The organism is Streptomyces sp. NPDC039423 (assembly GCF_055598725.1).
This window is the reverse complement of the sequence record NZ_JBVKAH010000012.1, coordinates 96,604-178,189: the sequence shown is the minus strand read 5'-3', so window position 1 is coordinate 178,189 and position 81,586 is coordinate 96,604. Positions and strand designations below refer to the sequence as shown.

Sequence of the window (81,586 nt, the reverse complement as noted above, 5' to 3'; positions counted from 1 at the left end):
GCAGATGCCGCTGCTGGCCCCGCCGATCGACCGCTCCCCCGCCTCCGCCCAGGCAATGGCTGACGCCACTGACGGCGTCGAGTCCGCCGGCCTGCTGGATGTGGCCGTACCTCTGATCAGCAGCCTCTTCGGCTGACAACCCCGGCGTGCTGCCCGTTAGGCGAGCCGCCTCTGCCAGCACACCAACCCACCCATCCGAAAGGACGAGCCGATGCGCAACGAGTTCACCCCTCTCGACGAGACCCAGGCAGCCCTTGCGGTCACCCCGCAGATGCCGCTGCTGGCCCCGCCGATCGACCGCTCCCCCGCCTCCGCCCAGGCAATGGCTGACGCCACTGACGGCGTCGAGTCCGCCGGCCTGCTCGACATGGCGATGCCCCTGATCAGCAGCCTCTTCAAGTGATGTCTTCCTGGTGCGCCGACAGAGGCTGAGCCGCCGCTGCCGGCGCACCGGAAGCCACCGATCCGAAAGGACGAGCCGATGCGCAACGAGTTCACCCCCCTCGACGAGACCCAGGCAGTCCCTGCGGTCATTCCGCAGATGCCGCTGCTGGCCCCGCCGATCGACCGCTCCCCCGCCTCCGCCCAGGCAACGGCTGACGCCACTGACGGCGTCGAGGCCAACTTCCTGCCCGCTCTGCCGCTCATCGCGTCAACGATCGCGAGCCTGTTCTAAAGCGTGGGCCACCGCAGCTGGCCGGGGCGATCACTACCGAATGGGACGGGCAGATCGCCTCGGCCGCTGAGCACGCAAAGGGTTCTCATCTCATAGAGAAAAGGAGGACGCCGTGTTGCCTTATCTGCCGGTACAGGGGAAGGTCGAACGCCGCTGGGATGCCAACGTGGCCTACATGCGCCTTCTCGGTGTCTACGAGGACCCCGATACTCACGCACTGGGGGAGCAGTGGGGAGAGCCTCCTCCCGCAGAGAACTATGGCCTGGATGTAGGTGACCCGAGCCCAGGAGCGGGACGAAGCGACCACGGCTGGCAGTGCCAGGCGGGGATCTGCTCCTGGGTTGGCCCGCTCTAGCAGGAGGAGCGCAGGAGGGAACAGACGTCTGCCCCTCGCGCTACCCGCGCGTGGGGCAGACGTGTGCCGTCGCGGGATGGCTCCTGACCCCCTGCTGGGAGGCAGGGGCAGCCTCATGCAGCCGATGGGGGTGGCCAGCTGGAAGTGCCACTCGCCGGCAGAGAGATGACCGCGCGAAGGCCATATCGGCTGCGCCGTCACTGGGCACTGGGGGAGGGGCTTCTCGCCGCTCGTCGGGCGGTTGGAGTGACAGGTCGTGGCTCCGGTACGGCGCCTTGGGCTCCATGAGGGCGTGTCGACCGCCTGGCCGAATGCTGCGGCTGCCAGGGGTGCGCTGGGAGCAGCGCGGGTTCGGGGCTATCACGGCGTGATAGGGCGCCCGGCCTTCCGGACACGCTTTGTCGCTATGCGTGTGCGCAGGCTTGGGTTATCACGGCGTGATAGAGCACCGGATGCTGCCGACCTGATCCGCCTGGCCCGGCCGCTGGTTCCGCGTCAGCTGTCGTGCGCTCGTGCCGGCAGGGGGTCGGCTCGGTGCTGGAGCCGACCCCCTGCCGGGCGAATTCGGGCTGACTTGCGCGGGCGTACCAGGCGGAGCAGTCGGGAAGTCAACCACTGCGGTAACCCGCGTCACCTCACGTGGCCAGGCGGTCGGCAATCTGGCGCAGGATTTCGGCGAGGTCTCGGCGGTGTCCTGGGAGGAGCCCACGGCCAAGATCCTCCGCTACCTCCTCCACGCCACTGGCCACCTGGAAGTACCGCTGCAGCATGGCGCTGCGCTCTCCTGCCGTCAGGTGACCACGCGCGAAGTCCATGAGGGCTGCGCCGTCATTCGGCACCGGGGGAGTGGCCTCTCGCGGCTCGTCGGAGGGCTGGGCGGCAGGTCGTGGTTCTGGTACCGGCGCTTTGGGCTTCGTGAGGACGGTGCCAGCCGCTGGGCCGGGTGCTGCCGCTGCGATCGGGTTGTTTGGCGTGGTGTCGGGCTCGGGGTTATCACGGCGTGATAGATCACCGGGGACTTCGGACGGCTGCGAAGGTCCGTCAGCGCGGTGCGTCTGCGGGGGCGGGGGGCTATCACGGCGTGATTGGTCGCGAGCGGCTGCGGACTTGTTCTGCCTCGCCTGGGCCCGGGCATCGGCCTTCTCGCGCTGTTGCTCGGCAGTCAGGTTGGAGAGGTTGCGGACGTCCTCGACGGTGCGGCGGCCGGCGATGAGGTCGGCTTGGAGCGCTGGGTCGAGGTCGAGAATGGAGAGTTTGGAGGAGATGGTCGATTGACCGATCCCGAGCCTCTTGGCGGCCTTGCTCTGGGAGCCGTAGAACTCGACGAGCTTCTTCAGCGCGTGCGCTTGCTCGAGCGGGTTCATGTCGTCTCGGTGGACGTTGGCGACGAACGCGGCTTCCAGTAGTGACTCGTCGGTGGAGACGAGGTCGTTGTTGATGGTTACGCGAATGCTGTCCACGCCGGCTCGGCGTGCGGCTTCGAGGCGGCGGTGGCCGTCGATGACGATGTAGCGGGCCCCGTCGTCCACTTCGTCCGCTCGTTGCGGACGTTCGGCGAGGTAGGCGTCGACGGTGGCGACCGTGATGGCGTTGACGAGGCCGATCTCACGGATGCTGTCGGTCAGCCCCTCGAGCGCGCGGAGCTCTTCGCGAGGGTTGTCGGGGTTCTGGCTGATTAGGTCGAGACTCAGGCTGGTGGGTTCCGGGACGCCTTCAGTGGGCGCTGCCGTCGCGGCGCCGATGGCGGCTCGTCGGGCGCTGATGGGTCGCGCCTGGGCGAAGGACGCGCCGGCACCGAGGTTCTTTGCCTTGCTCACTTGCTGATCTCCCGTGCGAGCGCGCGGAGGGCGACGGACTGCTCGCACCGTGGTGCGTAGGCGAGCAGGGGCTGCTTGGCGCGGACTGCTTCCTTCTGTTCCTTGAGGTCACCGATGACGCCGACCACGCGAGGATCCTTTATGTCCATCCAGGACTGGAGGGATGACGTGGCGATGAAGCCGCGGCGGGCGTCGTAGTGGTTGACGACGAGGCCGAGGTAGTCGATGTCGAGGGCGAGGTCGTTGCGCATGTCCTCGATTTGGGAGGTGAGGAGCCCGTAGGCGTCGGCGCTGCTGTCTTCGGCTTGGACGACGATGAGGACGCCGGAGTTGCCTGCTACCTCGCCGGGGCGGCGGCGTCCGTAGTAGGAGGCGGCGTCCATGCTGAGGCCGAGGCTTGGGGGGCAGTCGATGAGGATGACGTCGTAGTCGTTTTCGATGGGGGAGAGGGCTCGTTCAAGCGCTGCTTCGCGGGCGCGGACGGAGGCCAGGCGCACGTCGAGGAGGAAGGCGTCGGCACAGGCGGGGAGCAGGTTCAGGCGGTTTCCGAAGCGGTCGTCGTCGATCGGGACGATGAGTTCGGTGAGTTCGCCCTTGGCGTCGCCGGCCATGTGGTTGGTGAGGGAGTCCCCATCCATGGGCAGAGGCTCGTGGCCGAGCTGCTTGGTGAGGTGTCCTTGGGGGTCGAAGTCGACGAGGAGCACACGCTGGCCGAGGCCGGGGAGGTCCTCGAGTGCGAGCGGGTCGGTGTCGGTGTCGCTGTCAAGAAGGGCGGCGAAGTGCTTCGAGACGCGGACCGGGACCAGTTGGGTGGGGCTCTCGGCGAGGGCCTCGCCGGCTCCGGCGGTGATGGCGGTCTTGCCGACGCCGCCCTTCTGGTTGCAGACGACGATGCGGCGCACGATCGCCGGACGCTTCACCGCGGGGGCGGGGTGGCTGTCGAGCCAGACCTGCACGGATTGAGCAAGCCCCTGGATAAGGGAGACGCCGCGGCTCTTGCAGTCCGCGCGGAAGCCGGACCACTGCTCGGCGGGCAGGAAGGTGGCGAAGGACTCGGCGCCTGAAGTGTCGATGGGGGAGAGGTTGGATCCGAGTCCTCGCCACGCGGTGATGCCGGCGTCGACGGCTTCCTGCATGTCGATGCCATGTTGCACGGCGCGGACTTTGAGCTCTTGGCGGAGCCAGGAGGGCAGCTTGGAGACGACCTTCTCCCGGTCGCCCCTGGTGTCAGGTGACGTCATGTGAGTCACTGTACTAACGCCGAGGGGTAGCTGATGCTCCGACACGTTAGTTAGCTTGCATTCGATGCTTTCGGGTTATCACGCCGTGATAACCCGAAGGCGGCACCCGTCACTGGTAGGGGCTATCCCGGCGTGATAGGTCCACCCCCGGTTGACGTAGCAGGACCTTCGCGGGCGGAACCAAGCTGCCTAACCAGGCAACGAGCCCGGTATGCCAACGCACGAGCGCAGCTATCACGGCGTGATAGGCCCCGCCCGAGCAATGACCAGGCGGGAGAGCCCTGGCCTCCTCACAGATCCTCCCGATAGTGCCCCGCAGCCACCCTCTTCAGGCGACCATCGGCCAGCAGTTGCTATCACGCCGTGATAGCCCGACCGCCTGTCGTCGTCAGACGTAGTGTGAGCGGCGCAGCGCGGCTCGGACCGCAGCGCCCAGGCGCGCGGCCATACGAACGGGGACCTGCCCGATGGTGGGGTGTCGCCACAGATTTGCCCGTGAGGCGGTCTGGGGCGCGCTTTCTTCGCGGGCACCGTCTTGGGCGCTATGCTCCGCAGACCGGCGGCACGCGAAGCTCCGGAACAGTGGGCTGGTCACCCCGGCTGGGCCAGGCCCACGCAGAGGGTGTGGTGCGCCCACTTCGCGGAGTCCACGTTCGACCACCTTGAGGGTCGCCGCCAACAGCTGGCCGGGCAGCACGAAGGCACCGACCATGCCACATTCGCACCACCGGATCTGGGCTGCCGAGCGGGCGCAGTTCACCGGCGAACGTAACGCTGCCGCAGCTCTCGGCATCACGCGGGACGCAGGCCTGGGACTCGACTCGACAGACCCGGCGCAACGACGACTGCGAGCGATGCTGGCGCTTGCTGTACTCAATTGCGGCAAGGACGCCGCCTGTCTCTCCGAGACCTACCTCTACGAGCTCAGCCTGTACACGTTTATCGTCTCTCCTCGACAGGACGACCTCGTCCTGATCTCGGACGCCGCGGACAACATCGCCCACCGGCTTCTTCCGGGCGAGCACAAGGACGAGACGCTCTGCCTGCCCGGCATGCGGCTCCTGAACGATCCCGACAGCGCCTACCGACTCATCCACCTCCCGACGGGTGGGCGCATCACCACAACCACGCGCAGCGACGGCACAGGGGGCGGGCGGTCCTACGGCGCGCGGTCATGGAAACGAGCAGACGAACCGATCACCCCCCGGGAAGCCGAAGTGCTCAACGCGCTGCCGCATATGACGCCAGACGCCGAGGTTCTGCTCGCTGCGCTCACCTCACGCCTCTGGCTCCGAGATCCGAACGGCTCCTGGGCGGTTGGGGGCTGGTTCAACCCGCCCCCACGCCGCGATCGTCAAACCGCGCGCTCGCAGGGGCACGCACGGCGGCTACACGGCAGCGGCGACCGCTGGGAGCTCGCGTGGACCTCGTATCCGTATCCGGAGGACCTTGTGGCCGCCCTCTCACACCCGCGTGCGGGCCTTCGAGGTGTACAAATCGCCACTGAGGGAGAGGTGACGCACTTGCTGTACGGGACCGCCCGGCTGTCAGTCGTCCCTGCTGCACAGGTAACGCAGGGGCGGCACGATGGAACGTCTCGCATCTGGCGTTGAGGGCCTCCGACTGAGCTCAGCCTGCCGGTTCACCTCCGTAGGGACAGAGCCCGTTGAGCGGGATGTACCAGGCCGCGGAGTCGGCTACGCATTGGTGGAGCTCAGTGCCGGAGCGCAAACGGCTATCACGGCGTGATAGCCCCACCAGCAAGTGAGCGTGCCCTACGGCGGGCTCCTGCTTCTGCTCGTTCACTGGTCTGGTGAGATGCTGGAGGACTCCATCGCGATGGCCATCCGGTGCCACTCCCATGCGGCATCCCTGATCAGCGGGACAACAAGGTCGTCACCGCGCTCGGCTTCGATCGCCGCGCCTGACGCAGGCGAAAAGGCCCGGTCCCCGGAGCGCTTGGAGATCGGGCCTGCCGTCTGATGCGTCTTGCAGTATCCGAGCGATTCGAATGAGCAGCGCCTGGCCGGTCGGTCGGGCGCAGCGCTGTGGGGGAGTTGGGGAATGTTCAAGGGGTCGGGTGGTGCCACGCGGGCCGCGCTGAAGAGGGCGGCATGGTTGATGCCTGGATTTCGGGTGGGGCGTCCCGGGGGCGCAACTGGGCGGTGCGGGCGTCCCTGGGGTGATTGTGGTGCGGCAGGGACGATGGCCACGTAAGCGACGGTGTTACCGGTCGCGAGCGGGTCCCGGTCCGGGGCGTCCCACAGAACTGCAGGTACGCCGACCGTGACGTCCAAGTCGATCAGCTGCACGTCCCACCTGCTACCCATGCTGAAGCCGCCGCTGATACCCACGGCTGACCGTCGCACTGGGCTGGGTGCTGCCGGTGGAGGTGCCGGCCACCCGGACGGAGCAGCGACCCAGGCCCGTAGCGGTCCTCGTGACAACGGGTTCTGAACTCGGGCCCGGCCGAGGCCTGGTGCTCGTGGCAGCACAGGCGGACCACTAGGGCGTCACCGACCGCCTGCCGGGCCACGGCAAGAGTGTCCAGGCGGTCCTGAAAGCGGCAGTGCGGGCGGATGGAAGGAGAAACGGCGCGGCCTCCGGGTGTTTCTGGAGGACGCGCCGTTTCAGCACTGTCAACCTAGCTGAGTTTCTGCAGGGTGCCCTCCGGGCCGCCCGACCGCATGATCTCGTGGAACGCGCGCATCATCGCTTCCACCCCTGCGGTGGGGACCACCACGAGGTCCGGGCAGGCGAAGAACGCCCCTGCCCCGGTCTCTCCCGTCTCTCGCCAGCGAGCCAGGATCGAGGTGATCTCGCCAGGTGTCATGACGGTGGCGCTCCATCGCGTCCCGTCCGGCAGCCGGATCTCGGCGTCGACGTTCTCGACGTTGTCGACAGTGTCGTCGGCCCCGAGCATGAAGACCGCTTCGAACCCGTCGCCGGGCACGGTGAGGAAGGGGTCACTTGCCATAGAGCTTCTTCACCCTCTCAATCACCTTGGGTTCATTGGACTTGTCGGCCTTCGCGACGATCTCGATACCGCCGTTCACGTTGCGGAAGAAGATCCGGGCTCCATTCTTGCCGCGGGCGTAGGTGACATCCGTTCCCGTAAGAGCCTTGCTGCCGATGCCCGGATTCATGTTGCCATTCGCCAACTGCTCGAACATGCTGTCGAACTCGCGCTGCACCTGCGAGTTCTTGCCGGCCTGTTGGGCAGCCTTCACCAGCGCCGGATCGCGGTTGATGGCGGAGGTGATGACTTTGCACGCCTTGGCGTTGTGCACCAGGACCGGCGCGTCGCCGACAAGGGCGTAGTAGGTGTGCGGGCCCTCGACGGTGAGGTTGTAGACACGGGCCTGCTCCCTCCACTGCTTGACGGAGACGACGCGCACCAGCGCGCCGGTGCTGGTGCGCAGATGGGTTCCGGCTTCGAGGTCGCCGGCATCGGCCCAGCGGCCCGGCTGTTCGGTCCAGAAGGGGTGGCGGTCGGTGGCCGTGATCCTGTCCACCCGGTCGCCCTGGTCGCCGTCCGTGTCGACGGTGATCTCAACCAGGTGCTTTTCGCCCTCCCCCTCGATCAGGGCTGTGACGGGAGCCGGTTGGGTGAGGCCGGTCGTCGGGTCAGTGGCAAGGACCTGGTCACCGGCGCGCACTTGGTCGATCGGACGGCTGGTGCCGTCCGCCAGGAGCACGGGCGTGCCCGCGGCGAAGCTGTTGAAGTCGACCGCGCACTCGACGGCGTCCTCGCCCTTTTGGGCCTTCTTGACATCGGCAGCAGTCAGTATCTTGCCGCCGACTCGCAGCCAGCGGAGGACGGACAGCGCGCCGAGCGCCCGCTCCTCACCGCTGAGCTTCTCACCCGTGATCAGGTCCTTGCCGGTCAGGGCGTCGACGATGCCCTTGCCGTCACCCACACCCGGAAGGAGGTCGAGGAGCAGGGACAGCCGACGCTGCTGTTCGGCGTCGTCAAGGACGGTGGAGCCTGATCCCCATGTGTCGCCGATGCCGGAGAAGTCGAAGTCGATGTCCGGGATCTCGCGGAGTCCTTCCGCTCCCTTCTTGATGCCCGGGACATGCTTGTTGGCGGTCGCCATGCCGTTGTTGGCCTGGGCGATACCGGCGTTGATCTGCACCATGCCAGCGTTGGCCTGAGCGATGCCCTTGTTCGCCGTGCTCAAGCCCTGATTGATCTGCGCGACGCCCTCGTTCATCGCCTTCAGGCCCCGATCCATCTGGGCGAACCCGGCGTTCATCTGGTCGATGGCCGCGCCCATCTCGCGGAGCTCCTTGCCCCAGTCGATGGTCGGTTTGGCGGGCGTGTTGTCCGGCTTCCAGTCCGACGTGTCGTAGTGATCGCTCACGATCACCGTGAGCACACTCAGGCCGAACAGGGACTCGTTCGACGCGCCGAGGAAGCGGTCCGCCCGATCGACGTGGGAGCGAAGTTCGTCCAGATGCGGTTTCGCGGCCTTGAAGGAGGCGACCATCTGCATCAGGATCTTCGCCTGGTGTTCCGGATCGCTCTCCTTGGAGGGATCACGAAGGTCGGCGAGCTCGAGCTCCGCAAGTGCCTTCACCTCCTTGTTGAGGGCGGTGAACCGGGCGCCTTGGTCCTTCATGAGGTTTTGGGTGGCGTAGAGGAACAAGGCGACCCCTACGCCTGCCTTGACCGCCTTGCCTCCGAACTCCTTCAGGCACTTCGCCTTGTCGAGGAGTGCGAGGTCTTCGCAGTGTGCGTACTTCGAGATCCGCTCGGCGATCTCTATGAGGCTGCGCCGCTCCTTTTCGGCAGCAACCGCCGGGCCAACCCCCGTGCCCGGACCGAAAAGGACGCACAGGGCCGTCGCGAGGACGACGAGCCGTGAGATGAGTTTGTGGTGCATGGATTCCTTGGTCGAAAAAGGGCCTGCAACGTGGTCGATCGCCGCAAGCCCGGACTTCCCCCTGACGGACAACCCGTCATGTTACCGACAAGTAGGGTATCACCCGGTGTGCACCGGACGCTCTCGTCCGTTCGCTTCCAAGCGCGCCCGCCCGCACCATCCCCCCTGCAGGGCACGTATCGAAAGTGGATCTCGGTGATGCGCTTGCCTTACTTCGGAGGTCATCGTCTCGGCGTGGCCGCGCTGGCAGGATTGGTGATCTCTCCGCGTCGGAGGACGCGGACCAAGACGGAGAGGTCAGCGATGTCCATAGCCGCACCTACGAACACCCGCACTGTGGTTGAGGAGCTGCTGCGCAGAATTGGCCAGGGCGACCCCGAGCTCATCGCCGAGCTGTACGCCGAGCAAGTCGACTGGAAGCTCGACTGGCCGGAGGCCGAGCACGGCCGCAGTGCCACACCGTGGGTCCGTCACCGGTCCACCCGAGCCGACGCGGCCGCCCACTATCGCGAGCTTGCCGAGTACCACGTGCCGGAATTGGTGGCGACCGAGGTCGAGCGCATCCTCATCGACGGAAGCGACGCAGTCGTGCTCGGCGAAATCCGTCAGACCGCCCGGCCCACCGGACGTGCGTATCAGGCGCGGTTCGCTCTGCATCTCACCGTCGAAGACGGCCTTGTCACCCGACACCACGTCTACGAGGACAGCCTGGCCGTCGCCCAGGCATTCGAGGCGAAGATGTGAAGGGCCACCGGGCCAAGCGCGAAGATGCTACTCGCAGCCACGGACGACCAGGTCGAAGATGGCGGTGCTGCGCGGGCCGGGGGCGGGTATCGCGTCGACCCAACCGTCGACGGCGCAGTGCTTGGTGTCCATCAGCTGGCCTCCGTCAGGGTCTCGGTAGGGCGAGGGGAGCGCGGTCGGGCGGTGTACTGCGCGAGGGCGTTGTCGACGTCGCGGCTGCTGCTCATGGTGGGCTCCAGGTGCAGGTGAGGGGTTCAGGCGTGGTCGGTAGTCCCGGCGCCCTTGGGCGGGTCGGAGACGAACCGGGTTTCGCCGGGGTGTGGGTGTGCCGTTCAGAGCTCCGCGCAGTTCCCTGTCAAGTTCTTGTGTTCAGACCCGCAGCTGCTTCTCAGGCCCCCGTTTCAGTCAGCCGTGGTCAACGCTTCGTGGTGCCGCAGCGGCGATCGGCGACGGGCTGGCAAGCGCATAGGGTCAGCGGCATGGCTGACTTGTTCGACGTAGCTGGGGCCCTGACGGGTGGGTGCAGGGAAAGGGGGGATGCATGGGCGTTTGTCAGTAGCTTTGCCGCCTCCTGGTCGACTCCGTTGTCGTCGGCTGACGGGTTCACGCTGGATGAAGTGCAGCAAGCTGAGGACCGCCTCGGCATTCACCTTCCGGCCGCTCTGCGCGAGGCATATACGTTGTTCGGTCGGCGGCGAGATCTGCTGGCTCAGCAGAACCCGCTGCTAGATCCGGAGGAACTGCTGCTCGACCCATCCGATGAACTTCTGGTCTTCCGCAGCGAGAACCAAGGCTGTGCCGGTTGGGGGATTCCCCTGGCCGACTGTTCTCGGGAGGACCCACCGGTCGCCCTGCTTTCCGATCGCCTGCCGAACTCCAGCAAATGTCACTTCCTCGATCGCCTCTCGCTGGCTCTTGTCGAAACCGTGCTGAGCGAGGCGGTCTCTGGCAGGTGGGCGCAAGGGCGTGCATGCCAGGCAACACCTGAGGTGGTTGCCTGTCTGGAGAAGAAGTTCGCCCCTGTCCCGTTGCCGTCATATCCGGCGTGGTTCGAGCCGATGGGAGTGCGCGTTCGCTGGTTCTCTGCCGCTGGTCTCCTGCTCCGCCTAGAGCCCGGCTCGGAGGGGACGGAGCTGGTCGTAACGGGCAGGACTGAAGCTGATCTCCAATGGGCAATCGGAGCGATTCCTGGTGTCTGGCCTGACGCCGAACCGACCGCGACCAGCGCAATCGACGATCACGACCTTGTTCTGCCGTTTTGACGATCACCGTGGCTGTGAAGAACCAGCGTCCCGCAACGGAGCGGAGGACGTTCGCCTCAACGGGGCCGCCACCGCGTTCTGTCGCAGGGCGGCTCCGAGCGGGCGGCGGGAGCTCTTAGGTGGTGGGTGGGCGAAGCGGGAGGACGTTGTCGGCAACCGGGGCAGGGCTCGTTGACGTGCTCTTCTCATCGGTGAGAACGGCGCTGGCCAGGGTGAGGTTGGTTACCAGTTGGCGGAGTTCTTCGATCTCGGCCTTCTGGTTCGCGATGGTCGTTTTAAGTTTGGTGACGGTGTCTCTGAGTCGCTTCTCCGTTTCTGGAATCTGCCTGGTCTCCTTGCGGACGCGTTCCTCGAACTCGCGCTTCAGGTCGACGTGTCTCTTGTAGAGAGCCATGCGGTGGACGCCGGCTTCGGCGGCGAGGGCAGGCCCATCCTCGCCACCGCCGCGGGCAGGTCCTGTACCCCAAGGACACCGTCCCTGGGCGGCGTTCCCCACCGCCCTGGATCGGGTACCCACACCACATGCCACTCGTTCACTGGACCCCTTCTGACGCGCTTGAACACATCAGATGATCAGGGAAGCGTCCACCTTGTGCAGATCCAGCCCGGCGCCTACCGCCAGCAGCTCCACGCCGCACTCACCCAGGCCCGACGCAGTGCCACCGGCCGGATCCGCAGCCAGCACCTGGCCGTCCTGCTCGACGCCGCCCGCGAGGACCTCGGTGCCCCCGGCAGCACACCCGCCGAGGGGCTGTACGAAGTGCTCCAGGAAATCCGCGCCATCCTCCTGACTGGGGCGGACACCGCCTGACGTCGGCCCGACCGCTTGTGTCTGCTGTGCCGTTCCGGCGAGTTCGGGCACTGGCAGCCATGGCTGACCTGGGTCAGCTCGGTGCTCACTCCTGCGGCAACAGTCCCGTCGTGCGTAGCCGAGCCACCGTCTGCGCCGCGTTTGCGCGGGGCGGCTGGGCTGCCATCGCCGACAGCAGACCGTCCCAGGCGTCGGGGAGTCCCGCGTTCACGGCCGACTGGTACGCGGCGCATGCCTCGGGTGTCCGTCCCTGGTCCAGGTACAGGGCGCCGAGCGCGGTGTACGCCTCCGTGTCACCGGCTTCACAGCCGCGGACGTAGGCGCGCTCGGCTGCGGCGGTGTCGCCGAGCTGTTCGCGCACACGGCCCAATGCCGTCCAGGCGTCGGAGGCGCCCAGGTCGGCCGCCCGCAGCACTGCGCGCCGGGATCCCTCCCGGTCCCCGGCGCGTTCCCGTATCCGGGCCAGCGCGGACCAGGCATCGGGGGCACCTCGCTCGGCTGCCAGGTTGGCGGCGAGTTCTGCGCCCGGCCTGTCCCCGGCGTTCTCCCGGGCTCGCGCCAGCATGATCCAGGCGTCCAGGTCACCCGCGCGTGCCGCCTCTGCAGCGGCGTGCTCGGCGCCGGCGTCGTCACCGATCGCCTCGCGCGCTTCGGCCAGCGCGGTCCACGCCTCCGGATCGCCGGTGCGAGCCGCCTGGGCGGCGGCCTCCTCGGCGCCCAGGCTGTCGCCGTCCGACTCGGCGAGCAGCGCCAGGTCGCGCCAGGCCGCTCCGACGCCCAGGGCCGCCGCCTCGCGATGGGCGGCGGCTGCCCCTGAACGGTCACCAGCCCTTTCACGCAGCCTTGCCAGGATGGACCAGCCTTCGGGATGTCCCGCGTCCGCACCGCTGGTGGCCGCGTCCAGGGCTGCCCCATGGTCGCCCAGGGCCCAGTGCAGGCGTACCAGAGCCGCCCAGGCCTCGCTGACCCCTGTACGCGCCGCCCGCGTGGCGTGTGTGACCGCTGTTGCGAGGTCACCGGACCGTTCGGCGACCTGCGATAGCCCCATGTGCCCCCAGCCGTCGCCGGCCTCTGCCGCCTTCTCGAACGCCTCGGCTGCCGGCCCCCCTTGGGCCGCCCGCATCCGGCCGAGCGTCCGCCAGGCCAGCGGTTCGCCTGCAGTGGCCGCCCGGGCCGCGACCGCGTCCGCCGCGGCCGGGTCCCCCTCCGCCTCACGGATCCGGGCCATGGCCGCCCAGGCCCACGCGTCGCCCGACTCTGCCGCGCGCCGATATGCGTCGTAGGTACCCGGCCCGTCACCTTCCGCTTCCCTCGTCACGGCGAGGGCGGCCCAGGCGACAGGATCCGTCGCGGCCGTCTTCTCCGCGGCCTCTCGCCCATCGGTGGTCGCCCGCAGCACGGCCAGGGCCGCCCGGGCACGGACGTGCCCCAACTCGATCGCCCGCTCGTACAAGGGCGCGGCGCTTGCATAGCGACGCCGCTGTTCGGCGGCCCTGCCGAGAGCGTAGACGTCGTCGGCGGTCCTGGCCCAGAGCGCCCCGGACCAGAACGCGGCGGGCGGCGCCCGGTGGGCACGGATCCGGCGGATGTGCTGTTCGAGATAGTCGTCAGGGCGGTAGCTGTCCGGCTCGCCGACACCCGGCTCGTACCGCTCCGCGATCAGCGGCGCGGGGCGGCCCTCCGTTGCCGTCAGCGCTCCGATGGCGGCCGGGAACCATTCCTCGCCCGCGGTCGCACGCGCGGTGGAGTCCATGAATCCGGCTGCCGCCTCCCTTAGCAGAAGCTTGGGCACGGCATGGGCGTGACCCAGCCTGCGTGCTTCCGCGGCTGCCGTCAGCACGGCGTGCTCGGGCGCCGTGAACCATTGGTCCGGGCCCATGTCCCAGCGCCGCGCCAACTCCGGTCCTACGGTGAGGTGTTGCAGTACGTGCTGACCGGGACCGGCAGCCCGCACGGCGGCGGCCATACGCGGATCGCGAGCGGCGGCCGCAGCGACGGCCGCCTCGTCACCGGACAGCCTGTCCGGGACCGTGATCATCCCGTGGGAGCCGGTGAGCAGCGCCAGGGTGTGCGGCGCGCTCTCCAGACCGTTCTCGCGGTTCGTCAGGCGCCGCATGTGTTCTGGCCACAGGGTGCCCACCACAGCGAGCGGCGCCACCTGGTCAAGCAGCTGCCCCAGCGCTCGGGCGGCCCGCTCGCCGGTGTCGCCGTCCAGATAGCGCTGCGTCTCGTTGAGCCACAGCACGGTCCGCGGGTCGATGCCGTCGTCCTCGATCCACGTGGTTAGTTCCTCCGCGTCGGCGGGGAACAGCACGGGCCAGTCGGGAAGCACGGCGGCCACCGCCTCGTACAACGCACGGGTCTTGCCGCTCGCGGAACGGCCCACCAGCAGCACGAGTGCCGCCTGGTTGGTCGCCGCCGTACGGGCCAGCCGCTCGCGCAGGGTGGTGTCGTGCGGGCGGGTGAGGTACTCGGTCAGCGGCGGATCCACCGTCCCGTCCGGGTCCGGCGCGGGGTGGACGCCCAGGCGTACAGGGTCCCATTCCGCTGCGGTGCGCAGCCGAACCCCCGGCGCCTTCCCCGCGGCCGCCCAGAGCGCCTGCACCTCCGCAGTCACCCCGTCGGGGTCTTCGCCGGCCAGCCTCGCAAGCGCTGCGGCGACGGACACCGTGTCCCGGAGCGAGGCCGGGGGTGCACAGGCCAGGACCAGCGTCACGGTGTCCTGCGTGGGCCGCCCCTGGTGGCCATCAGCGTCTGCGACGAGGGACTCGGGTGCCGGGCTGCCCGCGGCCCAGTACAGCCATCTCAGTCGTTGCTGGAGGGCGTGCAGGGGCCCTGGCGGCAGGCGAGACGGGGCAACAGAGTGAGCGCCCTCCGACCCGTCGTCTGCGGTCAGCCTCTCGTCGTCAGCCATGGCCGCCCAGCTCCCGGCCGAGGAATTCAACCGCGCGATCGACCGTGTCGAAGATGGGAAACACTTTGGTCAGCCCAGTAGTCCGGAACTTCTTCGCCATGCGGTCGCGAGGCACCACAAGCGCCAATCGGCCATCGCGGGCACGGACCCGCTTCAGAGCACCAAGCAACACACCCTGTCCCGTCGAGTCGATGGAGTAGACCTCCGTCACGTCTAGGACCAGGAAGATCCTTCCGTGGTTAATCAGGTCGACCAGCAGCTGACGCAAGGCTGGAGCTGTGTACACGTCCAACTCGCCCACGAGCGTCACCACGGTGATGTACTCGGAGACGTGCTCATACGACGCTTGCAGGTCCTCCACCTGGCCTCGCTCCATGCCGGCTGCCCGGCGCCCCAGCGAGCCCACGCCTGGCAACGCCAATCAGATACGCCACTATCGGGCATTTTGGAGCTTATAGGGTGACCGCAGGCTATGCAGGCTTGAGAGCCGCGCGGGCCATGGTCAGGGTGCGACGGCGTGGGCTCTTGCCGCTCGCGCAATGGTCCAATGGAAGCGCTAGCGCCGCCGTACGCCTGGGGCGCCAATCCCGTGCCAGCCGAACCCTGAGTTCTGCCCCGCGGTCGCCCAGAGCGTCTGCACCTCCGCAGTCATCCGGTCGAGGTTTCTCCCCAGCCAGCCTCGCAAGTGCCGCTGCAATCGCATGCCGGAGCGAAGCCAGCGGTGTCCGCCTCGGTGCCCGTACCGGCCCCTGCGGCGAGCCAACTGTCGATCCGGACTGCTCTGGGCCCGGTACAGCGAGCACAGCCTTTGCCGGAGCGGCACGGGTCCCAACGACAGACGGCGCGGTGACGGGCGAGCGTCCTCCGCCGGGTCGCCACGCTCGGCCATTCGTCGTCAGCGAAGGTCGTCACGCATCCGTCGGCCGAGGAATTCGACGGCGGGGTCAGCTGTGTCGAAGATGGGAAATACTTTGTTCAGCCCAGTGATCCGGAAGATTTTCGCAAGTCTCTCGTGAGGCACCACCAGTGCCATCATGCCGTCGTGGGCGCGGACCCGCTTCAGTCCACCGGCCAGCACACCGTTTCCCGTCGAGTCGATATTGGTGACCATCGACAGGTCTAGTACCAGGAACCACCTTTCGTGGTTCACCATGTCGACCAGCAGCTGACGCAAGGCTGGAGCTGTGTACACGTCCAACTCGCCCACGAGCGTCACCACGGTGACGTACTCGGAAACGTGCTCATACGACATCTTCAGGTTCACCGGGCCCCGCTTCGTGCCGCCTGCCTGGCGCGCCCGTGCGCTTACGGCTGACGGCACCCAAGCGGAAACTTTGATTCCATGCATTAGGGATCTTATCTGGCGACCATGAGCTATGCAGGGGCGAGAGCAGCGCGGGCCGCGCTCAGGAAGGCCTCCTGCGCGACGGCGTGCCGGGTTCCCGGAATGTTGACGGCCACTGCGTCGCGGAGGATTTCCGCCGCCGCTGCCACTGTATCGGGGCCTTCAAGGCGTACGACGTTCAGTGGCTCGGCCAGTGCACTCACAGCGGCGTCGTACTCCCGCCGCCGCCCGGTCTCGTGGGCGGTGCCGATGGCGCCCTGCCAAGCCGCGAGTGCCTGATGGGCGCTGTCGGCGCGGCTCAGGTAGGTGACGTAGGCGGCCCGCCGCACTGCCCGCTGGGTCGCGAGCGTCTGTTCAGTGAGGGTTCGGCGGGCGACATCGAGTTGGGCCGTAGCCTGGAGTTGTCCGGAGTCCCAGGCGGCGGCTGCTTGTTGTCGGCCGGCTTCCCAGGCGGCCTCAGCCTGGCGCTCGCCCGCAGCCCAGGCTGCTGTGGCCTGGCGTCTGGCGGCAGCGAGGGTGAACACACCGGTCAGCGCTCCGCCGCTTACCGCGGCCCCGGCCGCAATCAGCGCCGTCGTAACGGTCTCGTCCACGTCAAGCGCCCAGCTCCGCGAGCACCACGGACCTGGCCTCCTCCTGGATCCAACGCCTGAAAGAAGATCTCATCACGCGGTACTGCTAACGGATCCAGCTCCTTGCTCCGGCGGCGCCTCGCCGTACTACCGCAAACATTCATTCCCAAGGCCGCCTGCCGGTCCCAGCCCATCGTCGTACCAGCAGGGCTTGCCGCGCCGCGGTGGCCCGGGGTGTGTGGTTGTCAGGGACGGTCTGCGGGCGCTTCGGGGGCGGGGCGTCCGATCCGGTCGGGCACGGGTTCGGGCAGGGGCGAACGCGCCAACAGTGGCGCGGCCTGGCCACACGGACAGACAAACTCGCCATTGCCTACCAGGCCGCACTCCACCTCGCAGGCATCCTCATCTGGACCCGACGCTGACCAGAGACAGAACCTAGCCCGCAGGCCAATGTGGGTTCGGCGTGCCGTCATCGCTCATGTGCGCCCGCTGCCAGATCCCTTTCCAGTTGAACGGCGTCTCCGGGACGAACCGGTGCCGGTGTCCGCACGGACATGGCGCCAGCACCCACGCGCACTCACGGCACAGCTCCACCCATCCGTGCCCAGTCGAGCTCAGCACAGGCAGCCCCTCTTCCCCACAAGCCGGGCAGCCAGGCGGCTCGGCGCCGTCCAGAATCGAGTTCTGTCGCCGGACTACTCGGGCAGCCGCAGCGAAGGATGGCGAAACGGGTCTTCGAACCAGGCGCGGTTCGGGGTTTCCCACCAGCTCCGCAGCCACCACGGTCGCGGATCTGGTACGGCCCGCTGCCCGGCCTGCTTCTCTGCCCGGCGTTGCGCGGCGTACTCCTCCGCTCGCGCGAGCCACAGCGCCCTCGCCTCGTGCAGTTCCTCTACTGCCCGCACCAGGGCATCCGGGTCCGCCTCCAGCCGTCGGGGGATCGCGGCGCTGAGCGTGAGGTGGTGGTACGTCGCCCGTAGACCGTAAGGAGCAAAAATGGTGAGGCAGGTCCGCAGCGCGCTGTGCCGCCGGTGGAGGGGGAGGCTGTCGTCGTGCACGCGCGTTCGGTGGGTCAGGAAGCTGGTCATGGTGTGGGCGCCAGGTCCAGTGCCCGTGACAGGGCGGCGGTGACGGCGGCAGCGTGGGCCGGCAGGTGGTGCTCAGCCCAGGTCCCGGCGAGGCTGAGGAAGTCCTGCAAATCCTGCTGGGCGCCGGCGACGAGCCTGCCGACCTGGTCCACCGACAGCTCGATCACCGGGCTGCCGTCCGTCCCGTGGGCATCGAGCGTGAGCCGGACCATGTCGTTGACGCGTTCGGCCACCGAGAATGGATCGTGGCCGAAGTAGGCGCAGCCGGTACCGTCGAGCACCTCCAACCAGTCCCGCCAGCCCTCCAGGCCGCTGCAGCAGCCAGGCTCGACCAAGACGGTGTCAGTGGCGTTGTCAGTCACCCGGAACCCGCCAGCGGCGAACAGATCAGGCATGGTGAGCAGCCCGTGCAGGAAGATGCCGAGTGGGTCGGTCGGGCACGGCCCGTACTCCTCATCCGGCTCGAAGTCGTTGCAGTCGGCGATCTGCCTAACCGCCGTACCGACCTCCGCCGGAGTAAGCTCCCCGTTCAGTACAAGGTAGCCATACGATTTCTGCTCGCCAACCGGCCAGAGCGCGAAGTCGTCGGTGGCGGATATCTCCAGAACGGGTTGCATCACAATCACACGGGGATGATGCCGGACCCACTACTGCACCGCCACGGACTTTCCGCTGGCATCGGGCTCGGAGCGCGCCCGCTACCTGGGCAGTTTCACGGTGCGCTCCGGCAGACGGTGCCGACATAGCGCATGGCGGTCTGCGCGGTGATCTCGAAAAGCCGCGTCAGGGCGGCGCTGTCGCCGGGGCGGGACGTGCCCGTCGAGTACGGGCCCATTCAACTCCTCCCACAGCCTCGCTGCCAACCTGCAGGACGACAGGGCCACGAGCTCCCGAGCCATTGCGGGACAGCCCTTAGTGTCACCAGCGCCGGACAGGTGAACGGGCGGCACCGGTCCCGCGGGAGAGGCATTCCCCGTGCTCTGTACGATGCGGTCGCTCGACAGACGTCCCGAGGGACCTCACGGGCCGACATGCCCCAGCGCCAGAGAAGACACCGCCCATGCACCGCCCGCCCGCTCCTTCCCCTCCATCGCCGTACCCGGCCGCTCCTCGCACCCGGTGGTGGCTGACCATCCGTGCCCGCATCGGCTTCTTCCTCGCTATTCCCGTGCTGGGGCTGATCAGCCCGTACCTGGGCTTCGCAGTGATGGTCGTCGCGATCGTCCTGGTCTGGAAGGACACGTCCTGGAGCAAGGGCGTGAAGGTGGCCGCCACAGTTGCGGCGTTTGCTCTTCTCGGGTCGGTCGCCCCGGAGCCCGAGAACCAGAGCAGAGGTACTGCGGCGCCGGCGGACGGGAAAGCCGCGGTAGGCGCGGACACGGTGAACATCCCGGCCCGAACCGCGCCGATGTCCCCGCCGTCACCGACCTCCAGGCCCCGCCCCGCGGCGAAGAACTACCGGGGGATGTCTCTGGACGACGCGCGGAAAGCTGCGGAGGCCGCCGGTTTCGGCGTAGACGAGCACGACGCGTCCGACGAGGACAAAAGCATCATGATGCGGCTCAACTGGACCGTCTGTTTCCAGCGCACTGGCTGGACCTCGTCCGGCACAAGGACGATCGACTTCGGCGCGGTGAAGAAGGGCGCCCCTTGTCCCCGGGAGGACGGGGGTGCGATCCCGTGGCCGACGATGCCGGACCTGGTCTGGAAGACGTGGAGGACAGCGCACAAGGAGGTCGCCGCTCTTGGGACCGTCCCGGCCGACCACATCATGGCGTCCACGGCGTACGTCAACGACCAGCTTCCCGACGAGGGTGAGTACGACGACTGGCGGGTGTGCGTGACCGACCCGGCCAAGGGCGGGGATGTCACCGTCGACATGTGGGTGACCATTGGACTGACTCACCGGGACAACGGCTGCCCCGACCCCGGCGGGGACGACGGCGACCGGCCGAGCCTGCCGGACCGGGACGATGACGGGGACCCCGACTACCACGACCCGTTCCCCGGTGACCGGCGCCGCAACAGCTCCTACCCGGATGGGCTGCCGAGCGGGTCGGGCGACTCGTCAGACGGTAGCGGAGGGGGCGGAGGCTGGAACTGCCCCCGGACCCGCTGGTGCTGACGTAGCTCGCGCCAGGTGCGAAACCACCGGTGCCCTGGAGCGTATCCGGCCCCCAGTGCCGTTCGCGGCGGCGAGCAGGCCGGTGAGGCCGTGCACGGCGTCGTCGACGATGCGGGCCGCGCCCGGCGTCACCAGGATGTAGCCGCGCACGCCGTGTCCCGTCCGGTCTGGCGGGCGAGACGTCGGCCAGGGCAGGGTCGTCCGGCGGGTTCAGCACGGCGTTGAGGAGGTTGACGGACAGCACCGCGGGCGGTAGCGCGGGCGGCGAGTCCTGCCAGCGGGCGCCGAAGGAGTCGACGAACACGTCGTACGTCACGAGGCCTCCAAGCCTCGCAGTAGGAATCGAGCGCCGCCCCGGGCCGGGAAGGCGGGGCGGCGCTCGGGGTGGCGGGTACTACTGGGTGGGGGTGTCGGTGACCACGAGCAACTGGTCGCTGCTGAGGTCCATCACGACGCGGGCGGCGATGCCCTGATCGCGCTGGGCGGCGGCGTATTCGTCGGCGGGCCAGGAACCGCGGGGATGCCCGGCGGGGAACCTCTCCAGGACGGTGCGCTGCACGGGAACGGTGATCGTCATCGCAGGCCGCCGTTCTCGTAGGCGTCGATGAGGTCGCTGATGGCGTCGGCGGTGCCGGCCTCGCCGACCCAGCGGCCCGACGCGGTGAACACCGGGACCTGGTCGCGGTCAGCGTCGAAGACGACGACGTAGTTCCCGAACCGCTCCAGCACGAGGTCGTAGACCACAGGGGCCGGCGCGGCCTCGAGGACCTCCAGACCGTCGACGGTGAAGCGGGCCGGGGCCTGGGGGTCGTCGGGCTGGACGAGGGTGCCGGTGACGCTCACGAGGTCGCCGGGCTGGATCTCGCGCAGCAGGGCGTAGGCGATGCGCGGGTCGCCGGTGGTGCAGGCGTAAACGGTGTCCGGGGCGTCGGGCGCGAGGGTGTCCGCGTCGGTGGGGGAGTGGATCAGGTCGAAGCGGACGGTGCCCCAGCTGGTGCCGGGGGCCGGGATCGCGTCGACGTAGCCGTCTATGGCCAGGTGTGTCTGGGGGTTCATCAGCTGGCCTCCGCCAGGGTCTCGGTGGAGCGAGGGGAGCGGGGTCGGGGGGTGCGCTGCGCGAGGACCAGGAGCTCGCGGTTGCGCTGGCGCTGTGCGTCGGTGAGCGGGCGGGCCTTGGCGCCGTGGCGGTGCCAGAGCGGGGAGGCCGGCGGCTCGGGGTAGGCGAGGGTGTGGTCGACGTCGGGCTGGGTGCTGCTCATGTGGGCCTCCGTCGGGAGGTGAGGTCAGGCGTGGTCGGTCGTCTGGCCGCCTTTGGGCGGGTCGGAGACGAACCGGGTCTCGCTTGGGTGCGCCGCGTTCCAGAGCTCCGCGCAGATCTTGTGGGCGGGCTTTTTGGCGTGGGACCTCAGCGGGGTGGTGGTGCCGCACAGCACGCACGGGGCGGGCGGCCCGAAGTGCGAGGAGTGGCGCCAGTTCAGGAGCTGGACCGGCGCCACGGGCTGCTTCGGCGTGTGGGCACCGGGTGCAGGTGGCGGCGCCGGGCGGTCACGGCCGCAGGTGCGGGAGCTGCTGGAGGACCTGGTCGACCAGATCCTCAGTGGGCCGCCAGGGGCCGAGCTGCCCGCGCGCCGGGATCGGCAGGGCGAGGGCCTGGACGTCGCTGATCTCCAGATGCCACACCCCGGGCTGCGCGAACTCGGTGCAGGGCGGGGAGCCGTCCGGATCCTGGTGGCAGCCGGTCAGCCGGGCGACGCCGATCACGGCGCCGGTCGGCAGCTCGCGGCCGCGGACCGTGCGGGCGATCAGCGGCACGCGCAGGGCGGGGCGGTCGATCTGCTGGCTCGTGTGCAGAAGCAGCCAGCCTCGCCACGACCACGCCCGGGGCCTGTTCTCGATCGTCTTGGCCCCGGCGAGGATGCAGGCGGCGTGCGGCGGCTGCTTGACGCTGATGCCGCGGATCCAGTCACCCGCCGGCGGAAGGGTCACGGTGCTCACGCCGCTCGCCCCCACACGGCCGTGCCCGGCCTGCCCGCGCGGCGCCCGTTGACGGACGGCACGGTGGCGTGCGCTGCACTCGCCAGGACCGCCCGGCCGGAGTGCTTGCCGTCGTACAGGGCGGCGTCGGCGGCCCGCTGCAACGCGGGCAGGTCGCGGGTGCCGATCACGTCCGGGGTGGCGGCGCCGACCGAGGCGGCGACGTCAACGGTGCGGCCGTCGTCCAGGGTGACCGGCGTGTGCAGCATCCGGACCAGCTGCTCCAGGCGGAGCGCGCGGTGGGCGGCGGGCAGCTCCAGGACGACGGCGAACTCATCGCCTCCGAGCCTGCCGAACGCAGCGCGCGGGCCCGCCCAGGCCGTGAGGCGGGCCGCAACCGATGCGAGGACGGTGTCGCCCGCCGCGTGCCCGAGGTTGTCGTTGATCTCCTTGAACCTGTCGGCGTCGACCATCACCACGGCCACGTCACCGTGGCGGGCCAGGAGGCGGCGGGCGCGGGCGGTGTAGGCGTCGCGGCGCAGCAGGCCGGTCAGCGGGTCTCGGCGGCTGGCGGCGATCTTCTTGTGCAGGGCGATGGCGTGGACGGCCCAGCCGGTCAACAGCACGGCCGCGGTCGTCAGGAGGAGTGCGCGCTGCCCGAACCGGGCCTGTGTGCGCAGGACGGAGTCCATACTGGGGATCTCCCTCTCGTCTCGTGCGGGATGGGAAGGCCCGGGGCAGGCGATCGGTTTGGACGCCTGGACGCCTGTCCCGGGGCGGATCTACAGCTCGAAGTCGCCGTCGTCGGCGCGGGTCCAGCTGTACGGGTCGTTCCAGCGGCCGGCGCTCGCCGCCTTCCAGTCGAGCTCCCAGCCGGGCCGGTAGCCGCGCGCCGTCCATCCGTCCGGCCGCCTGCCGGGGACCTCGAGTCCGGCCTGCCGCGCTGCGGCGGCCTGGTCGTAGACCTCGTGGGCGATCCGTACGGCGGCGCTGCGCCTGTCGGCGTGGCCGGTGAAGACGTGCACACCGCGCAGGCCGGCGGTGTTCCTTATCGGGACGTCGACCTCATAGAGGGGGAGCATGGTCATGACGTCCATCTCCTTTCGTTCTTCTCGGCGGTGAGGGACCACCGCGACCGCCCCGGCCTGCGTCGTACGCGGGGGGTGTGAGCAGGTCTCGGCGTGCCGGTCCGGATCAGAAGTCGAGCTGGATGGTGACGGGGATGCGGCGGTCGCCGTAGTCGCGGCGGGGGTCGTGGACGGTTCGGCGGTGCGCGGCGAGACCGGCCGCACCGCCCTGGATCGGGATGCGGCACTCCCCGCAGCCGTGCCACCACTCGTCCCCGGCCCGGAGTTCGGCCGGGGTGAGCGGGTGCGGGTGCGGGCCGTCGGCGGCGCGGCTCATTCGCGGACCGCCGCGGTGTACTGCTCTTCCAGGTCGGCGCGGCCATCCGCGTCGTCGTCCATGCTGGCCGCGTGGTCGTCGGCCTCTTGGTCGATGTCGTCGTAGCCGCCGTGGACGTCGCAGACGATGTCGTCGCGGTGGTCCAGGTCGCCGGTGAGCGCGCGGTGAAGGCAGGTGACGCTGTAGGCCGGCGTCCAGGCGGTGCCGCTGCACTCGGGGTCGAACGGGCACGGCACGCGCACGTCAAACCCGATGTCGCCCTCGCCGTCGACGTCCAGGCGCAGGGCGAGGGTGAGGGACTGCTGGCCGAGGCGGATCTCGCCGACGCGGTCGCCGCCGGCGATGTCGGAGTCGTCGTTCCATCGCCACATCGGCAGGATCTCCTCGCCGAAGAAGCGGCGTACGAGGAGCAGGTGGCCCAGGCCGTCGCCGCCGTCCAGGCCGAGGTCGGCCTGGCGGGCCTCGCTCAGGTGCCGCAGGTACGGCTCCAGCCGGTTCAGGCCGTGGGCGAAGAGGACCTGGTTGAAGCCCTCCCTGGCGAGGCTCTGGTGCGAGAAGGTCATCGCCTCGTGCTGACGCCGGACGACGTCGTCGGGCACGCGCCGGTTGGCCGGGCGCGGCCCTTGCCGCTGGAGGCACAGCGACAGCGGCGTGGAGACGACGACGGCGACCGTCGGCACGCCGTACTTCTTCGCCGTCATCACCAGCTCGACCCTGACAGCCTCTTCGACGTTGGTGGCGTCGACGACCGTGTTCAGGCGGCGGGCCATCCGGCGCTCCAGGATGAGCTTGAGGACGTCGGCGGCGTCGGCGGTGGCGGCCTGGTCACCCGGGTCGTCGCCGACCGTGCCCCTCAGACCGTCGAGGGAGAGGACCTGGGAGGCCGGCCAGGTGCGGGCCAGGGTGCTCTTCCCGGCGCCGCTGGCACCGATCAGCACGACGAGCGCGTTCTCCGGGAGCTGCGGCTGGGTCTGACTCACGTGTCGTCTCCTTGCGGTTCAAGGGCGCGGGCGGCCCAGGTCATGCGCTGCCCGGCGTTTTCGGTGATCAGGGCGGCGGCCTCGTGCAGGGAGCAGGAAGCGACGCCGTCGCGGTAGGGCTCGAGCTGCTCCGCCTTGCGGGCGGCGGTATTGACCATCTGGGCGAGCGTGGGGAAGAGGCCGCCGGGGAGGGCGATGTCCTCCTGGAGCTCGCGCAGGATGTCGGCGAGCTCGGGGGCGGCGATGTCGTCGGCGCTCAGGTCGTCCTCGATCTGCTGGAGGGCGAGCTGGGCGATCCCGACCGAGGCGCGGACGCGGTCCAGGCGGGTACGGCTCACCGGCGGCCGCCGGGGCGGGTGGTGAGCCAGGTGGTGACGGCGGCGGCGCCGATGCCGATGGCGCGGTGCAGGGCCGCGTCCAGCTCCATCCATGCGCTGCCCGGCCCGGTGAGCTCCTTGGTGACCGCGCCTTCGTCGTCGAGGCGGACCGCCTGGCAGTGCTCGATGTAGCCAGTCTTCTTGGTCTTCTTCGCGAGCCACAGCAGCACGGCTCCGCGGTCGATCGCGGCGTGCGTTCCAGCGTTGATGGCCGCGCCGGCGAGCAGCGCGGTCGGGGTGACGCGGTAGCCGAACGCGCGGGTGATCGCGATGGTCGCCCCGAGCTGCACGGCGGTGTACGACGCGACGTGGCAGGCCACCGCGTGCCTTCCAAGGGTGCTGGTGGTCATGGTCGGGCGGGTGGAGTCCCGCGTAGCGGGGGAACCGTCGGCGTGGACGAGGTCCTTGCCGTACAGCCGCTTCCACGAGGCCGTCTTGCTGCCCTGGACCCAGTGGTCACATGCGGGATGCAGCTCGCCGAAGGTGGCCAGCAGGGTGCCGAAGAGGGCCAGGCGCTCGGTGGTGAGGTGACGGGGCATGCTGGTGTTCTCCTGATCTCGGATCTGGGTGAGGGAGCGGGTGGCCGGCCCTTTGCCGATGCGCGGCCACCCGAGGTCCGGCCCCGGCCGCACTGGCCGGGGTCGGGTCGCTTCAGAACGGGGGTTCGTCCGGCCAGGCCGGGACGGGCAGGAGCCGGATGCGCCAGGTGGGCCGGTTCGCCCAGCAGCCGCACGCCTCCATCTCCGGGTTCGCGCCGTCGACCCACCAGCCGCCCTCGCCCCGGCCGTCGGGGCAGGAGCGGGGCAGGGGCGTCAGCTCGATGCGGTGCCGGTCAGCGTGCAGCCACCGGTGCCCGGCCCTGAGCGCGAGGGTGGCGGCCCCGGCCGCGGCGGCCGGGAAGGCAGCGAGCAGCAGGGCGGTCCGCAGACGGCGGCCGGTCACCTCAGCGGGATCGCGCGGCAGGCGGTGGCGTGGGCGTTGGCGTCCGGCCGGATGCGGAACAGGTAGTCCTCCTCGGGCCGGTCGGAGGAGTCGCCGCAGCCGTGGCAGTGCCAGCGATTCTTCTCAGAGTGCTTGCCGGGGCCGGTGACGTCCACGTATGAGCCGCCGACCGTGATGAACCGCATCAGCAGGTTCCTGGGACGGTCCGGCTCGGTGAAGGCGGCGAGGGTGGTCTTGCTCATGGTCTGTTGTCCTCTCGGATCAGGCGGCCAGCAGGTGCTTGGCCGGGGGAGCGATGTAGGAGGCGGGGTCGGCGGGCGTGCCGTCGAAGCACTCCAAGCAGGACCCCAAGGTCCGTAAGGGAAGGCAGTGGAAATAGCGCCGGCCACAGGGGCCGGGACACGTCTGGCGAGCAGCCATCGCCTTGTCGAGCGCGGCTTCCTTCGCGAGGGTCATCGGGAACTTGGGTTCCGCCAGGTCGATCCGGTACAGCCACGCGAAGCGCTTGCCCCCACGGCAATCAATCCGGGCGACCGGCTCCGCTCCTCCCGGGCGAAGTCCCATCTCCCGCAGTTGGCGGCGGGTGGCGAGGTTCGCGCGCCCGGCCTGCCTCCACCGGTAGACCGGTAAGGAGCCGTCGCCGGGGTCGTAGAGGTCGACGTCGACCAGGTCCTCGTCCTGGTCGGCCACCACCTGCTCCAGGTACCGGGCAGCCGGGCGGGGCGCTGCGGGTAGCGGGAGCCGGGGCGCTGCGGGCGGGGCCGGCCGATCCGGCGGCGCGGGCGGGGGATGAGCACGAGCGGTCTCCTCCAGTCGTCGGGCGGGCAGCGCTGCGCCCCGCCGACGTGGTGCGGGTGTCGGCGGGGCGCGGCGGGTGGTGCGGGCGGGTTATGCGGCGAGGCCGTGGGCCGTGCGCGTGGAGTGCTCACCGGGCGCGGGCGTGCTGTGGCCCGGCCGGGGCGGGGTCGGCTGCTGCTCGGGGGCGCCTGCCAGGTGGGTGCCGATCAGGTAGCCGATCAGCAGCCCGCCGATGCCGAAGACCTTGCGGCGGTTGACTTTCCACCAGGTCGGGGCCGGGGGGCTCGGTGAGCACTCCTATGACGGTCGGCGCTTTCGCCAAGACGACGTCTCCTTCTCTCGCGGGTGGAGTGGTGCGTGCGGGCGGGCGGCCTGTCCAGCCCTCGCCCGACCCCGTGCGGGGTGGGCGAGAGCCAGGCAGGGCGTCAGGTCAGCGGGCGGCGCGGCGGGTGCGCAGTCGGCGGGTGGTCCACTGCCGCAGCCGGTCGAGGCGGGTGGGGTGGGTGTGCCGCCAGGCGCTGGGGAACACGCCGTCCTCGGTCGGGAACGAGCGCCCGGCGCCGCAAGAGCACAACCAGAAGTACGGCTCGGGGCGGGTGTCGTCGCGCACGGCGGTGATCTTCGCCGGGGCGCCGTCGTGGCGGCCGTGGAAGGTGGCGATGCGGAGCTCGGTGTCCTTCAGCTGCATGGGGTGTCCCTTCGGGTTCGGTGTCCGCGCGCTCCGGGCCGGGGCGCGCGGCGGGGTGGGGTGGGGTTCAGCGCTGGAGCGGGTGGACGTTGTCCGGTTCGTCGTCGTAGTCGTCACCGGCCGGGGTGGGGGCGGGGATCGTGGCGTGGATGTGGAGGGCGGGGTTGAACTGGTACTGCGGCGGGTGGTTGTGGACGACGGGCCGCAGGGTCAGGCCGCGCAGGGCGAAGATGCTGGCGAGTGCCCACATGAGGGCGGCGAGTCCGGTGGCGGCGGCGCGGCCGCCGGCCGGGGCGGCGGACCAGATCATGGCGAGGCTGCCGATCCCGAACAGTGCCCAGGCGATGCGGGCTCCGGCGTTGCCGAACAAGCCGCCGACGAGGCCGATCAGCCCGGTCAGCTGCCAGAACGCATACAGGGCGGCCGGGGCGACCGGCAGATGCGCGGCCTGGTCGGCGAGGAACACGCGGATCGGGTGGTCGACCGTGCGCCACAGCCCGCTGCTGTTCCCGGAGGCGGTGGCCGGGACGTCGGACAGGCCCTTGAGCACGGCGGAGGTGATGTCGCCGGCGGCGTCCACCATCATCACGATGAGGCTGAGCCCGCCCAGCAGGACGGCTGCCTTGATCCAGTTGGCGATCTCGCACCAGCTGACCTGCCGGGCCTGGACGACGTCCTCCCACCGCTCGTGGAGGAAGCCGCCCTGCTCCCAGGATTCCTTCCACGCGGTGCGCAGCTTCGCGAGCAGCTGCTTGTCCTTGCGAGCGGGGGGCGGTTCGAGCTGGTCGAGGAAGCTGTGTGTCCGGGCCGGGTGGCCTGCACCGCGTCCGGCCCCCGGGCATGCGGGGTACGGGCGCGAGGCGGGGGATCCGGAGCGGGCTAGAGGCCGCAGGCGTCGGCGAGATGGGCGGCCTGGTCGAGCATGCGGACCGGGACACGGGCCGATCCGTGTGCGTCGTTGAAGGACGGCACGGAGTCGACGTGTTCGCCGAACTTGCGGCGGATCGCGTCCAGGAGCACGGAGGCGGCGTCGGCCTCCAGGCCGCTGTCGCCGCCGGCCTCCGCGCGGATGGCTCCGAGCAGGCAGCGGGCGCCGTCCTCGTCGACCAGGACGCCGGAGCACCAGCCGCCGGTGAGCAGGCGGTGGTGGGCGCGCTGCAGAAGGGCCGCGACCGGGCTCGGATAGGAGGCCGGGGGCGGCTGGAGCGTCGGGGTCAGCGGGACAGTGACGACGTCGGCCAGGTCCACCGGCTCGGTGGGGATATGCGCGGTGTTGACCTCGTAGGCGACGGACGCTTCGTCCAGGCGCGCGGTCATCTCCGCGTCCACGAGGGTGAGGCGTTCCTCGAGGGTCAGCTTCACCGGCGGCGCGGCGGTCCGGCGGGTGGCCGGGGCGGGAGGGTCTATCGCGGGGGAGGGGGCGGTGTCGGGCATGGCGGGCTCCAGGCGGGAACGCGAAGGGCGCCGCCGGGTGGTTCTCCGGCGGCGCCCTTCGGCGTCGTGCGGTGGGGGAGGGGAGGGGACGCGCTAGTCGTCGGGGGTGTAGTTCAGCGCGCCACAGTTCCAGCAGTCCCATTCGGCGGGGACATCGACCAGATCGCAGCAGTCACAGCCGTCGCCGTGCACGATGCAGTCCTCGCCGCAGTCCCAGCAGGTGAAGTGCAGGTGTGCCATGCCCTTGTCCCTTCCCCCGTGATCGTGGTGGGGCCCGACAAGAGCATGCGCCAGCTACCGGCGTTTTACTGCGGAGTTGATGAAGGTGGCAGGGCGGGCTAGGTCAGAGGCTGGCGATCAGTCCGGCGAGGGAGGCGAGGCCGTTGTTGATGGTGGGGGCCAGGCCGGTCGCGGCGAGGGTGAAGCCGAACAGGGCACAGATCACGGCGGAGCCGACACGGACGTGGCCGCCTCTGACGAGGACGACGACGATGATGCCCAGCAGCACGGTGGCGGAGATAGAGAGGGCCACGGCGGGCGGGTACTCCTTTTCGCAGCGGGTGGGGCCGGCCGTGCTCGGGCAGGCCGGCCCCGGGGATGGATGGGGTGTGATCAGGCGTCGGTGAGGCTCTTGATGGCCTCCAGCGCCTGGCGGGGCGAGGTGACCTTCGGCTCGGCTCGGCGGCCGCTCTTGGAGCTGCCGCCCTTGCCTCCGCCACCCCCGCCGCCGCGTCGACGGGACTTGCCCTCGCCCTCGTCGCCTTCCTCGGGCTCGGGCCAGAACTCGCCCGGCCGCACGGGCTCGTTCCAGTCGAACCACAAACCCCGCTTGGTCAGCTCCTCGATCTCGTAGTCGGTGAGCCGGTTGACCTCGTCGGGGAACAGGTCGGCCAGGTCGGTGTCGAAGTCCGCGTACAGCGACCGCATGAGGACCGCGCGGCCGTTGTCGAGGACGATGACCGCGACGCCGCCCGTGCTGACGCCGTTCTCCGGGTCGGCCTCGCCGCGCATCGCCCGCTCGATCGCGGAGCCTTCGCTGCGGGAGTAGCGGGCCGGGATGGTCGGCACGTCGTACGGGTTCTCCTTCGTGCCCTCGGCGGCCTTGCGGGTGGCGCCTGGGCTGCCCATGTTGAAGATGGTGGGCCGGCTGTTCTGCCGCAGGTTGTCCTTCATCTCGGTGGAGAACCCGTTGTGCGCGAACGGCGACTGCCCGGCCGGGTTGAAGCCGATGCCGTACTTCAGCCCGGTGACAGTGAGGTCGTCGCCGTCGGCCTGGATGAACTCGCCGAAGTCGGCGTCCTGCGCCGCGGTCATGTACTCGTCCGCGAAGACGTTCAGCTGCCGGTAGGGGCAGCGCGGGTCGCCCGGCTTGTAGTCGTGCGGCTGGCCGTCGTGCGGCCAGGGCATGCCCGCCCGGATCTCGCACAGCGCCTTCGCCGCCCGCAGGGAGCGGGCCATCCACAGTGCGTTCGAGCCCTGCCGGTCGATGTACCGGCCGAGCGTGGTGGTCTTCTCGTCCTTGCGGACCGTGGACAGCCACACCACCTGGCCGGCCATCGACATGGCGGCCATGTCGATGGCGAAGAACTGCGTCTTCCCGCTCCGGGACACGCCCAGGATCAGGCCGTGCCGCGCGGCGTTCTTGTCGTGCTGGAACACCATGTTCTTCACCGGCTGGCCGGTGATGGTGTACCCGCACACGTACATGCCCTTGGCGTCCGGGGTCAGCAGCTCACGGGTCGCGGGGAAGATCTGCGACAGCGGCGGCTCGTCGAACGCGCTGATCAGAAACTCCGAGCCGTCGATGAGGACGAACACGCAGGAGTCGTCCTCGGGCAGGCCCAGGCCGCGGCAGACCTTGGCCAGGTCGATGCGCGGCGTCTCGGTGGAGTCGGCCATCTTCGCCCGGTAGAACGTCACGCCGCGCTCGTCGTCGCGGGTCCGGTGGACCAGGACGGAGCCGGGGGCACCGCCCTTGGGACCGGCGACGCGGTCCACCCAGCGCTCGGCGTCGGTCGGCTTGGTACGCCGCCGGGCGTTGGCCTCGGGGGTGATCTGAACCTCCATCCAGCCGGGCCCGCCCTGGCGGCCGGGCTGGAGCGGAACGTCCGCGAGGGTGACGTCGGCCGCGGGCACCCCGAAGGCCGCGCCGACGGCCTCCGGGGACAGGCCGGTGATCGGCCGTCCGGTCTCCGAGGCCCGCAGCAGCAGGGTGAGGTCGTGCCGCATGCCGGGGTGCCGGGTGGCCTTGACGACGTGGGTGCGGGCGGGCATCCCGGCGCGCTCCCACAGCATCCGCGCCTCCTGGGTGAGCAGGTCCGCACCGTCGTCCGGGAGCGCCGGCGACGGCTCGGGAGCAATCTCGGCGGGCGCCGGCTGCGGGACGGGGGCGGCGAGGGCGGGGCGGTGACGGCGGCGGGCGTGCCGGGAGTACGGCAGCACCAGCAGGCCTGCCGCCGCCCATCCGGCGGCGAGCAGGCCGTCCAGCCAGTACGGGCCCCAGCCGACGGTGTTCTTGGCGGCGACGTCGACGGCGGCGGCCAGGACCAGCGGGGTCCAGCGCAGGATCTTGCGTCCGGCGCCGCTCTCCTCGCTCTTGGCGGCGAGGATGACGCCGCCGATCCCGGCTGCGCCGGCCAGCTGCACGAAGGAGTTGACGGGGCTGTCGGGGTAGAGGTTCGGGGCCACGGCCAGCACGGGCGCGGCGAGGGTGTAGGCGAGGCGTTCGAGCGCGACGCTGCGCGGCGTGGTCACCGGCGTTCTCCTTCGCGGAACGGGCACGGGCGGCCTCGCTGGTGTGCGGGGCCGCCCGTGGCGGGAGGGGGTGGGGGAGTGGGGTCAGCGGCTGAAGAACCCGGGCTTGGGCGTCTTCTCGCGCCGGTTGGAGCGGATGTCGTCCAGCGCGCCGTAGAGCTTGGCGTGGGTCTGCCGGGTCTGGTGGGTGAGGCCGGCGGTCTCCTGGGCGGTGTCGGACAGGGTGCGGACCTCGCGGGCGGCGCCGACCAGGGCGGCCTCCACGGCGTTCGTGAGCGCCACGAACTTCGCATCGAGGTGGGCGTTGGCGATGTCCTGGGCCATGTCGCCGGCGGCGCTGGCGTTCGCCTGCATGCTGCGGAGCAGCGACTCCAGCTCAAGGGTGGCGTCGTCCATGGCCTTGCCGAGCTTGTCCAGCTTGGCCTGGACGGCCTTGTACCGGTTGTCGCCGTCGGCCGGGGCGGGCGCCGCACCGGTGCTGCGGGGCGTGAGATCGCTCATCAGCGGGATTCCTCCAGGGTCTAGTCGTGGTGGGCGGCGGCCGAGGCGTGCGCGAGACCGGCGTCCTCCTTGGCGGCCATGTCCTCGCCGTAGACGCGGGCGACCATCACGGCGGCGAGAGCGGCGGCCTCCTTGGCGATGCCGCACATCTCGGCGCACTTCTCCGCCTGGCCCTTCATGCGGGCCGCGGAGTCGGCCAGGTCCGCGATCAGGTCGGTGACCTTGGTGTCGACGTTGTGGTCGCCGACCAGGTCGGCGGCCATCTCCCGCAAGGCGTCGGCGACCTTGCCGAGGGCCTGCATCAGGGCCTCGGCCCGCTCCTGGTCGGAGGCGGCCTTGAGGGCGATGTTCGCCATGCCCATCAGGTACTCGTCGAACGTGATGTCCGTCCGGTGCTGGGCGGCGAGATTGCCCTGCCCGGACGGCCTGCTGACTCCCGAGCCGCTCACGCTGCTCCCTTCCGTACTCGTGGGCCGGCTGGTGCCGGGCCGTGCGGTGTGCTGTTCCGGCGCGGGCGGCAGGCCCTTCACACCGGTCGTGACGGCCGCGGGCTCGTCGGGGACGATGTCGGCGTCGACGATGTCGTCCTCGCCCTTAGCGGCAGGGCGCTTCGGCGCGCAGGTGTCGTGGTCAGGCCACTCCACCGTCGGGGTGGAGTCCTCCTCACCGAACGGGCTGTCCGCCGTACGGCCGCGCCGCCGGGACCGGCCCGTACGACCGCTCCCCGCACGCCCGGTCCGGCCGGTGCGGCGAGCGCGTCCGCGCCCCCCGGTCCGGCCCGCGCCGGTGCGGCGCCGCCGGAAACGGCGCCGCTTCTTCGAGCCGTCAGACGCCCCGTCACCGCCCTTGGGCTCCTTGCCAGCGCCTGCCGGGTCGTCCTCCGTGGCGCTGGAGGCCCCATCAGAGCCGTCCTTGGCGGCCTTCTCGTCCTTGCGGCCGGTCCCCTTGTCCTTGTCCTTGGTCAGGCTCACCTTCTCGGTGCCGGCCTTCCCGTCCTTCGCGTCCTTGGCCGCCTTCGCGTCGGCCCGCCGCTTGTCGAAGCGGCGCTGGGCTTCCTCCGCGACGGCCTGGCCCAAGGTGACGCGACCCGGCCCGGACGACGCCGCGGCTTCCCGCTTCGCCTTCCGCGCCGCATCGCGCTCCTGCCGCTTCGCACGCCGGTCCTCCCACGCCTGGTGCCGGTTGGCGCGGGCCTGGTCGCGGTCCTTGGACCGGTCACCGAGGCCGGCGGTGTGACCGGCGCTGCGCCGCTCCTGCCGCCCGGCCTGCCGGACGGCGGCGCGCTCCTGGCGGCCGCGGGCCCGCTCGGCACGGGCGGTGGATGCCGGGCCGCGCTCTGCCCGGCCGCCGCCGTCGCCCTTCGAACTGCCGCTGCGGCCGGAGCCGCCAGAGCCCGCGTGAGGGCCTTTCGAGCCCCCGGGCGCGTTGCGCCCGGAACCGGCCGTGTGACCGCCAGAGGCCCGCTCAGGGCCCTTCTTGCCGCCACCGCCGCCACCGCCGCCACCGGTCGACCCGGACCCCGAACGGCTCCCGGAAGCGCCCGAGTTGGAGCCCCGCGACGACCCGGGCCGGTTCGGCCCCGGGCTCGAGTTCGTACGGGACGGCCCCGTGCCGCCACCGCCACGCGAGGACCCGCCGCCACCGCCGGCCTTCGAGCGGCCCTTGTCCGCCCCCAGGCCGGAGCTGGACGCTTTCGTGCGGTCGGCCTCGGCCTTTCCACGGGCCGCCGCCTTGTCGCCCTTCGCTTTCATCATCGCGGCGTGGAGCTTTCCGTTCTGCTCCATCATCGCGACTTCCTGCGCGGTGCGGCCCTCGATCAGCGCGGCCTTACGCGCTATCTCAGCCTCCCGGAAAGGCGCTTCGCCCTCATGGAGCGCCCGCGCCCTTTCCAGCCGGAATTCCAGCCAGTCACCGAGACGGTCAGCGAGAGAACGAGGCTGAACGTATTCGCCTTCCTCGTATTCGTCTTCCTCATATTCGGTCGCCGGGGCCGTAATTCCTTCCGAACGCAGCGCCAATTCCGGGTCCGGTGCGGCCGGAATCGGCATCAACTCCATCGTGGTCTCCTCCGGGGACTCCGGTGGAGCCTCCGGAATGTCTTCCGTCGACACGATGGTGTCGGCGAAATTCGGGATCGGCGGCGGCGCGTAGGTGGAATCACCGCTCCACGGGCCGCGGACCAGGATCCCGTTCGGATCGTCCACGTCGGACACGGTGCACCTCCCTCCAAGGGCTTGACAGACAGTGGGGTCTCGTGTGCACGCGCGTGCACGTGCACGTGTGCACGCTTAACGCGCGCAAGGCCCCGCCAGAGCCCGGCGGGGCCTTCGTTGGTGACGTTCAGTTACGCGGGCCGTGCTGCTCCAGCACCTGCTGCGCGTACTGCATAAGGTGGTTCCACAGCCTCGCGTCGCCCTCGGCCCGCTTGTCGATCGCGAGCTTGAACAGGCGGCACACGCTGGTGAATCCGGGGATGACGTCATTGCGTCCGGCTTTGACGTCCTTGGCGATTCGAGACCGAGTCACGCGGAGCCAGAATTCCATCCGACCCATCTCGCCGCGACTTTCGATCGCCTTGCGCTCCTCTTCCTGCAACCATCTGTTCCGCCCTTGAATCGAGCGCTCGACACTGGTGAGGGGGCGCGTCACGCCGACTCCCTGTTACCCAGGTCGAAAATCGACGTGGGGCCACCATAGCCGAGATTCTGACTCTGCGCACCCTCCTGCGGCGGATTCGGCGCGGCCTGGAGCGGCCGCGGGTTCTTCTTCCGCCACTTTTCCAGCTCCTTTTCCTTCCTTTCCTTGACCGTATTCACCACGGCCTCGTCGTGGGCGCGCCGCTTATAGGCGCTCTTTTCCAGGCCCTGGGTGAGGTTGTTCAGATTCCTGAGAACCTGACCGAGGGCCTTTTCCACGGGCATCGCACGCAGCCTGGCGTGGTACCAGCGGTCGCCCTCCACGTGCGTGTCGCGCAGGTGCACGCGGGTCTCGCGCGCGAGGGTCTCCAGGTTCTTGCCGATGTCCAGCAGGACCCGCTGAACGTCGGCCAGGTACCGGGCGGTTGCCTCCGGGTTCTGCGCGACGTCGCGCAGAGGGGAGTGGTTCGGGTCGTGGCTGTTCATGCGAGAAGACCTCCAGGTCTCGGGGGTTGGGGATGGAGGGAGTCCGTGTCCCCGAGGCTGTTGCGCGGGGTGGCGGTGCTCGGTACGAGCTGTCCCGCGCCCGCTCGGGGCGGGCGCAGGTGAGCGGCCTGCCGGCCGTGGCCGTCACCGGCCCGGCGCTCACGCTCGGGAGCGTGTGGCGCGGGCCGGTGGCGACCATGAGCGGCAGGTGCTGTGCAGAGGGTGGGACGCTCAGGCGTTCGCCGGGGCGCTCGCCTTCGCGCTCACCAGGGCGTCCTGGGCGCTCTCTTCGACCTGCTCGCGCAGGCGCTGGGCGGTCGGGCGTGAGACCGGCTCGTCGGACAGACCCGCCTCGGTGAGCGCGTCGCGGATCTCCGTCCACTGCGGGCGGCGCCCGAGCTCGGTGTAGAGGAGACGGATGCGGTCGTGGCGGCGCTCGGTAAGCGCGTCCCGCTCGCTGCGCGTGCGAGGGCTGTCCGCTCGGTGAGCGTCGCCCCCCTCCGCGTCGCGCTCACCGTGGTGAGCGCCCGAGGTGAGCGCCGGACGCTCACGCTCACCGTCGACGTTCCCGGAGGTGAGCGCGCTCAGTTCCGGGTGAGCGTCGTGAGCGTCGCCGCACTCCTCCGCCCGCTCGATGGTGTGAGCGCCGTCGGGGGTGAGCGTGTCGGCGAGCGCGGCCGGCGCCGTACCGAGCTTGAGCGTCATCCGCTGCTCCAGCGGAGCCTTCCACCGCCACAGCAGACCGTGCTCCTCGCGCAGCCGCGCTCGCAGCCAGGTTTCCTGCTGGAGGCGGGTGAGCGCCTCGTCGTAGGAGGTGATCTCCCACAGGATCATCCGGCGGCGCAGCCGGGCGGTGGGGATCGGAGCGAGGATCCAACGCGAGCGCCGGACCGTCTCCATCCGCACCTTGCCGGTGACCGCACCGATCCGCGTTGCGTACACGTGCGAAGCGATCTCCGAGAACACCACCCACAGCAGGGTGAGAGCGGCGTGCCCAATGCGGCCCGAGGCGGAGTCCGAGGCGTTCCAGTTCAGGTACACGGTGACCGCCGTCAGCCCCCGGGGCACCCAGCGGATCCAGCGCAGCTCCATCCCCATCCGGATCAGGATCAGGTTGGCGCCGGTGAAGGCCGGGATCGCGACGTCAATGCCGACCGGCAACAGCCACGGCCACTCCCAGCCCCACGCGGCGGCCTTGGCCTCCAGCGCGGTGTAGGAGGAGAGCAGGCCAAGGGTGGAGACGACCGCGGCCGCCAGGACGATCCCGACGACCAGCACCAGCTCCTGCCCGGACAGCGGCGGCACTCCGCCGGCGGGCCGGGCGTCATTGCGGACCTTGCGCCGCTTGGCGCGCGACTCCGCCTTGATCTCCCGGCGGCGGGCACGCTGCACGGTGCGCTGCGTCGCTGCCTCCAGGACCCGTTCGGCCTCGGCTCGGGCTCGCGCGGCGGCGGCCTGGTCGGCCGCGGCCTTGGCCGCCGCCTCCCGGGCCGTCTTCGCGTCCGTCTCGGCCTGCTCGCGCAGCCGGGCGACGTCCCTGTCGGTGACGGCCCGCAGCTCCTCAGCCGAGGTGCGGGCGTCATCCAGAGCCCGCTCGGCGTCGGCGCGAAGGCCGGCCGCAGCCTTCTCGGCCCCGGCCCGCACCTGCGCAGCCTGGCCGTCCGCGCTCTCGCGCATCCGGTCGGCCTCGCCCCGCGCCCGCTCCAGGACCTGTTCGGCGTCGGTGGCGGCGCGGGTACGGGCCTCCGCCGCGGTGCGCTCCGCAGCCGCGAGCAGCTCGGTGCGCTTGGTCTCCGCGTCGGCGAGGACCTTGGCGGCGGCCTGTGCGGCCTGCATCTGCACCTCGTCAGCCTGCGCGGCCGCGGTGGCGGTGACCTCCTCCGCCTTGCGGCGGGCGTCGACGAGCAGCTGCTCGGCAGACGCCTTGGCCTCGGCAAGGACCTGGTCGGCGTTGCCGGCCGCCGTCGCCGTAATGGTGTCGGCCTCCGCGCGGGCGTCGGCGAGCAGCTGCTTGACCTTCGCCTCGGCGTCGGCCAGGACCTGGTCGGCGTCGGCGGCCGCGCTGGTCGCCGCCTCCGTGCGGATCCCGTCGGCGCCGGCCGCCGCGTCGGCGAGGAGGCGGGCCTGCTCGGCCGTGGCCGCCTCGGTGATCGAGGCCGCCTCGGTCCGCGCGCCGTCCAGCAGTTCAGCGGCCCGCTGCTCGCCGGCGTTGAGGATGCGCGCGGCGTCGTCGGCGGCCAGGTCCCGGAGGTCGGCGGCGCGGTCGGCGGCGTCGGCCAGGACCGGGTCGGCCTCCTCAAACACCAGCGGCACGATCTCCTCGGGAGCGGCGGCCTGGGCGGGGATGGTGGCCGGCGGCGTCGGCACCTTGGCACGTCCGGCGCCTCGGGGCTTCGCGGCCGGGGCGGGCTTCCGCCTGCGCCGGGTGGTGGTGTTGGCCACGGGGGTGTCCTCTCTTTCCGGCGCCTCGTGCAAGAGGTCACCGCGGGTCGGCGTCGGTCGGTAAGGTCGTGACCAGGCCCTCCGAGGCCCCGGCAGCTCTAATGCCGGGGACTCGGAGGGTTGTCTGCGTGGAGCAGGTGGTCAGCGCTGCTCGGGCAGCTCGGGCCGCTGGTTGGCGGTCGCGTGCTGCTGCGTGAGCCAGGCGATGGCGGCCGCCGTCATGTCGTCGGCTGCGCCGTCGCTGTTCAGCGGCGCGCTGTCGATGTCGCGCATCGCGTCGACGGCCGGAAGCAGCCGCATGTAGTCCGCGTTCGCGTAGTGGACGAAGCGGCCGCGGGCCACGGCGATCAGGTCATATGTGCCGTCCATCCACCCCCGCTCGATGCGGCAGACGAAGGTGTGGCCGGCCTGCCCGGTCCAGAACATCTCCGGGTCGCGGTACAGGACGAACTGGCCCCGCTCGAACTTGATCGCGGGGGTGGTGCTCTGGGCGCTGTTGTGCACGGCAACTCCTGGCGGGTCAGGTGGTCCGGAATGTCCGGCTCCCAGTCACCGCCCGACCCGGCCGCCGAAGCGGTCGGTGCGGTCGGTGCGGGCGGATCAGGCAGCCGTCAGGCCAGGGCCGCGAGCGGCCGGTGCGGGGCGATGACCTGGCCGTCGGGGAGCAGCTCGCCGGTGTCCTCGAAGACCACGACGGCGTTGCACAGCAGGCTCCAGCCCTGCTCCGGGTGAGCGGCCACGACGTGTGCGGCCTCCCGGTCCGGGCTGTCGGCGGTCGGGCACGTGGGGTTGTGCGTGCACAGCGAGTCCGGCAGCCGGGTGGTGCCGGCGGTCGTCGCGGTGTCGAGCGGGGTGCTGCTACGCATGGGCTCTCCTACGGGGGAAGCCCGAGAGGGTCTCCCGGGCTGAAGGCGTGCGGAAGGCCGGCCGCCCGTCCTGCGGGCGACCGGCCTGGCCGAACAGCGCCCGGCGGGAGTGGAGTTGGACTTCCGTCCCGCCGGGCGGTCAGCCTCGCCGCTGCTTCTGCTGGGCGAGGTAGGCGTCCTGGAGCCGGGCGAACGACTCGTACAGGCCCTGGCCAGCGGCGCACCGCGCGCCGGGCGAGCACCTGGTGCAGGTCTCGCCGTGCGCGCGGTTGGCAGCCGCGGCCCTCATGTAGCGGTCGTACAGCGACTCAGCCACGCGAGCGCCGGCCGAAGTCGTGATCGGAGTTAGTCCGGCGGAGGTCGTCCTCCAAGCGCTTCTGGTCGGCGTCCGTCATGCCGCCACCTTGGCGCTCCGGGCCCGGTTCCGGGCGGCGCGGCGCTTCATCGCCCGCCGCTCGTCCTCGGACAGCCCGCCCCACACGCCGTCGTCCTGGCCGGACTCCAGCGCCCACTGCAGGCACTGCTCCATGACCGGGCAGCGACGGCACACCGACTTGGCCTCCTCGATCTGCAGGAGCGCCGGGCCGGTGTTGCCGATGGAGAAGAACAGCTCCGGGTCCTCTTCGCGGCAGACCGCGTTGTGGCGCCAGTCCATGCCGGTCACCGCCCTTCGCGGACGCGGCGCAGGGCCTCGTCCATGATCGGGTCGGAGTCGCCGTCGTTCCGTGCGATGCTGGTAGGCATCAGGTCTCCAATCGGGTCCTGGACAGCCCCGGGGGTCTCAAGTCGCCGGGGCTGTCGCCGTATTGGCTGTCGTACGAGCAGCCACGGCCCCGGCCACCCCGTCAGAGGGGCGGCCGGGGCCGTGGTCGTTCGTCCGGAGCGGATCAGCTTGCGCGGCGCTCGGGGTGCAGCGTCTTGAGCGGCACCGGCGGCGCTCCCAGCGGCGCGGCACCGGCGGGCATCTGCGCGCGGCGGGTGTCGGCGTCGCGAACCGCGGACTCCGTCGCCGCCCACTGTTCCTTGCGCAGCAGCCACAGGGGCCGGTTGTTGCCGCGCTCGTCGTCCGCCGGTGCCTGCCTCTGCGCGGCGATCTGGCTGACGGCCGGGGCGACCGCGACCTTGGGCTTGCGCCGCACGGTGGTCCGGCGGCGGTGGCCGGTCTCCGCGTAACCGTCCTCCAGGCTCTCCTGCCACTTCCTGACCGTGACGTCGACGAGGACCAGACGGTTGCTGCCCAGGCGGCAGCGGACGGCCGCGTCCTTGCCCGCGCGGCCGGCGTCGTGCGGCACCACCTTGGGGTTTTTGGTCTGGAGGCCGGTGATCGGCACCCACGTCTCGCAGTCGGGGCAGACCAGCGACGCGCAGGCGGGGAGCAGGTCGTACTGGTTGGGCTTAAGGGTGGAGAGGGCGAGCGCCGGGCGAGCGCTGACGGTACGGGAGCGGGTCCGGCTCTTCCGGGGGCGGGCGGTGCGCTCAAGGGTCGAAGCAGACATCTGAACTCCTCACGGACGGACGGCAGGGGAGCGTCGCGATGCTCTCTCCGCCCTCCAGGCCGCGCACAAGGCTGGCGTCCCGCAGGACAGACAGCGCACAGCGCTGCGACGTACACGCAGTCGTCGTGCCGTCAGGCTCCGGGGGAGTTCGATGGTGCTCTCGCGTCCCGGGCGAACCCGAGGACTACCCCGCCGCCCCGAAGGGCGGACGACTACTGCGGTGGTGCTCACTCGGTGCTCCCGGAGGATCACCGACGCCTACATGCATCAGGTTGCATCAGGTAACCTCATGTGTCAAGCGGTATAGTGAGGCACCCAGAGGAGAATCGAAGGAGGCGAAGGCACATGTCCGGGCCGCCCCGAGCCGACAATCGGCCGCCGTACGCGCGCATCGCGGGCCACTACCGCGACCTCATCAGCTCCGGGGCCCTCTCGCCGGGTGACCTCCTGCCCAGCATCAAGACGCTGGCGACGGAGTGGGAGGTCAGCACAGCCACTGCGGACCGAGCCATGCGGCTGCTGCGTGAAGAGAAGCTCGTACGAGGCATCCCGGGCGTCGGCACCGAGGTGATGGAACGCCCTGTGTCCCTGTCCTCGGGGGCGGAGCGCCACGACCGCAGCAGCAAGACGCAGTCGTCGTGGGGCGTCGGCGAGAAGTCGTCCGGCCACACCGCCGGCATAGTCGAGGCTCCTGAAGACGTCGCTCACGTCCTGGGCATTTCGCCTGGTGACGACGTGATTCGCCGCAGCCGTGTCTACCGGGACGGTCATGGCATCGTCTCCCACTCGACCTCATGGATCCCGGCCGAATTCGCCCAGGCTGTACCCGAGCTAGCCCGAAGCGAGCGACTCAAGGGCGGCCTCTCGTTGGACTTGATCGCTCGGGCCACGGGGCGGCGCGTCGTTAAGCGCGTGGATGAGGAGACGGCTCGGATCGCCACGGCGAACGACCTGGCGCTCCTGGAGCTGGAGGCCGACACCGTCGCGGCGATCCTCGTGCTGACCGCGTCCTTCTGGGACGCCGACGGCGAGCTGCTGGAATACGGGGTCGACCTGGGCGCCCCCGGCCGCACTCGTCGCACGACGTCGGAGGTGCAGGAGTGAGCACGCGAAGCGCCGTTGTCCTGGACGACACGCTCGTCTCCTGTCTCGAAGGCCGCCTTGGTCAGCTCCTGCGAGCCGAGCACACCGACACCCTCATGCTGGAAGGACGATTCGAGATCACGCGCATCTCTGCCGCTTTGTCCGGCCGCCCGGGGCCCGCGCCTCGCGCGATCCTCATGTCGGGTCTGCAGGGGTCTGGCAAAACGACCCTCGCCCGGGCCCTGGAAGAGGCAGGGTTCCGGCGCCTCTGCCCTGACGAGGAGATGTTCCGCCGCTACGGCCACTACGGCAGGGACTTTCCCCGCGGCCAGTTCAAGGTCAGGGAGGCCCCCGTACTCGCAGACATCGCCCTTGAGCTCCGGGAGCTGCTCCGGGCCGGGCACGACGTCGTACTCGACCATGGCCTCTGGACTCATGAAGAGCGGGCGCATTGGGCAGCGACGGCGATGGAGGCCGGCGGCGCACCGGTCCTGATCTACCTGCCGGTGCCGCACGAGGTGCGCTGGAACCGGATCAGGCTGCGCAACGAGCAGTCCCTGGTTGACGCCAACAGCATCGAGTTCAGCGAGGAAGACCTGCTTCGCCACGCGGGCCGCTTCTCTCCGCCCACCGACGAAGAGCCGCACATCGCGTACGACGGTCATCCGGAGCACGTCCTGGCGGAGCTCCGCCGTGCACGTCCTTCCTCGGATGGCGGCCCCCATTGACCTCTACCTCCCACGCGCAGCACCAGGCACTTGTTGACCATGACCGTGCTCGGGTCCTGCGGCCGCGGAAAGTGACAGCACGCGGTGACATTCGGAATGTCACCACTACTTGTCACCTCCGCGCGATCAAGGGGCCGTGCCATGCTCGGCCGCAGAAGGGCCGGCTTCCGCTCCGCGGGCTTCACCCTGTCGGGGCGCAGGATGCGCCGCTGAACCGTACGGGGAAGGGGACCGCGATGGTTGACGAGCGTCCTGACTGGGCTCGCCGGATGGTGGAGGAGCGCGCGGCTCGGGACTGGTCGCAGACCGACGCGGTGCGCGCGCTGATGGCCCGGCTCCCGGAGGACCAGGTCGTGAGCGAGCAGGACCTGCTCCGGCAGTGGAAGAGGTGGGAGGCCGGTGACGCGCAGCCCGTGAAGTACCGGTCGGCCATCGCTCAGACCTTCGGCACCACCACCGGCGCGTTCTTCCCTGAGCGTGGCCGCCGTGACGGGCGCGCTGAAATCTTGCAGGTCAGCGGGATGGACACCGTGGACATCATCGCGCGGCTACGTGCTTCGGACGTCGACACCGCGACGCTGGACGCGCTGCGGATCACGGCAGACCGGCTGTGCTGCGAGTATGCGTACATGCCCGCCGACCAGCTGCTCGTCGAAGGCAAGGCGTGGCTCGCCCGGGTCGTCGGCCTCCAGCACCAGCGGGTCAGCCTGGCGCAGCACCGCGAGATCGTCGCCCTCGCCGGGAAGCTGGCGCTCCTGGTGGGCTGCGTGGAGTACGACTCCGGGCGGCCGCGCGGCGCGGAGGCGACTCGGCAGGCCGCGCTGATGCTCGGTCAGGAGGCCGGCGAGCTGAGTGTGCAGGGCTGGGCGCACGAGATGCGCGCCTGGTTCTCCCTGACCCGGGGCGACTACCGCGGCGTCATCGCGGCCGCGGAAGCCGGCATCGCCGTGGCGCCGAACGAAAGCGTGGCGGCGCAGCTGTACGCGCAGCAGGCCAAGGCATGGGCGCGGCTGGGGGACCGGTCCCAGACCGAGGTGGCGCTGGACAAGGGGCGGCAGCTCTTGGAGCGCCTGCCGTACCCGGAGAACATCGAAGACCACTTCGTCGTCGACCCGGGAAAGTACGACTTCTACCGGATGGACGCGCTGCGCCGGGTGGGCGAGAACCGCCTTGCGGAGCAGCTGGCTAATCAGGTAATCCGGGCCGGGACCGACTTCGACGGTACGGAGCGCTCACCCATGCGGAACGCGGAGGCCCGGGTCACCCTCGGCGTCGTCGCGGCCCGCGAAGGCGACCTCGACACCGCCCTCGCGTACGGCGAGAAGGCGCTGGCCGGCGACCGAAAGTCTCTGCCGTCGCTCGCAATGGTGGCCGCCGACCTCGGCCAGGCCCTCCAATCCCACTACGCCCACGCCGGCGAGGCCCAGGCGTTCATCGCTCACCTCCGCGAACTGCGAGGTGGCCAGTGAACAAGGTTGAGCGCGTATATCTGATCGGCTCTCTCGGTTCGCCGCTCGTAAAGATCGGGTGGTCCGACAATCCGGAGCGTCGACTCCGTAATCTGCAGACAGGTTCTCCTGTACCTCTGCATCTGCTCGCGGTCTTCGAGGGCGGTGCCATTGTCGAAGCCGAACTTCACCGCCAGTTCGCCGATAAGCGCCGTCACGGCGAGTGGTTCGACCTCGGCCCGGACCCGGTGGCACTCGTAACCCCGTTTGTGAAGGCCGCGCAGGTGGAGGAAGACGAGCGCACGGGACGTCGGCAGCCGGTGCACGACTTGGATCCCAACTACGCCTCCCTGGAGGAGTGGTCTGTATGGATGCCGGATGTTCCTCCGAGGGTGTACGAGCGGGTGGAGCAGGAGTGCCCCACCTGGAAGGAAGCCGGGAGGTGTCTGTGCGACAGCTGACCTTCCCCTCCGGCACGTTCGGCGTCCCGGGCACGTCGGGGGTTACTCGAATTCGTCCGACATTTGTGTCCGGTTATGGGGCTAGGCTGTGGATCACTGGAAACGGCGAAAGCCCCAGGACCGTGCAGGGTCCCAGGGCTCTCGAACGGGGCGAAGCTCCGTTTGGGCGATACCTGATGGGAGGTGATCGCGGGATGAAGAGTACCCGCGTCTGTGGAACTGCACGCGTATCTGCGCTGTTTCACCCTTGCGATCACGCCCTCGGATCCGCTTTTGGGTATGCGCCGACTCCGCTCTCGGATTCGAGGGGGTCGGCCATGACCTAGCGGCCATCGGCCGCGCGCGCCAATAGGTGGAGTGCAATCCACGTGGCCCCGCGCGGCCCGTCTCGCCGACCATCAGGTCGGCCGCCCAGTCCCCGGTTGGCGCCGGTTCTGGGCTCCAGCTCATCGAGCTGGGACTTGATTCCTTCGCAAAACCCCGCCTTGGCAGGCGGGCACCCGGTCCGCTTTGGCAAGCGGGCCACCCCGGCTCTCCAGGAGCCCCTTTGGCAGGGGGCCTCTGTTGAGCCACCAGCGTCACCCCAGGTTCCGGCGGCTTTGGCAGGCCGTCGGGCTCGGGGCTCCGTCCGTACAGAGCGCTCGGCCGTGGTCGGGTCCCTTGGCAGGGGCCTGGTCGCGGTCGGGGCGATCCATATGAAGGTTGGTGTCCCGCCATAGTGCACGATCCGGTGTCCCCTTGTCAGCTCGACCGTGCCCGATTCACACCGGTTCGAGTCCTCCATGCTTCCCGCGTGACGGGATTCGCATGCCATGTTTGCCCTTTTCGCGGCATTAGTCACGAAGATTCCTCGGGGTGGAGGGTCACGCGCCCCCCGGTCCGGCGTCTTGTCCTCCTGACGGCGCCGGCCACGACGGCGGTGCGAGGCTCCGTCCCGCTGGGCGGGACGGGTCCCAAGATTGTTGCCCGCCTGGCGGGAGTCTCGGGGTCGATCGGGGCTCGGCGGACTTTGTCCACAGGGCTCCCGGTGCAGGGGCGTCGGGTGGATGAAGAATCGCGCGTTCTGCCTGCTCAAGGGGGTGTCCCCTTTGAGGTATGCACCGGCCCGATGACGAAGATGACCTCGCTCCTCGCGGTGCCCGCGGTGGGCCGATGAGCGCCGTGGCGGCGTCGGCCGCCGTGCTCCCGCGCCCTCGCACGGAGTCCGTCGGCGGGGCGTCGCGGCGTCGGCTGCAGTCGGTCCCGGCGCAGGCCGGACCAGTCCCGGAGCGGTCCGCGGGTCATCCGCTGTGGCTCGGTCGCGACGCTCGTGCGCGTCTTCGTGGTGCGGTGCACACCCTGCTCAATGCGGCGGGCTTGGAGGGTGCGTCGGACGCGGTGCGCCTGGCGATGCTGGTGCTGGCGTCGCGGACGCCGTCAGAAAGCGGCGTGGTGGAGATCCGCACCCCGGAGCTGGGCCGGTGGCTCGGGCTGTCGGCGTCGTACACGGCCTCCGCGGTGGTGCCGGGGCTGCGCCGCTCGGGCGTGGTGTCGGTGGAGACGGCGGAGGGCGAGTACGGCGAGGACGTCGGCCTGAAGTGCCGGGTGCTGCCGCTGTGCGCGGCTCATGGGGTGGTCGGGCACCCGCTGAACCTGGTGAAGAAGGAGTACGCCACCTTCTGGCGGCTGCTGGAGGCCGTGATGGGGCCGGGATGGACGCACCGGGACGGCTCGGTCACTCCGGCCGGGCTGATCGGTACGCGTACCGGTCGGGGTGCGGCGACGGACCGTCTGGCGCTGCTGCTGCTGGTGCTGGAGGCACGGGAGGACGGCCGCGTACGACAGTGCGGCGGCGCGGTGGACACCAAGCGCGGCCGTGCGGCGGCGACGGTGGCCCGGCTACTGGGCTGCAAGGCGTCGGCGGGGGAGAGGGTGCTGGAGCGCCTGGAGGACCGGGGGCTGGTGCGCCGGGTTCGTGTGCAGAAGGCGTCCGGGCTAGCGCACCGGTCCCGGCTGATGGTGCCGGCGGTCGCCGCCGCGCACGGCCGTACGGTTGCCGACAACGTCCAGGGGGACCGTACGGAGGATCTGGAGCCCGAGTTTTCAGACCCCGACGGTACGGCAGGGCCTAGTGAGGCCCTGGAGATGGAGACGGAAGCGCAGGTCAGCGGCCCGTCTGTGACGGCTGAGCCGGATGTTGCAGACCCCGATGTTGCGGCAGCCCTTCACACTGACCACCCTCACCTAGTTACTCCCGTAGTTGATCTCGCGCTGGCTGGTCGCTTTTCCGGCGAAGGCCGTGGGGGTCAGGGCCGTCGACCAAAGCGCGTGTGCGTGCGCGAGGACCAGGCCGTCGGGGGCGAGACCGCCGTTGCCGGGGCCGGGAGCTTGGTGGCTTGGGTCGGCCCGCTTCGCGGTGAAAAGCCGAAGGAGTTGGTCGACGAGCGGGAGCAGGCGGGCGGCGTCGCCGCTGGTGCTGGTGCCCGGCTGACGGTCGAGGGTGGTCGAACGACGCAGCAGCAGGGGCGGTCGGCGCTTCCGGCTGATCTTGACCTGCGGGTGGTTCTGACGCCGGTGGCGTGGCTGTGGCAGGGGTTGAACCGCTGGCAGCAGGATCGTGTCGTAAAGGCCACGAAGCTCGAGCTGGCGCAGCTGCGGAACGTGCTGGAGTGGCCGGCGCAGGCCCGCTCGGTGCTGGCTGCGCGGCTGACGTCCCGGCTTGAGGAGACCGGCGGCGAGGCCCGGATCACCCGCCCGTTCGGGTGGATCACCCGCCGCGGGCTGGTGCGCCGGCCGTCGTGCACGGACCGGCGGTGCGACGACGGCGTCCGGCTCGACACCGGCGCCGACTGCGACAACTGCGCCAACGTGGTCCACATCCGGAGGGCGTGGCGGGTCCGGATCGCGGCCGATGTCGACCAGGAGCTGCCCGGTCTGGGGACGGGCGCCCGGTATCGGGAGATCGAGGCCCGGATGCGCCGTCACGCCGAGGCGGAAGCCGTCGACTTCGTGGCCCGGCAGGCCGAGGCCCGGGAGCGGGAGGCCCAGCGTGCGGCGGCCCGTGCCGAGGCAGAGGCGCGGGCTGCGGTCGAGCGGGAGCGGGCAGCAGCTGAGGCGGCGGCCCGGCAGGCCGTGGCGTGCCAGGAGTGTGGCCGTGCGCGGTCGGCCGGGCTGTGCGAGGCGTGCGACCACCGGCGCCAGACCGAGGCCCTGATCGGTGAGGCCGGTCTCGTTGCCGCCGCCTGGTCGGCTGACCTGACCGACCCGTCCAGCGTCGCGGCCGTCACCGCCGAGGTCCGTACGGCCGTCGAGGGCGCCATCGCCGCCGAGTGGGAGCAGTTCCGGCAGATCACCGACCCGGCCGCCCTGGAGGCGGCTGGCCCCAACGCCGTCGAGGACGCCGCCGCGCACAACGCGTTCCTGACCGCCGAGAGCGCGGCCGCGGAGTACCGGCACGAGGCCCTGGTGATGCTCGGCCTCAGCCAGGAAGCCCAGGCCGAGGCCCGCAAGGCGTACACCACGGAAGTCGCCAAGCCCTGGCACCAGGCGCTGCCCGACAGCGACGACGCTCTGCGTGCCGCGACCGAGGCCGCCGCGCAGGCCCAGACCCGCACCGCCGAGCACCTCCTCGCCGTGCGGCTGAAGCAGCTGCGTATTCAGGCCCGCCCCGAGCCGGTCCGGCCCGCGCCGTGGTCGCAGCGTTTGCCCGAGCTCGCCGCCCGCCCGCTGAACACCGACGCCAGCGCGGCGGTGATCGCATGACGGAGCTGAGCGGTGTTGACCTCGCGCGCCAAGCCCTGATCGCCACCCGGGAAGCGGCGAAGAAGAACGGTGCCCAGAGGAAGAAGCAGAAGCGGCGCACCGGGACCGCCGTAGAGCGGGACGGTCGCGAGCCCCTCGGGCTCTGTGCAGCGATCAACCTGATGATGAACGAGCGCGGCATGGTCGCCCCGGCCGCCGGCGGCAGAGGCCTCGCACAGTGGGTGACCAGGCTGCCACCGGCGCTCGCCCCTTCCGCCGACACCGGCGCGAACGTCGCCGTGCTCGTCACCACCTGCCGCGCGTTCACGCAGGACGCCACGAGGGTGTCGGCCAGCCCCGGCTAATGGCGCCTCCCGCAAGCCGAAGCGGCGCACTGGCACGGTGCGCGGGGAGCAGACGGCGCCGTCGGTGAAGGGGACGCAGCTGATGTGGTCCACCCCGCGCGAGCGGGGACGACACGCGGTCCACTCAGCGCTCGGCGTCCCGCCCATGCGGGGACGACCCTCGTGTCGTTCGTCATGGGAGTGGCCTCGCACAGACTACCCCCGCGGGCGCGGGGACGACCGTATGCCAGGGCATGGCCCTTCGTGCGTGTTCGGACTACCCCCGCGCATGCGGGGACGACTCGGAGAATGTCCTCCCACACCTCCCGCGGGCCGGACTACCCCTGCGGACGCGGGGACGACGGGAAGTTGCGGGCGTGGTCCTCCACGGCATCCGGACTACCCCGCGGACGCGGGGACGACACGTACCCGACGCAGTTCCCGTTCGGGGTAGAGGGACTACCCCCGCAGGCGCGGGGACGACGGCCCACTGCGGCAGCTCCTCGGCCTCCGCCAGGGACTACCCCCGCGGGCGCGGGGACGCCATGGTGTCGCCGTCGATCCAGTCGAACGGGATGGGACGACCCCCGCGGGCGCGGGGACGACTCGGGACTGACGGCGGGGTAGGTGCGGCGCCGCGGACTACCCCCGCACGGCGGGGATGACCTGCGCGAGCAGCGTGGGGCTCACGGCCTGACCGGACTACCCCCGCACAGGCGGGGACGACGCTCACGCCTCCCGGCAGCAGACCGGGTACCTCGAACTACCCCCGCGGGCGCGGGGACGACGGGGTAAGAACCGCCTCCGGCTGGCGCAGATGGGGACTACCCTCGCAGGCGCGGGGACGATACTCCCGTCCCTCCCCCCGCTCTGTCTGGTGGCGGACGCCCCCCCCCCCGCATGCGGGGACGACAACCCACCGTCACCCGGAGCCACCATCCCCGGCGGACGACCCCCGCGCATGCGGGGACGACCCTCCGGCTCCGGACCAATCCACTCACCCTCATGGACGACCCCCGCGCATGCGGGGACGACGCCGCCAAGCGCCTGAAAGTGCCGGTCGCCGTGGGACGACCCCCGCGCATGCGGGGACGACGGACGCTGATGCGGCGGACACCTGGCCCGACGCGGACGACCCCCGCGCATGCGGGGACGACAGCGCCTCACGGACGCGCCGCACCGCATCAGCCGGACGACCCCCGCGCATGCGGGGACGACACTTCTTGACCTGCACCGATGCCAGCGGTGCGACCACTTTTCATTCGACAGAATCGGCAATGCAGCGGCAAGTCAACGACATGTCAGCAGCGGTACGGGTCCAATGTACGGATGGCATCGCTCACCTGCAGCGGATCTGGCACGACCTCCGTGAAGCGGTCACGACGAGCGATCAGTGGCTGTTTCGAGTGCTTGGAGGATCTGTCGCACTTCCTGGCGCCACTGGTCGGCGTCGGCGCTGTCCACCCAGCCGGTTGCCATCTCTGACCCGTGCTGGAGAACCCGGTCCAGTGCGACCTTCGCCGACGCGCGAAGCGAGGTCGGCAGGAGGGGCAGCGGTTTTCGGGGGCCGTCATCGGGGTCAGTCACGATAGGGCTGCATGGGAGGGTGCTGGCGACGAGAGCGCCGGCGGCAACGGCTTCGGCCCCGTCCCTGCCCTCGACGCGCTCTCCCGAGTCGATGACTCGCTGGAATGCCCGCTCCAACACGTCGATGACCTGCTGGTGGGTGAGTCCCTCAAGTTATCGACGAAGTCTGCGGCGAGATCGTTGTCGAACGGCCCGGTTCCCCAAGTTCCCATGCATGGCTCCTGATACGGCTGTCGCGGGACGAAGGCATGCTTCCAGGAGCCACTGACATCGGTCACAGGGCGAGGAGGGCTCGCTGCGGACGCCTACGGCAACATCGACGCCGAAACCCAGGGAGGACTGCCCAGCCACGTGCGGGAACGACGCGGCCTCCGCCTTGAACTCGGTGCCGCGCGCTGGACTACCCCCGCGAGCGCAGGGACGACGAAACCGGAGGATGCCTGCGCCAGCAGGCCGCCGGACTACCCCCGCGCGTCCGGGGACGACTTGACGGCGAGCGATGGGCCGGATGTCGTCTCGGGACTACCCCCGCGCGCGGGGCCGACGGCGAGAGGTGATCCTGCACAGCGCCCCCCGCACGTGCGGGGACAACTGTTCCAACATGCCGACTGCGGCGTGACGAGCGGACTACCCCAGCGGGCGCAGGGACGACAGCGGCGGCACGTTCCAAAAGACCGACGCCAAGGAGCTACCCCCGCAGGCCAGTCCGGTCGCCAGAACGGGGACCGGGCGGGATACCCCCGCGGGCGTGGGGACGACGAGCCCTGGAAGTTCACCCCGGAACAGCTCCGCGGACTACCCCCGCCCATGCGGGGAGGACTGGACGACGTACGACAGCATCGCCTGGCTGTCAGGGCTACCCCCGCGGGCGCGGGGACGACCTCGACTGTGGAAATCCCCTCTGATGTCCAGCGGGGCCTCGTTTCGTTCGGCACGGTCGGCGACCGGGCTTGCCGTCCAACTGCGCGGCCGCCGCCTTGTCGTCCTTCACCGCTCGGGCGCCGCTATCAGTCACCTCCGGCGACTGGCCTCGTCTCGTCCGAGGCACGAGGTCAGCGAGAGAGATCGCTGGTGCCGTAGGAGAGTTTGAGGCCGGATTGTAGTTCTTCGGGTGTCTTCGTCAGAGGGGCCTGGTCACCTACTTGTATCTGATACTGCAACGCACCTCCAGGCACGTTCGTAACATCAAAGGGCCACGTGCAGCTGTCGCCAATCACTTCACCGGCTGTCCCGTCTTGGAGCGTCCCCTGAGCGACCTGCCTTCCCGACAGGTCGAAGACCCGCACGGGAGCACCGCCGCGCAGGTCGGGGAAAGCATCCGTTCCAACACAGCCCTCGCCTTCTTGACCATGCACCCATGAGCCGAACACCGTGACCTGGCCCGCAGCAGTGAAGGCAGGGCCGTTCAAGGGTTTGACCTCCTCCCTCAAGGTCACCCACCACACCGCTCCTACGCCTGTTCCGCCGAGAATGATTCCGAGCTCCAGGCACGCAGCTGGGCCAGCGCCGTCTGCGCGGCTCGAACGTGGGAGCGGGTAGGTCTGAGGACTCTGCGAGCATGGTCCGATCATGGCAGCGTGGCCACAGGCACCACCGGGGAATCGGCAACGATCATTGATGAAGCCTCGTCTGCCGACACGTCGTTCAGTTGCGAGCTGTGACCGAGCTCCACTGGCTCCGCCGCCTGGAGGCCGCCAGCGTCCTCCCGCCGTGCTGCCCCTCCCGGCCGCGCGCCGTCGGGCGGCCGCCGGGGTCGCGCCGCCTTGGCACTGACCGTAGACCCGCTGCCGAGCCCGGTCGGGCGCCGCCGGTGTCCCGCCGTACAAGCGTCGTTTCCTCGCCGCCCCTCTTGGAATTGGGCACCATCGGCTTCCTGGCGCGCGGCTTCGGCCATGCGCCCGGTCGGTCTGGGGGACTGCCTGGTAGGCGAGGGGACGGCGGTTCCCCGACGGCCGAGCGGACTGGTTCGTGAACGGAACCAGTTCGGCTGCCGTTGGGCGGCCAGCTTCCCGGCGCCGCGCGACGCCGACGCCGAGAGCGCGGGAACGAAAGCGCCGCCCTGGCGGTTTACTCGACACGGCGGACTACCCCCGCACATGCGGGGACGACGAGCCGGGCGTGCCCGCGCTCGCGCCGGTCGCGGGACTACCCCCGCACATGCGGGGACGACACTTCTTGCCCTCCACTGATGGCGGCAGTGTGGCCGCTTCTCATTCGGCGGAATCGGCGGTCACAGCAGCAAGCCGACGACATGCCAATTTTGGTGCGGATCCCCTGTACGGCGCTGCGGTGGAGGACACCCCTCCGCCCACGCCTGCTGTCCCCGCGGGCGCGTACCCCCGCGGACGCGGGGACGACGCGCCGAGTATGGCCCTTCCGCCCGGAAGCGTCGGACTACCCCCGCGGACGCGCGGACGACAACTCACCAACGATGTCCGTCAGTCGACGCTTAGGACTACCCCGCGAACGCGGGGACGACTCGGCGTCGGTCGGGTTGCCGCCCTCGTCGGGCGGACTACCCCCGCGAGCGCGGGGACGACGCCAAGCTCCTGCGCGAGCTGGGCGACAACGTGGGACTACCCCCGGGAGCGCGGGAACGACCCGGCTCCACTGCTGCAGTTCGGCGAGCGTCTGGGACCACCTCCGCAGACGCGGGGACGACCGGATCTTGCGCCCAGCTCCGGGCTCGTCGCTCGGACTACCCCGCGGACGCGGGGACGACTCGGCGTCGGTCGGGTTGCCGCCCTCGTCGGGCGGACTACCCCCGCGAGCGCGGGGACGACGACGGCTGGCCGTCTCGATGTGCAGCAGGCTGAGGACTACCCCCGCGGACGCGGGGACGACCACAACGGCGGCGACTGGGACGCGGCAACCGGCGGACTACCCCCGCGGACGCGGGGACGACCTTCGGCCACAGGACCCACCCGGACGGCTTCGAGGACTACCCCCGCGGACGCGGGGACGACCGGATCTCGTCGATGTCTGTGGGGTCGCCGTGGGGACTACCCCCGCGGACGCGGGGACGACGCGGAGAAGCGCCGGCGGCGCGTCCCCCGCTGGGGACTACCCCCGCGGACGCGGGGACGACGAGGTGGCCGGCGTCGGCCAAGGCCGCCGCGTCGGACTACCCCCGCGGACGCGGGGACGACCCGATGGCGACCACCAGCGGGTTCCACAGCCGCGGACTACCCCCGCGGACGCGGGGACGACCAGCGCGCCCGGCCGACGGCAGTTGGACAGCCAGGACTACCCCCGCGGACGCGGGGACGACATAACGCCCGTGCGGAGGACCGGCAGGGTGTCCGGACTACCCCCGCGGACGCGGGGACGACAGGGTGTGGGAGGGGTCGAACGTGATGGGGTTCGGACTACCCCCGCGGACGCGGGGACGACGACGCCGCCCGCGATGGCGGACCGGCCGCACCCCGGACTACCCCCGCGGACGCGGGGACGACTCAAGCGCGGTCTCCGTGCCGTACGCGCCGGTCGGACTACCCCCGCGGACGCGGGGACGACGTTCGGCGAGCACATGCGATGGGGCGACATGGAGGACTACCCCCGCGGACGCGGGGACGACGTCGGGCTCACCAAGCTCACCGATGACATCTACGGACTACCCCCGCGGACGCGGGGACGACTGCCCGAAGAATGCCCTCGCGTACGCCTCCGAAGGACTACCCCCGCGGACGCGGGGACGACGTGCAGATCCGCGGCCGTCACCTCCCGCTGGTCGGACTACCCCCGCGGACGCGGGGACGACGTTCCTCTACCTCGACCTCCCCGCCGGCAAGGGGGACTACCCCCGCGGACGCGGGGACGACACTTCTTGACCTGCGGTGATGCTAGCGGTGGGCCCTGTTTTCGTTCGGCACGGTCGGTGGGCGAGGCATGGAGCAAGGGCCGTTGTCAGAGGGTGGGTTTATGGTGCGGTTCCCACTGTACGGAGGGGGCTGGGCCGGTGGAGCATATGCGGTCGGTTGTCGACCTGTTGCGGACGATGGGGTTGTCGGAGGAGGTCGTTGCCAGGGTCTCGCGGTTATGGGGGAAGTCCGCGGCTCGGAATGGGGGGCGGACCCACTTGCTGCTCGGCCACTTGCTGGATACCGCGGCTGTGGCCGAGGTGATGTGGGACCGGTACTTGTCGGCCGCGTTGCGCTCCCGGTTGGAGGAGGTCAGTGGTGGTCGCGGCCGTCTGTGGTTCATGTGGATCTGCGGGATTCATGACTGCGGGAAGGCGTGCCCTGCCTTCCAGGCGCTGGATGAGGCGGAAGCTGCGCCGGTCAGGGCGACAGGGCTGACGTGGGGGCGGCTGCCGGCGGACCGGCGGCAGCGGTGGCGTCATGACGTGGCGGGCGCGGCGCTGTTGCGGCCGAGGCTGGTCGCGGAGTGGGGGGAGGCGGAGAGCGCGGCGTGGGTGTGGCCGTTGGTGGCCGGTCACCACGGGACGTTTCCCTCGGTTCAAGGGCTGAAGCCGAGACACCGAGAGGTTCAGGGGCGTGGGGCCGCCTGGGATGAGGTGCAGAGGGCGGTCGTGGACGTGTTCACGCGAGCGGTCGGCTTCGACGACCTGGCCGACGTTCGGCCGGTGGGGGCGCTGAACAAGGCGGAGCAGATGGCTCTGTCCGGGCTGATCGTCATGGCGGACTGGATCGCAAGCGACAGCGAGCAGTTCGAGGGGGTCGCGGACGCGGCCGAGCTGTCGCTTGCGGGTGCTCGTCGGCGGGCTGGAGCGGCGTGGAAGCGGCTCGGGCTGCGGGGCGGGTGGAACGGTCTAGTGCCGCCTCGCGGTCGGCTTGAGCCGTTGACTGGGCGGCTGGGTGTCGTGCCGAGGGCCTCGCAGCGGGAGCTTGTCGAGTGGGCCTGGTCCATGCCGGCGCCGGGACTGTTGGTGGCTGAGGCGCCGATGGGGGAAGGTAAGACGAAAGCCGCGCTGGCGGCAGCGGAGGTGCTCGCTGCCCGGTTCGGTCTGGACGGGCTGTTCGTGGCCATGCCGACACAGGCGACGAGCGACCCGATGTACGAGCAGGTGCTGGCCTGGGTGCGCTCGTTCGATCCGGATCTGGAAGCACAGGTTGGACTGCTGCACGGCAAGCGTCGCTTCAACCCGACATGGCGGGCGATCTGGGAGAGCGAACGGGCGGGCTCGCCTGGCGCCGGCGGCGGCGACGAGCCGGGGGTGCTGGATCCGTTTGACGTCTATGGCGCCTTGGAGGAGGACGCGGAGTATGGCATGCCGCCTGCTGCCTCAGGCAGCGGCGGCCACCGGCGTGAGGAGGATGAGGGTCCGGCCCGGTGGTTCCTGGGCAACAAGCGAGGGCTGCTGACCGCGTTTGCTGTCGGCACCGTGGATCACCTGCTGTATGCCGCGACCCGCACACGGCACGTCATGCTGCGCTTCGCCGGTCTGGTCGGCAAGGTCGTGGTGGTGGACGAGGTCCACGCGGCGGACATTTACATGCGGCAGTTCCTCCTGGAGGCGCTGCGCTGGCTTGGCCAGGCCAGGGTCCCGGTGATTTTGCTGTCGGCGACGCTCCCGCCGGCGCAGCGTCAGGCGTGCGTGGATGCGTATCTGTCTGGTGCGCTGAGCGCCGCGGACACGGTCTGCCCGGTGCCTGAGCCAGCGGGCTATCCGTGTGTCACTGCTGCCTATGCCGACGCGGGAGCTCCGGTCGCGGTGAGTTCGGCTGCTGCGGTGCCTTCTTGGCGCGATTCGGTACGGACCCGGATCGGATGGCTGCCCGATGTCGGCCGGGACGGGGCGTTGATCGCTTCCACGGTGAACGAAGAGCTGGCGAGCGGCGGTGTGGCGCTGGTGGTGGTCAATCAGGTCGACCGCGCCCAAGCCGTCTACCGTGCGTTGCTGGCGAGCGGATTCACGGGGCGGATCCGGCTGCTGCATGGGCGATTGTGCTCGGCGCACCGGGCGGAGAGGACCAAGGAGTGCCTCCGCCTGCTGGGTCCGGGCGCCGGCAGGGAGCGGCCGGAGCGGATGGTGGTGGTTGCCACGCAGCTTGCGGAGCAGTCCTTCGACGTGGACGCGGATCTGCTCATCACGGATCTTGCTCCGGTGGACCTGCTGCTGCAGCGCATCGGGCGGCTCCACCGGCACGACGGGACGCGACGGCCCGCCGCGCTCGCTGCGCCGCGTGTTCTGGTGACGGGTGTAAGTGCTGGCGGGTCGGGCCCGCTGTTCCTTCCCGCGTCGGAGGCGATCTACGGCCGGTGGGTACTGCTGCGGGCAGCGTCCCTGGTGGCCGAGGCCGCTGGGCCGCTGGAGGGCGCCACGTCGGAAGACGCCGGGTGGAGCATTCCGGCCGATGTACCGGGACTGGTCGCCAGGGCCTATGGGGAGGCGCCGGTGTGCCCACCGGAGTGGGATGAGGCGGCTGCCTGGGAGGTGTGGCGGGCCAAGGAAGTGGAGCGGGAGAGCAAGGCGGCGGGCTTCTTGCTGACGCGCCCGCGCGAGTGGGGGGCACCGACCCTGGAAGGGCTGCACTACGCGGGTTCCCGGGCCGAATCCGAAGAGGACTTCGACGCCGTGGTGCGCGACGGCAAGCGGTCGGTGGAGGCCGTGATCGTCCGGCGCTCAGCCAGTGGCTACCGGGCGCTGGACGGGAGCTGGATCGGCGTGCACGGCGAGGTGGACGACGAGGCGGCGGTCGGCCGGCTGTTGAACGGCACCGTGCGGTTGCCCACCCGGCTCACAGAGGCTGCTGAGGCGGGGCTTGTCCCCCTGCCGGCCTGGGCCGGTCATCCGTGGCTGCGCTATGCCCGCGCCTTGGTGCTCGAGGAGGACGGGGCAGCTGTCGTGGGTAAGGACCGGGTCTCGTACGACGACGAGCTCGGGTTGGTCGTCGACCGCTGCTGAAAGGGCGCATGGAGCCGGGCCCGGATCCCGGTCCCCCGCGCTGCGGGGACGACGTGAAGCACTAGGCGGGAACACCCCCGAAACCAGGGAGGGGCGGCTCCACGCGCCGTCGGGCACGGTACAGGGTCGCCGCTCGCCCGGGCCGGGAATCGGCACAACCGATCGAACTGATGCGAACCGGCTGCAAGCACTAAGCCTTGTGTGTCAGCCTGAATGAGGGCTGCCGGCCCCAACTTCCCTCACGCCAGGGTTAGTTGGTGTGTCAGGGATGCTTCTCGAGAGGATGCATGTGTTCGATTCTGAGGGGGTGGCGGCATGGACGCCGACGGAGATCTCGTTCACGGAGATGTTCTGACCGCGGTCGACGTCACCGGTGCAGTCCATAGGTCCGGCCTGCTCAGTGTGCTGGTCGGCGCGCATACGGTCAGGCGGCTGGAGCTGCCGGTGTCGACGATGCTGCCGGCGTTGCTGCGCCAGCTGCTGTTACCGGTCGTGCTGGATGCCCTCGGTGTGCCGCGAAGCCGGCGGGAGTGGGCCCAGCGCTTTAAGCGTGGCCGGTTCTCGGACACGGAAGTGGAGCAGCTGACCGACTACCTCGAAAGCCGCTACCGAGACCGCTTCCGGCTCTTCGACGCCAAGCGCCCCTTCGCGCAGGTTGCCGGCCTGGAAGCCCTGAACGGGGAGACGAAATCGGCTGCGCAACTCGTCCCGTCGATCGCCTCGGGCAACAACGTTCCCCTGTTCAGCGTGTTCACCGAGGGCGACGAGCTGCTGCTGCCGCCCGATCAGGCGCTGCTGTGGTTGCTGCACGCCCATTGCTGGGACACCGCGGCCATCAAGACCGGCGCCGCAGGTGATGCGCAGGCGAAGAACGGCAAGACGGTGGGCAACCCGACAGGACCCCTTGGCCAGCTCGGTGTAATCGTGCCGGTCGGCGAGAATCTGTTCGAGACGCTGCTGCTGAACACGCCGGTCCTGCCCGATGGCCTTGACCCGGCGGACCGGCCTCAGTGGGCCTGGGACGAACGCCCGGCATCGCTCAGCTCGAAGGCGCCGACCGGCCCGGAGTGGTCGACCCGCCCGGCCGCCGGACTGCTGGACCTGCTCACCTTCCAGGCCCGCCGCATCCGGCTGATCCCCACCCAGAGCGGGGACCTGAGGGTGCACCGCGCGATCGTCTGCGCCGGCGACCGCCTCACCGCGACGTCGGAGCAGGACCCGCACACCGCCTGGTCCTACACGGCCAAACCGAAGGCGGGACAGCCGCAGCGGCGCCCCCGCCGCCACGTCTCGGGACGCTCGGCCTGGCAGGGCCTGAGCACCCTGCTCGCCCTGGACCTGCCCGTCGACGCAGACGGGCCATACACCTCACTCCTCCTACGGCAGATCGGTGACTTACGCGACGACGAGGCCCTGCCCGCCGGCTATCCGCTGGATGTGGAGCTCTGCGGGCTGGAATACGGCAACCAGTCCGCCGTCGTCGAGAACGCCATCGGCGACAACCTGCCCCTCCCGGTCGCCTCCCTCCTTGCTGAGAACGACTGGCTCGGCTCCGCGATCCTCGAATGCGTCAGGCAGGCGGACCAAGCAGGACGCGCGCTGGACAACCTCAACAACGACCTACGACGTGCCTCCGGCGGCGAGCCCCTGCCCCGGGACCGGGGCCAGCGCCCCTCCTCCCGGCTCCTGCACAGCCTGGATTCCACGATGCGCCGCCTGCTCACCGGGCTGCGCACCGTCGGCGAAGACGACGACAAGCTCGAGCGCGCTCAACTCGCCTGGGAGCAGTCGGTGCGCGCAGCAGCCGTCCGGGAGGCCGAGGCGCTCCTGGCCGCCGCGCCGCCGCGCGCCGTCATCGGGCGGGTGGAGAAGAACAACGGCAAGGAGATCGTCTACCGCAGCGGCAAGGCTGCCGGCATCTTCCACAAGAAGCTCACCGAGATCCTGCCCCTCGCCTACGAAGACGACGGTGCCGACAACGGGGAGGCGGCGGCATGAGCGCGGCCACGGGAAACCGGCGCAGCGCCCTGCGCGCCTATTTCTGGGAGGAGGCCGCCGCCGACTGGCGCATCCGGGCCCAGGAAGGCCGCCCGGGCTTCTCGGAGTACGTCACGCGCAAGCTGCGCGGACTGCGCGAGGGGATCGCCGCAGAACCCGGCGCCGCCCCCGCACTGCGGGATGTCCACCGTGTGCAGGTCACGGACGCCGCCCGGGATGCCGATCGGCTGCCCGACCTCTACACCGCCGAGCACGCCGCCCTGACCCTCTTCGGCCGGCACCAGCAAGCAGCCGCCGAACCCGCTCACCGCCCGCAGATCGGCCTGGGCCGGGCCTGCTGGGAACTCCGCCGGGCCGAAACGCTGTCGGACAGTGCGGTGGAGCGGCGGCTGATGGCGGCCGCCACCGCCCACGACCTTCCAGAACTGCTCCAGCACCTGTACCGGCTGGTCCCGCTGCTGGCACAGGCGGGGATCGGCCTGGACTACACCCGGCTGCTGTACGACCTCGAAGCCTGGGACCGCCCTGCCCGCGACGGGGTACTGAGAGCGTGGGGGCTGCAGTACACCGCACCCTCCATCGACGTCGACAACGATCCTGCCCCGTACTGGGCCACCTTCACCCCCAGCGGCGCGGAGGGCGGGGCGCAGCTCGCGGCCCTGCGCTCCGGCACCGGCCGTGGAGCCGGCACCGTTCCCGCAATGTGGCCCTACTACCGCACCCGCATGCCCGACGGGCTGCGCGGCAAGGGCGCCCTCACCAGGGACCTGGCCGCCGAGCACGTCGCCCTCTGCCTGTTCGGACGCCACCAGCAGGGCCACAGCCGCACGATGCACCATCCCGGCCACAGCCCGGGCACCGCCGCGCGCCTGCTGGCGGGGACAAGCAGCAGCGGCCAGGAGGCACTGGAGCGCCGGATCGGCGCCCTGCTTACCTCCGTCGACACCAGTGAACTGGCCATGCACCTCAAAGGCCTCGTCACTCTCTGCGCCCGCGCCGCGATCGGCCTCGACTACGACCTGCTGCGCACCGCTTTGCGAACTTGGGACGACCCCCGGCGGCCCCACGCCCAGGGCCGCTTCCGCGCCAGTTGGGACCGCGACTTCCGTGTCGAGCCCAAGCAGAAGCAGTCCTGACACTGAGCGCCGGCCGGGCACCCCCTGGCCGACGCTCTCCTCACCATTCCCTTCACCCGTGTCGCCGCACGGCGACGCGGCAGCACCCCCTGGAGCCGTTCATGACGCAGCCCACCCTGTTCGTCGAGGTGCACATCCTCCAGAGCCTGCCCCCCTCCAACGCCAACCGGGACGACTCCGGAACCCCCAAGCAGGCCCTGTACGGCGGTGCCCGCCGCGCCCGGGTCTCCTCCCAGGCGTGGAAGCGAGCCACCCGCGTGGAGTTCGCCAAGGCGCTTGAACCCGCCGACCGGGCAACCAGGACCAAGCGGATCGCCTCCCTGCTCGCCGAGCGCCTCACCCGGCCGGTGGCCGAAGGCGGCACGGGGCTCGAAACCGCCCAGGCCGCCCGCCTGGCGGCCGCCCTTCTGGAGCCGCTGGGCATCACCAAGTCGTCCAAGAAGGAGGAGCAGTCCGCCTACCTCCTGTTCTTCGGCAAGCGGCAGCTCGACGCCCTCGTGCAATCGCTGGACGGCCGCGCCACGGAACTGGCCGACCTTTCCGACGCAGACCTCAAGGCCGAGGTCACCAAGCTCCCGGTCATCGCCACCCTCTCCGCAGGCCACCCCGCAGAGGTCGCCCTCTTCGGCCGCATGGTCGCCGACCTGCCCACCCTCAACGTCGACGCCGCCGTCCAGGTCGCGCACGCCCTGTCCACCCACGCCGTGCGCACCGAATTCGACTACTACACCGCGGTGGACGACGAGAACACCGAAGACCACGGCGCGGGCATGATCGGCACCGTCGAGTTCAACTCCTCCACCCTCTACCGCTACGCCGTTCTCGGTGTTCACCAGTTGCGCGACAACCTCACCTCCGCCGACGACACCCGCGACACGGCCGTCCGGTTCGTCGACGCCTTCACCCGCTCCATGCCCACCGGCCACCAGAACTCCTTCGCGCACCGCACCCTTCCCCACCTGGTGCTCATCACCGTGCGCACCGATCAGCCGGTGAACCTGGTCTCCGCCTACGAGGAGCCGGTCGCCGGCGTCAGCGGCCTGGCCACCGAATCCGCTGTCCGCCTGGCGGGCGAGCTGAAGTCCGTCGCCACCACCTGGGGCGCCACCCCGGCCAGGGTTCTGGCCGCCTACAACATCGAGGCAGACAAACTCACCGAAGAATTCGGCCCCTCCCAGACCTTCCCCGGCCTTCTGGACTCCCTCGGCGAACTGGTCGGGCACTGGCTCACCGACGGGCACCTCCCCAAGGCCGGCGCCTGATGACCGGCCACGCCGTCCTCGCCCTCAGGCTGGCCGCCCCCTTGCAGTCCTGGGGCGGCCCCTCCCGCTACAACCGGCGCGAGACCCGCCCCGAGCCCACCAAGTCCGGCGTCCTCGGCCTGCTCGCCGCCGCCGAGGGCCGCCCTCGAGAGGCCTCGATCACCGACCTGATCGACCTGCGGCTCGGCGTGCGCGTCGACCAGCCGGGCACGCTGCTGCGCGACTACCACACCTACAGCGACCACCGCGGCATCCCGCTGCCCTCCGCCAAAGTCAACGCCAAGGGCCTGCAGACCAAGACCAGCCCGCCCAAGTACACCGGCGTCACCCAGCGCTTCTACCTCCAGGACGCCGTCTTCGTCGCAGCCCTACGCGGCCCGGCCACCCTCCTGGAACGCCTCGACCAAGCCCTACGACACTGCGTCTACCCGCTCTCCCTCGGCCGCCGCTCCTGTCCCCCGACCGGCCCGGTGAGCCTGGGCCTGCAGAGCGACACCGAACTCGAGGAGGCGCTGGCCGCCGTGCCGTGGCAGGCCTCCGCTCACCGCCGCTCACAAGTCCAGGGTGCGCAAGTCCGGCTCGAAGCCACGATCGAAGACCCTGCCGGCGAGCAGCTCGCCGTCGACGTCCCCGACACCTACGACCTCAAAACCGGCACCGTCTTCGGCCGCCGATCCGTCCGCCACCTGTGGGTCACCATCCCCACAGGACGGCCCGAAACCGAACCGGCCGACGCGGCAAACTCCCGCAACGATCCTGGCCACGACCCGTTCGCCCTCCTGGGCTGGTGACTGAAATGCCCTACCTGTCGAAAATCGCCCTGAACCCCCGGCGCCGCCAAGCCGTCTCACTGCTCGCCAGCCCCCACCGCCTGCACGCAGCACTCCTGGCCGGATTCGCCGTGCAACCGGTCACCGAACGCGTCCTTTGGCGCCTGGACAAAAACACCCCCCACCGCGCCGAAATCCTCGTCCTCACCGAAAGCCGCCCCTCCTGGCACCACATCATCGACGAGGCCGGCTGGCCCGGCGCCGACGGCGGCGACCCACTCATCGCCGACTACACCCCCCTCCTCGCACGCATCACACGAGGTAAGGAATTCGGCTTCCGCCTCACCGCCAACCCCGTCCAAAGCGTCCCCCACCCCACCAAGCCGAGCGAGCAGCAGCACGCCCGCCTCAAAGCCCACGCCGAACAACCCTCCACCGCCAACCGCAGCCCCCGCGGCTTCCGCGTACCCCACCGAACCGCAGCCCACCAGCTCAAGTGGCTCCTCGCCCGAACCGAACGCCACGGCTTCACCATCCCCGAAGCCTCCGCCAACCCGCCGGCACCCGGACTGGAACCAGACGAGGCGCTGCGCGCTGGTCCGGCCGTGACGATCGTCAGCCGCGACATCCTGCGCTTCACCAAACGCCGCGACGGACCACGTGTCACCCTCTCCACAGCCACCTTCGAAGGGCGACTGAAGGTGACCGACCCCGACGCGCTTCGCGCGGCACTCCTCGGAGGCATCGGGCCGGCCAAGGGATACGGACAAGGACTGCTCACCCTGGCCCCCGTCAGCACCCAGACGGCGGTGACACATGGCTGAGCCCTGGTGGCGAGCCGGCCCCCAGGAAGTGCACAGGCTGGAGGACCGCATCTCCACCCTGTACGCCGAACGCTGCCACATCGACCGCGACGACAACGCCATCGTCCTGGTCAACAAGGCACGAGTGGTGCACGTGCCAGGCGCCTGGCTCGCCGTCCTGCTCATCGGCCCCGGAAGCCGCATCACCCACGCAGCCGTCACACTCCTCGCCGACTCCGGCACAGCCGTGTGCTGGGTCGGCGAACACGGCGTCCGCCTCTACGCCTCCGGCCACAGCGTCGCGCGCGGCTCCCAGCTCCAGATGCGGCAGGCATGGCTGGTCACGCGCCCGAAAGAACGTGTCGCTGTTGCCCGCCGCATGTACGACATGCGCCTTCCCGGTGAAGAGACGAGCGGCCTCGCCCTTCAGCAACTGCGCGGACGGGAAGGCACACGCGTCCGCCGACTCTATGCCGAGCACTCCCAACGCACCGGAGTGCCATGGAACAAGCGGGAATACAAAGCCGGTGATGCCTTCGCCGCAGGTGATGACGTCAACCGCCTGCTGTCCGCCGCCAACTCCGCCTTGTACGGCATCTGCCACGCCGTCATCACCGGCATCGGCGCCAGCCCCGCCCTCGGGTTCGTACACACGGGATCCATGCTGTCCTTCGTCCTGGACGTGGCCGACCTCTACAAGGCCGAGTTCACCATCCCGCTGGCCTTCGACCTCGCAGCCAAAGGACTGACCGGGGAACGCGACGCGCGCACAGCTCTCCGCGACGCAGTGGTCCAAGGCAAGCTGCTGCCTCGCGTGGTCACGGACATCAAGAACCTGCTGGTAGCCGACGGCACCACGCTGCTCGAAGACGACATTGGTGGACTATGGGACGACGGAGGCAGCGTCGTCAGTGGCGGGCGGAACTGGGGCTCTGGGTACTTCGACCCCGACACCCACATGGACGTGATTCCGGAGCTGGACAGGAGCACACCCTTGTGACGGCGGCATCGACAGTCGTAGTTCTCATCGCAGCCCCTCCCGGCTTGCGGGGCCACCTGACCCGCTGGTTCATCGAAGTCTCCCCCGGAGTGTTCGTCGGCAGCCCTAACACTCGCATCCGCGACAGTCTCTGGAGAGTCCTGGCCGACCGCATCCGCGACGGGCAGGCAGTCATGATCGAGCCTGCCAGAACCGAACAGGGATGGGCCGTCCGAACCGCCGGGCAGGACCGCTGGACGCCGACGGACTTTGACGGGCTCACGCTCATGTCCAGACCGCGGGGCAGTCCTGCAGCGCCGTGGAAAGCCGCTGAGCAAGTAAAGGAAAACGGCGTGAACTCGTGATAACCGCCCAGGTCAACAAGGGTCGTCCCCGCGCCCGCGGGGGTCGTTCCGGAAACCTCGCGCGAGGAGAGCCTGCCGCGCCGTCGTCCCCGCGCCCGCGGGGGTCGTTCCGGGTGGTCCTCGGTCACCGTGCGGGGGACGACGTCGTCCCCGCGCCCGCGGGGGTCGTTCGCAGGACCGCCGCCGCATCGCGGGCGGGGTCGTGTCGTCCCCGCGCCCGCGGGGGTCGTTCCCTCGTCGCGCGGGACCGCGCGTCCGGCGAGGTGTCGTCCCCGCGCCCGCGGGGGTCGCTCCCGTACTCGTACTCGCACTGGGCGTCATCGCCAGTCGTCCCCGCGCCCGCGGGGGTCGTTCGGCGGAGAAGATCAGCATGCTCGCCGCCCGCATGTCGTCCCCGCGCCCGCGGGGGTCGTTCCAGGATATGACGGCGGTCCGTCTGACCTTCCGTGTCGTCCCCGCGCCCGCGGGGGTCGTTCCTTCTTCGGGTCCTGCGGGTAGCTGATCGCCACGTCGTCCCCGCGCCCGCGGGGGTCGTTCGTACTCCTCGTCGGTCAGGTGCGGCTCCGCATCGTCGTCCCCGCGCCCGCGGGGGTCGTTCGCTCGGTATCGCGTCCATCCTCGACGGCATCGAGTCGTCCCCGCGCCCGCGGGGGTCGTTCCCTCATTGGCTACGGCCCCGCGTCGGTGGAGGTGTCGTCCCCGCGCCCGCGGGCGTCGTTCTCACCATTGAGTCTGCTCTCCACGTCGTTGCCCGTCGTCCCCGCGCCCGCGGGGGTCGTTCCCGAGTGCGCCTCGCGCGCGCACGCGTAGGACCGTCGTCCCCGCGCCCGCGGGGGTCGTTCTTCCGCACGGTCCGGGAGTGGCCCCCGCCAATTGTCGTCCCCGTGCCCGCGGGGGTCGTTCGCCACGGGTGTCCTGGCGTGGATCGTGGCCGGCGTCGTCCCCGCGCCCGCGGAGGTCGTTCCTGGTTCAAGCAGCGCGGCCGGTACCGACACCGTGCGCACCCTGCGGCGGTGGCTGCGCCAGCGCGCCGGCATCACCTCCACCCTCGAAGGCTCCGACCCCGGCCACCCATGGGTGCCCACCAAAACCGGCCGCCCCCTCGACGACCAAGTCCCACCCGGCGCCCGCCGCGCCGCCGTACGCACCCTCCACGACGCCCACCGACGCCTCGTCCTCAGCATCCTCGGCACTCCACTCCGCCCCGGGGCCCTACGCCACACACGCTGACAAAGCGGTCTCCCGGCCGGCGCGCATCCCTCCACGGCCGTCAGTCGTTGAACGGTGGGTGCACCCGCGGGCCCGGCCCCCCCGGTCGCCGGGCCCGCCTCCCCCCTCGACGTCATCCAGCCGCCCTTGGCCGCTGCCCTTGACCAGCCCTGCCTAGCAGGCATGCTGACGGACAGGCACACCGGTGCCTGCATCGCGCAGGAGGGGGTGGGCAACCGTGCAGTGCCCGAGTGCGGGGGCTCGGCACAGCAGGGACCCGACGGATCGTGGTCGTGTCCCCTGTGCGGGCCGGTCAGCGGCGCCATCGCGAACACCGGGCCGACGCTGCCTGCCGCACAGCCCGGCTGCCGCTACCCTCCACAGCATGACCGCACCACGTCGGCCAGAGCCGGCCTGCTGGGCCACCGAACCCCTCGATACCCGCACCAGAGGGGCAGGGGCGGGCAGCGGCGAGAGGGAGCTGGAGATCACGCACACCGACTGCCGTGCATGCGGCGCCGCAGTGTCCGGCCTCAACGGCCGATACGCCTGCGGCGTGTGCGGGTGGGTCAACGCCTGGTCCGAAGGCCACTCAGCGCTGCCGACGGCGGCCGACGACACCGGCCCCCACGCCCCCAAGGCGTAACCAGTCTGCCTCCAGACTCCTGCGCACTTCGCGGCCGTCGCTTACAAGCTGTCTCGATTGGCTGGTCGAGAGGAATCCGAGGCCGCGCTTGATCGAGGACCTGCTCGGGGACAGACTGCGCTCCATGGGATCAGTAGGCATGGCCACCAGAGTGCAGATCGGGAACCGGCGATGAGTGCCAGCCTGCCCTTCTTTCGCTATCACCCAGACCCCCTTGCCAGCGGGTCCATCCGCGCGGCCGCCGATACGTGCGCTTGTTGCAAACGCGACACGGGCTGGATCTACACGGCCACCTTCTACACCGCGCACGAGGTCAGCGGACGTTTCTGCCCGTGGTGCGTCGCAGACGGGAGCGCTGCTGACCGCTTCGCGGGTGAATTCACTGACTCCTATGGGCTTGACGGTGTCAGCGAGGATGTTTTGCATGAGGTGACCCGCCGCACCCCTGGCTTCCAGGCCTGGCAGGATCCGCACTGGCTCGTCCACTGCCAGGACGCGGCCGCGTTCGTGGGCGAGGTCGGGTACACCGAGCTGGCGGCGCATCCCGAAGCCCTCGACCGTCTGAGGGCCGACATGCGCCTCGACGGCTGGCAGGACCAAAACCAGCTTGAGCACTTCCTGACCCACCTGGGCAACGGCGCGACCGCCATGCTCTTCCACTGCACCATCTGCGGCGCCCATCTCGCCTACGCCGACGCATCCTAGACGTCGTCTGCTTGGGCGAGTCTGCGGTAGCAGATGAGGGTGCCGACCCCCTGCCCGAGGGCACCTCGCCCCCACGGCAAAGCGTCCACGACCAGCAGCGACGCAGTCCAGCAGCAGGTCAGTACGGCGGGTCGGGGTCGCGTGGGCGGTGGTGGGCGCATCGGGCCGCCAGAAGCGGCTCGTCACCCGCGCGGGGAGATGGCCTTGCTGTCGTAGATGTTGCCTGGGGTGACGACCTGGGTGATCGCGCGGGCGAGGAGCGTGGACGGCTCCTGACCCTGCCGACGGACGTCAGTGTTGATCATGATGACCAGGGTGGCCTTGCGCGACGGGAGGTACACGGTCACGGTCTCGTACCCGGGGATGGATCCGTTGTGCCCGATCCACCCATTGGCGTCGAAGATCCCGAGGCCGTAACTGGTGCCGGGGAAACCGGTCGGCAGCGTCTTGAGCCGCTGGGCCTGGGTCGCGGGGCTGAGCAGCTCGCCGGTGGCGAGGATCTTCGCCCAGCGCCGCAGGTCGTGCAGGTTCGAGATCATCGCGCCGGCTGCCCAGGCCCAGCTGGGGTTCCAGTCCGTGGCGTCCTGGACGGCGCCGGTCGGCGTCTGGTCGGTGTAGCCGCGGGGGTGCGGCTCGGGGAACTCGGCGCCGTCCCGCGGGAACAGCGTGTGGTGCAGGTGGGCCGGGCCCAGCACCCGGTGGTGGATGAAGTCGGCGAGCCGGTGGCCGCTGACCTTCTCGATCACCAGGCCGAGCAGGACGAGGTTGGTGTTGGAGTACTGGAACGCCTTGCCCGGCGCGAAGGTGTTCGGGTGCTTGAAGCCGTACGCGAGCACCTCGTGCGGGCCGAAGTGCCGCCCGGGGTCGCTCTCCAGCTCCCGGACGAAGTCGGGGTCGGCGGTGTACGGGAATAGGCCGCTGCGCATGCCGGCGAGCTGTCGCAGGGTGATCCGGTGTCCGTTGGGGACACCGGCGACGTACCGGGAGATCGGGTCGTCCAGCCGGACCCGCCCGTCGTCGACGAGTTCGAGGAGCGCGGTGACGGTGAAGGTCTTGGTCTCGCTGCCGATCCGGACATAGGAGTCGACAGCCATCGGCTCGCGGGTGCGGGCGTCGGCGACGCCCGTCGCCCGGACGTACTGCCCCTTGCCCGGCATCCACAGTCCTACGACGACCCCCGGGATGTGGGCCTGTCTGCGGACGTTGTCGATCGTCTTGTCGAGGCGGGCGGTCAGCTCGGGCCCGAGGCCGCAGTGGTGCCGGCACTCGTCGTCGCCGTGGCGGTCGACGGCGGCGGCGTGCACCTCGGTGGTGGGTGTCGCCGCCAGGGGGGCGAGGACGGACGCCGCGAGCAGGGCTGCGGCGAGCGGCCGGCGGTTGAGGATGCGTCGCATGTGGGGCGCCTTTTCCGGTACGGGAAGCGGACGGCCACATCAACATCCCGGTTCCGCGACGCGGGTCCCGGTCGCGTGGCGTTCCGGCAAGTCCACTCGTTCGGCGTCATGGGTGCGGCTGTTCGCGACCCGTTCCACGCTCGCGCCTGACACCATGGAAATCGGGTAGACGCCACGACTACCGATGACATCAGCGGCTTACGCGACGAGTACCGAGAAGCCTTGGAAGAGGTCGTCGATGCCGAGGGTCACCGCATCGAGGCGCCCGAGCGTGAGGAGGCGCCGTCCGGCAGGTCGTCGAGGTGCCCTCGTCGCCGGTCGCCTTGTGCGTGGTGTGGTTCGCCTGGTGTCCGATGTGGAACAACTTCGATGTGAGGTATGCCACTTCAAGGTTGACCTCCGTCAGGCTGTGCTGTGAGCAGGCGCACGTTCCCCCAGGTCGCAGCGCTTCCTTCGAACGTGAATCCGTGTCTCGTATTCACGTAGTGTGATGATCCATGATCGTTAGGTGATTTTTTCTCGGGCTGTCATGAGTGTGGCGGCCTGGAGATCGACAGGGTGGTTCCTGAGGGCCAACAGGGCTCTTGTGCGGGCAAGTTGCCCGCACCTGTTCCTGCACCACCGCCCTCGACGATGAGGACTGATGCGGTGGTCGACGCATTGCGGAGGCCCGTGTGAGAGATGGCGACGTCAACGCTGACGGCTCGCCCCAGGACAGCCCCGGTGGCCAGCCCAAGGCCGACGAGGCGCTGAACCTGCCCCTGGACTACGAGGCCTTCTATTTGGGCCATCAGGAGTTCTTCCACGCGTACGGCGAGATCCACCTCGGCAGCCGGCGTGCAGCAGAAGAAGTGGTCCACCACGTCTTCCTGGAGATCCTCGCGGGCTGGGACGGGCTGCTGCAGGAAGGAGATCTGGAGCAGCGCACGCTCGCCGTACTGCACCGCCACGTCCGGGCCCGGCTGGAGAAGGAGGGCCGTGAACCGGCGTTCGTCATCAACGGCCCGATAGCCCGTGCCCTGCGCGAGGCGAAGGACAAGCTGGAGCTGATGGAGTCCCACCAGCGGCCTGTACGAGGCGATCACCGGACTGCCGACCCGGCAGTTCACCGTGATCGTGCTGCGGCACCTCCTGGGATATGAGACATCCCGGATCGCCCGGTTCATGGGCCTGCACGAGCGGACGGTCGACTACCACGGCCGCAAGGGCAAGGAACGGCTGCGAGCGCAGCTTGGGCTTCCCGCACCGCAGCGCAGCAAGAACAAGAAAGGGACGGGACAGTGACTGCCACCATCGATGAACTGTTGGCTGAGGCGACCGTGCCGGTGTCACCGGCGGCCTCCTTCGATGTGGCTGCGGCCCTCCGTCGGCTAGCCAGGGATGCGGCGAAGGCGTCACCGCCGAGGGACATGGCCCGTGCTGCCGAGGCCGGCAAGCGCCTGGCTGTGGTCTGCCGCTGGGTGCTCAACGAGCCAAACGCCGCCGTGCACGTCGACCGGCTGGCCGAGGACACCGACGGCACCGAGCGCGGTGAGGAGCACCTGGACGTCGACGGCGCGCTCGTCTTCGCGTGCCTGCTGTACCTCACCGGGCATCCGGAAAGCGCCCAGTTCTGGTGGCAGCTCGCCGCCGGAGCCGGTCACCGCGCGGCCGCATACTGCCTGCACCTGCACCACCTGGCCCTGGGCGAGAGCCGCGAAGCGCAGCACTGGCTGCATGAGGTGACTCACTCGGTGGTGGACTCCGAAGCCCCGGATGCGGCCTTCTTGGACTGTCTGGAGATGTTCGCCAGGTACGTGCGCAGGAACGGCTCCGGGGCCGCCCCGCCGACGGGGGACCTCGAGATGGAAGTCGACCGCCTGGCGACGAAGGACTCCTGCATCATCGTCGGCGGCCCGGACCGGCGCCTGGCCGACCAGCTCCACGACTTCGCCCGCCGCTGATTACCGGCCACATGGCGAAGGAGCCCGTCCTCGACCCCACGGTTCCGAGGCCACCGGGTCGAAAGGGCTCCTTCGTACGACGCACCCCGAAGAAGAGGAACATCTGTCATGCACCATAACCCTGCCCAAAGTCAGGCACGCGCGATCCACCGATTCGCCCACGGCATCTTCCGCTGGGCGTCCCTGCGTCCCCGGGCCGCACTCGGACATTTGCTCCGCGGCGCCTGCTACGGCATCGGCACCGGCGCCATCAGCCTTCTCACGGTCTGGATCCAGCACCGCCAGTGGTAGTCGAGCGGACTGTCGGGGTGGCTGTACAGGGACGGCCACCCCGACATCTGCACTCGTTGGACAGGCGTATGTGTGGCCGTCCTCAGGGAGCACTGCATGCATCCGGTCCCAGTCCAGATGCTTCTCCCGGGGCAGGGAATCCGGTGCCATCACCTCTTCGACGCGGTAACTGGCAAACAGGGGTCGGGTGGGCGGTGCCGCGTGGTCACTGTACGACCGTGGGCACCATGCGTGATCAGGCTAGGGGTCTCAGCTCGTTGTGGTGAGGGAGACGTTGTCGAGGGTGATTGCGGTCTTGACGGGGTTGCCGCCGATCTCGAAGTTCAGCGAGCCGACCGTGGTGTCGACAGTCGAGGTGAAGGTGTAGCTGTAGCGCTTCAAGCCGGTGCCGAGGTCCACGACCTGGTCCAGGGTGGAGGTGTACGGTTCCTCGCCGAGCTGGACGATGGCCCGCATCTGCGCGGCGGCCGATGCCTTGGCATCAAAGGTGAGGGTGTACGTGGCACCCTTGCGGAGGAGGAAGTCGCTCTGTCCGGCGATGGCTTCCCACGAGGAGGCAGCGTCGGCCTCGACGGTGGCGAGCAATGTACCTTCGGCATGAGTGATCGAGGCACGTTCGGTGGCCCACCAGCCGTCGACGTTCGTGGTGAATGTGCCGTTGCGGATCAGGTCGACGTAGTGGACCGGGCCCGGAGTGACGATCGGGGCGCTGAAGCCGCCGTTGCCGTTGCCAGGGTAGGCGTAGATTGCTCCGCTGGTGTGGAGGGCGATCAGGTCGCCCTTTTTGTCACCGTTGAAGTCCGCGGCGGAGAGCAGGCGCATGTTCTGCCAGCCGTCGCCGTTCTTCTTTGCCCCGTGGAAGGTGCCGTCTCCCTTGCCGGCGTACAGGTACAGGGCTCCGCTGTTGTGGACAGCGTAGATGTCAGCCTTGGCGTCGCCGTTGAAGTCACCGGCGACGAGCAGGCGCATGTTGGTCCAACCGGAGCTGGACACGGTCCCCGCGGCGAAGTTTTTGCCGTTGCCCGCGTAGAAGAAGAGATTGCCGTTGGTGTGGGCGACGATCAGGTCACCCTTGTTGTCGCCGTTGAAGTCGGCGGCGGCAAGCAGGCGGATGCTGCCCCAGCCGCTTGCGGCGACGGAGGAGCCAGTGACGCCGTTCTTGCCGTTGCCGGGGTAGAGGTAGAGGTTGCCATTGGTGTGGGCGGCGAGAATGTCGGCCTTCCCGTCACCGGTGAAGTCCGTCGCGGCCAGCAGACGCATGCCGGCCCACTTGCCCTCGCTGACCTTGACTCGCTTGCCGAACTTGCCCTTGCCGTCTCCCGGCTGGGCATACAGGTAGTCGTCGGCGGCGTCGATCGTCAGCAGGTCGGCCTTGCCATCACTGTTGAAGTCGGCGGCGGTCATCAGCTGCGACCATGGCCGCCCCACGGTGGTGGCGACCCAGTCGGCCACGTCGTCCGTGCGCGTGGCGATGGCGTCGGTACGGGTCTCAGTCTCTCTCAGGCAGCCGCCCTGGCGCGACCGGGTCGCCACGCCCACCAGCTCGAGGCGCCCTTCAGCCTCCCGCAGCAGCGGGGCACCGGTGTCGCCCTTGCAGAGGGCGTCGTTTTCCGTGGCGCCGGCCAGTGTGAGCTCGGTGTCGGAAAGGGCGCCGACCCTCATGGACGCGGTGTGAGCCGCGCCGGGAACCCATTCGGTCTTGGTGCGGCCGAACCCGACTGCCTGCAGGGTGTCGCCCTCCCCTGCGGGGGATGCGGCCAGCGCGAGTGGCGCCATACCGGAGGCTGGTGTCGCCAGGCGAGCCATGACCAGGTTGCGGCTGGGAGACGGGACGAGCTCGACGACGTCGGCAGTGTGTCCGCCAGTTCCGGTCAGGGAACTTCGGCCGATGGTTGCGGTGGTCTTGAGGGCCGGTTTGCCCGGAGCGACCTGCGTCGGATGAGCGGAATCGGCCGCGAAGCAGACCGCGGCGGTCAGAACCCACTGGCCGTCGACCAGGGCACCAGAGCAGGAACGGGTGGTGTCGCCCTCGCCGATGTGGAGGCGGGCGACAGATGCCTGGGCGCCGGCGGGGGAGTCAGAACCAGTGGCGGCCGTGGCTGGGTGGCCGGTCAGCATGGTGGAACTGGTGGTGGCTGCCAGGAGTAGGGCGAGCACGGCGGGACGAGTGCGTGTGCGGGACACGGTACGGATCTTCCTTGCTGTGAGACGAGAGACGACTGCGATATGGACGTCAGCCGGTGATGCGCAGCTCGACAAGTACCGAGCGCTTCTCGCCGCCCGTCTGGTCCGCCTCGCCGATGGGGGTGACCTGGTCCTTGCCGGCTTCGTAGGTCGTCTTCTTGCCGTCGGCTGTGACCGTGGCCCGGACCGCGCGGTCCTGGGTCCACAGCATGAAGGAGTCAGGGATCTCCATCGCCAGGTAGCCGGAGGCTCCAGTGGCGACGAAGCAGTAGCCCCGCGCCTTGTCGACGCGGGATTCCACCCAGATATCCCGGGCTTCACTGCAGCCGGAAAGGCCGCCGACGCCGTCACCCGGCTTGAGCATGATCCCGCCGTCGCCCCGCTTCAGCACGATCCTGCGGTCCAGCAGGATCTTGTCCGCGCCGGGGTGGGTGAAGTCCTCCACCGCGTAGGGAATGTCGTCTGCTGCGGCCGCCCGAGCGTCCCCAGGTGCCGCCGAGGCATTCGCCGCAGCCAAGCCAGTGACCGTCGCCCCCAGAGCAAGCAGGCCAAGTCCCCCGGCCAGCCAGGCCTTCATCGATCGAGATATCAAGGTTTAAACCTTCACGTTCTGCACTATGGTCATACTTCGCCTGCATGATGCGAAGTCAGAGCAAGCTATCAGTAAAGGTCTTGTAAGAAGATCATGTAAGGTCGGTGCGCCGCCTTATGACCGAAGGCGTGCCTGACCGCTACAACCAGTGCGTGACGCTCCGTCAAAGGCGTCTCTCGCTCCTTGGCCTGCATGCACGCTGACGCCTACACCCAGGAGCAGTGCGAACCTCTTGCGGCGTCCCGCAGGGGGAATCATGAAACAACGACCTGACCGCGGATCACCCTTCGTTCCAGGGGGTGCAAATGGCCACATGTCCGGAAAGGCTTCCTGGAGCCGCCGACTGGGTGCCATCGCTCTGGCAACGTCTGTCCTGGTCGTCGGGGCAAGTATCAACCCTGCCGCGGCCGACGATGCCGCCCTCGAACAGGTGGACCACTGGGATCGCAGCTACCTAGTCAAGGCGTGGCGGGAAGGTGGTCCGGGGGTGAAGGAGGCCGCGGAGGCCGCCCTGAGCGGGACCGACGAGGACATCCTCGCCTTCCTCAAGACCGAAGAGGGCTTGGCTCAATACCACGATGAGCGGGTCGCGGCTGGCCGGATGGCCAGCGTCGGCGGCACAGGCGTGCGTGAAGCAGCCAAAAAGGCTCTGTCCGGCACCCAGGACGACCTCGAGGAATTCCTGATCAACGGCTGGCAGCAGTCGCAGGAGCAGGACAACCGGGTCCGTGTCGGACAGATCATGAGCACCGGCGGCAACGGTGTGAAGGAAGCGGCCAAGGACGCCCTTCAGGGCTCCCCCGCAGACGTGCAGAAGTTCCTGGACGAGGGCCAGTACCAAGAACGCGTTACCGACCAGCGGGTCGAGGTCGGGCAGATCATGAGCGTGGGCGGGCCGGCCACCAAGGCCGCCGCAAAGCTCGCCCTGAAGGGCACCCCGCAAGATGTTGCCGAGTTCCTCGCCATCGGGCAGTTCACCGCCCGTGCCCGCGACGGTCAGCAGGCCACCATCACGCAGCTGGCCAAGCAAGCGGAACAAGCCGGCCGTCTGGCCAAGGAAGAGACCGACAGGGCCGTCGAGTCCGCCCAGCAGGCCAAGGTGGCCTCCGAACTGGCCCAAAAGGCTGCGGAGGTCGCGGCGGCGGAGACCAAGGCAGCAGGCAGGGATTCCGTCCGCGCCGCCAACGCGGCTGCCCGTGCCGCCGAAGCTGCCCGTGGCGCGGCGGCGGAAGCCCGTAACGCCATTGGCGCGGCCCGTGCCGCCAACTCCGCCGCCCGCATAGCCGCCGGTGCCGCGGCCGCAGCAGCGTCCGCGGCGACGAAGGCCGCGAATGCCGCCTCGCGCGCTCTCGGCGCCGCCGCTGACGCCGCCACAAATGCAAGCAAGGCGGACGCCGCGCGCAAGCTGGCGGCCGAGGCCCGCAAGGCCGCCGATCTCGCCACCCAGTCAGCCGCCGCCGCCGAACAGGCCGGGAAGGCCTCCGAGGCAGCCGACAGCGCCGCCGTTGCCGCCCGCAGCGCGGCCGGCAATGCCAACGCCGCCGCTGATGCCGCGGCCGATGCAGGCACATGGGCCAGCCAGGCCGGGGCCAACGCCGACGAGGCCAAGGAAGCGGCGGCCCGCGCTCGCCGACACGCCAACGAGGCAGACCGTGCCGCCACTGCATCCAGCAACCTGGCGCGTAAATCAGCCGCCGCGGCCTACGCCGCACGAGACAATGCCCGCTCCGCAGCACAGCACGCCCGCAACGCCGCGGATGCTGCAGACGAGGCCGCTGACCATGCCGGCGACGCCAGCAAGGCTGCGGCACAGTCCGCGAAGCACGCCCTCGGGGCGAAGAACGCCGCTGACACCGCCGAAAAGGCCGTCGTTACTGCCCAGCAGGTCTTCGCACTAGCCCGTGACGCCGAGGCCCAGGAACTCGCCGACCGTACCGCCGCCGGCCTGGATGAGGCTGAGGCGCGTAGGAAGAACCGCGAGGCGCTCAACGGCAAGATCGCCGAGACTCTCCAGCAGACCTACTCGCTGGACGGCGAGGCCACGCATCTGGCCACCGACGCCGCCAAGCCCGGCGCCGACCCCAAGGACCTCGTGGCCAAGGGCCGCGCCTTGGCCGTCAAGGCGATGAAGAACGGCGACCACGGTCCCTGGACTCAGGAAGCCGCTGCGGCCGCCCTTGCCGGCGATGACACGGCCATTCTGGTCTACCTGCGCACCGGGCGCGGCGTAGCTATAGCGCGTGACACCCGCTTTCAGGTGGAACAGCTTGCCTCCGACAGCCCCTACCAAGTGGTGCGCGACGCAGCTATACAGGCACTCAAGGGCAGCGACAAGGACGTCGACACCTTCCTGCGCCAGGGCCAGCACCAAGTTGCGGTCACGGAGTACCGGATAAAGGTCGGCCAAGTGCACAGCGCTGGCGGGCCCGGAGTGAAGGAAGCCTCCAAGGCGCTGCTCCAGGAGAACGACCCAAAGAAGCTCGCGGCCTTCTTGCTGGCGGACCAGTACACCGCGCGCAACACCGACGAACGCGTCCGCGCCGGCCAGCTCCTTTCCAACGGCGGCCCGGAAGTCCAGGCTGCCGCCCGCATCGCCTTGACCGGCCCGGCAGACGAACTACACGAATTCATCGAGTACGGGCAGTACCAGGCCGACAGTAAAGACCAGCTGACCACCGCCCACATCGCCCAGACCTCCCAGCTCATCGCCCAAGCGGCCCGCACCGCCGCCAACGCCCGTACCGACTCATGGCGGGCCGCCATTGCTGCTGCCGACGCTGCCAACGCAGACACCGAGGCCAAGAACGCCGCAGCCCAGGCCAAGAAGTCAGAGGCGCAGGCGGCTATCTACGCCGCCGATGCCGACAAGTCCGCCGATGCCGCTGAGACCTCAGCAGCCCAAGCGGCCAAGTCCGCCGCCACCGCCCGAAAGGCTGCTGCTGACGCCAACCGCGACGCCGACAACGCCGAGGCCTCCGCCTTCCGGGCCCAGTTCTCCGCCAACTACGCCCGAGATTCGGCAGCCAAGGCCCGTAAAGCAGCAGCCGAGGCCCGCGAAAACGCCGAGCGGGCCGGCAAGAGCTCGGAGGCTGCGGCAGCCGACGAGAAGGCCGCCTGGACCAAGACCGAGCAGCTGCTGAAGGCAGAGCTCGAAAAAGCCAAGCGCCAGGCCGAAGCGGAACTCAAACGGAAGCAACAGGAAGAAGAAGACCGACGGAACCACACCTGCTATCAGCCCCTCACCGAAAGGGGCGACTACGCCTTCCTCCAGTGCGTCAACAGGAACGGTGACAAGGCGATCATCGAACCGCCCCAGGTCCCGGGCTTCCTCAAGGACCTGGCCCTGGAGCTGACGGGCATCAACGGCATCCTCGACTGCCTCAACGACCCACAGTTCACGAAGTGCACTCTCGCGCTCGCCGAGGTCATCCCCGCAGGCAAACTCCTCAAGTTCCGCAAGCTCGAAAAGCTTGGAGAACTCGCAGAGAAGGTCCGCCTCCGCAAACCCAAATGCCCCGCCTGCTTCCTCCCCGGCACCAAGGTACTCATGGCGGGAGGCAGCACCAAGAACATCGAGGAAATCCGGCCCGGTGACCGGGTCATCGCCACCGACCCCGCCACCGGCGTAACCAGTCAGCAACCGGTCTCCCGACAGATCATCACCAAGGATGACAAGTGGTTCAGTGAACTTACGGTCAGCACCCCCAGCGGCCCTGAGAGACTGAACCCGACCTACGAGCACCTCTTCTGGTCACCGTCCGAGAAGACCTGGGTCAAGGCCGCAGATCTCCGCAAGGGGATGACGCTCCGCACCCCAGGCGGCGCTGAGCACGTCACTGTCCAAAATAACCGGCCGTATTCCCTTAGTGCGACCACGTACAACCTATCGGTCGTCGGGGTTCACACTTACTACGTGGTGGCCGGCACCACACCGGTACTCGTACACAATTGTTTCGAGTTCGACCCGAAGGCCATAGGTCACGGTCTCCCCGCATGGAAAAAGGGCGATCCGACCCTGGGGCGCTTCATCGACGGCGAAGGTATCTCCCATGAAATGGTGAGCGGACGGCCAGCAGAAGACCTGAAGCTGATCGATATAGTCAACACAAGGCTCCAGAAGAAGGGCCTGAAAGGCAAGAGCGGCAACGCCGACCATGTAGAGGTAAAGTTCGCCGCCCTCATGTGGGAGCAGGGGATCGACAGCGCCGAGATCGTCATCAATTATCCGACGGGGCCGTGCATGCTGCCCCTGGGATGTAACGACGTCCTCAATGCAGTGCTAGGCAACAAAACGCTCAAGGTACACTGGCCGGACGGAAATGGCGGCTATCAGTCGCACACGTACGGCAATGGGCGCCCGAAGAGAAAGAGTTAGACGCGGCGATGCGTGGAATCAAAGCAATCTACCAGCCCGAGCACTTCGAGAACCCGCGAATCCTCACCACCGCGGAAGACGTCGATGACTTGTTCAGCGTCCTCCTGGCAGAAGACATCCATGCGGTCCAGTTCTTCTCGCTCGATCGACCGGACACGTCGGAAGGATGGCCCGATCATGAACTCATCGCGGGTGTACGTGAGGACAGGAAGGCGGGAGTCCTGTCTTCGATGGATGCTAACTGCGAGCCGGTAGGCCACGTAGTATCCGTCGGAAATCTCGAACTCGGCCGGGGGCCCGTGTATTACACGTGTGTCGACTCGGTCCACGACTTCCCGCTGTTTTCAGAAATCCCCATCGAGAAGGTACGGCAAGCCGTCAAGGAGTTCGTGACCTCCGGCGGGAAGCGACCCACATGTGTTGAGTGGGATGACCCTGGCTTCTACGAAGAATATTAGGATCTGACCCTTCTATTCGAGTTAGAGGGCACTTCGTATAGCGGTGAGGGGGGTAGAGGCGCACACGCCTCTACCCCCCTCACCGCTGGCGTCGTCCGGCGTGAGCCTCGCCTGACCCGCGCACGGGGCGCCTGGTCAACCGGCTGCGGCAGCACGCCGGGTCCATCGCAGAGGGTGCGTCACTCGCAAGGGCCACACACTTCACCGGGAGAACGCTCCGCCCGACTGGCTCATACCCACCCCTCGCCGGGATGCCGGTGAAGAGCCCCGGCGGACAGTTCCACCGGGGGCTCTCCGGGCAGCCTACGGCCTTGATGCTACAAGTCGATCCCCTAGGCGGTGGGGCAGGTCGCGTCGTGGGCGGCGCGGCAGTCGGGGCAACGGCAGCCGCCCCAGCAGTAGGCGGTTTCGGTGCCGTGCTCAAGGTCGGGGTCGCTGCCGGCGGTGAGCGCGGCGTCCAGGTTGGCATCGGGGGTTCTTCGTCCATGCGGCGAGGGTCTTGGTTTCGCCGAACGCGGTGAGGGTGCAGCTGGTTGGCCGACAGGACCGCCTCGTGCCCTTCTTCCCGGGTGGCCCGGCTGGCCCCGACCACGCGGGTGTTCGTCAGTGCCGCCGTGACCTCGGCTAGGGCGCGGGGCTGCCCCGGCGCACGGCGACGCCGTCGAGTAGCCGTCACCAGGGCCCGTCGGCCGTTTCTCACGGAAACGGCCGACGATGTGCGGCTGCGGCGGCCCTCAGAGCTGTACTCAGCGAAGTCCACCGTGGCTAGCGTCGCTCTCTGCTACGGGTTGCGGTAGCGGTCGTGCAGGATCTCAATCGTGTTGGTCCACACGCCGTCGGCCTGCTGGGGCAGATGATGACCGGCGTGGTCGGCCAGCCGACGGTAGAGCGGGTGCATGGTTCCCGCCTCATCGGTGATCAGGGCGGTGAGCAGAGCCGGGCGCTGAGGCTTCGGGCTACGGGGGCGAGCGGTCGGCTTGACCCGCCGAAGCACCTGCACCTGATCGGATTCCGTCAGCTCGCCCAGCCCCTTGACCTGGGCGCACAGGCTGGTGAAGGTCACGGTTTTCCCCAGCCGGGCCGCGTGTTCCAGCACGTCGCGGACTCCGTCGGCGAGGCCGGCCGCGTCGAAGGACTCGGGCTGCGAGGCGGCGGGCGGGACACGCGGTGGCCGGCCCGGCAGGGGCAGCCGGGGGTCACGCGGCATGGGCACCGGCAGCGTGGGAGCGGTCTGCCATGCCTGAACCTCGGAGCGCTGGTGATTGGTGAGCCAGCTGGATGCCTGCTGCGCGGCCTGCGTGAGCTGGTTGCGCTGGCGGGCCGCGATGCCGCGGACCCCGCGGGCCTTCTGCTGCGCGAGGTCGCCCAGCAGCCGCTCGACCTTTTTCAGGGCCTTGCGCTCGTTGAAGGTCGGTTCGCGTGGTGTCGGCATCCCGACGGCGCGCTCCAGCCGCAGCAGCGCGTCGACAGCCGCTCTGATCAGGTCGTTCTCCTCAGCGGTGGCCCCACCGTGCGTCACCTCTTCCGCCCTGTTCAGCCAGCGGCGGATCTCCGTGCGGCTGCGCCCGTCGCTGACCGCCTGCTCAAGGGCCGCCATAACCGCCCCGCGGTCCTCCGACGGGATGTCGTGGGCCTCATCGCTGAGCTGCACGATCGGCCGGGCCTGCGGCACCGCCCCTTTGGGCACCTTCACGCCGATGGGCCGCCGCGTGGTACGCAGCCGGCGGATCTCCTCCACGGCCGGGGTAGTCAGGCCAGAGTCAGTGAGCTCCACCTCGTGCAGCTCGAACCACTCGGTCGTGCCGCCGTGGCGTTCGGTGCCGACCTGGATCCGGCGCCGGGTGCCGTCGGGGACGAGCTGGATGCGGTTGACGTATCCCTGCTGCAACAGCACGTCCGGGTCGGACGGCATCTCGGGCCCGAGCACCAGGCGCGCGGCGTCCTCTCCCGCCGGTACGGGGAAGCCGGGCGTCTCGGAGAGCAGGACCCGCAGGCCGGTACGCCCGGTGGGGGAGAAGAGTACTTCCCCACCGATCGTGCCATCCGCACCCCGGGAGATGGCGGCGGTGGCGGTGATGTCCTGCTCCGCCATCCAGTTCAGCAGCCCGTGCTTGATGTACAGGTGGTCCGCGCTGGAGACACCGGAGGCCTTCCGGGCGCAGCTGGAGGTGTGCTCGGGGTCCGGCACGTGGGCGAAGTGGCAGGCGCGATCGGTGTACAGCTTGGTGGTGAGCTGGTGTCCGCACCCACCCAGCCACACCCCGCACCAGTAGGTCTCGCCGGCATGGCGGGCCCGGAAGTCGTCGAGCTCTATCGCTTCCATCGGAAGGACCACGGGGAGCTCAGAATCGGCGTGGCCGATTACTGCGGTCTGCACTCGGCGTTTGTCCAGGGCCATGCAACCTCCAGCCGTGCTGGAGACGGGGATCCGTCTCCGGTCGGCGCCCAGCCACGCTGCCGGACGCCTAACTGACTGACGGTACCTCCCACCACCGACAACGCCAGACCGTTGAGACCGCGTCGGCGGTGACGCGGCCGTAGACGGCCACCGCTCCGTTGAACGGCTACCGCCGCGCGATCGAGCGGCGCACCGCCAGGCCGCGCCGCCGTCCGTGCATGCCCGGCCATCTTCGACGGTGGAGCGGCAGACCGCCGCGATGCGCGAGCTGTCCCGCCATGCGTTTCCCGAGCACGACGCCGTCCCAGACCACGCGCTGGCCTTGATCGAGTAGGCCCGCGCACAGCGCCGCTGGCCTGCGCCGAGCCGCGCCGAACGAGTGGGAACGCTGTCCCCCGAGGCCCCGCCCCGGTCGTTCGGTAGGACGGCATGAGTGGTCACCGAGCGCGTCGTCCGGAACGTGCCCGAGTGGATGCCGCTCGGGCACACGGCTATACGCGCAGGTCAGCGGCCATTGTCAGTGGCGGCCTGTACAGTGCCCGCTAGTTGATGGGTTGCCAGGACGACGCCGCAGGAGGTGGGCTGGTGGCACAGGAGGTGCTTCGGGCGTTCAAGTTCGCGCTGGACCCGAACCCCTCGCAGGCGGAGGCGCTGGCCCGGCATGCAGGTGCCGCGCGGTGGGCGTTCAACTACGCGCTCACGGCCAAGGTGTCCGCGCACCAGCGGCGGCGTACGGAGGTCGCCGAGCTCGTCGAGCAGGGTGTGCCGGAGGGGGAGGCGCGGCAGCGGGTCAGAAGCCGTTCCTCCAGGCCTGGCGGGGCGCGGATTTGGGCCCCGCGTTCCCGGAGGTCGTCTCGGCCGCGGCCGCGCTCGGCATCGAGGCAGTCTTGGACGCCGAGCTGGTCGTGTGGGGTGCGAACGGGCTCGACTTCGCCGCGCTGCAGGAACGGGCCCGACGCCGGGGTGCCACGGCCAGGCGGGCGGCGCTGGAGCGGCCGGCCCACCTGATTGTCTTTGACGTGCTCGAGGTGTCCCGGCGACCACGGCGCCATCCTCAACATCGACGTCGAGGTCACCCGCCGCGATCCGGGGCAGGAGGGCTTCAAGGTCATCCCCGCGGCGCTGGGTCGTCGAGCGGCCCTTCGGCTGGCTCATGAACCGCCGCCGCCTGGGCCTTGATGATGAAACCCAGGTTCGCTCGACCGCCCACCGCTTCGGGATGGGGGTGAAACCCCTGGCCCCGGGCTTGCGGGTGGTGATCTCCATATCGATGCCGAAGGTGGCGGCGTGCCGCACTGAGGAGGACCTCATTGTCATGTAGGCCCGACGCACAAACCGTCGCCCACCGTCGAATCCACCGATGACACCGCGCGGGTGATCCACTTCGGCACTCAAACGCTCAAGGCCGGTACTGGCAAGGACGTCATGGTCGAACTCCCCATGAGCCGAGCTTGCCTGTCCGCCGAGCTCCGTGGCACGGCCTTCGACAGCTGGCAGGTCGAGATCAATACCTGGTCACTATCTCCGTCGGGCCGCAGATCGGCGACCCCACTACAGAAGCGGGGCGGGCCCTATTCCGTTACCCGGCTTCGGCTCTGGATCGGGTGGGAGGGGGATGTCGTTCCACGTCCACGGAGCTGCGAGACGGCCATCGATCTCACGCCCATAGCGACGTGAACTGGGCGTCGGAACCCCTGAGCTTGAATTCTGAGCCCGGCGGCTCAACGTTTCGGCAGCCTGGTCAGCGCTCTCCAACTTCAGGATAGACAATAGCCAATTAACGCCTTTGTCAGTGGTGTCAGCCTGAGTGGCGGCTCGGCGGACGACCGCCTCGACGACAGACTGGTCGGCTCGCGCATCCTGGAGGGTCAGAAGGAGCAACGCGGCGGTGATGGGATCGGAGAGGTCGGCGTGAGTGGCAGCTCGCTGGCCCAGGGTGTTGACGGCCTGGTCCGCGCCGGCCTCCCGCAGGGCGTGCAGGAGCTCGGCGACGCCGGAGGGATCGCTGAGCTCGGCATGAGTGGCCGGGTCGCGACCCAACAGCAGCGCCACTTCCCGGCCCGCGCCGGCCTCCCGCAGGGCGTGCAGGAGCTTGGCGACGCCGGAGGGATCGCTGAGCTCGGCATGAGTGGCAGCTCGCTGGCCCAGGGTGTTGACGGCCTGGTCCGCGCCGGCCTCCCGCAGGGCGTGCAGGAGCTCGGCGACGCCGGAGGGATCGCTGA

At 69.9% G+C, this 81,586-nt stretch carries 77 protein-coding genes, 4 pseudogenes and 3 CRISPR repeat arrays; of the genes and pseudogenes, 31 read left to right on the top strand and 50 right to left on the bottom strand.

Features of this window, described 5'->3' with window-relative positions; translation table 11 throughout:
- Window positions 1–211: 211 nt before the first annotated feature.
- Both ACZ7LK_RS29685 and ACZ7LK_RS29680 read left to right on the top strand, forming a co-directional pair.
- Window positions 212–403, top strand: a complete 192-nt coding sequence (locus tag ACZ7LK_RS29685; RefSeq protein ID WP_471144354.1) for a hypothetical protein — start codon at window positions 212–214, stop codon at window positions 401–403.
- Window positions 404–481: 78 nt separating this feature from the next.
- Window positions 482–676: a hypothetical protein gene (locus ACZ7LK_RS29680; RefSeq protein WP_471144353.1), complete on the top strand. Its 195-nt coding sequence runs from the start codon at window positions 482–484 to the stop codon at window positions 674–676.
- A gap of 990 nt (window positions 677–1,666) precedes the next feature.
- Here ACZ7LK_RS29680 and ACZ7LK_RS29675 read toward each other — a convergent pair.
- Complete coding sequence (locus tag ACZ7LK_RS29675; protein ID WP_471144352.1) at window positions 1,667–2,848, bottom strand: ParB/RepB/Spo0J family partition protein; 1,182 nt, start codon at window positions 2,846–2,848, stop codon at window positions 1,667–1,669.
- Entirely contained in the window at window positions 2,845–4,089 is a 1,245-nt protein-coding gene (locus tag ACZ7LK_RS29670) for a ParA family protein (RefSeq protein ID WP_471144350.1), read from the bottom strand. Before ACZ7LK_RS29670 ends, ACZ7LK_RS29675 begins: the two co-directional genes overlap by 4 nt.
- Before the next feature lie 710 nt (window positions 4,090–4,799).
- Between ACZ7LK_RS29670 and ACZ7LK_RS29665 the strand changes: the two genes are divergently transcribed.
- Window positions 4,800–5,702, top strand: a complete 903-nt coding sequence (locus ACZ7LK_RS29665) for a hypothetical protein (protein ID WP_471144349.1) — start codon at window positions 4,800–4,802, stop codon at window positions 5,700–5,702.
- Window positions 5,703–5,891: 189 nt separating this feature from the next.
- Here ACZ7LK_RS29665 and ACZ7LK_RS29660 read toward each other — a convergent pair whose 3' ends face one another.
- The 3 genes from ACZ7LK_RS29660 to ACZ7LK_RS29650 all read right to left on the bottom strand — a co-directional run bounded on the left by ACZ7LK_RS29660 (window position 5,892) and on the right by ACZ7LK_RS29650 (window position 8,978).
- A complete protein-coding gene (locus tag ACZ7LK_RS29660) occupies window positions 5,892–6,401 on the bottom strand; it encodes a hypothetical protein (RefSeq protein ID WP_471144347.1) in 510 nt (169 codons plus the stop codon).
- Between the two features lie 332 nt (window positions 6,402–6,733).
- Window positions 6,734–7,066 (bottom strand): hypothetical protein, encoded by a 333-nt coding sequence (locus ACZ7LK_RS29655; RefSeq protein WP_471144346.1) that lies wholly within the window; start codon window positions 7,064–7,066, stop codon window positions 6,734–6,736.
- On the bottom strand, window positions 7,056–8,978 hold the full coding sequence (locus ACZ7LK_RS29650; protein ID WP_471144344.1) for a polymorphic toxin-type HINT domain-containing protein: 1,923 nt from the start codon (window positions 8,976–8,978) through the stop codon (window positions 7,056–7,058). Before ACZ7LK_RS29650 ends, ACZ7LK_RS29655 begins: the two co-directional genes overlap by 11 nt.
- Before the next feature lie 303 nt (window positions 8,979–9,281).
- Between ACZ7LK_RS29650 and ACZ7LK_RS29645 the strand changes: the two genes are divergently transcribed.
- Window positions 9,282–9,722, top strand: coding sequence for a nuclear transport factor 2 family protein (locus tag ACZ7LK_RS29645; RefSeq protein WP_471144343.1), 441 nt, complete (start codon window positions 9,282–9,284; stop codon window positions 9,720–9,722).
- 479 nt (window positions 9,723–10,201) lie between these two features.
- Complete coding sequence (locus ACZ7LK_RS29640) at window positions 10,202–10,984, top strand: SMI1/KNR4 family protein (RefSeq protein WP_471144341.1); 783 nt, start codon at window positions 10,202–10,204, stop codon at window positions 10,982–10,984.
- A gap of 115 nt (window positions 10,985–11,099) precedes the next feature.
- On the opposite strand, the gene ACZ7LK_RS29635 is transcribed toward ACZ7LK_RS29640, so the two are convergent.
- Window positions 11,100–11,378: a hypothetical protein gene (locus ACZ7LK_RS29635; protein ID WP_471144339.1), complete on the bottom strand. Its 279-nt coding sequence runs from the start codon at window positions 11,376–11,378 to the stop codon at window positions 11,100–11,102.
- Window positions 11,379–11,576: 198 nt separating this feature from the next.
- Here ACZ7LK_RS29635 and ACZ7LK_RS29630 point away from each other — a divergent pair, with 198 nt between their 5' ends.
- A complete protein-coding gene (locus ACZ7LK_RS29630; protein ID WP_471144338.1) occupies window positions 11,577–11,795 on the top strand; it encodes a hypothetical protein in 219 nt (72 codons plus the stop codon).
- A gap of 85 nt (window positions 11,796–11,880) precedes the next feature.
- Here ACZ7LK_RS29630 and ACZ7LK_RS29625 read toward each other — a convergent pair whose 3' ends face one another.
- The 4 genes from ACZ7LK_RS29625 to ACZ7LK_RS29610 form a co-directional block, all read right to left on the bottom strand.
- A complete protein-coding gene (locus ACZ7LK_RS29625; protein ID WP_471144336.1) occupies window positions 11,881–14,412 on the bottom strand; it encodes a hypothetical protein in 2,532 nt (843 codons plus the stop codon).
- A gap of 289 nt (window positions 14,413–14,701) precedes the next feature.
- A complete protein-coding gene (locus ACZ7LK_RS29620; protein ID WP_471144334.1) occupies window positions 14,702–15,070 on the bottom strand; it encodes an anti-sigma factor antagonist in 369 nt (122 codons plus the stop codon).
- Window positions 15,071–15,604: 534 nt separating this feature from the next.
- On the bottom strand, window positions 15,605–15,961 hold the full coding sequence (locus ACZ7LK_RS29615; RefSeq protein WP_391816565.1) for an STAS domain-containing protein: 357 nt from the start codon (window positions 15,959–15,961) through the stop codon (window positions 15,605–15,607).
- Between the two features lie 122 nt (window positions 15,962–16,083).
- The gene (locus ACZ7LK_RS29610; RefSeq protein WP_471144332.1) at window positions 16,084–16,647 is read right to left on the bottom strand and encodes a hypothetical protein; all 564 of its coding nucleotides are present in this window, start codon (window positions 16,645–16,647) and stop codon (window positions 16,084–16,086) included.
- Window positions 16,648–16,949: 302 nt separating this feature from the next.
- Between ACZ7LK_RS29610 and ACZ7LK_RS29605 the strand changes: the two are divergent.
- A pseudogene (locus ACZ7LK_RS29605) lies at window positions 16,950–17,048 on the top strand (IS5/IS1182 family transposase); the annotation flags it as partial.
- Between the two features lie 273 nt (window positions 17,049–17,321).
- Here the strand turns inward: ACZ7LK_RS29605 and ACZ7LK_RS29600 are convergent.
- Both ACZ7LK_RS29600 and ACZ7LK_RS29595 read right to left on the bottom strand, forming a co-directional pair.
- Window positions 17,322–17,714: a hypothetical protein gene (locus ACZ7LK_RS29600; protein ID WP_471144330.1), complete on the bottom strand. Its 393-nt coding sequence runs from the start codon at window positions 17,712–17,714 to the stop codon at window positions 17,322–17,324.
- A complete protein-coding gene (locus tag ACZ7LK_RS29595) occupies window positions 17,711–18,331 on the bottom strand; it encodes a hypothetical protein (protein WP_471144408.1) in 621 nt (206 codons plus the stop codon). The genes ACZ7LK_RS29600 and ACZ7LK_RS29595 overlap by 4 nt, the downstream gene beginning before the upstream one ends.
- Window positions 18,332–18,921: 590 nt before the next feature.
- Here ACZ7LK_RS29595 and ACZ7LK_RS29590 point away from each other — a divergent pair.
- Complete coding sequence (locus ACZ7LK_RS29590; protein ID WP_471144328.1) at window positions 18,922–19,839, top strand: PASTA domain-containing protein; 918 nt, start codon at window positions 18,922–18,924, stop codon at window positions 19,837–19,839.
- 394 nt (window positions 19,840–20,233) lie between these two features.
- On the opposite strand, the gene ACZ7LK_RS29585 is transcribed toward ACZ7LK_RS29590, so the two are convergent.
- The 30 genes from ACZ7LK_RS29585 to ACZ7LK_RS29440 form a co-directional block, all read right to left on the bottom strand.
- Window positions 20,234–20,416, bottom strand: coding sequence for a hypothetical protein (locus ACZ7LK_RS29585; RefSeq protein WP_471144326.1), 183 nt, complete (start codon window positions 20,414–20,416; stop codon window positions 20,234–20,236).
- A complete protein-coding gene (locus ACZ7LK_RS29580; RefSeq protein ID WP_471144325.1) occupies window positions 20,413–20,895 on the bottom strand; it encodes a hypothetical protein in 483 nt (160 codons plus the stop codon). The genes ACZ7LK_RS29585 and ACZ7LK_RS29580 overlap by 4 nt, the downstream gene beginning before the upstream one ends.
- Window positions 20,895–21,098 (bottom strand): hypothetical protein, encoded by a 204-nt coding sequence (locus ACZ7LK_RS29575; protein WP_064072659.1) that lies wholly within the window; start codon window positions 21,096–21,098, stop codon window positions 20,895–20,897. Before ACZ7LK_RS29575 ends, ACZ7LK_RS29580 begins: the two co-directional genes overlap by 1 nt.
- Before the next feature lie 24 nt (window positions 21,099–21,122).
- Entirely contained in the window at window positions 21,123–21,335 is a 213-nt protein-coding gene (locus ACZ7LK_RS29570; protein ID WP_471144323.1) for a hypothetical protein, read from the bottom strand.
- 49 nt (window positions 21,336–21,384) lie between these two features.
- On the bottom strand, window positions 21,385–21,834 hold the full coding sequence (locus tag ACZ7LK_RS29565) for an ASCH domain-containing protein (protein ID WP_471144321.1): 450 nt from the start codon (window positions 21,832–21,834) through the stop codon (window positions 21,385–21,387).
- The gene (locus tag ACZ7LK_RS29560; protein WP_471144320.1) at window positions 21,831–22,505 is read right to left on the bottom strand and encodes a GGDEF domain-containing protein; all 675 of its coding nucleotides are present in this window, start codon (window positions 22,503–22,505) and stop codon (window positions 21,831–21,833) included. Before ACZ7LK_RS29560 ends, ACZ7LK_RS29565 begins: the two co-directional genes overlap by 4 nt.
- Before the next feature lie 90 nt (window positions 22,506–22,595).
- Window positions 22,596–22,901: a hypothetical protein gene (locus tag ACZ7LK_RS29555; protein ID WP_471144318.1), complete on the bottom strand. Its 306-nt coding sequence runs from the start codon at window positions 22,899–22,901 to the stop codon at window positions 22,596–22,598.
- Between the two features lie 106 nt (window positions 22,902–23,007).
- Window positions 23,008–23,217, bottom strand: coding sequence for a hypothetical protein (locus ACZ7LK_RS29550; protein WP_471144317.1), 210 nt, complete (start codon window positions 23,215–23,217; stop codon window positions 23,008–23,010).
- Complete coding sequence (locus tag ACZ7LK_RS29545; RefSeq protein ID WP_471144315.1) at window positions 23,214–24,197, bottom strand: AAA family ATPase; 984 nt, start codon at window positions 24,195–24,197, stop codon at window positions 23,214–23,216. Before ACZ7LK_RS29545 ends, ACZ7LK_RS29550 begins: the two co-directional genes overlap by 4 nt.
- A complete protein-coding gene (locus ACZ7LK_RS29540) occupies window positions 24,194–24,535 on the bottom strand; it encodes a hypothetical protein (protein ID WP_471144314.1) in 342 nt (113 codons plus the stop codon). The genes ACZ7LK_RS29545 and ACZ7LK_RS29540 overlap by 4 nt, the downstream gene beginning before the upstream one ends.
- Window positions 24,532–25,113 (bottom strand): hypothetical protein, encoded by a 582-nt coding sequence (locus tag ACZ7LK_RS29535; RefSeq protein WP_471144313.1) that lies wholly within the window; start codon window positions 25,111–25,113, stop codon window positions 24,532–24,534. The genes ACZ7LK_RS29540 and ACZ7LK_RS29535 overlap by 4 nt, the downstream gene beginning before the upstream one ends.
- 112 nt (window positions 25,114–25,225) lie before the next feature.
- Window positions 25,226–25,516 (bottom strand): hypothetical protein, encoded by a 291-nt coding sequence (locus ACZ7LK_RS29530; protein ID WP_471144312.1) that lies wholly within the window; start codon window positions 25,514–25,516, stop codon window positions 25,226–25,228.
- Entirely contained in the window at window positions 25,513–25,758 is a 246-nt protein-coding gene (locus ACZ7LK_RS29525) for a hypothetical protein (RefSeq protein ID WP_471144311.1), read from the bottom strand. The genes ACZ7LK_RS29530 and ACZ7LK_RS29525 overlap by 4 nt, the downstream gene beginning before the upstream one ends.
- 19 nt (window positions 25,759–25,777) lie before the next feature.
- A complete protein-coding gene (locus ACZ7LK_RS29520) occupies window positions 25,778–26,206 on the bottom strand; it encodes an RRQRL motif-containing zinc-binding protein (RefSeq protein WP_471144310.1) in 429 nt (142 codons plus the stop codon).
- Window positions 26,207–26,744: 538 nt separating this feature from the next.
- A complete protein-coding gene (locus tag ACZ7LK_RS29515; RefSeq protein WP_471144309.1) occupies window positions 26,745–27,002 on the bottom strand; it encodes a hypothetical protein in 258 nt (85 codons plus the stop codon).
- A gap of 67 nt (window positions 27,003–27,069) precedes the next feature.
- Window positions 27,070–27,588 carry a hypothetical protein gene (locus ACZ7LK_RS29510; protein ID WP_471144308.1) on the bottom strand — a complete coding sequence of 173 codons (519 nt, stop codon included), beginning with the start codon at window positions 27,586–27,588 and terminating at the stop codon, window positions 27,070–27,072.
- Window positions 27,589–27,881: 293 nt separating this feature from the next.
- Entirely contained in the window at window positions 27,882–28,436 is a 555-nt protein-coding gene (locus tag ACZ7LK_RS29505) for a DUF6197 family protein (protein WP_471144306.1), read from the bottom strand.
- A gap of 93 nt (window positions 28,437–28,529) precedes the next feature.
- Window positions 28,530–28,676, bottom strand: coding sequence for a hypothetical protein (locus ACZ7LK_RS29500; protein WP_423548230.1), 147 nt, complete (start codon window positions 28,674–28,676; stop codon window positions 28,530–28,532).
- A gap of 103 nt (window positions 28,677–28,779) precedes the next feature.
- Entirely contained in the window at window positions 28,780–28,968 is a 189-nt protein-coding gene (locus ACZ7LK_RS29495; RefSeq protein ID WP_471144304.1) for a hypothetical protein, read from the bottom strand.
- Between the two features lie 80 nt (window positions 28,969–29,048).
- Window positions 29,049–31,190 (bottom strand): chromosome segregation protein ParM, encoded by a 2,142-nt coding sequence (locus tag ACZ7LK_RS29490; protein WP_471144303.1) that lies wholly within the window; start codon window positions 31,188–31,190, stop codon window positions 29,049–29,051.
- Window positions 31,191–31,274: 84 nt separating this feature from the next.
- A complete protein-coding gene (locus ACZ7LK_RS29485) occupies window positions 31,275–31,691 on the bottom strand; it encodes a conjugal transfer protein TraB (RefSeq protein WP_471144302.1) in 417 nt (138 codons plus the stop codon).
- Window positions 31,692–31,711: 20 nt separating this feature from the next.
- Window positions 31,712–33,904 (bottom strand): ATP/GTP-binding protein, encoded by a 2,193-nt coding sequence (locus ACZ7LK_RS29480; protein WP_471144300.1) that lies wholly within the window; start codon window positions 33,902–33,904, stop codon window positions 31,712–31,714.
- Between the two features lie 127 nt (window positions 33,905–34,031).
- Window positions 34,032–34,340, bottom strand: a complete 309-nt coding sequence (locus ACZ7LK_RS29475) for a hypothetical protein (protein ID WP_471144298.1) — start codon at window positions 34,338–34,340, stop codon at window positions 34,032–34,034.
- On the bottom strand, window positions 34,337–34,813 hold the full coding sequence (locus ACZ7LK_RS29470) for a hypothetical protein (protein ID WP_471144296.1): 477 nt from the start codon (window positions 34,811–34,813) through the stop codon (window positions 34,337–34,339). The genes ACZ7LK_RS29475 and ACZ7LK_RS29470 overlap by 4 nt, the downstream gene beginning before the upstream one ends.
- A 231-nt stretch (window positions 34,814–35,044) precedes the next feature.
- Window positions 35,045–37,255 (bottom strand): DUF2637 domain-containing protein, encoded by a 2,211-nt coding sequence (locus tag ACZ7LK_RS29465; protein ID WP_471144294.1) that lies wholly within the window; start codon window positions 37,253–37,255, stop codon window positions 35,045–35,047.
- Between the two features lie 141 nt (window positions 37,256–37,396).
- Window positions 37,397–37,759 (bottom strand): hypothetical protein, encoded by a 363-nt coding sequence (locus ACZ7LK_RS29460; RefSeq protein ID WP_471144292.1) that lies wholly within the window; start codon window positions 37,757–37,759, stop codon window positions 37,397–37,399.
- 107 nt (window positions 37,760–37,866) lie between these two features.
- The gene (locus tag ACZ7LK_RS29455; RefSeq protein ID WP_471144406.1) at window positions 37,867–38,058 is read right to left on the bottom strand and encodes a DUF5999 family protein; all 192 of its coding nucleotides are present in this window, start codon (window positions 38,056–38,058) and stop codon (window positions 37,867–37,869) included.
- A gap of 202 nt (window positions 38,059–38,260) precedes the next feature.
- The gene (locus ACZ7LK_RS29450) at window positions 38,261–38,410 is read right to left on the bottom strand and encodes a hypothetical protein (RefSeq protein ID WP_471144291.1); all 150 of its coding nucleotides are present in this window, start codon (window positions 38,408–38,410) and stop codon (window positions 38,261–38,263) included.
- 102 nt (window positions 38,411–38,512) lie between these two features.
- Window positions 38,513–38,776: a WhiB family transcriptional regulator gene (locus tag ACZ7LK_RS29445; RefSeq protein WP_471144289.1), complete on the bottom strand. Its 264-nt coding sequence runs from the start codon at window positions 38,774–38,776 to the stop codon at window positions 38,513–38,515.
- Window positions 38,777–39,008: 232 nt separating this feature from the next.
- Window positions 39,009–39,617, bottom strand: coding sequence for a hypothetical protein (locus ACZ7LK_RS29440; RefSeq protein ID WP_471144287.1), 609 nt, complete (start codon window positions 39,615–39,617; stop codon window positions 39,009–39,011).
- 345 nt (window positions 39,618–39,962) lie between these two features.
- Here ACZ7LK_RS29440 and ACZ7LK_RS29435 point away from each other — a divergent pair, with 345 nt between their 5' ends.
- The 6 genes from ACZ7LK_RS29435 (at window position 39,963) to ACZ7LK_RS29410 (ending at window position 47,422) form a co-directional block, all read left to right on the top strand.
- Entirely contained in the window at window positions 39,963–40,721 is a 759-nt protein-coding gene (locus ACZ7LK_RS29435; protein WP_471144285.1) for a GntR family transcriptional regulator, read from the top strand.
- Window positions 40,718–41,428 carry a P-loop nucleotide/nucleoside kinase family protein gene (locus ACZ7LK_RS29430; RefSeq protein WP_471144283.1) on the top strand — a complete coding sequence of 237 codons (711 nt, stop codon included), beginning with the start codon at window positions 40,718–40,720 and terminating at the stop codon, window positions 41,426–41,428. The genes ACZ7LK_RS29435 and ACZ7LK_RS29430 overlap by 4 nt, the downstream gene beginning before the upstream one ends.
- 236 nt (window positions 41,429–41,664) lie before the next feature.
- On the top strand, window positions 41,665–42,897 hold the full coding sequence (locus ACZ7LK_RS29425) for an XRE family transcriptional regulator (RefSeq protein WP_471144281.1): 1,233 nt from the start codon (window positions 41,665–41,667) through the stop codon (window positions 42,895–42,897).
- Complete coding sequence (locus ACZ7LK_RS29420) at window positions 42,894–43,337, top strand: GIY-YIG nuclease family protein (protein ID WP_471144279.1); 444 nt, start codon at window positions 42,894–42,896, stop codon at window positions 43,335–43,337. Before ACZ7LK_RS29425 ends, ACZ7LK_RS29420 begins: the two co-directional genes overlap by 4 nt.
- A 1,329-nt stretch (window positions 43,338–44,666) precedes the next feature.
- Entirely contained in the window at window positions 44,667–47,078 is a 2,412-nt protein-coding gene (locus ACZ7LK_RS29415) for a hypothetical protein (protein ID WP_471144277.1), read from the top strand.
- Window positions 47,075–47,422 carry a DciA family protein gene (locus ACZ7LK_RS29410; protein ID WP_471144276.1) on the top strand — a complete coding sequence of 116 codons (348 nt, stop codon included), beginning with the start codon at window positions 47,075–47,077 and terminating at the stop codon, window positions 47,420–47,422. Before ACZ7LK_RS29415 ends, ACZ7LK_RS29410 begins: the two co-directional genes overlap by 4 nt.
- A gap of 863 nt (window positions 47,423–48,285) precedes the next feature.
- A CRISPR array of direct repeats spans window positions 48,286–48,619; the repeat unit is 28 nt; unit sequence GGACGACCCCCGCGCATGCGGGGACGAC.
- 159 nt (window positions 48,620–48,778) lie between these two features.
- On the opposite strand, the gene ACZ7LK_RS29405 is transcribed toward ACZ7LK_RS29410, so the two are convergent.
- From ACZ7LK_RS29405 to ACZ7LK_RS29395, 3 genes and pseudogenes are all read right to left on the bottom strand, one after another.
- The gene (locus tag ACZ7LK_RS29405; protein ID WP_471144404.1) at window positions 48,779–49,114 is read right to left on the bottom strand and encodes a DUF4259 domain-containing protein; all 336 of its coding nucleotides are present in this window, start codon (window positions 49,112–49,114) and stop codon (window positions 48,779–48,781) included.
- Between the two features lie 23 nt (window positions 49,115–49,137).
- Window positions 49,138–49,200: pseudogene (locus ACZ7LK_RS29400) on the bottom strand (DUF4259 domain-containing protein); the annotation flags it as partial.
- A gap of 840 nt (window positions 49,201–50,040) precedes the next feature.
- A complete protein-coding gene (locus ACZ7LK_RS29395; RefSeq protein WP_471144274.1) occupies window positions 50,041–50,424 on the bottom strand; it encodes a hypothetical protein in 384 nt (127 codons plus the stop codon).
- 1,318 nt (window positions 50,425–51,742) lie between these two features.
- Window positions 51,743–52,809: direct repeats of the CRISPR family, unit length 28 nt; unit sequence GGACTACCCCCGCGGACGCGGGGACGAC.
- 146 nt (window positions 52,810–52,955) lie between these two features.
- Between ACZ7LK_RS29395 and cas3 the strand changes: the two genes are divergently transcribed.
- From cas3 to ACZ7LK_RS29350, 9 genes are all read left to right on the top strand, one after another.
- A complete protein-coding gene (gene cas3, locus ACZ7LK_RS29390) occupies window positions 52,956–55,856 on the top strand; it encodes a CRISPR-associated helicase Cas3' (RefSeq protein ID WP_471144402.1) in 2,901 nt (966 codons plus the stop codon).
- Between the two features lie 315 nt (window positions 55,857–56,171).
- On the top strand, window positions 56,172–57,854 hold the full coding sequence (casA, locus tag ACZ7LK_RS29385) for a type I-E CRISPR-associated protein Cse1/CasA (protein WP_471144273.1): 1,683 nt from the start codon (window positions 56,172–56,174) through the stop codon (window positions 57,852–57,854).
- Window positions 57,851–58,990 carry a type I-E CRISPR-associated protein Cse2/CasB gene (gene casB, locus ACZ7LK_RS29380; RefSeq protein WP_471144271.1) on the top strand — a complete coding sequence of 380 codons (1,140 nt, stop codon included), beginning with the start codon at window positions 57,851–57,853 and terminating at the stop codon, window positions 58,988–58,990. The genes casA and casB overlap by 4 nt, the downstream gene beginning before the upstream one ends.
- Window positions 58,991–59,091: 101 nt before the next feature.
- Entirely contained in the window at window positions 59,092–60,252 is a 1,161-nt protein-coding gene (cas7e, locus tag ACZ7LK_RS29375) for a type I-E CRISPR-associated protein Cas7/Cse4/CasC (protein ID WP_471144269.1), read from the top strand.
- Window positions 60,252–61,043 (top strand): type I-E CRISPR-associated protein Cas5/CasD, encoded by a 792-nt coding sequence (gene cas5e / locus ACZ7LK_RS29370; protein WP_471144267.1) that lies wholly within the window; start codon window positions 60,252–60,254, stop codon window positions 61,041–61,043. The genes cas7e and cas5e overlap by 1 nt, the downstream gene beginning before the upstream one ends.
- A 5-nt stretch (window positions 61,044–61,048) precedes the next feature.
- Window positions 61,049–61,846: a type I-E CRISPR-associated protein Cas6/Cse3/CasE gene (gene cas6e, locus ACZ7LK_RS29365; protein WP_471144400.1), complete on the top strand. Its 798-nt coding sequence runs from the start codon at window positions 61,049–61,051 to the stop codon at window positions 61,844–61,846.
- Entirely contained in the window at window positions 61,839–62,825 is a 987-nt protein-coding gene (gene cas1e, locus ACZ7LK_RS29360) for a type I-E CRISPR-associated endonuclease Cas1e (RefSeq protein WP_471144265.1), read from the top strand. Before cas6e ends, cas1e begins: the two co-directional genes overlap by 8 nt.
- Window positions 62,822–63,169, top strand: coding sequence for a type I-E CRISPR-associated endoribonuclease Cas2e (gene cas2e / locus ACZ7LK_RS29355; RefSeq protein ID WP_471144263.1), 348 nt, complete (start codon window positions 62,822–62,824; stop codon window positions 63,167–63,169). The genes cas1e and cas2e overlap by 4 nt, the downstream gene beginning before the upstream one ends.
- A gap of 21 nt (window positions 63,170–63,190) precedes the next feature.
- Window positions 63,191–64,133: a CRISPR direct-repeat array (repeat unit 28 nt; unit sequence GTCGTCCCCGCGCCCGCGGGGGTCGTTC).
- A gap of 1,062 nt (window positions 64,134–65,195) precedes the next feature.
- The gene (locus ACZ7LK_RS29350; protein ID WP_471144261.1) at window positions 65,196–65,729 is read left to right on the top strand and encodes a CbrC family protein; all 534 of its coding nucleotides are present in this window, start codon (window positions 65,196–65,198) and stop codon (window positions 65,727–65,729) included.
- Between the two features lie 182 nt (window positions 65,730–65,911).
- On the opposite strand, the gene ACZ7LK_RS29345 is transcribed toward ACZ7LK_RS29350, so the two are convergent.
- Window positions 65,912–67,123, bottom strand: coding sequence for a serine hydrolase domain-containing protein (locus ACZ7LK_RS29345; RefSeq protein ID WP_471144259.1), 1,212 nt, complete (start codon window positions 67,121–67,123; stop codon window positions 65,912–65,914).
- 674 nt (window positions 67,124–67,797) lie between these two features.
- On the opposite strand from ACZ7LK_RS29345, the gene ACZ7LK_RS29340 reads away from it, so the two are divergent.
- The 4 genes from ACZ7LK_RS29340 to ACZ7LK_RS29325 all read left to right on the top strand — a co-directional run bounded on the left by ACZ7LK_RS29340 (window position 67,798) and on the right by ACZ7LK_RS29325 (window position 69,357).
- Window positions 67,798–68,265 carry a hypothetical protein gene (locus tag ACZ7LK_RS29340; protein ID WP_471144257.1) on the top strand — a complete coding sequence of 156 codons (468 nt, stop codon included), beginning with the start codon at window positions 67,798–67,800 and terminating at the stop codon, window positions 68,263–68,265.
- Window positions 68,234–68,407: a sigma factor-like helix-turn-helix DNA-binding protein gene (locus ACZ7LK_RS29335; RefSeq protein ID WP_471144255.1), complete on the top strand. Its 174-nt coding sequence runs from the start codon at window positions 68,234–68,236 to the stop codon at window positions 68,405–68,407. The genes ACZ7LK_RS29340 and ACZ7LK_RS29335 overlap by 32 nt, the downstream gene beginning before the upstream one ends.
- Window positions 68,404–69,066 carry a hypothetical protein gene (locus tag ACZ7LK_RS29330; RefSeq protein ID WP_471144253.1) on the top strand — a complete coding sequence of 221 codons (663 nt, stop codon included), beginning with the start codon at window positions 68,404–68,406 and terminating at the stop codon, window positions 69,064–69,066. The genes ACZ7LK_RS29335 and ACZ7LK_RS29330 overlap by 4 nt, the downstream gene beginning before the upstream one ends.
- 108 nt (window positions 69,067–69,174) lie before the next feature.
- Window positions 69,175–69,357 (top strand): hypothetical protein, encoded by a 183-nt coding sequence (locus tag ACZ7LK_RS29325; protein WP_471144252.1) that lies wholly within the window; start codon window positions 69,175–69,177, stop codon window positions 69,355–69,357.
- Window positions 69,358–69,606: 249 nt separating this feature from the next.
- Here ACZ7LK_RS29325 and ACZ7LK_RS29320 read toward each other — a convergent pair whose 3' ends face one another.
- Together ACZ7LK_RS29320 and ACZ7LK_RS29315 are read right to left on the bottom strand one after the other, a co-directional pair.
- A complete protein-coding gene (locus ACZ7LK_RS29320) occupies window positions 69,607–71,541 on the bottom strand; it encodes an FG-GAP-like repeat-containing protein (protein ID WP_471144250.1) in 1,935 nt (644 codons plus the stop codon).
- Between the two features lie 49 nt (window positions 71,542–71,590).
- Entirely contained in the window at window positions 71,591–72,118 is a 528-nt protein-coding gene (locus ACZ7LK_RS29315; RefSeq protein WP_471144249.1) for a hypothetical protein, read from the bottom strand.
- Window positions 72,119–72,446: 328 nt separating this feature from the next.
- Here ACZ7LK_RS29315 and ACZ7LK_RS29310 point away from each other — a divergent pair, with 328 nt between their 5' ends.
- Together ACZ7LK_RS29310 and ACZ7LK_RS29305 are read left to right on the top strand one after the other, a co-directional pair.
- Window positions 72,447–76,508, top strand: a complete 4,062-nt coding sequence (locus tag ACZ7LK_RS29310) for a polymorphic toxin-type HINT domain-containing protein (protein WP_471144247.1) — start codon at window positions 72,447–72,449, stop codon at window positions 76,506–76,508.
- 8 nt (window positions 76,509–76,516) lie between these two features.
- The gene (locus ACZ7LK_RS29305) at window positions 76,517–76,966 is read left to right on the top strand and encodes an Imm1 family immunity protein (RefSeq protein WP_471144246.1); all 450 of its coding nucleotides are present in this window, start codon (window positions 76,517–76,519) and stop codon (window positions 76,964–76,966) included.
- Between the two features lie 781 nt (window positions 76,967–77,747).
- On the opposite strand, the gene ACZ7LK_RS29300 is transcribed toward ACZ7LK_RS29305, so the two are convergent.
- Window positions 77,748–79,364: a PRCC domain-containing protein gene (locus tag ACZ7LK_RS29300; RefSeq protein ID WP_471144245.1), complete on the bottom strand. Its 1,617-nt coding sequence runs from the start codon at window positions 79,362–79,364 to the stop codon at window positions 77,748–77,750.
- A gap of 549 nt (window positions 79,365–79,913) precedes the next feature.
- On the opposite strand from ACZ7LK_RS29300, the gene ACZ7LK_RS29295 reads away from it, so the two are divergent.
- Both ACZ7LK_RS29295 and ACZ7LK_RS29290 read left to right on the top strand, forming a co-directional pair.
- Window positions 79,914–80,372: a helix-turn-helix domain-containing protein gene (locus ACZ7LK_RS29295; RefSeq protein ID WP_471144244.1), complete on the top strand. Its 459-nt coding sequence runs from the start codon at window positions 79,914–79,916 to the stop codon at window positions 80,370–80,372.
- Between the two features lie 30 nt (window positions 80,373–80,402).
- A pseudogene (locus ACZ7LK_RS29290) lies at window positions 80,403–80,553 on the top strand (IS5 family transposase); the annotation flags it as partial.
- 362 nt (window positions 80,554–80,915) lie between these two features.
- On the opposite strand, the pseudogene ACZ7LK_RS29285 reads toward ACZ7LK_RS29290, so the two are convergent.
- A pseudogene (locus ACZ7LK_RS29285) lies at window positions 80,916–81,586 on the bottom strand (hypothetical protein); the annotation flags it as partial.

What these genes read in the sequence shown, in the direction of transcription:
- ACZ7LK_RS29685 (WP_471144354.1), top strand. Translation starts at nt 212, where the DNA reads ATGCGCAACGAGTTCACCCCTCTCGACGAGACCCAGGCAGCCCTTGCG.
- ACZ7LK_RS29680 (WP_471144353.1), top strand. Translation starts at nt 482, where the DNA reads ATGCGCAACGAGTTCACCCCCCTCGACGAGACCCAGGCAGTCCCTGCG.
- ACZ7LK_RS29670 (WP_471144350.1), bottom strand. Translation starts at nt 4,089, where the DNA reads ATGACGTCACCTGACACCAGGGGCGACCGGGAGAAGGTCGTCTCCAAG.
- ACZ7LK_RS29665 (WP_471144349.1), top strand. Translation starts at nt 4,800, where the DNA reads ATGCCACATTCGCACCACCGGATCTGGGCTGCCGAGCGGGCGCAGTTC.
- ACZ7LK_RS29655 (WP_471144346.1), bottom strand. Translation starts at nt 7,066, where the DNA reads ATGGCAAGTGACCCCTTCCTCACCGTGCCCGGCGACGGGTTCGAAGCG.
- ACZ7LK_RS29650 (WP_471144344.1), bottom strand. Translation starts at nt 8,978, where the DNA reads ATGCACCACAAACTCATCTCACGGCTCGTCGTCCTCGCGACGGCCCTG.
- ACZ7LK_RS29645 (WP_471144343.1), top strand. Translation starts at nt 9,282, where the DNA reads ATGTCCATAGCCGCACCTACGAACACCCGCACTGTGGTTGAGGAGCTG.
- ACZ7LK_RS29640 (WP_471144341.1), top strand. Translation starts at nt 10,202, where the DNA reads ATGGCTGACTTGTTCGACGTAGCTGGGGCCCTGACGGGTGGGTGCAGG.
- ACZ7LK_RS29635 (WP_471144339.1), bottom strand. Translation starts at nt 11,378, where the DNA reads ATGGCTCTCTACAAGAGACACGTCGACCTGAAGCGCGAGTTCGAGGAA.
- ACZ7LK_RS29615 (WP_391816565.1), bottom strand. Translation starts at nt 15,961, where the DNA reads ATGTCGTATGAGCACGTTTCCGAGTACGTCACCGTGGTGACGCTCGTG.
- ACZ7LK_RS29600 (WP_471144330.1), bottom strand. Translation starts at nt 17,714, where the DNA reads ATGACCAGCTTCCTGACCCACCGAACGCGCGTGCACGACGACAGCCTC.
- ACZ7LK_RS29595 (WP_471144408.1), bottom strand. Translation starts at nt 18,331, where the DNA reads ATGCAACCCGTTCTGGAGATATCCGCCACCGACGACTTCGCGCTCTGG.
- ACZ7LK_RS29590 (WP_471144328.1), top strand. Translation starts at nt 18,922, where the DNA reads ATGGTCGTCGCGATCGTCCTGGTCTGGAAGGACACGTCCTGGAGCAAG.
- ACZ7LK_RS29585 (WP_471144326.1), bottom strand. Translation starts at nt 20,416, where the DNA reads ATGACGATCACCGTTCCCGTGCAGCGCACCGTCCTGGAGAGGTTCCCC.
- ACZ7LK_RS29580 (WP_471144325.1), bottom strand. Translation starts at nt 20,895, where the DNA reads ATGAACCCCCAGACACACCTGGCCATAGACGGCTACGTCGACGCGATC.
- ACZ7LK_RS29575 (WP_064072659.1), bottom strand. Translation starts at nt 21,098, where the DNA reads ATGAGCAGCACCCAGCCCGACGTCGACCACACCCTCGCCTACCCCGAG.
- ACZ7LK_RS29560 (WP_471144320.1), bottom strand. Translation starts at nt 22,505, where the DNA reads ATGGACTCCGTCCTGCGCACACAGGCCCGGTTCGGGCAGCGCGCACTC.
- ACZ7LK_RS29555 (WP_471144318.1), bottom strand. Translation starts at nt 22,901, where the DNA reads ATGACCATGCTCCCCCTCTATGAGGTCGACGTCCCGATAAGGAACACC.
- ACZ7LK_RS29550 (WP_471144317.1), bottom strand. Translation starts at nt 23,217, where the DNA reads ATGAGCCGCGCCGCCGACGGCCCGCACCCGCACCCGCTCACCCCGGCC.
- ACZ7LK_RS29535 (WP_471144313.1), bottom strand. Translation starts at nt 25,113, where the DNA reads ATGCCCCGTCACCTCACCACCGAGCGCCTGGCCCTCTTCGGCACCCTG.
- ACZ7LK_RS29525 (WP_471144311.1), bottom strand. Translation starts at nt 25,758, where the DNA reads ATGAGCAAGACCACCCTCGCCGCCTTCACCGAGCCGGACCGTCCCAGG.
- ACZ7LK_RS29515 (WP_471144309.1), bottom strand. Translation starts at nt 27,002, where the DNA reads ATGCAGCTGAAGGACACCGAGCTCCGCATCGCCACCTTCCACGGCCGC.
- ACZ7LK_RS29510 (WP_471144308.1), bottom strand. Translation starts at nt 27,588, where the DNA reads ATGATGGTGGACGCCGCCGGCGACATCACCTCCGCCGTGCTCAAGGGC.
- ACZ7LK_RS29505 (WP_471144306.1), bottom strand. Translation starts at nt 28,436, where the DNA reads ATGCCCGACACCGCCCCCTCCCCCGCGATAGACCCTCCCGCCCCGGCC.
- ACZ7LK_RS29500 (WP_423548230.1), bottom strand. Translation starts at nt 28,676, where the DNA reads ATGGCACACCTGCACTTCACCTGCTGGGACTGCGGCGAGGACTGCATC.
- ACZ7LK_RS29485 (WP_471144302.1), bottom strand. Translation starts at nt 31,691, where the DNA reads ATGAGCGATCTCACGCCCCGCAGCACCGGTGCGGCGCCCGCCCCGGCC.
- ACZ7LK_RS29470 (WP_471144296.1), bottom strand. Translation starts at nt 34,813, where the DNA reads ATGAACAGCCACGACCCGAACCACTCCCCTCTGCGCGACGTCGCGCAG.
- ACZ7LK_RS29450 (WP_471144291.1), bottom strand. Translation starts at nt 38,410, where the DNA reads ATGAGGGCCGCGGCTGCCAACCGCGCGCACGGCGAGACCTGCACCAGG.
- ACZ7LK_RS29445 (WP_471144289.1), bottom strand. Translation starts at nt 38,776, where the DNA reads ATGGACTGGCGCCACAACGCGGTCTGCCGCGAAGAGGACCCGGAGCTG.
- ACZ7LK_RS29440 (WP_471144287.1), bottom strand. Translation starts at nt 39,617, where the DNA reads ATGTCTGCTTCGACCCTTGAGCGCACCGCCCGCCCCCGGAAGAGCCGG.
- ACZ7LK_RS29435 (WP_471144285.1), top strand. Translation starts at nt 39,963, where the DNA reads ATGTCCGGGCCGCCCCGAGCCGACAATCGGCCGCCGTACGCGCGCATC.
- ACZ7LK_RS29425 (WP_471144281.1), top strand. Translation starts at nt 41,665, where the DNA reads ATGGTTGACGAGCGTCCTGACTGGGCTCGCCGGATGGTGGAGGAGCGC.
- ACZ7LK_RS29410 (WP_471144276.1), top strand. Translation starts at nt 47,075, where the DNA reads ATGACGGAGCTGAGCGGTGTTGACCTCGCGCGCCAAGCCCTGATCGCC.
- cas3 (WP_471144402.1), top strand. Translation starts at nt 52,956, where the DNA reads ATGCGGTCGGTTGTCGACCTGTTGCGGACGATGGGGTTGTCGGAGGAG.
- casA (WP_471144273.1), top strand. Translation starts at nt 56,172, where the DNA reads ATGGACGCCGACGGAGATCTCGTTCACGGAGATGTTCTGACCGCGGTC.
- casB (WP_471144271.1), top strand. Translation starts at nt 57,851, where the DNA reads ATGAGCGCGGCCACGGGAAACCGGCGCAGCGCCCTGCGCGCCTATTTC.
- cas7e (WP_471144269.1), top strand. Translation starts at nt 59,092, where the DNA reads ATGACGCAGCCCACCCTGTTCGTCGAGGTGCACATCCTCCAGAGCCTG.
- cas5e (WP_471144267.1), top strand. Translation starts at nt 60,252, where the DNA reads ATGACCGGCCACGCCGTCCTCGCCCTCAGGCTGGCCGCCCCCTTGCAG.
- cas6e (WP_471144400.1), top strand. Translation starts at nt 61,049, where the DNA reads ATGCCCTACCTGTCGAAAATCGCCCTGAACCCCCGGCGCCGCCAAGCC.
- cas1e (WP_471144265.1), top strand. Translation starts at nt 61,839, where the DNA reads ATGGCTGAGCCCTGGTGGCGAGCCGGCCCCCAGGAAGTGCACAGGCTG.
- ACZ7LK_RS29350 (WP_471144261.1), top strand. Translation starts at nt 65,196, where the DNA reads ATGAGTGCCAGCCTGCCCTTCTTTCGCTATCACCCAGACCCCCTTGCC.
- ACZ7LK_RS29345 (WP_471144259.1), bottom strand. Translation starts at nt 67,123, where the DNA reads ATGCGACGCATCCTCAACCGCCGGCCGCTCGCCGCAGCCCTGCTCGCG.
- ACZ7LK_RS29325 (WP_471144252.1), top strand. Translation starts at nt 69,175, where the DNA reads ATGCACCATAACCCTGCCCAAAGTCAGGCACGCGCGATCCACCGATTC.
- ACZ7LK_RS29315 (WP_471144249.1), bottom strand. Translation starts at nt 72,118, where the DNA reads ATGAAGGCCTGGCTGGCCGGGGGACTTGGCCTGCTTGCTCTGGGGGCG.
- ACZ7LK_RS29310 (WP_471144247.1), top strand. Translation starts at nt 72,447, where the DNA reads ATGTCCGGAAAGGCTTCCTGGAGCCGCCGACTGGGTGCCATCGCTCTG.
- ACZ7LK_RS29305 (WP_471144246.1), top strand. Translation starts at nt 76,517, where the DNA reads ATGCGTGGAATCAAAGCAATCTACCAGCCCGAGCACTTCGAGAACCCG.
- ACZ7LK_RS29300 (WP_471144245.1), bottom strand. Translation starts at nt 79,364, where the DNA reads ATGGCCCTGGACAAACGCCGAGTGCAGACCGCAGTAATCGGCCACGCC.
- ACZ7LK_RS29295 (WP_471144244.1), top strand. Translation starts at nt 79,914, where the DNA reads ATGGGTTGCCAGGACGACGCCGCAGGAGGTGGGCTGGTGGCACAGGAG.